This window comes from Bacteroides salyersiae (genome assembly GCF_031172035.1).
Taxonomy (GTDB): domain Bacteria; phylum Bacteroidota; class Bacteroidia; order Bacteroidales; family Bacteroidaceae; genus Bacteroides; species Bacteroides salyersiae.
This window is the reverse complement of record NZ_CP133452.1, coordinates 3,056,587-3,171,929: the sequence shown is the minus strand read 5'-3', so window position 1 is coordinate 3,171,929 and position 115,343 is coordinate 3,056,587. Positions and strand designations below refer to the sequence as shown.

The following is a 115,343-nucleotide window of genomic DNA, read 5'->3' as shown; positions in this document are numbered from 1 at the left end:
CGCAATCCCTTCATCCAGGTATCCACTATAACGGGAATACTGGGATCGCCCTCCATAGTCAGCGTCTCCCGGCCATACAATTCCCACTTGGGCAACCATCCGTGTTCACGATACATATCGAGCATCGTACGTACCATCTCTATCTGGCGCTCCGGATATACCAATGTCAGTAATTGATGTACATTACGATAAGTATCCCACAGCGAGAAGACCGTATAACGGTTACCTTGGGTCGTCAATATCTTATCACTCTCCATTGCCGGATACTCTCCGTTTACATCCTGCAATACATTGGGATGAATCAGCAGATGATACATGGCCGTATAGAAAACGGTCTTCTGCTCTTGCGTCCCTCCCTCAACAAGAATACGAGACAGATCGTCGTTCCAACGTTCACGCGCTTCGGCATGTACCTGTTCAAAATTCTTGCCTTCCTGTTCTTTATTCAGATTGAGACGGGCATTTTCTATACTCACAAAAGAGACACCCAATTCCACTTCGATCTGTTCGCCCTCTGCGGTATCGAATGAAAAAAACGCTCCGATATCATCTCCGGCTATTTCTTTTCCATATTTGGTATAAAGCTTATACTTACCGTTATCTGGATCCCACTCCGCCTCCACACCGGTCATAGGCCGTTGCTTCTTCCAATACCCGGTTTGCTGTGGGACCTTGTTGACGCGCATCACAAAGTAAATAGGGAATACAGCTTGCGGATTATAGCAAAAAGTACCCAATAACTTCACTCCCTCTATCTCCTGTGCATTTACCCGACGAAGCATAGCACCGGATTCATTGGTGAGTCCTTCACCCAAATTCAACAGGATGTGGCTTTTACCCTTAGGAAATGTAAAACGAGTGACACCTGTACGGGGAGTGGCGGTCACCTCGGTTTTCACATCATATTTAGTCAGATAGTTGGTATAATACCCCGGTGATGCCTGCTCATCTTTGTAACGGCTTCCATATTCCTTATAATCGACATTCAATTCTCCCGTAGTAGGCATCAATAAAAGAGAGCCCAATTCCGGACACCCTACCCCACTCAAATTTACATGAGAATAACCGGTAAAAAAGCAGTTATGATACTCATAAGGAGTAGACCACCAACGGGCATCTTTATCATATTTATTATCGGCCGACCCCATCACGTTGAAAGGTACGACAGACATCATACCATTGGGACAAACCGCTCCGGGATTTGTAGTACCAAAGTTGGTAGTACCTATAAAAGGATTGACATAATCGGCAGGAGAAAGCTTCTCTCCGCTTCCGGCTTTTACCGGAAGCAGAAAGAGAGCTAATGTGTAAGTTAATAAAAGTCGCTTCATAAATCAGAATTACGATTAGACGATTTATAATTTACGGTAAAAAACTCTCTCTTTATCTTCTCTATACCTTTCACCATAAATTATAAAATCGTCTAACCAAATAAAAACTCTCTCTATCTATTTCTCTCTTATTCTAAATTATAGGTCGTTGAATCCGAATGATTAAACAATATTTGTTTTCTTGATAAATTCTATAATATCAGCAATATAACCGAAAGCCATTCCGACTACAGTATCTGCTGCGCCATAATATACCGCCACTCTTTCGCCATCCTGCAAAGCGGCACATGGGAACACGACATTAGGAACGTCTCCCTGCAATTCATAAGGAGCAGCCGGTGCAAGCAGATATTCACGCGTACGATATAATACTTTGTCCGGATTATCCCTGTCTAAAATGGCAGCACCCATAGAATAACGGAAACCGTTGCAAGTAGTTATTACTCCATGATAGAACATCAGCCATCCTTCTTCCGTGAGGAAAGGAACCGACCCTGCACCTATTTTCGTACATTGCCATGCACTTTCCGGGAACGGAGTTACTTTCATAACACTACGATGTTCTCCCCAATACTTCATATCCGGGCTATAACTGATATAGATATCACCGAACGGTGTATGTCCATTATCACTCGGACGACTCAGCATCGCGTATTTACCATTTATTTTCTGTGGGAAAAGCACACCGTTACGGTTGAACGGTAAAAAGGCATTCTCACACTGGAAGAACTCTTTAAAATCAAACGTATAGGCAATACCGATTGTCGGTCCATGATAACCGTTACACCAAGTAATCCAGTAACGGTCTTCAATCCATGTGACACGCGGATCGTATTTATATTCCGACTCGATCATCTCTGTATTGCCTGCCTTGAACCGGATAGGTTCGTGATTGATATCCCAATGGATACCGTCCTTGCTGAAACCGGCAAAAATATTCATCTGTACCGCTTTGTTATCGCAACGAAATACTCCGGCAAAACCATCTCCAAACGGTACAACTGCACTATTAAAAATACTATTTGATGAAGGAATATGATAACGTCCGATAACGGGGTTCTTTGAATAACGCCACATCACATCCGTACAACCGGCAGGGCGTTCTTCCCATGGCATATTAAATCTCTCGTTCATAATCTTTTTATATTAATATATTAATGTTTATTTTTTAGTATCCGGATAAGTAAACGGCACAAAATAAGTAATCAGGAAAGCCGGAATAGTGGCAAACAAAATAAAGATGAAGAAGTCGCGATATCCCAGCCAATCGCTGACAAATCCACTGACCATTCCCGGAAGCATTACTCCCAAATTCATGATGCCGGAAGCAAAGGCATAATGCGCCATTTGATGTTTTCCGGGAGCCACCTGCTGCATCATAAACAGCGTAAGTCCTACAAAACCGAATCCATATCCGAAATATTCGAGGACAATGGCACCGCCTATCAACATACCGCTTGTAGGTTGGTAAATAGCCAATAATGTATAAGCAATAAAAGGTAGATTGAAAGTACAGCAAAGAGAAAACAACGTTTTTTTCAATCCCCGATGCGAAATATAATAACCGGCCAATAAAGAACCCAACACAAAAGCTGCTGCGCCATAAGTGCCATAATAGATACCGATCTCCTGTTCACTCAATCCTAATCCGCCAATCTCTCTACCCGCTTTCAGAAACAACGGCACGATCTTCATCACAAAGCCTTCGGCAAAACGATAAAGAATAATAAAGGCGATATAATACCAAATATGTTTTTTCTTGAAGAAATCAAGAATGACTTCCACCAGTTTGTCGAATGTTTCCTTAAACGAAGTAGCCTCGGAAGTTGCAGCACCGCCGGAAGGGAGCATTCGTGTGTGATAAAGCCCCAATGATATCATTACGATCGCCATCACAAACATTACGATCATCCAGGCATGAACATTCGCTTCATACACCACTTCACCGGAAGCTCCTTCAACTCCTCCAAACCGTTTAACCAGCCATCCTGCCAGATATACCAATCCACCGGAAGCCACAATCTTGGCTATATTGTAAAAAGCACCTTGCCAACCGATGTACTTAGCCTGATCGGACTTACTCAGTTCTGTCATATAAACCCCATCCGTTGCAATGTCATGAGTAGCTCCGCTAAAAGCGATCACCGCCAATAACGCAATGGAGCAGGCAAAGAAATGAGGAAGCTGTAATGACAAAGCAACAAGCCCGAAACCGACTCCTGAAGCAATCTGCGTGAAGACAACGAAGAACTTTTTAGTTTTAAACATTTCCAAAAACGGACTCCAAAGAAATTTCAGGGTCCAAGGCAACATAATCAACGAAGTCCAAAGAGCAATTTGTGCATCGGAAATATCAAGTCCTTTAAACATCAGGACGGAAACCATATTCAATACAACAAAAGGCAGCCCCATCGCAAAATAAACAGTAGGAACCCATGAAACAGGGTAAAAGGCTTTTCTATTCATTAATAAGTGTTTTATCGGTTAACGATTTTAATACATTTATATATAATACAACCGAAGCCGATAAAATACTAACCGGCACACGTCACTTTTTTATTAAAAAGTATTTCATTTGCTTTTCATCTCTAAAATCACTCTCAAAATTCCGTTCGGATAAAACCGTCAATATAGAAAAAAGACTATCAAAAAGCAAATAACATCAGTCATAAAAAACATCCTTGACTATCTTATGAACAATACTGCATTTCCCTCCCCAGTTCCACCACTATATTTGCACCGGCAAAACCAGAATAAGAACAAAATTCGTACAGTAAAACCATGAAAACAAGAAAACAAGTAAAAGTGCTATTAATCGTACTTATAGGAATATTTATTCCCTACCCACAAAAGGCACACTCCCAAAATTACGTCCCTATGAAAGACGATACCAAAATGGCGGTCAAACCGAAGATAGAAATCAAAGCCTATTCTTTCCACCTAAAACAAATCCGTTTGTTAGACAGTCCGTTTAAAACAGCAATGAACGCTGACAGAAAATGGTTGATGGAAACCCTTAAACCCGATCGTTTCTTACATCGTTTCCATGCAAACGCCGGACTACCCACTAAGGGAACCATTTATGGCGGTTGGGAAAATACCGATCAAAGCGGTTTTTCATTCGGACATTATATATCTGCCCTGTCCATGTTATATGCAACCACAGGAGAAGAAGACATTAAAATACGTCTTGATTATTGCATTTCCGAACTGAAAAGATGCCAAGACAAGCGTGGGACCGGTTATGTGGGTGCCATCCCCAACGAAGACAAACTGTGGGATGACGTATCCAAAGGAATTATTGATGGACGCAATTTTAATCTGAATAACGTATGGGTACCATGGTATAATCTTCATAAACTATGGTCAGGATTAATAGATGCCTACATTTTTGGTGAAAATGAAACAGCCAAAACCATTGTTATTGCACTTACCGACTGGGCATGCGACAAATTCAAAGATCTGACTGAAGAGCAGTGGCAAAATATCCTTACTTGTGAACACGGTGGTATGAACGATGCCTTATATAATGTATATGCCATTACAGGAGATACCAGACATTTGGAAATAGCCAATAAATTTTATCACAAAAAAGTATTAGATCCACTATCGAAAAGAAAAAATGAATTAGCCGGACTGCATGCCAATACGCAAATCCCCAAAGTAATCGGCACTTCACGTTCTTATGAACTTACCGGCAACCAAGACCATCATACCATATCCAGTTACTTTTGGCACACGGTTACCCACGAGCATTCCTATTGTATTGGAGGTAATAGTAATTACGAACATTTTGTAGAACCGGGGAAATTATCGGGAGAATTATCGAATAAGACAACCGAAACCTGCAATACCTACAACATGCTCAAGCTCACACGCCATCTTTTTGCATGGAACCCTTCCGCAGAACTGATGGATTTCTACGAACGTGCATTATATAATCATATTCTTGCTTCACAAAATCCCGAAACAGGAATGGTTTGCTATTGTGTTCCGTTGGCAGCCAATTCACAAAAGAACTACTGTAACGCTGAAAACAACTTTTGGTGCTGTGTAGGTACAGGATTTGAAAATCACGTAAAATACGCTGAACAGATATACTCACACAATGAAAATGAGCTGTATATCAACCTATACATTCCTTCCGAATTGGACTGGAGTGAGAAAAACATGAAACTGAAACAAACAAACAATTTTCCGGATACTGACAACACAACCATTACCATTACAGAAACAGTACCCCAGACACTGACTTTTCATGTACGCTTTCCCAACTGGGTGCAATCCGGATATAGCATAAAAATAAACGGAACAGAACAAGTATTCAACAGTACCCCCGGTTCATATGTGTCTATCACCCGAGAATGGAAAACAAATGATAAAATAGAAATTAATCTTCCCAAGACCCTCACTAAAGAACAGCTATTAGGAGACAAATATAAAACCGCATTTCTCAATGGTCCTATTGTATTGGCAGGCAAAACAGATATTACCCAAACTCCCCCCGTCTTTATTCGCCATGAGAATAAAAACATTTCTGACTGGATGACTCCAGGTACCACCCCCGGTAATTTCTGGGGCAAAGATGAATCAAATAAAGAGGTTAATTTCCTACCTTTCTATAAAATGCATAATACTCGTTATACAGTGTATTTCGACTATTTCACTCCTGAAGAATGGGAAAAAAAACGTGAGGAATACAAAAAACAACAGGAAGAAGAAATGGAATTGGAGCGTTTGATGGTGGATTATTTCCGAGCCAATGAACAACAACCGGAAATAGATCACAATTTTAAAGGAGAAAATGTGAACAAAGGAACAGGCATTTCCGGTGGAAAATGGTGTTCAAGTAAAGGAGGTTATTTTTCTTTTGAGATGACAGTAGACCCTGATATCCCCGTCGATCTGTCGCTTATGTATTGGGGAAATGATGGCGGTAAAACCAATCAATTTGACATTTTAATAGACGGTGAAATAATTGCATCTGAAAGTTTAACAGCCAGAATCAAACCTAATGAGTTCTTCCGTATTGCTTATCCTGTACCATTTCACTTGACAAAAGGAAAAAACAAAGTGGTTGTAAAATTACGAGCTATCAATTCCAATAACACAGCAGGTCCTATTTATCACGCCAAAATATTTAAAAAGAAATACATGGCTGAAAAGACAGTAATCATACATGATTATTTGTTACCTAAAGAACCCTACCTGATTGAACACAACTTTAGTTTCACCGGTAATAAAAGAACTGGTATTAACATGGGACACCCTTGGGTGGATGCCAACCAAACAAATGCAAGCATATCATTCGATATGAAATGCTCGGCAGATAAAGCCAATATTTTACAACTAACCTATTGGGGTGGAGAAGCTAACGAAAGAAAATTCACTATCCTCATAGATAACCAAGAAATAGGCAAGCAAGAATTATTGCAAAATAAGCCCAATGAAATATTTGAAGTTCTCTATCCAATAGCAAAAGAACTGACAATAGGAAAAAGCCAAATAACAGTCACCCTAAAAATGACACAACGAGCTGCTGGAGGATTATACTATGCATATACATTTTCGGGAGGATCAATAACTGATATACATACAATAGAAAAGGAACGTCAAGTTCCTTTCTCTGTTAGTAACAATAACTCGTATATCACTATCACCAATCATTCCGGACAGGATTTTACAGGAACAGTCACACTGATCAACACAACAGGTGTTATTTTTTATAAAGAAAAAGTTCATATACAAAAAAACATAACCTTAAAAGAGAAAGTCGGTAAAGGGCTTTTTTTCGTATACCTAATTACCGACAATGAAAAAAAACAGCAATGTATAAAAATTGTGATCTAATTTTTATCTATGATATTGAGTGAACAAAAAAACAAAGCCCGTTCAATGTACTTTCAAACGGGCTTTTATTCTTATTTACTTTCACTTTGAAGGTTTAGAACAGCCTTCTTTAATCCACGCCCGATAGCTTCCAGAACAATATCTCCCGGTTTATCCGTCGTTTGGACAATGGCCGTCATCATACCGCTGAAAACCTTCATTTTCGGTAACTGGAAAGATTCCAACGACGCCGGATTTCCATTGGCTCCCGCACAATAAACACCTGCGCCTTTCACTTTAAAACTGATTTCATCAGTTGCATCCGGACAAAGATTTCCTTCCTTATCCACCACTCTCACCGTTACAAAACAAAGATCTTTCCCATCGGCTTGCAAGAGAGTTCTATCCGGAACAAGTTCTATATGATGTGGTGCACCGGCCGTATGTATTTCTTTCTCTGCAACAGCCATTCCATTTTTATCATAGGCAATAACTTTCACAGTACCCGGTTCATATTTAGTATCCATCCACATCAAACGATAACGCTGCTGGCGTTTCAAATTCATCATAGAAACAGAATCGGCACTGTTGTGAACCGTTACAGATAAGTCTTTAGTACGCTTTCCCTGACTTTTTCCATTTATAAATAACTCTGCGGAAGGATAATTCGTATACACGAAAATCGGAGTTACCTCTCCTTCACGGCCTTTCCAGTTCCAGTGAGGTAAAATATGCAATGTCTCCTTTTCCTTATTCCAGTGGCTGCGATACAGATAATAACGGTCTTTTGGCAATCCCGCCAAGTCGATAATCCCGAACAAAGAAGAATGACTTGGCCAGTCCGTATAATAAGGAGTAGGTTCTCCCAAATAATCAAAACCGGTCCACACAAATTCACCGATACAATATGGCAAATCCTCATGCTGGATAAAGTCGTCTTCGGGTAAATTAGACCAGCCACAATGTTCCACATCATAAGAGGAAGCCTGATGGTCATCATACTTTTTCATCCATGCACGCACTACCGGAAACTTATATACCCCCCGTGAACTTACCGTAGAAGCAGTCTCGCTACCCAAGATTATCTGTTGGGGAAGCTTCTTATAAGCTTCCGGATATTTATGAGGACGGTAATTGAAACCGGCAACATCCATTACAGCAGCCATATTATTATTTATTACAGCATCCGGTGCATCCATCCCCTGTGTTACCGGACGAGTAGGATCTTCCCGATGACAGATATCCTGCAAATAGCGTGATAGTTTCGGCCCCTGATCTCCGTTCCACTGATCCGGAACTTCATTACCGATACACCACATCACCACACTCGGATTATTACGATAATGCCGTAATACATTTACCAAATCCTTCTCTACCCATTCATCAAACACTTTATTATAGCCATTCTCACACTTGGCTGCCTTCCACTCATCGAAAGTCTCCACCATAAGCATCATTCCCATCTCGTCACAAGCCCTCACAAGCTCGGGTGCAGGCATATTATGAGAAGTACGGATTGCATTACATCCCATATCTTTCAATATGCGTATCTGACGACGAATCGCCGCATCATTCACGGCAGCCCCCAAAGGCCCCAAATCGTGATGATTACAAACACCTTTAAACACTGTTTTTTTTCCATTCAGAAAGAATCCTTTATTCGGAATAATCTCTATAGAACGAATACCGAACGGAGTGACCGATTCATCCTTCACTACATTGCCTTCATAAACTTTCGATTCTGCCGTATATAAATAAGGGGCATCCGGAGTCCAAAGTTCCGGCTTTTCTACTACAAATTCCTGAGAGAACGTTTGACCGTCAAAGTCAGTAAGTTGCTTCTCCCCCTTACAAACGACACTTCCAACCGCATTTTTTATTTCAGTGACAATACGATAAGACGAAGATGATTTTCCTTCCGGCATCACCAACGATGTATTCAGACGTACCCGTGCAAAATCATTTTTCACTACCGGCGTAGACAACTGCGTCCCCCACATGGGAATATGCACATCTTCATTTACAATCAAATGTACATTTCTATACAGTCCTGCACCCGGATACCAACGGGAAGATTCCACATCATTCTCCAGACGTACAGCCATTATATTTTTTCCACCGGCATTCAAATACGGTGTCACATCCAAATAAAAAGTATTATAACCATATGGCCAATAGCCGGCTTCTTTCCCGTTGATATAAACTCTGGCATGGCTCATAGCCCCATCAAATACCAGAGTCGCCTTTTTGCTTCTATCGAATGCAGGAACTTCAAAGTCCAACCGATACCAACCCACACCTACGAATGGCAATCCGCCCGTACGTCCGGCATGCTCCATGGCCTCTTTCTGCCCGTCTTGTGTTATAGCCACCTTTTGCCGGTCATTCTGAATACTGAAAGGACCATAAACAGCCCAATCGTGAGGTACCGTTACCGACTGCCAACGGCTGTCATCATAATCCAGTTGACTGAAATCCGTATGATCTGAACGAATAAATTTCCATCCTTTTTCAAACGTATACCGTGTACGCGTTGGTCCTGCATCACCGGCAGCTCGTATTACTTCGCAATTGGTCAAATAGAGTAATGTTAGTGCAACAACAAATAAAAATTTCTGCATGGTATTCAAATTAAAAGTAAAGAATAAATCTATTTTGAGACAGGCAAATATATACAAAATCAGTTCAATCATCCTAATTTTCAAAACACAAAATATTAGAAATCAACTATTTTAAGAACTGTCTATAAAATAATCACTTTTAGGTTAGTACTACTCGCTTTACAATTGTATTATATAATAAAGGAATTATCAATAACCCATTAAATTACTACTTATGAGTTTATCGAAGCACTTTCACAGAGTACTATCCGTATCTCTATGCACACTCCTGTTAAGTATGACTTCTTGTCAGGAAAAAGGAAACAAAGATCAATGCTCCCTCATCCCTCAACCGAATGAATTAAAAACGAACGCGGGACATTTTGCTTTCAATCAGTCTACCGTTTTTTACGTATCTCCGGAATTGGACAAAAACAGTCTTTCCATTATTGACTCATTCGCTCAGAATTTGAATGCAATATCCGGATTTCAAACGACATCCCAACCTTTGGAAGGAACAGAAGCCCTCCCTAAAAAGAACATTGTTTTTAAAGCCAACAAAGACATAGTCCCGGAAGGGTATGAACTAAGTATTCAACCTGATGCTGTTATAATACAGGCCTCCGACCGTAGTGGTATTTTTTATGCTATACAGACATTAAAGCAACTGTTACCAACAGCTATTTATGGAGATCAGCCAACATCGGATGCTCAGTGGACATTACCTTGTATGGAGATAAAAGATGCTCCACGATTCGGATATAGAGGCTTGCACATTGACGTAGCCCGCCATTTCTTCCCCAAAGAGGAAATGAAAAAGATACTCGACCTTATGGCTCTCCACAAACAGAATACATTACATTGGCATCTGACAGACGACCAAGGGTGGCGTATTGAAATAAAAAAATATCCCCGACTGACAGAAATTGGAAGTATCCGTAACAAAACCATGATACGCAAAGAGTGGGATAATTATGACACGACTCCTTACGGCGGGTTTTATACTCAGGAAGATATAAAAGAAGTGGTAAAGTATGCAGAAGAACGTTGCATCAATATCATTCCGGAAGTCGATCTCCCGGGACATATGATGGCAGCATTGGCAGCCTATCCCGATTTGGGATGTACGGGTGGACCATATGAAGTATCCGGTCAATGGGGAGTACGTGACGACGTATTGTGTCCGGGAAAAGAGAAAACCTTTACTTTCATAGAAGATGTATTGACAGAAGTAATGGAATTATTCCCCTCGGAATACATCCACATAGGTGGTGACGAATGCCCGAAAGTCCGTTGGGAAAAATGCCCGAAATGCCAGGCACGTATTAAAGCCGAAGGATTGAAAGCGAATGACAAACATAAAGCGGAATTCTTCCTGCAAAGTTATGTTACGGCCCGCGTAGAGAAATTCTTAAACGATCACGGACGTAAAATAATCGGCTGGGATGAAATTCTGGAAGGAGAACTGGCCCCTAATGCAACAGTAATGTCATGGCGTGGAATGGACGGTGGAATTGAAGCGGCACGCTTGAAACACCCGGTAATCATGACACCTAATAATTATGTATATCTGGATTATTACCCCACAATGAACACACAGGATGAACCTTTGGCTATCGGTGGATACAATCCTGTGGAGAAAGTATACTCATTGGAACCTGTTCCGGCTTCACTGAATGAAGAAGAACGTAAATACATTATCGGTGCGCAAGGCAATCTGTGGACGGAATACATATTAAGCAATGAGCATCTTGAATACATGCTGTTACCTCGTTTGGCGGCATTAAGTGAAGTGCAATGGACCCAACCGGAAAACAAGAATTGGGAACGTTTCCTCGGAAATCTTGATCATATTCTGGCTATATATAACAAGATGGGTGTGAATTATGGAAAACATATTTATGAGATAGCGGCAAAATACGATGTACCGTCTTCGGATGGCACAGTGGAAGTTACATTGAGTACAATGGGGGATGCTCCGATCTATTATACGTTAGACGGAACAGAACCGACCGAAAAGAGCACACGCTATAATAAACCTATCAAAATCACAGAGAATTGCGTATTGCAAGCTACTGCCATAAGAGAAAATGTCAAAATCAGAACTTTCAAAAAAGAGTTCCAATTCAATAAAGCTACCGGCAAAAAAGTTACTTTAGCCACTGCCCCCACAGAAAAGTATACATTTGCCGGAGCTTCTATACTCACAGACGGATTACGCGGTGATTTCAACTATAGCACCGGATACTGGCTGGGATTCTTCGATGAGCCGATGGATATCACGATCGATCTTGGAGAATCGACCCCTATATCTTCTGTAAAAATAGGTGTTATGATACAGGTTGGAGAATATGTTTTCCCACCGACGAAAATCACAGTATGGACTGCTACCGGCAAAAACGGTGAATTTGTAAAACAGGGAGAAACAAGTATTCCTCTGGCTACAGCCGATATTAAGGACGGGTTGACAGAATACAGTTGCCAGTTCAAAGAAGTGAAAGCTGACCGGGTAAAAGTATTAGTAAACACAACTTCCTGCATACCCGATTGGCACGGTGCCCGGACAGAAAAGGGACATCTCTTTGTAGACGAAGTTATTGTAGAGTAAACATCTGATAATCAATCAAAATAAAAGTGTACACTTTTGACATGCAAAGGTGTACACTTTTATTATATAAGAATATAGACTTCTGCCTGATAAAAGTGTATACTTACTTATAAGCCATTCATTTATGCGATGCTCTCGTTGTATAAATCAAATATCAGAGAGAAGTTTATATTCCATTTTCATTTATTGAAACAGCTATTCTACATCTTCAATGCTTTGATATTCCTAATATATAACCCATTACATATGCTTCTTATACATTATTGGGAACAAACCAATACTACTTTATTTCAGAAATAAAAAATCCCTCAAGATGGTGAAAATAACACCAATCTTAAGAGATCTATTAAGGAATCAATGGCTAGGCTAAATAAAAAATTTATTTCACCGCTGACAAATAAACATCTTTACCTTCTATCTTATATTGAAAGTGCTTCGTTAAAGACAGAACTGCCAAAATATTATTAATGTCATTATCCGTATGAAATTCGCAGGTAAACACTTCCTTTTTTAATTGTTCATCCTGAAAATGGAAACTAACATCAAAATGCTTTTCCAAACAACTGGTAATATCCACAAATGCGGCTTTATCAAAGGTTAGTTTTCCATTTATCCACAAAAGTACATCCCGCGCTCTGGACGAATCTACAAGTTCAGACTGTAATGTTTTGGAATTAACATTAAGCATCTGTCCGGGCTTCAAAATAAGACCTTCCTGTTCCCCTCCGGGTATATCAACACAAACCGACCCTTTCAACAAAGTAGTAACCACTTTCTCTTCTTCTGCCCGGGCACGCACATTAAATTTAGTACCCAATACTCGTGTTTGTATATTCTTACTGCTAACAATAAAAGGGGAATCGTCATTGTGTACCACCTCAAAATACGCTTCACCAACAAGAGCGACTTGCCTTTTCTTACTCCAAAAAGAATTTCTATAAGACAACTGAGTAGAAGAGTTCAGCCACACCTTAGAACCATCAGGCAATACGAACTGAGCACGCTGTCCGGCTGGAGTCGCCACAATATAATTCGAAACTTTATTATTTAATGTTATATAAGAAAGACCGACAGTTAAAACGATTCCGGTGAAAAAAGCAGCTAATGGAAATACATAACGCTTCCACTTGGCAGAACGGATTTTTGTAGTCGCATCTTCCTTTCTTTTTATGGCAGTCTTCAATCGATTCAAAGATTTTTCTACGTCAACAGACTCCATCACCGCCGCACGCTCTCCAATAAACATTGTATAATACAACTGTTCAAGCATTTTCTTATTGTCTGGAGAAGCCTCATACCAAGCCTCTACCTGCAATATTTCCTCTTCACTGAGTTCTCCTTTTAGATAATTCAGTAATCTAATTTCATCCATTACACTTCAATCTTATACCTTTTATATACTATTACCTGTAAATAGTACAATTATGAGTGCAAATATACTAAATGAGAAACAAAAAAAATATTATTTAATGATTCATTTTGAAAATGGAGAAATTATAATTATGTTTGTGTACATTTTAATTAAAACGATGGGGAACTCTACTAAACCTTTAGATATAACTGACAATAAATCTGTAATTGCCGCAATAAAGGGTAATGATGAACAAGCTTTCGAAGAGGTATATCGTTATTACTTTCGTGGATTATGTGCATTTTGTTCTCAATATGTTTCACAACATGAATCAGAAGAAATAGTACAAGACACCATGATGTGGTTGTGGGAAAACAGATCCAGTTTAATAGCAGAGCTCACACTAAAAACTTTACTTTTTACCATTGTAAAAAACAAAGCATTAAACCGGATTACCCATCATGACGTTCGTCGCAAAGTGCATCAAGAGATAGCTGAAAAGTACGAGCAAGAATTCGAAAACCCGGATACTTATTTAGAGAATGAACTAATCCGACTTTACAACAAAGCTTTAGGAAAATTACCAGCCGAATTTCGGGAATCATATGAACTGAATAGAAAATATCATCTTACACATAAAGAAATTGCAGAAAAGTTAAAAGTATCTCCCCAGACTATAAACTATCGGATAAGTCAAGCCTTGAAAATCTTACGTATAGAACTAAAAGACTACTTGCCATTATTATTACTTTTATACAATTTTCGACTGTAAAACAGATGAATACCTTTATTATTGTATCATTTTTTCAGCCAACAACCGACATTGACTCCGATCTATTTTGCCATTACCTGTCAAAGGGATTTCAGGGATAAAAAGAATTTTTCGGGGTTGCTGATATTTAGGCAATACGGCACAGATTTTCTCTTCTACTTTTTCAATCCCGGCACCTTCTTTCAGCAATAACACCACTGCCTGCCCTAATTTAGCATCCGGAACAGAGGTTATAGCGAACGGAATAGTGATAGAGGATTTTAAAAGTTCCTCCAATATTTCTATCTGTATTTTTATCCCTCCACTATTTATTATATTGTCTTTTCTCCCAAGAATTACAAAACTATGATCCGGATACAGTTGCGCCACATCGTTAGTAAACAAAATATCATCACAAACCAAAGGTGCCTTTATTACCAACGTATTTTCTGGAGAAAGAGAAAGTTCCACAGATGAAAAAGGCCGATAATACGGTGATGCCGAAGAACCGTTCAAGCGTCGTAAAGCAATATGAGACAATGTTTCGGTCATACCATAAGTAGAATAGATTTCGCCAGGCAACAAACGTATCTCATTTTCCAAAGCAGCATCTATTGCTCCTCCCCCTATTATAAGGATATCTGTGTGACAAAGCCGTTCCTTTTCCCGAAGCACCTGCAAAGTATTAAATACTTGTAAAGGCACCATAGCTACAAAACGAAGCGGCACAGTAACATCAGCCAAAGGATGCCCGGAAGGAGTACGCAATATAAGATTCAAGCCGGCAACCAATGCACGGACTACCATCATTTTTCCGGCTATATATTGCAGAGGCATACAGAGCAATGCCGTATCCCCAGTATGAAGATTCAAAAACTCACAGGTCATGCGAGCGCTTTGCATCATTTGTTCTTTACGGACTGTCAACACCTTTGGTGTTCCGGTAGAACCGGAAGTATGTACCGTCATAAAAGGAGAATCACTAAACCAGTCTGCAAGAAAACGGTATAAATCCAATAAAAAAGAAGAAGTATTATCTCCGGTAGCATTGGCAGATAAAGACATTAATTCTTTCCGGGAATACTTCTTACCCTCCAATATTAAACTTTGTTCTTTTATATCCAGTTGCATAATAATAAAACAGCAATCTACCCATACTATTATTTCAAGTACCACAAACTATCTTTTCTTACTTCAAGCGGCATATCTACATTATTTGTAAAAAGTGCACCTGTACCAAGACCTTGCGGCAGAGGATTATTGAATGTGGCACACCAGTGTGCTATCGCATTCAGCCCTATGTTAGATTCCAATGCAGAAGTAATCCACCAACCGATATTTCTCTTTTCCGCTTCTCTTATCCACTCGTTTCCACCAGCCATCCCCCCATGTAGTGACGGCTTCAGAATGATATACTGAGGATGGACACTATCAAGTAAGCATTGCTTTCTTTCAGGAATATTAATCCCGATCAATTCCTCATCCAACGCGATGGGTAACGGAGTTTCAGCAGTCAAACGTGCCATATCTTCCCATTGCCCGGCACGGATAGGCTGCTCTATAGAGTGTAAGTCGAGTTCCGCCAAACGTTTCAGTTTTTCCATCGCATCGGCAGGAGCAAAAGCCCCATTGGCATCCACACGAAGCTCTACTTCTTTTGCAGAAAAGTGGGAACGGATGAAACGCAACAGTGCCAATTCTTCTTCAAAATTGATAGCACCTATTTTCAATTTTATGCAACGGAAACCGACAGCCATTTTAGCTTCTATCTGTTCCAGCATCTTTTTGTAATCTCCCATCCAAATAAGTCCATTAATAGGAATACCGACTTCACCACGTGAAAAAGGCGTATCCCAAAGTTCAAAACATCCTCTCTCTAAATGTCGGAAAGCAGTTTCAAGTCCGAAAAGAATAGAAGGATAATCACGAAGCGATTCAACTGAGAAACCGCCCTGCTCAGTTACTTCATTACAGATATGAGCCAAAACCGACTCATATCCCTGCATATCATCACAACTCAACTTTGGAAGAGGAGCGCACTCACCAATACCGACCCTATCCGGATATTTATCGGATGTAAGATGGAGATACCACACATCACGAGTGGTATAAGAGCCTCTTGAAGTTCCTGCCGGCTGCTTAAAATGAAGCCGGCGAGGAACAATCTTTATAGTATACATATGAAATCAAATCTCTTAAAAATTATGTACTCGTATAATCCGGATCAGCCAATTATATGAGTACAATAAAAACAGAAAAACATCCTCATGAATAACTCTCAAATAATGCTGGGCAAAATCAAAAGCAGGCTCTTAACAAAAACTATGGCAGTTTGGGGAATTGCTTAAAATCCGGTTTACGTTTTTCGAGAAAAGCATTCTTTCCTTCCTGTGCCTCGTCTGTCATATAATAAAGCATGGTAGCATCGCCTGCAAGCTCCTGAATACCCGCCTGTCCATCGAGTTCCGCATTCAATCCGGCTTTGATCATACGCAAAGCAAGCGGACTGAGCTGCATCATTTCTTCTGCCCATTGCACATATTCATCTTCAAGTTGTTCCAAAGGTACGACTTTATTCACCAATCCCATATCAAGTGCCTCCTGCGCATTGTATTTCCGACAAAGAAACCATATCTCGCGTGCTTTTTTCTGTCCTACCACACGAGCCAGATAAGAAGAACCAAAACCGGCATCAAAACTTCCTACACGGGGACCGGTCTGCCCGAAAATAGCATTATCAGATGCAATACTTAAATCACATACCACATGAAGCACATGACCGCCACCGATAGCAAATCCGTTTACTGCGGCAATAACAGGTTTCGGGATACTACGAATCTGCTTTTGTACATCAAGTACACTCAAGCGGGGCACTCCATCTTTACCGATATATCCACCACGCCCCTTTACATTCTGGTCACCGCCACTGCAAAAAGCCTTATCACCGGCACCGGTAATAACAACCACACTGACACAAGCCTCTTCGCGGCAAATACGCAGAGCATCACTCATCTCTCCGGTGGTGGTAGGCGTGAATGCATTACGATAACGCTCCCGATTAATAGTAATACGGGCAATTCCATTATAATAATCAAAAAGAATATCTTCATATTCTTTGATTGTTTCCCATTTTCTTTCTGTTGACATAGTAAATTAGTGATTAGTGATGAACAATAAGTAATAAGTGATTTCTAATCACTTATCATTCCTTTTATTCTTGTGATAATAATCTTTCAATATTCTGGCATCTTTATTTTTATTAGTAAAGACCTCTACCAATACCGGATGTGTCATCGGTTCCGGTTGTGTAAACATGGCCATAGTTTCTTCCAGTTGTACTTCATCTTCCACTTTCTGATAAAGAAAGCCACGCTCTTCGGCCCAGCCACGAGCAGAGGTCTTATGAACAGCTGTTATGAATTTATGCGACGTACCGGACATTTCCAGCCCCGGCAAGGTATGAAAGATTTCCCCTCCTCCATTATTTAAAAGGAGAATACGCAGATTCGGGCCCAAGTTGGTATTCCACAAAGCATTCATATCATAGAAGAAACTCAGATCGCCGATCACTACAAAATTCAATTTATCCGAAGCCGCAGCATATCCCACAGCCGTTGACAAAGAACCTTCAATGCCACTCGTCCCCCGGTTGCAACACACCTCAACCGATGAAGCAACTGTAAACAACTGTGCATAACGTATCACAGAGCTATTGGCCAAATGGAGCGCACACTGTTCCGGCAAAGCTTTTATCAATGCACCGATAGCAGCCATCTCCGAATAAGGAAATTCCGGCTGAGGTAATCCTTTGCAATAATTTTCCCACAAAAGAGGATATTGAGGGGTTTTGTTCTCTAATAAAAAAGCAATCTTCTCAAGGAACTCAAAAGGATCCATTTCAATGACGGTAGTCAGAGAACCATAAAGATCGATCACCTCACCATCTGCCGAGACATGCCAATGTTCTTTCGGAGGATTCTTACGAAGGAAGTTCTTCAACCGTTTGGAAACCACATGCCCACCATAAGTTATCAGTAGTTCGGGTACCATCTTTTCCTGTGTATCCTCATCCATAGCATAAAGTGCCACATCGAAATTCTTCACAGGAATACCAGGAATAGTCTGATTACTGATATGTTCAGTCAGCCATGCAAAATGCTTATAAAGCAGCTTTGAATACTTTTTCTCAAACAGATAAATAAGGTTCATCTGCCCGACAATGATCATACGTTTCTGATATTGGTTTAAGCGCTTGATAAGCTCGTTATAATCACGATCATAGACGTTCAGACCTTGGTAACGGGTAATAACACGCACCTCCGGAAGCGATTCTACAGTAAAACGGAATATAGGTTCGGTAACCGGAACATTAATATGTACCGGCCCTTTGCCATGATGATGCGTTTCGAGCAGAGCCTCATTGATGAGCCGATTGCAATACCACTCATCTTCATCTGTATAAATCTCCGGAAGATTGACTGATTTCTTCACCAAATTGCTAAAAACACCGGGTTGCGGTAATGTCTGTCCATCCATCTGACCGATCCAGGCAGCAGGACGATCGGCTGAAATTACAACAAGAGGGACATTTTGATAAAAAGCCTCAGCCACAGCCGGATGCAGATTAAGCAATGCCGTACCCGATGTACAGCAAACAGCGGCCGGACCTCCCCCGTTCAAAGCCAGCCCGATAGCAAAAAAGCCGGCACTCCGCTCGTCCGTTACAGGATAACAGGTAAAAGAAGAATGTGTAGAAAGCGTGTGTACCAGAGGTATATTACGACTTCCCGGACATAACACGATTTTTTTTACTCCATGAGCTTCAAGCAATGCTACTAACTGGAGGATATTCTTTTTATCTGTATACATGATAAATAATTATTCAATACGTCAATATACCAATGTGCCAATTACCATGCAGCATATTCAACACATTATTAGATTCTTCATCGTTCGCATTTTCTTTTCTGTCTCTTGCCACTCATCTTCCAATTCGGATGAAGCAAGCAATCCACCACCGGCATAAAGAGTCAATACCTCCGATGTTATATTCATACATCTCAAATTGACATACAAATCTGTCTTCCCATCCGGATTCAACATACCGATAAATCCTGAATAATAGCGCCGTTCATGATCCTCATGATCCAGGATAAACTGATAAGCTTTTTCTTTGGGAAGCCCGCAAACCGCAGGTGTAGGATGTAGCAGTTTAAGTAAATCTCCCAAACTGTCATTATCCGGCAATGAGAAATGAAAATCGGTTTTCAGATGAGACAACGCTCCGGCAAAAGCCGGATAAGGACCGAATTCTGCAGGCTGTATACCCAAAGATAACAACTGACTCCGGATATAAGAGGCAACATACTCCTGTTCCTCCCGATTCTTGTCATCCCACTCTCGCGGCAGTTCCCCATTCTGTAAGGATTGTGTACCTGCCAGAGCCACCGTATTCCATTTATTCCTTTCTCCGGAAAGAATTATTTCCGGAGTGCTCCCCAACCACGCCCCTGTATGTGGAGTATAGCAAAAATACACATACGAATAAATATACCTTCTACATGCTTCATAAAATGCAGTAGCGGGAGAAAAAAGAAGCGGTACATTCACTTTCTGGCTACGAGAAAGTACCAACTTATTAAATTCCTTTTTTTTCAAAGCATCCATAAAAACATCAAAACGGCCGGCATACCCTTCCGTAGACGATCCGTCTTGCAGCGATACTACCTGATTATTAAGCATCTGCCGATAAACATCCGGTTGTATTCCGCCCGGGCATTTCAAAGCAGGATCAAAGTCCACAACCATTTCTCTTTCCGGCCTCAACAACACGATCGGTGTAGTCGGCCCTACGTTAAAAGGGGCAATCACAAACCCGGCCTGCCCGTTCAACTCTTCAATATCATATAGCAAGACGCAAGAGTCTCCAGGATCTTTCGACACGAAATGAACCACATTTTCTCCCGGAATACGATAAATGGCAAAAGGAATCTGAAGTTTTATAAACCGGTCTATTCCGGCACAAATATCTTGTTCTAACGTGTCCATCATCCTTTTTTCAAAATACTGTTAACCACCCGTATCGAAGATACCAGTTTGGCAGTCGAAGTAAATACATCCACATTCCATACGTGTGACGAACGCCCTTTATGAACAATAGAAGCCACCGCACGAACAGTATCTCCTTCATGAGCAGAAGAGATATGATTTCCACTGACTTGCATACCCACCACTATCTCGTCGGGTTTACAAAGTATCATCGATCCCAATCCGGCAACTGTTTCAGCCAGTGCCAAAGTAGCCCCTCCGTGTAGAATACCAAAAGGCTGGCGGGTACGTTCGTCTACCGGCATGGTAGCTTCCACTCTATCTTCGGAAGCATAGGTATATTGAATTCCCAAATTTCCCATCAAAGCATGACGGGCACGTTGATTCAGCTGATCCAAAGGAACTTCTGCCGGACGAATCTCAGCAAGTATTGCTTTTTCCACCGCTTCCGCTACCCCGTCTTCATCATTGGAGGCAGTAATCCGGTCGGCACAAACCTTTACAGAATCCTGCGCATTTCCCATTGCAACCCCCAGCCCGGCAGATTGTATCATCGAAACATCGCAAACTCCATCGCCAATAGCAATCACTTCTTCCGAACTAACATCCAGTTTCTCGAGTAAAGCGCCCAATGTATTTGCTTTATCAATTGAACAAGGTACTACTTCAAGGAAATAAGGTTCCGAACGAAATACATCCAATGCCCCATTCAATCTTTTGCGCCAATGCTCTTCAAGCCCTATCAAGGCCTCCTCGTCGTCACTGACCAGCATACACTTGCAAGGTGCAAAATCCACTGCAATAGAAAATTCGGGTTCCACAATTATCTTCAAACCGTTAAGCTGCGCTTCCTTGCGTATGTGTTCGTTTTCGGGTGAATCGGTAATAATCGTATCATCGTGATAGGTAAAGATAGCAAAACCGTTCTTACGGGCTTTCTTTTCCAGATAAGGCAACATTTCGGGATTTATTCTGCGTTCAAACAGCAGTTCGCCATTCTGTGCATTGATAATCTGGCCACCATTATAAGACAGAATAAAGCCTCCATAATTTCCAAGTTCCAATGTCTTAGCCAAAGGCATCAGACCATATGTCGGTCTGCCGGAGGCCAATACAATACGTACTCCCATCTGCTGTACTTTCAATAAGGCAGCCAGTGTACGTTTACTTATTTCTTTTTCACTATTCAGCAATGTTCCGTCTACATCAAGAACTAATAATTTGTACTTCATGACTTATCGGTTTTGAGGTTCTTGACAGCAAAGGTAGGATTATTAAATTAAAAAATGAGAATTAAAAATTAAAAAAGCTTTGCCGTTACAAATTTAGAAAGACGAAAAGGTAGATATAAGTCTGAGATAGATATATCACAAAAACAGTACAAACCCATATAAAAAAACTGCGCGACAATTGTTTTACCAACCTACCGCGCAGTTTTCTTTTATTTTCAATATTTACTTTTTAATCTGATCGCCCATTGTCAATTCCAATGTGCCTCCATTTACAATATCCTGATGAGTAAAGAACGGTTTATCCAAAGCCTTTCCATTCAATACCATAGACTGAATATATTTATTCTCACGGCTATTATTTTTAGCTATCACTGTGAATTTCTTTCCATCTTTCAGATTGACCGTAGCTTTATTAAACAGCGGACGCCCTATCGAATATACCGGATTACCGGGACATACCTGATAGAATCCCATTGCATTGAGAATATACCATGCAGACATCTGCCCACAATCTTCATTGCCCGACAGGCCATTCGGATCATTGAAATACAGCGTGTGCAATACACTGTCTACCAATTCCTGTGTTTTGTAAGGTTGGTCTACATAGTTGTACATATGGATAATGTGATGGCTCGGTTCATTACCATGTGCATACTGACCGATTAACCCGGAAATATCGGCAGAAGTCATCTCGCCTTCCAGTGAAGAGTCAGCAGTAAAGAGCGAGTCGAGCTTGTTGATAAAGCCCTCACGACCACCCATCAATTCCACTAATCCGTCAATCTGATGAGGAACAAACCAAGTCCACTGCCAAGCAGTTCCCTCACAATAATCATCGCTGCGGTGTGTAGACGAACGGGGACTGAAAGGTGTACGCCAGTTACCCTCGCTATCCAGCCCGCGCATAAAACGGGTAGTCGGATCAAAATAAGTTTTATATCCTTCGGCAAACTTCGCATATTTGTCGTGATTGGCAACATCTCCAAGGCTTTCGGCAAACACAGAGATACACCAATCATTATATGCATATTCCAATGCTTTGGCAACCGCTTCGTTGTCCTTATCACAAGGCACATAACCGATCTTATTCTTCCAGTACTTAGCCTGCGGCATCAAATGAGGCAATACCAACGGAGGGCATTTAATTCCGGTCGTATCGTACTCTGCCACCCGCAAACAAGCCTTATAGGCTTCATTGACATCAAAATCACGATATCCTTTCATATAAGCGTCTACCACCACAGGCACCGCATGATATCCGATCATCGTACCGGTATAGTTTCCGGCCAACTCCCACATCGGGAACACACCGCCTTCACGATGTTTCTGAATAAGAGAACGGATAAATGCTTCATTCAGATCCGGATCGATAATTGTCATCAGCGGATGATAGGCACGGAAAGTATCCCACAAAGAGAATATGGTATACATCGGCTCATTCACGTCTCCCTGATGAGTTTTTAAGTCCATCCCCAGATAACGGCCGTCTACATCTGTAAAAAGATTAGGTTGCATGCCGGTATGATAAAGAGCCGTATAGAACATGATCTTCTGATCTTTATCATCTGTATCGATATCTATTTTTGAAAGATAATTATTCCATGATGCACGGGCTGCGTTACGAACACCTTCAAAATCCCATTCCGGAATTTCTGCTTCTACATTCTTACGCGCCCCTTCCATATCGACAGCAGAAATGCCGACTTTTACATATACCTCCTCATTGGCTTTTGTATTGAAGTGAAGCAATACTTTTGCAGTAGGCAGCAACGGGCCACCCTCGTCAAGAGCCATTGAGTCGGTTACCATTGTATAAGTAAACGGCTTGGAAAACTTTGCGTAGAAATTAATATATTGGTCAAAAGCCCAGTAAACTGTTTTTTTACGTCCACGGATTTCTGTATCACTGATCACCTCCAACTCCATCTCTTCATTTTTCTGGCGTTGCAAACTATAATCAAAATCCAAGATAAATCCGGCTTCAGCCGATTCCGGGAAAGTATAACGGTGAATGGCCGCACGCTTGGTGGCAGTAAGCTCGGCTTTCACCTGATAGCGATCGAGCATAACCGAATAATATCCCGGTTGCGCTTCTTCATTCTGATGAGAAAAAGCAGATGCATATGCCATTTGCTGGCTTTCCGTTCCCATGGCGTGATAATCCTGTTCACCCACCGTAGGCATCAACAAGACGTCGCCATAGTCACCACAGCCTGTACCGCTAAGGTGTGTATGAGAAAAGCCATTGATAGTAGCATCATCGTAATAATAGCCGGAACAAGCGTCCCACTGATAAATACGCGTATCGGGGCTGGGCTGAATCATACCATTAGGAACAACTACCCCCGGATAGGTATGTCCATGTCCTCCGGTTCCAATAAATGGATTTACGAAATTCGTGTAATCTTGTGATGTGGATGTCTGAGTACAAGCGCCCATTCCCAGTAACAAAGAGCATCCGATTAGTGCAGAAATAAGTTTCATATCTATTCGTTTTTTTGAAATGTTTCAATGTATATTAGTTTAAGAAAGCAAAAGTGCATCCTCTTATTATATAATACAACCGAGAAAGCAAAAACACTAATAACTAAAGTGACAAAAGTAACAAAAAAACGATAATAAGTAACTATTATTTAAGAAAGAACCCGGATCGGTCGGAGTAAATTATCCGCCTGCATCCATCCGGGTCACTTTAATCAAACAAACTTATTTCCACTACCTATTATGGTTACGATGCATATTTCCTTTTTTAGCTTCAGGACGTTGTCCCGGCTTTTGACCCTGCCTTTTTTTCCATTCATTCTGAAACTTACGGGCATTCCCCTTTTCCAATTGATAAATCTTCATGATTTGCTTGGGAGAAAGTATTTTACGGAATTCATTATAATACTTTTCACGTATATCCAATATTTTACGGCTCTGTGCAAACCGGTCTTTTATAGCTTTTTCCACTTCGGCATCCGTAGGGATTGACTTCGGTTCCGTTTTTTGTATATTTTCCGGTGTTGCTACCTCCTTTGCTTTCGGCTTTCTCGAATTGCTGATACGACTTTCACTCAACTCCTTAAGATATTGCATATAGACAGGTGTAAACTTGGCAGCAGTAGCATCGTCAAGCAGTAGGGCTTTCACCACTTGGTTGCATTGCATAGCTTGAATTTTTTCTCTGTCCGGACGCTTTCTTTCTTGTGAAAAAGCGGATTGGCTATACATTGCAAAGATAGCCACAAGCATAAAAATAATCTTTGTTTTCATCATTCGTTCTCCTTTTTTAAATGATTCATTAAAATAAAAATATATCCGTTTCCGAAAGTTCGGCCAGTTCCTGAAGTTCTTCATCCGACAAACTTTCAATAAAATTATCCATCGCTTCGGAATTCCCCGATTCCGTTCCTGCCATCAGTATAAAAGCAGATGACACATCGGATATGTCGCTTTTCTCATGAGAAAACGGCATAAATAAAATCCCGACCAACAATGCAGCTACAACAAGTATAGCCGGAACAATGACACGAAACCGGTTTCTCTCATGACGTTCTTCCCCACACGTATGCTTTAATATTTCACGCCGATTGTGTTCAAAAAAAGTTTCAGGCGTTCTATAAGGTATTCGTTTTCCGATATCATCAAAATCAAACTCTTTGTTCATAACTCTAATTATTTACAATGTACTCCTTTATTTTCTCTTTTGCATAGTGATAATTCACTTTGAGCGTTTCCACCCGATCACCCGTTATCTGACTGATAGCCTCATAATCCAGTTCGTCGTAATAACGGAGATTGAATACAATCCGTTGTTTCTCAGGTAATTTCAAAACAGCCGTTTGAAATTTTACGGCTAATTCATTATCATAGTCTACATAATCGGAAGTTTTCAACTTATCAAGCAATTCCTCCTGTATCTCTTCGGCAGAAACCACCTCTGCCTTACGGCTTTTCAGAAAACGAAGGCTTTCGTTAGTGGCTATCTTATAAATCCATGTAGCGAGCGAACTCTCTTCACGAAACTGTTTCAAATGCCGGAAAACACGAATAAACACCTCCTGAATAATATCTTCCGCATCTTCGTGAGACACGACAAGACGCCGTATGTGCCAGTATATCGGTTCTTGAAAACTGTCTACCAGCATTCGAAATCCCCGGTCCGGATCGGAAGCACAAACCTCCCGAATTTTATTTTCGTTTATCATTTGTATTTTCTGAGCTTTATTAGGTTAGAACTCAAACAAAGAGGAAAGTTAAAAGGAGGAAAGTCTGTTTTCATATTTCTTAACTCCACTTGTGATCTATAGACATTCCCTAAATTCCGATTCACACAAACTGAATACCCGAATCCAACACTTCGAACATTCGATCCGTGTGAATCTGTAAAAGAACAGAGAGTTTTTATCACACCCCCTTACGATATATCGCAAACGCCTTTCCAATGGACATTACAGAGCGTAAGGGGGTACAAAAGACCAAGAGATCCAAAGAAAGCAAATCATACCCGGAGTTTTTCTTTTCAATCAAGAGAAATTTACCGTTGACAGCTATCAAAAGATAGCTCTTACGCACGCAAAGCACGATGAGCAAAGGAAAGCGGAAGGGGGTAGGGATAAAAACAGATAATATATCAATTGAGCAATAAAAATCCCCGTAATGCCGGTATGCATTACGGGGATCCTTTCATTATTGCGGAGAGAACGAGATTCGAACTCGTGATACCCTTTAGGGGTATACACGCTTTCCAGGCGTGCCTCTTCAACCACTCGAGCACCTCTCCTTATGGTTATCGGGCGGCAAAAGTAATGGTTATTTTTGAGATTCGCAATAAAATACTCCTTATTTTAATTCTCTATCAGCAGAAAGATTGTATTTCTCCTGCCGACGAAACTAAAATAAGGAGTATAAACCATGTTGTACCTAAAAGAAAATTCAATTAATTGCTAAGGACAACTCAATTAATTCCCAAGTACGATAATCTTAAATTTGCAAATTTCTTTTGAAACTGTATGTACTTGCAAGATATACATACCCGGCGTTAAACCCTCAACCGGAACAGCTCGCTGATTATCCTCTATCGAGACGACTTCAACCCCTTCCAGATTAAACAAATGTGCTGATGTGAAATTTCCTTCTATGAAAACTTCTTTACGAGCCACTGTAGGAGAAACCTTAATTTCATTTTGTGTAGCAGCAGCCAGCCCTGTAGTAGAATTTAAATTAGGACGAGTTTCCTGTACAAATTTCCGCATAAACGCAGCTTGTTCTTTTGTAAACATGCAAGCGCAGTCCAAAGCATAATCCATATAATTCTCTGTCTGTACCAGATGTCCGCATTGGTAAACCGGTTCTTCACAACCAAGCACAGCATACTGTGTAAACTGAGTATATGGAGTATCCTCAAATCCATCATCCATCGGAACGTAAATGCCATTTTTTTCTACAAGGACAATATTGGGATGACGTAATCCGAAATAGTGTCCTAACTCATGAATGGCTGTCTTGAAAGTCGCTCTATCATTTATTTCATTTTTACCTCCAAAAGTATAATAAACATCCACCGTCAGACCATCCAACATAGAACCTTCCTCTGAGTCAAGCCAGTTCTGCCAGAACGTCATATCCTGTTTTTCTACCCAATTCAGATAATCCTGATATGCCGAACCGGACTCAGGGTTAGTAACAAATCCCCCTACCGTGCTCAGTTCATTCCAACCTCCCAAATCAACGACATAAATATTGATATAGCGTTTGTGATCCCAATTACGGGGAGACAAGTCATCATTAAACTTATAAGCATATTTCTCCCAAATCGTCGTTCCCTCCAACAGGTAAGCATTTTCTTTTGTCTGATAGAAAACCACCCCGGTAGTCGCATTCCCCGACGGATCGACTTTTGCCAATTCAAACTGGATATGCGGGTTACCTATTACACCTTTAAATTGCTCACGCACACTCGCATCATTAGTCGAGCCATACGCTTTATTCAACTCATCAATCATTTTTTGTGCTTGCGCTTCCGTAATAGACTTTGACGGAGTATTCGGATTGTATACAACGTGCACTACTACCGGCAATTTGATTACTTCATTCTCACTTAATGACGCAATGGGCTGAGACATTACTCTGGTTTTAGGCGATACGGTAAACGCCGCACTGTCTGACATATGAACCGGACTTGCCATATTCATACTTCTGGCAACAGAAGGTTCCGGAGCCTGCAGTAACTCACAGTAACCATCATCGTAATCTTCATAAATAGAAGGGTTATTATTCTTCATATATTCCTCCAAATTGGGAGTAACCAATGACATACCATTCACTTGGGCACACAACATTCCGGCAGACATTTCATACATTTGCGGAGCGTATACCACTCCATTGGCCGCAGGAGTAGGAGCACCGCTACCAGACACCTCCCAAAAGTCGATATTGAAAAAGCCATTCAGTGTAATACGGGCAGTAAAATCTTCCGGCTTGGTGTAACGGCTATAACAAGTCGGAGCAAATTTAATGACCGGAACTTTTCTGCCATCAATATCCAATTCTTTCTTATAGCTGACCTCCACCCAGTCGTAAATCGTATTACCATCCTGCCCGAACTGGGTAATAACCCAAGCATCTCCCGGTTTTGCATCCATATCGATCCATTTAAACCAGAATTTCTTAGGCATATCTCCAACAGTGAAATCCACGTCGCGAAGAATATATGATTTGTTTCCTTCCCTAAAAGCATAAAACGTACCACTCTCTTTGACTGCCTTTCCTTGTTCCGACATATTATGCCCTGTTTCATACCGCCAGAGTTCTATTTTTGCCGCCAATATTTCCTCTTCAACTTCGTCGGCATCTTTCTGACCGTTTCCATTACGATCCACAGCAGCCTTTATAAGTTCATGTGCTGTTACTTTGTATTTACGGAATCCATAACTATATTCTCTGGCAATCCAGTAATTCCAATGAGAACCGATTTCTGCCAAAGGCTTTGTCCCTCCATCTGTCGGAGCAGCAATAGCCTCGGCAAGCGAGAAACTTGCCAAGGCTACACATGCGAATATATATGAGAAGAATTTATTCATAGATATATATTTTTTCATTATAAATCTTACCATCAACAATCAATGTAACAATATACAACCCGGCTTCCCAATTACTTGTATTCAAAGCATACTGATTAGAATTCAATCCTGACACACGTATCAACTCTAAACCGGCAATAGAATGAATGAAAACAGCACTGATAAGACCTTCCGTTTGTACACATATCTCTTTTGCAGAAATATTATAATATACATCTGTCTTTTGTGATGTTTCCGTGTTATGTATAGAAGTAGGAACAAAAGGACTGTAAAAATAAGTAATAGGGTTGTTAGGCACCCAATCATTTTTATACGACTGATAGGTTTCTCCTGTTATTTTTTCCAGATTATTATTTGCATCGTAAGTATATGTCACTTTTGCATTTACCTCTATTGTACCTGTAGAGTAATCTTGTCCGGCAGATTCTTTATATGTTACCTGGCCATTATCATTATAAATATACGATTCCCACGAATATAATTTCCAATCTCCAGATTGGTAATCCTGATTATAGAATTCTCTCTTTGCCAACAGGTTTTTATCATTATAAGTGAGTACCGAATAATTACTTAACCTCCAAGTACCTTCTTCGCCGTCTGTTCCTGCTGTATAAAAATAATTTTCTGCCTTTTTAGGCAAATCAATGCCGGCAAATTCCATATATTCTGTTTTTGAACTCTTTTCCATAGGTTTAATCCCTGTTTCCCACGGAGCACCGGCTGGACGAGCCGATTCAATCTTCGTTTTCAGTGACCCATCCTCCAGATATTCATAGTCATTAATAGAATTATCTACAAAAGCTTCAATATTGTCATTATACCGATAGGTCGTTGATTTTATCAACTGCCCCTTCGCATTATATTCATAATCTATATAACTGTTCAATTGATATTCGGGTGTACCACCGTAAGAATTATTACGATAAGTAGACTCTTTTAACAAAAGACCTGCTTGGTCATACGTATATTCAATCGAATCTCCATATGCAGGTGCATAAGCCGGAGTAGACCACTCACTATAACTGATAGACACTTCATATGCTTTGCGCTTTTCCGAATCGTATCCGTACACAACTTTCGCACTCGGTTTGCCTTCCCTTGTTTTTGTCACAACAGAATCTAAAACAAGTTCAGCATTTTCACTTGTTATTGCCGCTGCCATATTCCGGTTTACAACCTGTCCCATCATAGCACTGCTTGCTATCAATGCCATTCCCAATAGTAGTACTGTTTTCCTCATAATACCTCGTTTTATAAATTAATACTGAAAAATAGTTTATACTTCTGTCCCCACTACGATCGTAGAGACAGAAGATTATATATAAAATAGTTAGTTAATAAATGGATACTGTATCGGTTCCTTGGATAGGATAATTGTATTTGTAGGACGATCATCCTGTGTCAACTTAATCTTAGTCGGACGTCTCGGATCATCAACCGCAGTAATCGTATAAGTCTGTTTTCTCGACATGAAAAGCATGATACTCCACCACGTAGCATAACCATCCGGAATAAAATTCTTATACTCCCCACCCATATATCCACTGTACTCCATAATTACTTTATCCTTACCGGATAATTCATAGTACATCAGTGCATCCGAAAAACCAAATCCAGACTCATTCGTATACCATACATAATCTAAAACGCCTTCCCCATAGGGTTCAAATCCTACATATTGTACCTTTTCAGCTCCGACCGGACTGTTTGCATCTATAATTTCCTGCCAAAACCCTTGTCCGACAGGACCAAGACCGCTAAATGAAAGATACCATACATTATTCACAAACATGGCGTTCAACGGATAATCCGGTATAAAATGTACAGACGGATATTCTGGTGAATACAGATAACTATCTTCCCCCTCATCTTTATAAACCAATGAAGTAAACGTTTTACCATTCAGCGTAAAGGGTTGATAAAATTCAAGCCCATCCGATGTCAACACGAAGGGAGCATATGTATATACAACATTATCATCCTCTTTTTGGGTGATTACCAAACGGTTCCAAGAAACAGTAAGATCCTGTGAATAACTACCGTCTTCAAAAATGAATGCAGGATATTCTTGCATGATATCATTCATCTTGAAAATCTTCTCTATATATTCATCCCAATCAACTCCATCGGCTACCGGAGTCATAACAGCCAATGAACCGGATTTCGTTCCTTTCAATACAACTTTTTCCGGAGTACATTCTTCCATAACCGTAAAGTCGTAGTCACCTTCCATACCGGTTCCTATACTCCCCACACCACTATCAGGTGAGGCAAAAAAGTGAATGATGGAATTATAAGTATCAAACGACAATACCGCACCGGCCGACTGTTTCAATGAGTATAAACTTGTCATTCTCTCACCGACCCCGGCTACGTCACTGGCTGCCGTCACCTTTCCATCTGCAGAAAAATACAGGAACAAGTTATACCCCCCATACTTTTGATTTGCATTAGGATAATATTTCATCAACCATCCGTTTTTTGCACTTAAAAGTACCTCATTCACCTGTGCCAAAGAAGCTTCTATACGATTGGCTGATGAGTCGTCAAACAAATCCTTTTCCTCCGGCGAACAAGCGATCAAAGTGAACGCAATAAAAAAAGACAATATATAATTTATTCTTTTCATAATTCGTATCTTATTTTAAACTACTTAAATCAAGGGAAGATATCTCGGCCGAACGGCGCTGAACAATAGTACGAAGTTCGTCCAGACTGATGTTCCAGGAAAGGTCTAAATACTCCTTCACCAACTCCAGTTTTTGCTGTAAGGCCTCTTTCCCATCACCAGCCATGTCCATTCTTTCTCTCCACCATTGTGCATTGTGGGTCACATAATTGGCAATCATTTCTACAAAGTCTTCCTGAGGTTCCGTACTGGCATAATTAGATATAAAACCCAACTCCAAAGCTTCTTCTTCAGTCAAGTTTGTCCAACTGGGACCTGTATACTTTCCGACTGTAATTTCATTATATTCTATCGGATAATCCTTGGTCTGATGCAAAATATGGGCAAATTCATGATGCATCGTTTTAAAATACCATTCATTCAGTATTTCCACATCCGGATTTTCCGTATCCAACTCATTTACATTATATAATACAACTTTCAACCCACCTTCGGCGGTTCCCAATACAACCGAATGAGAATCCGGATTATAGGCTTTCGACCCAATCAAAGTGATGATTTTCGGACAATATGTTTTAATAAATTCTCCGTTGTCGTCCATCAATTCTTCATAAGATTGCAACCAAAGAAACTTTACCAATTTGGCCAATGCCACAGACTTGCCATACTCCGCCGGTACCAGATTATATTGTTGGTCGGATTCCTTATCCTCAAATCTATATTTAAAATTAATGTTATACGGATCTACATATTCCGTCAGAAGCCAATTATCAAATTCATTTCTTTCGGGAGTTTCCGTATCGAAAATGCTGTTATCACTCAATGCATCTTCATTGCAGGAAGTAAGAAATACTCCCGCCATTACTGTTACAATAAATATCCACTTATTATATTTCATAGTTCTTTCCTTTTTTATTTTTTATCTTGGATTAGCTTGCAGACCTGCACTTATAACATCCTGAGGCAACTGGAAAGCGCGGCGCGGATCATCTTTCTTCAATACGATATCCGAATTTCCGTCACGATTATGAGCAAACTCAATACCATAACGTTTCAAATCAAACCAACGCATACCATCGTGAAGCAATTCGATACGACGCAAATGAAGAATCAATTGAAGCATATTTTCTTGCTGTGAACCCTCTTCTATTGCAAAACCAATAGGATTCAAACGCTTTTTGATACTGCGTAGCTCAGTATTCTCTGCAGAAGCGTAACCTATACCATCATAGAAACGGTTGATTTCCCGTAGAGTGGTAGAGGTTTTAGTCGTACTGTGCGACTTAATCCACATATTGATATCAGCCAACGCCTTATTCTCATTTTCTTCTCCACCCAATACCGTATAGGCCTCTGCACGACAAAGAAGAGTTTCGTCTGTTCTGAAAGGTATATCTAAATAATGTACATAACCGACACCGCTCTCTTTATCGATATATTCAAAATATATCTGAGTCTTAAAGAAATTATTCTTGGTTTCCAATGCACTGATCTGATTTAGCATAGCCAACTTGCCCCAAGGACAGGTATTATCACTATAATAAGCTGCCACAGTTTCGTTTGTAAAAATATCATTACCGTGCCCGTAACGTTCACCCAATGTGTAAGAACCCAATACATAACCAGTGTTCGAATAAGAAGGTAAAAACATCAAATTACAAGCCAATTTCGGATCATTGTATACATTAGCCACATCCTTTGAAGCCGATTTAGTGATAGCGCTCCAATCACGCAACACCTTGCTGGGTACACTGCCGAGTACCCGGTCGGCAGCAGTAATCACTTTATCCCATTGCTGGGTAAACAAATAAAAACGGGCCGCAAATGCATAGGCAGCTTTTATGTTGAAATGATATTTGGGAACCGAATACAGATCATCATTTATCAATGGCAACCCCGCCTCCAAATCTTCCTGAATATGCTTATATGTCTCAGCCAACGTACCTCTCTCATAGTATGGTCTTACTTCCGTTTCCGGTTTCACAGCATACGGAATACCCAACTCCGCAGAAGCGGTAGCAGAATTATAATGCACACAGAAAAGATTTGCCAAAATGAAATGAGAATAGGCACGACACAGCAATGCCTCTCCTTTATATGCATTCATATGAACCGGATTCCCAGCTTCTTCTATTTTCTGAAGCACCTGATTAGCAGCAGCTATGGCATTATAATGAGCATCCCACAGCATTTTTGGAGAATCATTCGATTCAATGGTTATATCTTTCCACAGATAAGCTTCTTCTTGCTCCTGCCCTATCAAATCATAACTGATACCATTATCCATTGCATTATCCGATGACATTTCCGTCAACATAATATAAGTAGTAGTAGGATAAGCAGAAACAAGCAACTTGGCCATTTTGTCTGCCGAGTCTATTTCGGTACGATTGTCCGGAAGAGTATCGAGAAAATCACTACAGGAAGCCAATGCCAAAACTCCACTCAACGCTATATATAATATATTTATTTTCATAATTATCTTCAATCTATTAAATACCTAATCTCAATGTCAATGTAAATTGTTTAGGAACAGGAACTGCTACACCTCCAGAATTGAAAAATTCAGGATCTTGCCCGTTCAATTTCTTATCGGCATACAGCAAGAATAAATTCGTACCCTGTATCTTCAATGACAAATTGCTCAAACTCAACTTGGAAACCATTGTCTTGGGAAATTCATAAGTTACCGAAATCTCTTTCATACGAATAAAATCTCCCTTAGCAATACGTTCTGTAGAATAATTATAGGCATTATAAGCCTTATTCAAATATGAATTCATCGTGTTCTGACGCAAATCTGCAATGACCGGAACAGTGGTTATTTTTTCGTCACCAGCCACCGTCCAACGATTTTTAAACTCCCTTGGCGTAGCATCCAAATCTGAATAAGCATTATGGAATACCGGATCCAAACGAATCACATTACCGAATGAATAAGTCATGAACACATTCAATTTAAAGCCTTTGTAAGAGAATATATTACCAAAACTACCCGTAATGGTAGGATCCGTTGAACCTTCATATACCAAATGTGACTTATTCTCACGCTCTTGAAAATTAATATCCGTTACCGTCAATTCACCTTTCTCATTGATAAAAGTCGGCAAACCTTCTTTATTCAGCCCTTGGAAGTTCAAAGAGTATAACGAACGTACCGGATTCCCTTCCAACGCAAAGCCACTACCCGAAATCATAGACATGACATTCGCATCCGACTTCAATTCTGTCACTTTATTTTTTGCATTGGAAAAAATAAAGTCCGTAGTCCATTTAAAATTCTTTGTACTTATATTACGAGTGGATAAAGTAAATTCCACTCCATGGGATTCCATACTCGCTACATTGGCTAATTTTGAAACCTGGCCACCTACACCCATGGTATTTATTAAACCGATCAAATCATAGTTATTACGTTTATACCAATCGACCGCCAGATTAATCCGATTCTCCAAAAATCCCACTTCTGCGCCAATATTCAACTCATGTTTCTTCTCATAGGTCAACTCACTGTTCTCCAAATCGGTAATCTGCAATCCGGATTCATTGACACTCGATAAAGGTCGCCAAGGATTATACCCCATAATGACAGCCAAAGAATTCGTTACGTTAACGGGGCCACGGTCAGCAGTCAAAGAGTAAGACGCTTTCAGTGTAAAGTTAGAGAGAGATGGGCGTAATGATTCAAAAAAACTTTCTTCATGCATATTCCATGCCCCCGAAACGTTCCATGTAGGTAACCAACGCGCTGAACGGCTTCTTCCCAATTTATTAGAGCCTTCATAACGCATCGTTCCATTTATTGTGTATTTTCCTTGATATGAATAAGTAGCTGTACCGAAAAATGATACTTCACGGGATTTCGTACGACTCACAGTATAATAAGCGGTATTTTCCTCATTTCCTTGTTTAAAATAACGATAATCATAATTAGAGAGCATTCCCATGTCGTACTGCATACCGACACCGTTAAACCAACTCCTACTACGATCGGTACCATTCAATTCCATACCACCGAATACATTCAAAATATGATCATCTTTGTATACATCATTGTAAGTCATAGTAGCACGAAAATCATAACTACTCATGCCGTATTTCGTTTCACGATAAAAACCTCCCACAGGAAGTACGCTTACCGGCAATGAATTTGTATTATCCGGGTCCGTATACAACCACGGATTGGCGTTACGCATAGTCGCATCGTCCATAGCACGAAATGCCCAAGCCTGATTGGAATGATCCGTTATCGAATGAGTCTGGGTTGTGGTAGAATACTTGTAAGCTCCCAAAGCCGACACTTCTACTTTCGGAATAATTTTCCATCTCGCCTCACCCTGAAAACGCATATCAACCACATTCAAATCCATGTAGTTATTTTCCAATTCGTGAAAAATATTGAATGGAGCATAATTGCGTACATAATATTCATCCGGATCCAATGTACGCGATGTATTCAAAGCAAATGAATACGGATTGATATCGAAATCACGTTTCACCTCACCACTGACAGGATCTGTTTGTGAGCCTAATGCTCCCGGAGCCTTTTGTTTACGATAAGAGACATTACCGATCAGATTCAAAGAAAAATTCTTAAAAATATTATATAGCGCATTCATGTTGGCTGTATAACGTTGAACTGAACTTTGAGAATACCATCCCGGATCATTCAATACACTAAGTGATGTATAATAGGAAGCTTTATCAGTACCGGTCGACATGCTGACTGCATGATTCTGAGAAACACTATTAGAAAACAGAAGATCGAACCAATCCGTATTCCGGTATTCGGCATCACGCAGATAGGCGTTCATTGTTTCCGGCTTGTTAGCAAGCATATATTGTCCTGTGACCGGATCATAAGTATTCATCAAATGATACATTTTTCCATAAACACCACTGTTGGCCGCACGATAAGATTCGGCAAATTTCAAATAACCACCGGCCTCCATTTCTTTATATACTCCCATCTGTTCTTGGGAGTTCATAATATTGAAGTTACGGTAACTCGGTTTCATACGCATGGAAAACTCTCCCGTATAACTGATCTTATTAATACCGGACTTACCTTTCTTTGTCGTTACCACAATTACACCTGCCATTGCACGGGCACCATATATGGAAGTAGCCGAACCGTCTTTCAATATCTGAAAACTTTCAATATCATCGGCATTCAAACCGGCAATAGCCGAACTGACCAACGTTTCCGCATCACCGGAAGAAAGTTCGTCAGCGCTGACTTCTGTCACATTCTCCATAATAACTCCATCTACTACCCACAACGGCTTAGAGCTACCATAAATAGAGGTTGCTCCACGTACACGGATTTTGGGAGCAGTACCAAATGTTCCGGAAACATTCTGTACGGAAACACCGGCAGAACGCCCTTCCAAAGCACGGCTAATATCCGGGATACCATCCAACTTAGTAGCTTCTCCCGACAATTTATCTGAAGCACCGGTAAAAAGACGTTTGTCCATTTTTTGCATACCGGTCACCACGACTTCATCAATCATCTCACTATCCGATTCAAGCACTATTATCAAATTAGGCTTAATCGACACTTCCTGTGGTTTCATGCCCACATATGAAATCTGGATTTTTTTTGCGTTGGACGGAATGTTAGATAAAACAAATTTACCATCAATATCGGTCACTGTACCGATCCCCGTATCCTTAATTAATACGGAAGCACCAATAACGGGCTGACCGTCGTCAGCTGAGGTTATAACACCTGTAACTTTTGAAATTTGGGCCACTATCAAATTAACTCCCATCAAACAAAAGCATAGTAGTAGCAGTAGTTTCTTTTTCATATTAACTATTTTGGTTCATTTTCAAAGAGAGAAAAAGTGTCAATTATACGACTTCTTCTGTTAATGAACGCAAATATAGCCCATCTGATTTCCCGAGAATATTTTTGTTGTATTTATAACTACTTTCAATATAATAGAATATACTTCAAAACTACGCACATGGGATATAATCACTTAATAAACAGCATTATATAGATTCAAAAAAAATCAAGTTATATTCTCGTTCCGATATATATTCGTTCTTTCCGGAAGTGTGTTTTTATTCATTAAAAGAGATACGATTTGCCTGTCAAATCCATAAAAGAACATCTTGAAATTCATCATCAACTTTGTTCTATCTCCAATAAATAATCATAAATATCCTTTGAAGTATCTAAATCAAGCTTCTTCTTTAAACGAAATTTTCCGCTTTCTACCCCTCGTACCGACTTATTGGTTAAGTTGGCTATTTCCTTTGTATTCAAACCTAATTTTATTAATATGCACAAGCGTAAGTCCAATATACTCAAATCAGGATGTTTCTTCTTCAATTTATTATAAAAGTCCTGCGCTTCTTGTTCCACATAAAATGCAAAATCTTTTCCCAACTTCTCTGGGGTCAGAAACCCCAATATATCTTCAATTTCCTTTATCCCTTTCAATACATCCGATTTGCTTCCAGCCATACTTTTAATACGTGTCACGATTTTCCAGAACTGGGGCATTATCTCAGTCAAAGCCATCGTTTTCAACAACATATCATTTCCATTACCCGATTCAGACAAAGATTCACCATTCTCTCCATTGGAATCACTGTCACTCAAAGGAGTTTCCACCTCCATTTCTGTTCCAACGCCTCGTATTACTTCTTTCTGCTTTTTAACAGCCGATCTCCATTTGCAGAAAACAAAAACCAATAATAATAAAGTTACTATCCAAAGACAACCCTTTATTGAAAAGTGTTCTTTCTCTTCCAATTCAGAGAGAATCCGTAAGAATTTAACATTATACTCATCCAATTGCGTATATTTAGAACTCTTAATAGCCTCCATGACGAGTGAACGAGCCTTTTCATATTCTTTATTATCAATTAAGAACTCACAATACCCGGTCAGAATAATAGAATACACTACTGGAGCCTCCTCTTTAGACATCGCAAGGCTTTCAATAAAATATTGCTCGGCTAATCCTTTTTTTCCCAGATGATAATATGCAAGAGCAAGATTTCCGGTAGAGATAGCTTCATGCTTCTCTAAAATAACAGATAATCTTCGAGTCTCCAGATATTTCTCCAATGCTTTTGCATATTGCTCAGTTTCCACATAAATATCCCCCAAATTGGACTGAGCATGAAACATGGCTTCAGTATCATCAATCTGTTCGGCTTCATGCAGGGAATACAATGCGTATTTTTCTGATAAATCATACATCTTTTGCATTCCGTATGTGGAAGACAACCCCATGTAAGCCATAGCTCTCTTATGATAAGCGCTATCCGGCAATTCCTGCACTAATCTTGTATAATTATACTCGGCCTGAGAGTAATTCTTCGTCAACGCTTGACTCCATGCCGAAGTACTGAGTAACTGATAATAGATATTTCTAACTGTTTTATTCTGCTTTTGTTTTGCAGGAATACTTTCATAACAGTCCCATGCCTCTTTATTGAAAGTACTTCCTCTCATCAAATCTCCATTGTTATTACAATAAGAAATGGAATCCAATAACCCGGCAAGACTATCACACATTAACTTCAACGAAATATCACTTAACGGCACAGCCCAAACTTTCTGTCCCAAAAGCAAAAACAGAACTAACCATATTCTTATTATACAAATCCTAAATTCGATCTTCTTCACCGACTTCATACACACATAACCCCACTAATATTATTCTCCTTCTAACAGAAATAGTAAGTCTTTTTTTTGCAAATTTAATAATAATATTCGCAAAACGAACGAATTTTATATATTAACAAGATCAAAATATTAGAGATTCCTGCATTTTGTATACAGATTCATTTTTATTCTAAAATAAAAAAAGAGTAAATAGATTAATCCTGTATAATAACTGTATAGTTATCAAAAAAAAGCAATTATCCATTCAAAACATAATTATTTCACGGAAGATATACAGATTCATATCTGTTATTACAAATATGTAAAGTTGATCAGTACAATATTCTTAAATTTGTAGATCAAGACAATATGATTATCACAGATAGGTGAAATACGACAGTTATATTACCCCCAAAGTATAAGGTCATTCCGGACATAAGCAGACATATGATTCCAAAAGTATACTCTTTTATGCACTAAAAGTATATACTTTTGAAGTGTAGAAGTATATACTTTTAGAATACAAGAATATATACTCTTACAAATGAATAATGACCATTGATATTGAGTGAGAATCAAAAAATTATGTGGGTACAACTTCACTCATGAAGAAATCACCTATCTACGGAAAGCATCATAAAATAATTCTACCATCAAGATTGAATTATTGATGAAAAAAGAGATGTATTACGGGAGGAAATCACACACTACCGGAAGTCCCTCCCATAATAATCGAAATTACTTTGTCAGCGCCTTATTTACAAAACGCGGATGAGCAAACGGTTTACCAGGCTCAGCATATACGGCAGTACTGCGTGTCCGTCCTCCATTCCTTAAATCAAACTCGACAAATTCTTCATACGTACTCTTAGATGCCCCGGTAGCTGTCTTCATCGTCCTGTCGTATAGCGCTTTGCGCGAAGGTGCATTAAATCCCAGTATGTTACTTCTCATCATACTCTCTTCTGAAGGACGATAAGCCCCTTTTATATAAGTACAGGCACCTTCAAATACTCCCAAATTATCGGAAGTATACCGCTCATCATTCAAAAACGCAGACCAAAGCACTTCATTCCATTCAGCAGTAAAATCGACATTCTGCGCCCATCCAAAGCTTTGCAAGGTTCTCGTATTATTAATTTCCGAAACCGGTATTCTTCCTTGTTCTTCATAAGCATACTCATCCAGCAACTTTCCAAAGCCATGCCCTATCGCTTCATGCACAAGTACTTGTCTGAATGTTTCACTCTCCAGATTATAAATAACCGGACAATAAGCAATTGCAAACTCTACAAAATCCCGGCTACCGACCTCAGAATATCCGAAATAGGTAGTACCGGCATAAGCCGGAGTATTTAATACCACCACTACCAACGTCTCTCCCAAATCGATATTCTTCACACATCGGGCATATTCCATACAAGCAGCATCATCTCCGGAAATCCCCGTACTGTTTCCACCTTCCAATTCGCAACTAAAAGCAGTACTATATCCGTCTCCAAAAGTGTTATTAGCAGAAACAGCCGTCACTGCATATACATTAAAATAATTACGAAGAGACTGTATAGGTTCTTCCGTAAAAAGATTTTCAAAAGCCTTGTTCATCACTTGGTCATAGGTTCCGTCAGCAATCTCTTTATCGATAAACCCATCCCCCACTATAACAATAGGAATGCCTTTCCCGATACTCGCTGTCTGTAATACGCGCACTTTTTTATCTTCTGAATAATCGGTAGACTCCCCTGCCGATACGCCCTGTTGGGTAATAGTAACGGTCCTCAAAATTTTCTGCTTTCCATCGATCTCCTGTACAAAATAAATATAAGCAGTACGGGATGCAGATTCCGCATTCGGTAAAGCCTTCAGACGAAGTATATAAGAAGAAGCCCGTGTATCCGGTTGTTGGGTCAACCATTCATCGGCACCTTTTGAAGCACCTATCAACAATTCATCTTGGGCAATACTTGTAGAGAACCGGATCTCCAACACCTCACCGGCAGCAGCTACACTATAAGCCGTCTTTTCTAATTGAATAATCGGTTCCTGTTTCAGAGTTATATTTTTCCTCAGCGTTCCGGAAGTCAATGTCAATGTTGCTGTCCGAGTATAGTCATTATCATTCAAACTATTAGCAGTAACCGTAATACTTACTGCACCGGCATTACCGGACATCGGAGAAATCGTAATCCAATCGGCAGTAGTACTTGCCTGCCATTCGCGAGAACTCGTAAAGCTGATTTGGGTTTGTCCCCCTGCTTCCGGAGCGATTTCTATATCTTCCGTAGTTCCAATAGAGAAACTGGGTTCTACCTCATTTTCAGTACAAGATACCGTAAAAAGTAAATACAGGAAAAATAAAAGGAAAGAATTTGCTTTCATATTAACAGAGTATTATTTCATTTCACAAAAGTAAGATATTATCTTAAATAATAGAATATTTTTAGACAAATAAGCACAAAAAGAAGCAAAATAATCATCCTCTCTTTCTAAACTCCTTTTTCACAAGCAATCATTTTCAGCATTCAGAGTACCGATATACATTATTATATAATTCTCAGATTCGTTTTTGACTATTTTATTAACTATCTTTGCATATAGCTAAAGTATTATTTAAACTGTCATTGACGGCAAATGAAAACAAACCTTTTATGAAATATATAATTCTTCTACTCGGAGCTCCGAATGACGAGCAAGGCAGATTAAGCCAAATGGCACAAGACCGTATCGACTGTGCGTACAATTTATATGCAAATAATGAACACATGACTTTCCTCTGTACCGGCGGATACGGGCAGCATTTCAATACGACCAATCGGCCCCATGCCTATTATGCCAAGCAAGCACTCATTAAAAAAGGAGTGAGAGAAGAAGATTTTTTACCTTTTATCTTATCTACCAATACTTATGAAGATTTTAAAATTTCAAAAGAGATCATTGAAAAAGAACTACCGGATATGCTAATCGTCATCACTTCCGATTTCCATATCCGAAGAGCTAAATTATTGCATGACAGAATTATCAACTATCCTCATACCCTATTCTTGCCTGCCAAATCGAATCTTTCTGAAAAAGAATTGTTGTCATTGATTGAACACGAACAAGATGCAATAAAAGCGATAGAAGAAAACAGATTCGGCAATCATTGAGAATGCAATAAAATGAACAGTATAATCAAATCAGTAAAGTCAAAATTCCCATCCATATTATGCTAAAATTTACCGATGACTTTGAAAATAACGAGAAGCTGATCCTTCGTGACCATCTGGCACTCGAAAGAACAAAGTTAGCCAACGAACGGACATTATTCTCTTATATCCGTACTTCCCTTTATCTGCTTACTGCCGGAATCGGAATTTTCCAGATTGAAAATATTTCGCGACTCGACGGTCTTGCATGGGTATGTATCATTTGCGGTATATTCATATTTATTTTAGGATTTGTCCGTTTTATGCAAATGAGAAGACATCTGAAAAGTTATATAAAAACATCTTCCAAATAGCAGGTTTTAAATAATTTCTATTTTAACATTGTTAATTGTCTTTTCCAAGTATTATTTCCAGCTTCGCAAGAAATGCATTTCTTGTGTACAAAGAATACTATTCTTTGCCGGCAAAAGATACGATTTAACAGAGCATTAATATTGTTTTTATATAAAAGAAAGAAACAGTATTCCTATCCCCATAAAATAAGCATCATATAGTTGATATATAACACATTAGTATATTAAGAGCCGAAATTAAAAAACAAAAAGATTTTATTCTGCAAACATACACACCAGATTATAGTTATCAATTAAACAACTACAAAATCATAGATTCATTATTTTTTCAGGAAAGCAATAATAATTCATAATCGAATACATCCAGCCAACGCCCAAACTTCATGCCTACTTTTTCAAAATGAGATACCGGCTTAAATCCAAGTTGTAGATGCAAAGAATTACTTATTTCGTTTCCAGCTGTGATACAAGCAATCAATGCGTGATAACCTTCCTTACGACATTCTCCAATCAACCGTTGCATCAACTGCTTGCCAATGCCCTTTCCGGAATATTCCGGAGACAGATAAACAGCCGTTTCCAAAGTATATTTATATGCGGCCCGTTCTTTCCAAGCATGTGCGTAACAATATCCTACAACTCTCCCATCCACTTCGTAAACAAAATACGGATAATGCGACGATATTTCAGATATGCGAACATACATTTCCGCCTCGGATACAGCTTCCGTCTCAAAAGTAACTATACTATTTACAACATATTCATTATAAATTTCCGTAATGTCTCCAGTATCTTTCAGCTCTACGCGTCTAATCATAACGGTTCTTTCTCAGTTCTTTTTAACCAAAAACTTCTTACTCAGCCATTTCCTTATCGGCTCATCATACAGTTTTAAGCAAAGATAAGCCAATATGATACTTCCGAAGAATACAAGTAAAGCCATCGGCCAAGCCTGAGAGAATGTAAATGTCTTACTCCATACCCAAGCATAAAACAGGTACATGAAAGGATAATGTACAATATACAACGGATAAGATATATCCCCTAAGAATTTACAGATTTTGGCCGATTTCTTATCAGTTGTTTTTCCGGAAGCACCCAGATAAACAAGTAGTGGAAAAATAATGATGGTACATACAGAATCATAGGCGCCATTCATCCAAGGGGACTCACCATCGCCAATATAAGGCATGGAAAACAAAACAGCAAGTACTAAACTGCATATCCAAAAAGCCCCCTTTATCTTAACCGGCTTGAAAACGCGCGACATCAACAATCCGATAGAAAAGGAAAACAACAAGCGCAGGAAACCTCCAATCAAATTATAATCTCCCATTGACCATCCTACACCCAAATGTCCATAACCGGAAAAATTGAATATGGCAAATGAAGCCAATCCGATTCCCGCCAATCCGACAAGTACCGTAAGTACCTTTGTAGGCAACCGACGAAGAAACAGGGCGTATAGTATATTTCCGATATACTCGAAAAACAAAGACCAACTGGGCCCATTCAGAGGATACATCTCACCATTTCCCCGCACCTCAGGACCTGTTCCCGGTACAGCCGGAATCAAGAAAAGCCCCATAAGCATGGCAAGCATCACCATGGACATGGAAACCGGTGTTCCATCCCATTTCTCTGAACCTTGTATATAAAATGTAATAGCACCTAAAACTGCTCCCAACACAACCATCGGATGTAAACGGATTAATCTGCGTTTGAAAAAATCTTTTGTTTTCATCACTTTCCAACGATCATCATAAGCATAGCCGATAACAAACCCCGACAGAATAAAAAAGAAATCGACCGCCAAATATCCATGATTAAATCGCTGATCGATAGGGCTTGTTGCAAAAGCTTCAAATATATGATACCATACTACCAGAACAGCAGCAACTCCTCTCAGTCCGTCAAGAAGATCATAATGTGGTTTTGTGTCTAAAAGTGCAGTAGAAGATTTTTTTTGCATGATAAATTTATAAATTAAATGATTGATTCCTAATTTAACGGTTAACTAATAATGTGCTGCAAAGTTACACAACTTAAAAACTCTAAAATTTGTCCTATGACAAAATATCATCGGTTTAAATATTATTTTGAGCTCTAAGGCGACTGAGCGTTGAAAGCGTTATTCCCAAATAAGAGGCAATATATCCTAAATTCACTCGCTGATATATCTGAGGAAACTGCTGTTTAAACTCTTCATATCTCTCTTTTGCCGGCAACGTAAGTCGTTCTTTATGAGAGCGGTGCAAACGCCTGTATTCATCTTGATGAATAATTCTTCCCCAGTTAGCCAATTCGATATTGGTTTGAAAAAGCCTGTTCAAATCAGACAGTGATATTTTATACGCAACAACCTCTTCAAGTGTTTCTACAAATTCTTCGCTCAATTTATTATAATAAAATTCATCCATGCTAAAGACAATTCCTCCTTCCCATGAAAAGGAAGTTGTTATCTCCTCTCCATTTACAAGCCAAAAAGAACGGGTTATTCCCTTTTCTATGAAATAAGCCGATCTGGAAAACGTATTTTCCTTTATCAACAGATGTTTTTTAGGAAAATGGCAAATAGTCACATTCTCTTTCAACGTGCGTATGGTATCATCGGAAATTGGATACAAAGAAGTTATCTTATCTATAACATTCGTCATAAAGCAAAAAGAATTTAAGAGCTATATAACCTTTAATCGAAATAAAACCCTACATAAAACAAAAAGACCCAACTTTACATTTTCAGGTGCAAAATCGGGTGCTATTTTCTTAATTTATTGATCTTCAATATTTATTGTAAAAGTTAGGGAGTTATATCCTTTGTTTTTTCTCCACTATCTATCAACCAATTATCTACATCCGAAATGACAGGTTGCATTATAAAGAAAGTTCTCTATTCTGATATTAAAACACCTATTTTTTAACCCCATCTTTTATATTGCAAAGATAGGTCCTTGAGTCCGTTTCTCAAAAAAATCCGGCACTTTTTGTCACCAGGCCCTATCCTTTATTATTTATTACGATCTCTCTCATCTTTTCTATTTTCCTATTATCGCCACTTTAATGACTCCGTCCAACTTATTTTCAAAAATACGGTAGGCCTCCTCTATTTCGTCTAACGGAAACCGATGCGTAATCAAAGGAGTGGTATCTATCTTGCCCTCCTCAATCAGGCTAAGAATCTCAGCGCAATCACAACCATCTACTCCACCTGTTTTAAAAACCAGATTTTTACCATACATATCCGGTAAGGGGAGAATCTGAGGTTTATCATAAAGAGCTACAATAGTGACAATACCATTCGGACGGGCACATTCCCATGCCAGACGGAAAGTATCCTCTACCCCTGCCACTTCCAACACAACATCCGCCCCGCCATGATCGCTATTGATTAGCACAAAATCCTTACAGTTTTCCGGATTTGTCAACAGCACATCAGGATAATGCTCACGAACAAACTGGATTCTTTCGGAAGACTTCTCACAGACAATGATACGTCGTGGCTTCTTCAACATCGTACACAGCAAAGTACATATTCCAGTAGGACCGGCACCAATGATAAGGACCGTATCCTCTTCAGAAATCTCCGAAATGCGAGCTGCCCAAAAGCCTGTTGCAAGAACATCACCAACGAACAACGCTTGTTCATCACTAACGGTATCAGGTATACGGTTCAAACCTTGATCGGCATATGGAACCCTGATATATTCCGCCTGCCCACCGTCAATACGGCATCCCAATGCCCATCCCCCATTGGAATCAGTACAATTATTAACATATCCGTGCCGGCAAAAAAAACATTCTCCACAAAAAGTTTCAACATTTACTGTCACCCTATCTCCGGGCCTAACCGAAACAACTCCGGAACCGACTTCTTCCACAACGCCTACCATCTCATGACCGACCGTAACTCCAGGTACGGCACGCGGCACACTGCCATGTTTGATATGCAGATCGCTGGTACAAATACTACCAAGCGTTACACGTACAATCGCATCCCGTGTATCCTTTATTTTCGGTCTCGGCTTCTCCAATAGTTGGAACTTTCCATGTTCAATATAAGTATATGCAAGCATAAATATCTTCCCAATTAATTAATACATCTATTACACAACAAAAATAATAATTTCATCGACAAAACGTAAATTCTAATCAAATTAAAATCACAATCAGAGTTTCTCCACTCTGACTTAATCCCATTCTGCAGACATAGTACTATGAACGGAATATATTATTCTTTCCATCTTAGCAGTTTCTAAATCAAAAACTTTCTCAGGCAAAATAATAAATACAAATCACAAGACACTGATAAACAATAAAATAATCACAAAGTGATATGCTTTTCTTTAGACATAATCAAGCATACCGAATAGTAAGCAAAAGAATATTTTCATATACTTATCTTTAAATGTGCCAAAAACAAGAAATCCCTGTAAATTATTAATTTACAGGGATTTCCTTTGATTTTTATTTCTTTTTCGCGGAGAGACAGGGTTTTGAACCTATAACTCTAACCGCTTATATTTCAGCTACTTTGCTTTCAAAATTTCAAATAGGTAACGAAACAGTAACGATTTTCAGACGTTGGGCTTGTCCAACTTTGACCGCTGTTTGTCTGCCTAACTTTCGGGTTCAAAGATACGGCTTTCTTTTGAAACTCGCAAATATCTGATAATAAATATTTTTGGGTTAGTGCAAGGTGCAAGCTATATATATAAATATATACTTGCACCTTGCACTAAAAAAAAGCACTGGGGTACAAATGCTTAAAACAAAATCCGTATCTTCGTAACCGATTAAAAACAAACGTGTATGATAATAACTAACCGTGAAGAAGTAATAGATAAAGCGTTCGGCGTATTTGTCAGGATGAACTACGAGAAAGCAAGCATCATCACGCTTGCCAAAGCCTGCGGGGTGACAAAAACGGGTATCGTTTATTATTTTCCGCACAAGCTGGATTTATTCATGGCTGTGGCGGACAAATACGTGTTGCAAATGCACGAACCGGAAAACAAGTTTGCCGCTCCTGCCGATACGTTGGCGGAGTTCATCGGGCAATACGTGGCGGGGGTAGCCGCTTCCATGAAAAGGATTGTTGAACTGATTGGTGATAATAGTAGCCCGCATGATTGTAGTCCTAACTTCTACTACTTTCACTTTCTGTCACAAGTGCGTATGTACTATCCGGGCATCAGGCAGAAAATTGAGAAAATCTACCGACAAGACTATGACCTATGGGAGAAAGTCATACAGAAGGCAAAAGAAAGCGGGGAAATCAGGAGCAACACGAACGTGAAGAAAACGGCTATCATGTTCCGGCAAATGTTTTTAGGACTGTCATACGAACAAGCATTTCTAAACGGTTTGAACGTGGACGAACTGGCAGAAAATTTTCGCCATATCTATTCGCTGCTTAAAGCCTGATACTCTTTTGTTTTTTTAACCTCGATTATTTTTGAACAGATGTTCAAATAATGGTATTTTTATCTTATCTTTGGAGCGAAGCAAAATTCAGCGACATGGATAAGGTTCAGAAACAAAGAGGAAGCATCGTGCTACACAAAGAAACAAGGGACGGTGCGGATTACATACGGATAGAATATGCGAACAGTCAGGCTGTCGCCCTGCTGCTCGCCCAAGACACGGGCATGGAAATGGCTGGTAACGGCTCTGCATACATAGCGTCAGCCGCTTTCAGCCTGCCGGATTTTTACGACCGCTATTCGCCCCACGCCTATATTGATTACAGCCGGGTTTACGTGCGGCATCCAAAACCCAAAAGGGAATACACACTGCCGAAAGGCTACCTCGAACTGCTGGAACAGAAGCGGTACAGCCTTTCCACCATAAAAGCCTATAAAATCTATTTCAGCGACTTCATGGAATACCACAAGGGGCAAGACCTTGACCTGCTGACGGTCGAGGACATAAACAGCTATATGCTCCACATGGTAAAGGAAAAGCACATATCCGCCACCCAGCAGAATATGCGTATCAACGCTATCAAGTTTTATTACGAGAAAGTCCGGAAAGGCAAGCGGCAATATTATGGCGGGATAGCCCGTGCAAAAGAGTACAAGGCATTGCCCGAAGTATTAAGCCGGGAAGAAATGAAAAGCATCTTCGCACAGTTATCCAATCGGAAACACAGGTGCATGATTTCTCTCATTTACTCTGCCGGGCTACGTCGAAGCGAACTTCTGAACCTGACACCCCAAGACATCATCAGCGAACGGATGCTAATCAGGATTGCCGGGAAAGGCAAGAAGTGCAGGTATTCCCTACTGTCGGAAAAGCTGCTCAACGAACTGAGGAATTACTACCGGGAATACAGACCGCAAAAATGGCTTTTTGAGGGCGAACAGGCAGGCGAACAATACTCACCCAGCGCATTGGTTAAGATATTGAAAGAAGCGGCAAGGAAAGCCGGAATAAAGCATCGGGTACACCTGCACATGCTCCGTCACACGTTTGCCACCCACCTGCTGGAACAAGGGACAGACCTAAGAACCATACAGGAACTTATGGGACATACCGATATAAAAACAACGGCAATTTATCTGCACGTATCGAACGCCTATAAAGCAAAAATCCCCAATCCGCTGGATTGTTTGGATGATGATTAGGCAATGATTTAATAGTGAATAGGAACTACACCATAAGGTGCGTTTATCGAAAAATTATGAACAATTAGAGTACACGATATGAGAAATGAAATTTTACAGTTGAAAGATTTGGGTCGTATGCCTAATGAAAGCATCAATGATACAGAGAGTATTGATGAATTAGTAAATACTTATGATGCCTTATTAGAACAAATACAACTTCCCATATCATTTGATGAAGCTATGGTGTTGGTACAAATCTTTCCTGAAAATGCTTTTTATGATTTGCAGTGGAGTTTATTAAAACTTGTAGAGTCTGTTTGCGTTGATGATGAGAATAAGTATATTCAGTTAATAAACTCTTGCCCAAGCCAAGAATGGCGGGACACTCTAAATGCTCGCTATGCAAATTATAAAAGGCACAAGGGGTAAAGTAAGTTCATAACAAGCCGGGATAACGGACTAACGCCGTTCCCCGCCAAGCCATTATCAATAAAAAGGTGAGTATGCGAATAGATGATTCTGAAACGAATAAATGCAAGAAAAAACTAATGCTTGAACCCAAAGAGTTTGAGCAAAGTATAGAATATGCCCTTGCAAATGATTGTGACGGTTTACAGATTGACACATGGAATATTGATGATAATTCGGTAATGGATTTCAAACTTTTTGAGAAAGTCGCAAACCAAATTGTATGCTTATCTATTACGAATATCAATACTACGAATGTAGCCAACTTTGAATATATCTACTCCCTTAAAAGATTAGAAACATTCTATTGTCAACAAGTGAATCTACATATAGACTTCGCTCGTTTTTCATCACTCCGAAATATTGGGATTTTTTATAATAAAAACTTCCTAAATTTGGATAAGTTGGAACAATTAGAAAGTGCGGTTATTAGTAAATTGACCGAAAAAGACATGTCATTGTTTTCTAACTGGAAATCCATAAAAACATTACATATCTATCAATCGCAAATAGTATGTTTGAAAGGCATAGAAGATTTAATTCAAATAGATACATTAGTTTTAGCACACAACAGAAAACTAATTGACATTAGTAGTATCAACCATTTAGATTATATCGGAGAGGTTTCATTTGAGAAGAATAGTAAGCTACATGATTATTCCGTGCTGGCATACAATCAAAATATTCACAATCTTTTCATTTCTGATTTGGACGATTTGGAATTTATTCAAGGTATGAAATCCTTATCATCATTTAGATTTTGGAATTGTAAAAACGGCGACTTATCTCCCTTGTTGGAAAATCCAATATTAAAGGATGTGTACTTCACGCCTAACAAGAAGCATTATTCGCATACATTAGAACAGATTAAAATATTGATAACAAAGCGTGATAACGCTTGACAGCGTTCCCCGCTTAGCCATTACTAACAATACGAATAACTCTTTATGACAAAATTCATTTTAGATGCGATGTATTATCAGATATTCATATTTAATAGGGATAAATTTATATTGGAAAATCCACATGAGCGGACGATACAGATAATATGTGGAATATTATTTCTTCCTGTTATAGTATTGACGTATCTACTGATAAAGGAGAATTTCAATTATAAAACCCCTTTTGTGTTTTTTATCATAATCTATGTTTTACTATACAAGACATTCTGTTCGTATTATATCAAAAGGAAAAAAGGTATGGAAATTATAAGGAGTAAACCTCTAATATTTAATAGCCAAAAGATTTCTTCCTTCATATCATGGATGATTTATCCCATTTTGGTTGTATTACTTTATTTTATAATAACACATCGTCATTGGCTAAAAATTATACAATAAAGATTTAATAAGTTAGTAACAACGAAAGATAGCATCTGACGATGCTCCTTTCTAACCATTATGAACAATTAGAATACACGATATGAGAAATGAAATTTTACAGTTGAAAGATTTAGGTCGTATGCCTAATGAAAGTATCAATGATCCTGATAGCATTGATGAGTTGATAAATGCTTATGATACTTTATTAGAACAAATACAACTCCCCATATCATTTGATGAAGCTATGGTGTTGGTTCAAATCTTCCCTGAAAATGCTTTTTATGATTTGCAGTGGAGCTTATTAAGACTTGTAGAGTCCGTCAGTGTTGATGATGATAGGTATATTCAATTAATAAACTCTTGTCCAAGTCAAGAATGGCGGGACACTCTAAATGCTCGCTATGCAAATAATAAAAAGGCACAAGAGGTAAAGTAAGTTCATAACAAGCCGGGATAACGGACTTACGCCGTTCCCCGTCCAGCCATTACCAACAAATAGCGTACATATATGAATGATGTAACAAAAGTAAGAATAGTATATGAATGTAGCATAATAGGTATTGTTTTGCTGACATTCTTAAAAGGTATGTTCCCATACATGGGAGCATGGTGGCGAGTAGCCCTTATTGCTTCACTTGTAGGATTGTGGTTTTCACTATCTTATCTGAAACAGCATAATTATAAATGGGGGTTCAATTACATAGGAAATCATTTATACATTAACCTCTTATTGAAAGTACAGAAGTGGTTTCAGAACGCTACAATCATAGCCTTATTGATACCTGTATTCTTAAAAGACCTCTTGTATAATCAATATTGCTTAGTAGCATATATATTGCTTGTAGGTATGTTCTTGGGCGTGAAGCTGGCTACTTACACAGTAGAGTACGCTATATATAAAAGTAAATTCATTGGTAACAAGGAAAGATAACCCCTGAATGGTGTTCCTTTCCAAACCATTATCAACCATAAAACGAGAAATATGTACGAAGAATTTTTAGAAAAGAGCCTCAATAATAAGAGGCAGGCAGTAGATGATGCTTTTATTGCCAAATACGCCGATTTGTCCTACCCCGAACTGAATACTTTATGGCAGGAAGTCGGGCTGGGCAGTTATTGTGATGGACTGTTTAAACTCATCAATCCGTCCGATTACCAAGATGTGATAAATTCCGGCTATGAAAAGGAGGATGACAAATCGTTTCTGCCATTCATGTGTACGGCTTTCGGTGACCTCTTTGCCTATGTAAAGAACCCAAGACTGAAGAATTATGTCGTTTATCTGAATGTCAGATACGGAACATATTTAATACTTCCTGCCAATCTTCGTGCAATTTTTAATAAGGTAATGGTAAATCAAAGTTTCTTAAAAGGTTGGTTTGACTTAGAAAATTATCCTGTAATACAAGAGAAACTCGGAACTCCCGACTATGACGAGTGTTTTGGATATTCCCTGCTGTTGGCAATGGGAGGAAGTGAAAATCTTGAAAACATCAAGATAGTCAAGACTATTCCGTACATTGACATCTGCACACAAACAATCGGCGAATTTGAAGTTGCAGATAAATATTGAGTATAGAATAGGTTGATAACAACGCAGGATAACGGACGAGCCGTTCCCTGCTAACCATTATCAGTAATTAAATAGTGTAACATTATGAATATATATGAAATTGGACAAGACTTTGATAATTACAAGTTCTTTGTATTCAAGGAAGAAGATAAATCAAATAAAGATGTTTGGGATTATAATGGTCAATCACTTGTTAATGAGTGGAAAGGGCTTAGCTTAGAATTGTTTAAAGATAAAAGAAAAAAGAAAGACAAACGAAGTGAGGACTTTGATGCTTCTTGTTATTTTTCTGGTTGTCTGATAGTAAATAAAAAAACATCTTTATTGCTCGCTGAAAAGCTGAAAGGACAAATAGAAGTTTTACCTGTCAATGTAGACGGTAATACTTCAAACTATTATTTTATAAATGTATTGAATACAGTCGATGCCTTAAATATAGAGTCCAAGAGCAATGAAGAAATTTTGAAAATGATGAGAGATAATAATGGTATTTTCAATAAAGGAAATATCGGTTCATATATCATATTTCGGGATAGTCTGTTTAATAACAATTATTATTGCACAGATGAATTTGTAGATTTTGTGAAGCAAAATTCAATCACAGGATTAAAATTTACATGTGCAGGTATCGCAAAATAAATCACTGATAACAAGCCAAGTTAGCTGCTAAACGCAGCTCCTTGTCAAACCATTAGCTGTAATTATATGACATGAAAATCTATGAGAATAAAATATTGAGAATACTTGGATTTATTTTTATTTGGATTTATGTATTCGGTGTGGGCATTTGCTTTGCTGCAAAATGGTATGCTATTGGAATATCGGGAGCTATCTTATTGGTTGTTTGGTTGAATTCCGGACTTATTGGTGATACTATTTATAAATATAGAGTAAAACAGGCTACAAAACAAATAAAAAGGCATGGAATACAATTATTTGTTGATTTAAACCAATGTGAAGTCACTACACAGAAATGGAATACCAAGAAATCAAGGATGCAAGAGCCTATCTTTCGGATATTCCATACATGGGAAATCCAATTTTGGAATGGTGTCAGTGGCTATTTATTCCCTGACATTTATCATAGTGAACAAATTGTGTCCACTACAATATGCACCGTAACGTACACAACCAAATACAATGGAAAGACAAAAACATTTCGCAGTGATGCAATCTTGAAGGAAAAAGTTTCATTGGAAATGCTATTGCAACACTATGGAATGACAACGATTTACATAAATCCGAAGAATGACAATCAATATTATTTTGATTTGGATTTTCTAAAATAGATACAGCTAACAACGCAGGATAACGGCAAGCCGTTCCCTGCTGAACCATTACCAACAAATAGCGTACATAATATGAATGATGTAACAAAAGTAAGAATAGTATATGAATGTAGCATAATAGGCATTGTTTTGCTGACATTCTTAAAAGGTATGTTCCCTTACATGGGAGCATGGTGGCGAGTAGCCCTTATTGCTTCACTTGTAGGACTTTGGTTTTCATTGTCTTACCTGAAACGGCATAATTATAAATGGGGGTTCAATTACATAGGAAACCATTTATATATTAACCTCTTATTGAAAGTACAGAAGTGGTTTCAGAACGCTACAATCATAGCCTTATTGATACCTGTATTCTTAAAAGACCTCTTGTATAATCAATATTGCTTAGTAGCATATATATTGCTTGTAGGCATGTTCTTAGGCGTGAAGCTGGCTACTTACACAGTAGAGTACGCTATATACAAAAGTAAATTCATTGGTAACAAGGAAAGATAACCCCTGAACGGTGTTCCTTTCCAAACCATTAATGGTAATAAGGTATATGATAGACTATTTATATTATAGGTTTTATAGATTATGGCTTCATTCTTCTGTATCGGAAGGAGCCACATTTTTGGCAATGCTTTTGTTTTCGGTCATGTTAAGTACAAATGTATTAACCGCATGGGGTATATTAACCCAATACGGAATCATTGATTATCCGTCCGATACTCAATACTATATCATTGAAGGCAGTTTAATAGCATTGCTGTGTGGCAGATTTTTCTTCAAGAAAAGGTACAGAAGAATTATAACCAAGTATGAGGATGAAAACTCTGTGCAACGTAAAGTTGGAGTGTGGGCACTTACTGTATATATAGTGGCAACCTTTACTTGCTTTTTCATAGAGGCATTGCACAGACAGGGAAAAATATAATTTACCATTAACGAAGCAGGATAACGGACAAGCCGTTCCCTGCTGAACCATTAGCAATAAAATTTGAAATATGGATAAAGACGAGATAATATCAAAATTAGGATGGTTTACTCAAATGAAGTCTATACCACCCTTAACTGATAAATTCAAAACAGAGCAAATTATCTTTTTTGAAAATATCATCCATTTCTTACAAGATAATGGATTGACAACTAAAGAAATACTAAAAAAAGGAGAAAAGCCTACAGATAATACTGAAATAAAAATTGGAGATTTAACGGAAGAGGGATTAAAGTTTTATCTGTATGGCATTAGAAAATGGCGACAAAAATACGATAGAGCAAAAGACGGGATTAAAGCAATCAATGACTTTGCTTTTATTGAAAAGAAATTAAAAGAATTTAGAAGTAAAAATATTGCTAACAAAGCGTGATAACGCCTAACAGCGTTCCCCGCTTAGCCATTAACATCAAAAAGCAGTGTACCATAATGGAAACAAGAGATAAACTTTTTACAGAAGAACAGTATTTGAAGCAACTGAAAATGTATGATGAAGATATTAGTTATTATGAACAAATGCATCTTTCAGGAAAACATATAGGTTACGATTCTTTGTTCAATTATAGGCTTCGTTATTTATTAGTACAGTATTCTATGGGACAGGATATTGATAAGCTGAAAAACAATTATGTGAAAGCCCTCAAAACAATGCCGAGATTTTGGACGGACAACGGATTTTATATTGAAATGTTGTGGCTTCTGTCAATAGGCATTATGTTGGATTACGAAGACGACCTTATACATGGTCTGGTGCAACTGATAAAAGACAGAGAAGCTAAAGACTATATTTATGATACATTGATTAGATACAGATTTCCTGATTGGGAAAGGACAACAAACCAAGTATTATATCCGTCACCCTATCGAATTGCTATCACTGTTACAGAGTTGGCTGAACAAGACAAAGCAGAAGCGGTGAAACGATTGGAAAAATACCTCAAAAAAGAATGGTATCGAGGACATTCTGATTTATCTTGGCATGACGACCATAAATATGGTATCAACCATGACGGTTATTGGTGTTTTGAAAGCGGTGCATTGGTCAAGGTCTTGGGGCTGGATGATAGCAGCCTGAAAGGGTTGCCCTACTATCCATACGACATGGTACACTGGAATGATAATATTAAATGAAGAAAAGGTATGAGTTACTCTGTTTGTGCATATTTGACAGAAGCCGATAAGGTAAAGTCTGTTTATGGAACTTGTGATAATCAGCTTATAAACCAATTAAAGGTTGCGTTGAAGCAGGAACTTGACACTCTGAACGATTATTTCAGCGATAGCCTAAACACGGATAAAGATGCTTATGCAGCATTGGCAGATATAGTGAACGGAGAAATCCGTTATCCCGAAATTGCTTTCATGTACGGGTATGTGTATGAAAAGATTTGCAACCATTACGGAACGCAAATCTACTGTGCGGAAAACCTTTGGCAACTGGACAGTCAAAGTACATTCATCCCTATTCCTTTGAGTGATGATTTTCCCTATATCATCAGCATACCCGTTTCAGATTTGGAGAGCAAGCGGACGGAATACACCTCACTGCAAGAGGGTAACGGTATCGGAGATTATGATTACGAGCAGGAAATGGACGACTTGAATTTCATTTTCGATGAAGCCGTTGAAGCGCAAAAAGACCTTGTTATTATGGTGTATTGATATGGTACACTGGAATGAGAATAAAATATGATGTTAACGAAGCAGGATAACGGACAAGCCGTTCCCTGCTAAACCATTATCAGTAATTAAATAGTGTAACATTATGAATATATATGAAATTGGACAAGACTTTGATAATTACAAGTTCTTTGTATTCAAGGAAGATGATAAATCAAATAAAGATGTTTGGGATTATAATGGTCAATCACTTGTTAATGAGTGGAAAGGGCTTAGCTTAGAACTGTTTAGAGATAAAAGAAAAAAGAAAGACAAACGAAGTGAGGACTTTGATGCTTCTTGTTATTTTTCTGGTTGTCTGATAGTAAATAAAAAAACTTCTTTATTGCTGGCTGAAAAGCTGAAAGGACAAATAGAAGTTTTACTTGTCAATGTAGACGGAAACACTTCAGACTATTATTTTATAAATGTATTGAATACAGTCGATGCCTTAAATATAGATTCCAAGAACAATGAAGAAATTTTGAAGATGATGAGAGATAATAATGGTATTTTCAATAAAGGAAATATCGGTTCATATATCATATTTCGGGATAGTCTGTTTAATAACAATTATTATTGCACAGATGAATTTGTAGATTTTGTGAAGCAAAATTCAATCACAGGATTAAAATTTACATGTGCAGGTATCGCAAAATAAATCACTGATAACAAGCCAAGTTAGCTGCTAAACGCAGCTCCTTGTCAAGCCATTATGAATAATAAAGGAATAAAAAATACAGATAACTATTTTGAACGAGTGAAGCAACGTGCAAACCGGACGAATTACAGATACTATTTTTTTGACTACCTATATTTCAAGGGAGAGGTTTGGGACAAGAAGATAGGACGGATGTCAGGTTTTATACTGCTGTTTTGGTATTGGTGGTGGATAGTAGTTCTGCCCGGCAACTTTCTCCTGATTAACAGTGTACCGCAATGGTCGTCCTTACATCTTGGCTATTTAGGTGCAATGTTTTTGCTTATTTGTGTATTTATTCTTGCACGATACAGGAAAGCCCGTGTACAGGCATTGTTGAACCGCTACCGCCGCTCTAAGCATATCAGCGCAGTACAGGCATATTTTCTGTTCCTGCTACCCTTTGTACTTTTCTTCTTAGAAACATGGCTGTTCGATGAATGGGGGTGGACGGATTGCGTGAGGTGGAACAAATGATATGTCATTCATATATAAAACATCAGATATGGAACAACGGATTACATCATTATTGCTGCCCGCTCCCGAAGTGGAGTTGGAAGCGTCCTGCAAGGAACTGGACGAAAAGGTAACATGGCTGCTGCACAACAGCCGGAAAATGGACAACTACTTGGAACTTGAACCGTTCAGCAAGGACGGGCGGCTGTGCGCCCACGTGTGCGACACGCTCAAGAGCCTGCCGGAAACGCCGACACTGGCGGCATACAAGGACTACAAGGCAATCATTATCCTGCTGGGTATGTCCACCACCCATTACGCCATACTGGACGAACTGGCGGAACAGCACCGCAAGCGGGACGAGATACCCGAACTGACCGCCTACTGCGATGCGCTCCACTGGATGCGACCGGGACGGCAGTACCTCTGCAACGTGTACAACACGGTATGCCACGCTTTCCACCTGCTACGGAGAAACCCGGTAAGGGACAACCGCCTGCTGGTGACGGAAAAGGAACTGCGCCACGCCGAACGGATGCTGCCGGAGCTGGGCAGGCAGACATTCACCGAAATGGTGCGTCTGAAAGGCTACATGGTCTATGATGCCGAGCAACTGGCGGAGAAATGCGGCATGGAATACGGCTCGTTCCGACGGAAGGTAAAGAAAATGACCGGGTACACGGCTAAGGAATGGGTGATAAAGGAGCGTGCAAAGGACGTGGAACACTACCTGAAGAACACCAACCTCACACTTACCGAAGTGGCGTTCACCACCGGGTTCGCATCGACATCGAACCTGAACGACTTCTGCAAGGCTTACTTGCTGGACACACCGGGCGAGATACGCAGAAAAGCGCAGGAAACAAGAAAATGCACAGTTACAAGAACGTAATGTGAAAAATCAAGAATAAAACAGATTTTTTATGCCCGTAACTTTGTGCTTCATAAAAGATAAGCACAAGGTTATGGAACATAAGATACCGTTGGAAACATACTTCGCCGGACTGCTTCAAAAAGTGGAATGGCAGATACAGGAATACGAGGACACCGCAGCGGACACGCTGACGCTCTGCCGCCTGTGCGTGGACTACCTGCAAGAGATACTGGGCGAACTCAAAAACTTTATAATCTCCTACCCGTTCGCCAGCACGGAAGAGGAAATACACTTCTTCAAGGAACTGAAACCGCTTTTAGCGAGCAAAATCATCTATTACAACACCGTTTACAAGATAGAGGTGCGCTTCCCCAGCGGCAGCGAGGAAGTGCAAAGGGACTACCTGCTGTCGGAAACCGACCGGATTTCAAAGTCGTTCCAGCGGAACTTGGCGTTCTACCAGTACCACCGAACGAAAGCCACCTACTTGGACAGGCAGTATTTCATGCGTGGAAAGCCTGACATACAAATCATCGTGGACAGTTTCTATTACGAAACAGACCCACAGTTCAGCACCAGTCACGATTTCAAGGTAGCCAAGATTTTAGCCAACGAACTGCTGGAAATATACCTCACCAACCGTCTGCACGAGCTGGAACGCCGGGAACAACGCAAGCGGGTGAAGAACGGCTTCATGGGAAAGGTGTTGCGCTGGACGGGGACGAAAAGGGCGTTGGTGGAACTTATCTACGCACTGGACGCCTGCGGCTGTCTGAACAAGGGGACGGTTGATATTAAGGAGATTGTAGCCTACTTTGAATACGTGTTCGACATCGACCTCGGCGACTTCTACCACACCTACATGGAACTAAAAGCCAAGACCAAAGACCGAACGGGCTTCCTCTCCACCCTGAAAGACAGGTTGCTGATGCGCATGAGGGAGCAGGATTAGGCAACCGTGCTTTAACAAAATTTATTTCGCCACAGGTGGGTACATCTGTGGCGTTTTATTTTTCAGGACACCCGAACTTTGCGGCAAATCAATCAGTTACCGTTATGGAAATAATAACATTCGAGTCCAAAGCCTACAAGGAACTGGACAACAAGATTACCGCCATTGCCGACTACATCTTCAACCACATGGAAACGGCAAGGCAAAGCGAGGAAGACATGTGGGTGGACAGCTACGAGGTCTGCACGTTCCTGAAAATAAGCGAAAAGACCCTGCAACGCCTGCGGGTGTCGGGAACTATCGCCTATTCCAACATCAGGGGACGCTACTTCTACAAGGTCAGCGAGATACGCCGGATGCTGGAAGAACGCCTGATAAGGAGCAACAAGGAGAACATCGACAACCTGATAACCAACCACCAGTTGTATGCTAAGGAAAGAGGAAATCTTAGAAAGAACAAGTAACGGGCTGGCGGTGTTCAAACACTACCTGCCCGGAAACTGGCGCATAGGTCGCAACTTTCTTAACCCGCTGTACGAGGACAGCAAGGCTTCCTGCAACATCTATTTCGACCGCCGGGGCGGTATCTACAAGATGAAGGACTTCGGCAACGACAGTTACAGCGGCGACTGTTTCTTCCTCGTGGGGCAGTTAAAGGGGCTGGACTGCAACCGGGCGGCTGACTTCGTGGAGATACTGGAAATCATCGACCGGGATTTGGGCTTGGGGCTGGCTTCCGGCATTCCGGTTTCCGTTCCCCCGGCAACCGTCTGCCGGGCAGTGCCGGACAAACCCGAAGAAACGCCCGAAAAGCCCGTCAAGCCCTACCAGTTCCGGGAACAGAAGTTCCCGCTTGCCGAACTGGTGTACTGGCAACAGTACGGCATCACGCCCGAACTGCTGGAACGTTACAAGGTCTGCTCGCTCCGGGAATACAACAGCGAAACGGCAGAGGGCAAACCGTACACCTACACTTCATCGGTGGCAGAACCCATGTACGGCTACAAGGGCAAACAGCACATCAAGCTGTACCGCCCGTTCTCCACGCCCCGCTTCCTCTACGGCGGCAGCTTCGGTGAGAACTACTGTTTCGGGCTGGAACAACTGCCAGCCAAAGGCGACACGCTATTCATCACGGGCGGCGAGAAAGACGTGCTTTCGCTGGCGGCGCACGGTTTTCACGCTATCTGCTTCAACAGCGAAACGGTGACGATACCGCCCACGCTGGTTTATCGGCTGACGTTCCGCTTCAAACACATCGTCCTGCTCTTTGACATGGACAAGACGGGCAGGGAAAGTTCATGCAAGCAGGAAAAACTGTTGGAAGAATTTGGCGTGAAACGCCTGCTGCTCCCGCTTCCGGGAACGAAAGAGGAAAAGGACATATCCGACTACTTCAAAGCCGGGAACACCCGTGAAGATTTCCTGAAACTGTTTATCGAATTTTTAGACAACCTGTATAGCGACACATTGATTATGCTTAAATCGTGCGAGATAGATTTCAACAACCCGCCCGCCAAAGCGCAAGAGATTATTTCGGCGGGTGACGTTCCGCTGGGGACACAAGGCAACCTGTTCGGCATCACCGGGGGCGAGGGAACGGGAAAGAGCAATTATGTAGCCGCAATCGTGGCGGGCTGCATCTGCCCGGCTGGTGCGGAAGTAGATACGCTGGGCATACAGATAACCGCCAACGGCAAACACAAGGCGGTCTTGCTCTACGACACCGAACAGTCGGAAGTGCAACTGTTCAAGAATGTAAGCAACCTGCTGGCACGTGCCAAACAGCCGGACAAACCCGATGAACTGAAAGCGTTTTGTCTTACCGGTATGTCACGCAAAGAACGCCTGAACGCCATTGTACAAAGCATGGACAAGTTCTACTACCAGTACGGCGGCATCCAGTTGGTCGTCATTGACGGCATCGCCGACCTTGTTAAGAGTGCCAACGATGAAGCGGAAAGCGTGGCGGTGATAGATGAACTTTATCGGCTGGCGGGTATCTACAACACGTGTATTCTGTGCGTGCTGCACTTCGTCCCCAACGGATTGAAACTGCGGGGACATTTGGGCAGCGAGTTGCAGCGCAAGGCGGCTACTATCCTGTCCATTGAGAAAGACGAAGAACCTACCAAGTCGGTGGTAAAAGCCCTGAAAGTAAGGGACGGAAGCCCGCTGGACGTGCCGCTGATGCTCTTTGCTTGGGACAAGGAAGCCGGGATGCACGTGTACAAGGGCGAGAAACCACGTGAGGAAAAGGAGAAGCGCAAGGAAAGGGAACTGGTGAATGTCGCACGTGACATCTTCGGGCGGCAGACACGCATCACCTACATAGACCTTTGCGAGCAGTTGCAGCAGGTATTGGACATCAAGGAGCGCACCGCAAAGAGCTATATCCGCTTCATGCGGGAAAGGGACATCATCACCAAAGACACGGCGAACCAAAGCTGTTTTGTCATCGGTTCATATCATCTTCAAAGGAACGCAAGCTGCCCGTAGGCGTATGGGCTGAACTTGTGTATTTTTAGGTGCTTGTATCCTGCCCTGTTGTGATAACACGGCAGGATTTTTTCTGTTTGCACGTGATTTTTCAGGGTATTTGCTTAACTTTGCAGAAGTTACACGGAAAAGTAACGGCAGTTGGACGGCGGTTGCCGGAATATTGCCTTTATATATAACATATACGTTCGCCGAACGTCCCGATGCGAAAACTGGCACTTTTCAAAATGTGGGGATATTCAGCGCAGGATATGCTATGCGTTTGTCATAGCGTGGCTGCACTGTTTCCACATTTGGGTATGCCAGTACCTCGCATCGAAACAGCGTCATGCCACGCTTTCTTTTTTGGGGTGGCGGCTAACGTGCCAAGACAGTAGGGATTTATATCACTTTAATACCTGATAATATGGAACAAATCAAAGCGCACATCGCCGTATCGCTGGACGGGCATACCGCCACGCCGGACTATGAACTGGACTGGATGCCCCGTGAGGTCAAGGAACTGGCGGCAAGGGAACACGCCGCCGCAAGCTGCCTGCTTATGGGGGCGAACACCTACAACTACATCTTTGAACACTGGGGCGGGTGGCCGCACAAAAGCAAACGGTCTTTTGTGGTGTCACACTACGACACCAACGTTACACCGGACTGCGGGGTGGAGTTCCTGACCGAAGAACCACTGCAAAGGGTCTATGAACTGAAACAGGAAACCGACATGCTGGTGGTGGGTGGCGGCAAGCTGCTTACTTCATTGATTAAAGCCGGACTGCTGGACAGCCTGACAATCTACACCGTCCCGGTCATGGCGGGCAAAGGCATCGGTTTTGTCGGGGAAACATCCGGCTCGCTGTGGAAGCTCTCGGAAAGCAGGGTGCTGGATAACGGGGTGGTCTGTTCGACCTACCTGTTTGGCGGGAACATATAAAAAATGCGCCCGGTTTCCCTCCGGGCGCAACCACTAAAATTTCAATTATTATAAGCTGTAAAACCTATCACAATGAAATTTCAGCGGCAAAGATAAGCTATTTCTTCGGTTTCGCTTTCTTTTCGGGGAATGAAAAACCGACATTGAACTGCTCGTCCAGTACCAGCGAAGCATCGAAAGCCTTGCCGTTCTTGCCCTTGAAGCCCTTGATTAGCCCGGTCTTGCGTTTCGTCACCAGCTCGACAATCTGCTTGTCGGAAAGCTGCTTGTCGCACTTGTTGCGGAATATGGTTAGCGTGCAATCCACGTTGGAACACTTCGCCACTTTCGGGTAGAACAGGATGCGCCCGTTATTGCATTTGGGGCAGGGACAGGTTTCACCAGTAGCGACAGATAGCTGCACCGATAGCAGTTCTGCGGTGATTTGCGTTGCGTACACCTCGATACCCTTTCGGAACGTGTCGGCATCCATACTGCCCGCTTCTATCTTGGAAAGGGCGGTTTCCCACATACCCGTCATTTCGACATCGGCAATCTTCTTGTCCCTGACAATCCTGTAAACGGCAAGCCCCTTGTCAGTAGGCACAAGGTTCTTCTTCTCACGCACGATGTACTGGCGGGCGAACAGCGTTTCGATAATCGCCGCACGGGTGGCGGGCGTGCCTATCCCGGCATCTTTCAGGCTGGCTTTCAGTTCGGCATCTTCCAGTTCCCTGCCTGCGTTCTCCATTGCCGACAACAGGCTGCTTTCCGTGTGCAGCGGTTTCGGCTTGGTCTGCTTTTCGAGCAGATCCACGCCGGAGAGTGGCAAACATTCTCCCTCTTGGAGTGGCGGCAGGCTGGCGGCTTCTTCATCCCCGCCCGTTTCCTGCTCGCCGAACACGGCACGCCACCCGGCTTCTTTCATCACAGACCCTTTCACCGTGAAGTCGGTATCTCCCCCTGACAGCAAGGCGGTGGTAACGTCTTTCACGCACTTGCCCGAAAAGGCTTCCAGCATACGCCCGGCTACCAGCTCGTAAACCGCCCGTTCGTCTTTGGAGAGTTCGCCGGGCAGGTTCTCGGTAACGATTAAGGCGTGGTGGTCGGTCACTTTGCCGTCATTCACGCTGCGGCGGTTCAGGGGTGTGCCGTCCAGCCCGGCGGCATACCCGGCAAAGCGGGGGTATTGCCCTAACAGGGCGACACGCTCCGGCATTTCATCGAAAACGTCCTCCGATATATAGCGGCTTCCGGTTCTCGGATAGGACATCACTTTCTTTTCATACAGGCTTTGCGCTATGGAAAGGGTCTTGTCAGCCGAGAAGTTCAGCTTCGTGTTCGCTTCCTTTTGCAGCGTGGTAAGGTCGTACAAAAGCGGCGGTTCTTGACAGGCTTCTTTCCTCTCAACGGATTTAACCACAAGTTGCCCGGCATCCTTTACCCGTTGCAGGGCGGCTATGGCTTCGGGCTGCTGTTCCCACTTGGCGGTCGATTGGGCGGTAAAATTTATTCCCCCGCTGGCGGTCGCCGCTTTGAGTTGCCAAAACTTGGCGGGTACGAAATTCTTGTTCTCCAAATAGCGGCTGCATATCATCACGAGCGTGGGTGTCTGCACCCTGCCCAGCGAGAACACCCCCTGCCCGGCGGCTACGCTCAACGCTTGGGTGGCGTTTATCCCTATCAGCCAGTCCGCTTCGCTGCGGGACTTGGCAGAGAGGTAGAGGTTATCGTAACGCTCTCCCGGCTGCAAGTTATCCAGCCCATCACGGATTGCCTTGTCGGTAAGGCTGCTTATCCACAGGCGCACGAAAGGCTTCCGGCAGTTCAGGTAATGGAAGATATAGCGGAAGATTAGCTCACCCTCACGCCCGGCATCGGTGGCGACAATAATCCGGTCGCACTGGTCGAACACTTCCTTTATCACTTTCAACTGTTTCAGCACGCCGGGGTCTGCCTTGTACCCTTTCTCCGCTTTCACCTGACGGGGGATTAGCTGGAAATCGGGCGGCAGTATGGGCAGGCTCTCCCTGCGGAAGTTCGCCACGCCATAGGCTTCCGGCATGGCAAGCTGGATTAAGTGGCCGAACGCCCATGTCACCATATACCCGTTGCCGGAAAGATAACCGTCATTACGCTGGGTCGCACCGATGATGCGGGCGATGTCTTTTGCCACGCTGGGCTTCTCTGCTATCAATGCAATCATAATTCTTTACTTTTTAATGGTGGATATTACATTTTCATTCCTTTGGACTTCTTGGGTTTGTCCGCTTTCAGACTCTTGTCCTGCGCCTTATCCTGCTTCTCTTTCTGCTTGGCGGTGGGCTTGTCCTGACCCTGTTTCAACGGCTCTTTGCCCCGCTTGGTGGCTTCGTTGGTCTTGCCCTCCGAATTGACCGCAACCTGCGTCCGGCTCTCGGCGGCGGGGGTAACGTCTTTCGGCTGTACCTTGTCGGGGGATTTGCCCTGTGCGCCGGGCTGCACATGACCGTTGAACTCAACGCCCTTGCCGTCCTTTATCCCGGCTACCTGCTGTTCTGCGGGCTGCTGTCCCTGCTGCAAGAACTGAACGGCGGCACGGGGCAGGAACTCCAAACCACGCTCCACCGCACTGACCTGCAAATAGGCACTGCGCTTCGTGCCGTCCCTGAATTGCAGGTTTTCCATTTTCACCGCTTGCCCGGCTTCAAAGGCGGCTTTCTGCTCCGGGCTGACTTGCACGCCGCAAATGGTGTCAGGACATTTCCACTTGTCAGCCCGCATATACTCCAGTTCGTGCGTGTACCTGTCCCGGCTGACGAACACGGGGATTTGCTCGCCGCTTTTCGGTTCTTTGATTTCAGCGATGCCGCCCAAGTTGCCAGTGCCTTGCAAGTTGCTCTGTTCCTGCTTGGTAAACCCGTGTTCGTGGAACGGGCGTTGCAACAGTTTCTCGTCCTGCTGCACGCCGTGCAGCTTGGGTACTACCGTGCCGTCCTTTGCCTGATAGAAAGAGAGCTTGACATCGGTAGGTTTCAGGTAGAAGCCGCCCACCGTCCCCGAAACGGTGTAGGTGTTGCGGGACTTGTAGCCACGCATCACCCGGTCGAAGTCCTTCGTGTTTTTCAGGGTGTCGGCGGTGATGCCGACTTTTTTCAGGTTCTCCCAGTCGATTTTTGACGGGTCGAAGCGGTAGCCCTGCTTGAACTCGTGGAAGTCGGGCTTCGGAACTCGAAGCATTTCAGCCCGCTTGTTGCCCTCCGGTGTAGGGTTGCGGTGGTTGTCCTCGATTGCCTTTGCGTCCCGCTCCGCTTCGGAAGCCTTGACGCTGAACAGTTCCAGCCCGGAAGTGTCCTGAAACTTGCGGAAGAAATTGGAAATGAAGTTGCTGAACACATCGCTGTTCTTGTCCACCTGCATGAACTCGCCGCCGTGTGTCGGCGGCACGGTCTGCAAATTGCCCTCCTTGTCGATACCCTTAACGGCACTCACCTTGCCCTGCTGTTTATCCAAGACCAGCAGCACGTCTTTTTCCTGCCCCTCTATGGGCGGGGTCATTCTGTTTGCCATAAATAATTGGAATTTTAGTGGTTACGGGAATAGTCCCGTCCAAAGGTAGCGACTAAATATACTATATTTGGATAGGCGACAAGGGATGTCCGAATTTGTCCTGCGGTGTCTGAAATTGTCCGGGTACGGTAATTACTGCGAACATTATTCGCAGAATTTAGAATATCACCAGCAAAATATTCATTATGTTTTTACATGGTAATTATATCACACTATCTTTGTAAATAAAATCAAGGAACATAAATATGGCTTCATTCAGAAAAGAGATACTTGGGCAGATTGAACGGATAGATACTGGGCGTATATTCAGGTTCCGGGATTTGTCGTTTGAAACGGAAAAGACTGTCTGAAATATCATTTTCTTTTGTACCTTTGCATCCGCAGAAAACAAAAGAAAATCAACTATTTAGTGTAATTACCCGGTTGCGGTAACTAAATCGGGATAAAACCTCTAAACATTTCTCTTATATACAAATGATAGCCGAATTCAATTCATATATGAGTAACATAGACATAGATTTCTTCAAGGAGTTGTGTCTGAAACATGGAGAGTTACGACATTATAAAAAGAATGAGTTTATTCTCCATGAAGGTGATGCCTGTTCTTTCTTCGGGTTTATCTTGTCAGGTGTAGTCAAATACAGTTGCACCAACCGGACAGAAAACAAGCCGTATAATGTCGGTTTTTCCTTTTCAAATGAATTTATAGCCGATTATCCCACTTGCTTATATGGCATGAAATCAGAATTGAATATACAGGCGATAATCCCGTGCGAGATTTACATCTGTTCTTCTGCATTCTTACAGCAAAAATTCGAGGAGAACAAAGAAAGCCAACAGATAGCCCGTATCGCAGCCGAACAGATGTATTTCCAATCATATTCACGTTATTTGGATTTATTCAGATTCACACCGGAAGAGCGTTACCTCCAACTTTTAAAAAAATGCCCTGCAATCCTCCAAATGGTATCACTAAAAGAAATAGCATCCTACCTCAAAATTACACCCGTACACATGAGCCGAATAAGACGCAAGCAAAGTTTTGACAACAAAAAATAAACATAGGTTTAGAAATTTGCATTCATAACAATATTCCAAGAGCGTCTTAATTTGCCAAAGGATTCTTCTTTTTATCTTTGTCTTATCTTTGGTTGGTTCAACGAAGAAACAAAATAAAGATTGAATGAGTTAAACAAGAGATAAAAAAGAGAATATGAAAACAAAAGAAATTCTTGGAATATTTATGCTATTCCTATGTACATTCAGTTTTATAAGCTGCGATGATGATAATGAACAGACAAATGAATTAACCCCCGAAGCACTTTATCAGACTTCATGGCGTGGAACAGGGCATTGTGAGGCTTGGACAGTACAAAATATGGGGGTCGGTATGCAATTTATAGATACTCGGAAAGGAAAAGTAAATTGGGAAGGTTACGATGAAATTGATATTACTTATACAATAGAAGGGAAATATATCACCTTTAATAGCAATGCTTTATATTTGGGTGGAGCCCCTTGGATTATCAAAAGCTATACCCAAAAACATATAACCATTATACAGAATGAAATTAGTCCGGATAAAGAGAAAGTAGCTACAATTGAATTAGAGAAAATAGATTAAACTGAACCATGGGAACATTAAAAGTAATATGAAACTGAAATATATATTGAATGTTATACTATTTGTTTTGGCATTATCTTTTTTGTCTATGTGTATATTTAAGACTACAGAGTTAAGTTTAAAATGTATGCAATTTGCTGTATCTATCTCCTGTATAGGAGCAATGTTTTCTACAAAAAGATATAGATACATATTTGCATCTATTGCTTTAATCATTATAGGAATATCTTTTTCACTTTAAATGTCCAGAATAACGATAATGATTTGATTGTTGCTAATGGTATAATAATAGTCCAGTCTAAAGATAGCGACTAAAGACTGGGGCAAGGGATGCCCGAATTTGTCCTGCGGTGTCTGAAATTATCCGGGTGCGGTAAATCTCCAACTGTTGGTTGGAGATTTAAAACGGTTACAGACCGAAGTTAATCACGTGCTTTAGACGAGCCATTTGTGAGCCATTTGTATATATTGTTTTTGGTTTATAATCAACATTTTACAAAAAATGCATTATACTTGTGAGCCATTTGTGAAGCGTTTATGAAGCGTTTTCTGTTTTATCAATAAGATAAGAATGAACGATATATACATAATCAAGGCTGAAATATATCTTATTTTTGGAGCGTTTGTGAAGCGTATGGCAAGCCTTTGATTGAGTTTCCGTTATTCTCCTATTATCAGGTGACACGACAAAAAGAAAACATCTTCGGCAAAATCTTTGTTATGTTTTTGCAGGTGATTACATAATATACTATCTTTGCATATAGAAACAAAGGACATAAATATGGCTTCATTCAGAAAAGAGATACTTGGGCAGATTGAACGGATAGATACCGGGCGTATATTCACGTTCCGGGATTTATCGTTTGAAACGGAAAAGACCGCCAATGTTGCGGTGCTGCTCTCCGAACAGAGCCGCAAAGGGGTACTGGTACGGGTTGAAAAGGGGGCGTACTACCGTCCCAAGAAATCAGTGCTGGGGCTGGGAAAGTTGCCTGTCTATCAGGATGAACAGTTCCGCTACCTGACTGAAAAACTGAACGGCTATATCACGGGGGCTTACATCTATAACAAAATGGGACTGACCGAACAGGTTGCCACAACCATAACGATAGCCACTCCTAACCCGGTTCGCCGTTTCCGTTTCAAGAACTTGGATATAGAGTGCGTGAAAGCCTACTGCATGGACTACCCGGATGAAAGCCTTGTCCCGTACTTGCGGCTGCTCGATGCGATAAAGGACATGAAGCGCATACCCGGAACAACCGGGCAGGACATCTACAACCGGGTCAAAAGCCAATATTTCAACGGGTACAGCCTGCCGGAACTGGAAAAAATCGTATCTTTGGCGAAAAGTTACCCGCCACGTGTCAGAAAGGTGGTGGCGGATATACTGGGCGACATCAGACAAACCGTGTTGCAAACAGAAATGGCAAAGACCATTCTTCCCACGACACGGTTCAACTTGGATTATCAAACAAGGGAAGCAGAATAAAATCTGCAACCAATGGTTGCAGATTTGGAAAGAGCATAAAAAAGAGAGCGAAGTTAATCGCTCTCTTACAATGAACCCTTTGTGAACCCTTTAGCTATTTCATAAACAATTATAATTCAAGTAATTTGCGCATTTCGCAAAAGAAAAGCATTCGATTATGAACCCTTTGTGAACCCTTTAATGGTATAATGAGTACCTTTTCCTGTTGTCCCTTGTATTTCCAATAAATTATCCAACTGCAATAAAATTCGATAGGCAGTAGCCTTACTGGTATTCAATATTCTTTGAACGTCCGAATTGGTAACGCTTCCATTTTGGGCTGCATACTCAATAATGGGTATAAACCTTTCATCAAACCGCTGCGCCAATAACTGCGAACGTATATCGGTATAATAGGTAATCATTAAACCGCTTAACATTTCAAGTTTGGGTGGCAACAACTTGTATGCGCTGACGGCTTCCAAGATACGCTTGTAGCCACGTCCCCAACTCTCAATATCCCCGCTTCTGAAAAAGGCGTTGGCGATTAACGGATTATATGGAGTGGACGGGTGGCTTTCAAACAGTTTGTCGGTAGTCCAGCTTTCCGGCAACTGCCCGGCGTTCCAAAAGGTGATATGGTCGGGGAACACGCTAATCTGAATGGGTACGGCACTGGCATAATCCTTATGCGCAACCGCATTCATCAGTGACTCCCTGACAGCTTCCACCGGGAACTGCGGTGTCTCACGCCGGGAAATGCCCTCGTATGAAATGCGGTATATCAGGTATTTGGTCTTTATCAAGTCCATTGCCTTGTCCACCTGTTCCATTAAAGCACCGTGAACTTCGTCCTGAAATTCCAAATTGCCTTTATCATCCCGGAAGAAGCCTATCTTGATATATGCACCGAACACAAACCGTTCCGGGTCGGGGTGAAACAACAGCAAGGCAGCACGGTTCAAATGCCCGTCCTCGTCTATCAGACGTAAATCATGCAGCAGATGTTCGGTGTGATCGTTCAAAACGTCCTCGTCCACACGTCCGCTCCTTGCCGCTTCCTTGCGGAAACGGTTCAATGCGTTTGCCGACAGTTCCTCTATGCCTGCCCACTCTATGGGAAACTCGTCCCAATGCCTGCCAGTACGTTGCAGGATAAAACGGTTCAACGCCGCACCTTTCAACTCCTGTTTCGTGCTGCCGCTGCGATAGTGGTACTGACCTTTGTAATTGATAGGATTGGAATAAGGCGGCACGTCAATCTCGATATATTTCAGCCCGTTTTCTTCCAGCAGGTTCACGTCTACGATGATACCCAGCACGTCACGCACTTTGTTCGGTATGTCCTCCAGCAGTTTGCCGGCATCGGCAACGCCGACAACCTGACCGTTGTCGTTCACGCCTATATATATCTTGCCGCCTGTGGCGTTGGCAAAGCCGCATATCCATTTCAGATACTCGTCACGCCAGCTTTCTTTCCATTCCGTATTTTGGTTTTCATTCATAATCATTCCTTTGTCTGCAAAATTAGTAAAAATACTGTCAATCAGGAAAGAATATCGGTTATTCTTCCTCCTTAATCAAGTGGCACAGCTCCGGGTCATTCTTAATCCGTGTTATCTCGTCCTCGACAATCTGCCGGACTTCCTGACGGATACGGTCATAGTTGGCTTGTATCTCCTCCTGCATCCGGTCGTTGCCGTCCTTGTCGGTGAAGTCGATAATCTGCGGCAACTTCACGTAACGGGCGGTTTCCCGCTTCACTTTTTCATTGTCCACCACGATTTCACAATGGAAAATTTTCTGCTCTATCCGTTCATCGAAGTTATCCGCTACTGCCCCCACGAACATACCTTGCGTGAGGTTGGATATTTTGCTGGCAGGTATCAGGCTGTCCATTTGGGTACTTATCGAGGTGGACTTCTCCCGCTGGTTGATTGTCATGCTCTGCCGTTTCTGTAACACCTTTCCGAAACGCTCCGACAGAATTTTCGCCGTTTCACCGACCACCTGACCGCTGAACACGTTGCCCACCGTATTTTGGATTACCCGGCTTTCCTTGTCCCCGTAATCACGGGTAAGCTGGCTGTAATCCTGAAAGCCCAACAGAACCGCAACCTTGTTGCTTCGGGCTGTGGCAATCAAATTATCCAACCCCCGAAAATATATGGTCGGTAATTCATCTATTATCACCGAACTTTTAAGCTGCCCTTTCTTGTTTATCAGCTTCACGATACGGGAATTATACAATCCCAGTGCCGCCGAGTAGATATTTTGGCGGTCAGGATTGTTGCCGACAACCAAGATTTTAGGCTCTTTCGGGTTGTTGATGTCAAGTGAAAAATCATCACCTGTCATTACCCAGTAAAGGGCGGGTGAAATCATCCTTGAAAGCGGGATTTTCGCACTGGCAATCTGCCCCTGCAACTGTTCAACTGCCGAACTTTCCCATGCGTCCACGAACGGAGAAAGGTAGTTTTCCAGTTCGGGATAGCTGCGCAAAATGGTGAATACATCGGCGTATTTCTTATTTAGCAGTTCAATGGCGTGGGGGAAAGTACAATACTTACCGCCTTGATAGATACGGAGATACCAAATTATAGCCGCCAAAAGAATAATCGGGCTTTCCACGAAGAAGTCGCCCTGCTTGCTTATCCAAGAGCGATTGAGGTTAAGCATTATCGTGTAGCTGGCTTCGTAGGCATCCGCAATGTCCGACATGAAGCTGGCGTTTATCGGGTTACATCGGTGGCTCTTGCGGGGGTCGTCAAAGTTGATAACGTAAAACTTAGGCTTTACCTTGTAGCCGTCCAAGTGGTTAAGTAAATGATTGTAAGCGATTTCCGACAAATCGGGAAACTTATAATCATAACAATAGAGCGCAAAACCTTTCTCGATTTGCTGTTTTATGTAACTGTTTACCACCGCATACGACTTACCGCTGCCCGGCGTTCCCAACACAAGGCTGGCACGGAACGGGTTCACGACATTTATCCAGCCATTATTCCATTTCTTCTTATAGTAGAACCGGGTAGGCAAGTTTACGGAGTATTCATTTTCGATAAGCCTTGTTTCCTGCTGAAAACTTTCGTTCTCGGTATTAAAGACATCATCCATGAGGTTGTTCTTCAACAACCGGGACATCCACGTACCTGCCATGAGCATACAGATATAGCCCGCCGACAGCGTGGCGATATAAAACACGGCATCCGCCGTATGTGGCAGCGGAAGTTCCAGCAACCACCAGTTCAGGAAAAACAACACGACACCAGCCGCAAAGCTGCAATGTATCTTCGTCCACGTTATCTTTTCCTCTTTCACGCCCTTGGTGCCGATGCACGACAGGGCGAGGAACACCACCGCAAAAAGTTTCGTCCAAAGCACGGACGAGAACAGCCCGGTCGTGCGCTGGAAGTTCCACAGTATCTTGTCTATCACTTCAAAGGTTACTCCCCACTCTTTCAGGGTGGAGTAACAGAACCAGTACACGTTTATTCCCACGAATAGAATACTGATAGCCCGCATAAAGTCCATGACCCGTGCAAGCCCTCTCAAATCATCTTCCTGTTGCATGATTGTAATGTTTTTTTAAGTTAGTCGATGCGCCTTGTGCGCTTCTTTTTCTTCTTTCTCTTTTGGCGGGCGGTGTCCTGCGGCTCGTCACCGCCTGATGCACCGCCGCCCAGCAATCCGCCGAAAGCACCCAGCACGGAAGCCACGCCCGAAACGATGTCGGATTTCGACGTGAACTCCGGCTGTTCCTGATGCGTGGATTGGTCTTGCTGCGGTGCTGACACTTCGGGCTGGTGCATCTTTCCGGTTTCGCCCGAAAAGCGTTCGTTGAATACGTTCGCCGAATACTCCTTGCCCAAGCGTGAACCGTTCAGCACCACCCGGCTGTCGTGGTCGATGAACGTAACGCCATAGATGCGCCCGTTGTCGTTCTGACGGAATACCACGTCAATGCCCTGCTTCCTTAGTTGTTGTTCCAGTTCCTTGCGGCTACGGGCGGTCTGCATGGCAGTGGCGACAATCTTCCGGGTGCGCTCTTTCAGTTTTCCGTTCTTGATTGCTTCGCCCGATTTCTCCATTCTGCGCTGCACCGCTTCATAACCTACCGACTTGCCGATGCGGGAAGCCTTTACCGGATTGCCTGTCTTTTCGCCCTTGTCGTTCATGGCAGAATAGACAATGCCCTGATAGGGCTTGCCGTTCACTTCACCCTTGACTTCCTCGGTGCAAATATTATAGGTGGCAAGCAAAGCCTTGTATTCCCCGAACGATTGGAAGCGGTAGCCATAGCAAGCCGCTTTCACGGTATTGCCGATTTGGTGCTTCACGTCCCCTGCGGCATAATCCACCTTTTTAAGTTCCGGGCGTTCGGCACGCTCCTTTCGCTCTGCCGGGTGCAGGTTGTATTTCTTCTCCAGTTCACGGGTGATTTGCTTGCTGCGCCGATGCTCGAACCTGTCGTTCAGCGGTCTGCCGCTTTCGTTCACCCGCAAGCCCACGATGTGGATATGGTGGCGGTCGATGTCGGTATGCTTGTACACCAAATAAGGCTGGTCGCCATAGCCCAACTTCCGCATATACTCTTTGGCAATGTCGGAAAGCTGCTGGTCGGTCAGCACGTCTTCCGGGTGCGGGTTTATGGAAATATGAAGTATCGGCTTCTTGGTGGATAGCTGGACGGGCATCTGCATTTCAAAGCTGCGCATACACTCGCAGATAGAGAAATTCCCGTCCTCACTCAACAGCATCCGGTTGGAGAAAAGCACCTTTGCTTCCTCGCTGTCCACCTTGTTTTGGTTGTACGCCAGTGCGCCGAACATATTGCCGCCCGTGCTTATTTTGGCAACCATAGTTCCTTGCACTCGTTTGTCAGGTCGATAACCTGACGGTTCAACACAGCCAGTTCGGTGGTCGCTTTCTCCAGTTTATAGAGAAAAGCCAGTGCCTTTTTCTCCGAAAAATTACTGTGCAACGCCTTTACCACTTGGTTGTAATTGACCGCTACCGCTCTGAATTGTGCGTAAAATTCGGTCAGCCGGGCGCAATATTTTACTGCCGATTTGTCCACTTTCACCACCCGGAACGACTCGCCGAACAGTCGGGCGGCGATGAAACGGGACTTGCTCGTAACGCCCGACTGCTCCCATTGCGAGAGGAAGCGGGCATTCTCCCGGTCGTTCAGGTAAAGGACATGGCGGTGCTTCGCCGGGTCTGCGAGGGCGGGGCGACCGCCCTTGTTGGTTCTTCTTGTTTCCATACTTCTTTGGATTAAAAAATTACGACTTCGGAGTGATTTTTACCCCCGCAAGGGGCAAGGCGTTTTCAGGCACGGAAAACGGTTTTGTATGCTACAAAACACACCTTGCTATTTTCTGACGAAAATCGAAATCCGTCACGGACGGATTGGGGTTAGCGTGGAACGGTAAGCCCAGCCATTCACCAGCCCTGTTTTACACCTGCGCCCCCTGCGGTTCGTTACTCCGCTGCAAAGTAACGGTGATTTATAATGCTGTAAAATAGGTGGTTGGTGGACAAAACGGGACAGCGCAGGACAAATCGGGACAAGGTTTTCAGGGGACGTTTTTTCTCCCTTTTTTTGCATCGGATTTCAATATTGAAAGCAAGATTGAAAGAAATATTCCAATCAGGAAAGAATGATTGAAAGCAGGATTTCAATAAAACATGATTGCAGGATTTCAATATTTCAAGAAAGAATGAAAGCAGGAAAACAAGATTGAAATAAAACAGTCTTTCAATATTTCAAGATTGCAACATGGAAAGAATGAATGATTGAAAGCAATAAACAAATCTATCAACCAATAATGAACGGAAGCAATATGGAAAACGAGAAAACACCCCTTTATGTCGCCTTTTCCACCCAAAAGGGCGGGGTCGGCAAAACCACCTTTACCGTGCTGGCGGCGAGTTACCTATACTACCTCAAAGGCTACGATGTGGCGGTGGTCGATTGCGACTACCCGCAACACTCCATTGCCGGGATGCGAAAGCGGGATGCCGAGCAGGTCGGGGCGGATGAAGATTACAAGCGAATGGCGTATGAGCAGTTCACCCGGCTGGGGAAGAAAGCCTACCCGGTATTGTGCAGTTCACCTGAAAAGGCGATTGCAACGGCTGACGAACATATAGCCGCCGGACACGTGCCGGATATAGTGTTTTTCGACCTGCCCGGCACGGTGAACAGCGAGGGCGTGATAAACTCCCTTGCGGGCATGGACTACATTTTCACCCCCATTTCAGCCGACAAGGTGGTGCTGGAAAGCAGCCTGTCGTTCGCAATGGCTATCCAAAAGCTATTGGTGAGGAATGAAGCCTGCCGACTTGCCGGGCTGTACCTCTTTTGGAACATGGTGGACGGTAGGGAGAAAACAGACCTTTACACCGCCTACGACAAGACCATTAAGGAACTGGAACTGCCGCTGATGAAAACCTTTATCCCCGATACCAAACGCTACAAAAAGGAACTGGTGGCGGATAAAAAGGCGGTGTTCCGCTCCACGCTCTTTCCCGCCAGCCGCCCGTTGGTAAGGGGAAGCAACTTGGAAGAACTGATAACCGAAATAGTGTACTACATCAAATTAAAATGATATGGCAAAGCAAAGCGGCGGGATGCCGAAGATAGACGAGGATTTTATGCGGGAACTTATCTCGCAGGGTGTACCCGCCAAGCGGGAGAGCCAGCCGGATGATGAACCGCAGCCCGGCAGCGAAACGGAAACCGCCCACGAGGGACGGCAGGCTGAAACAGTGCAAGTAGAGAAACCGACACCCCGCAAGCGCAAGGGCGGTTCGGGCGACTACCGGGAAACCTACTTTCAGAAAGTGGAACTGGCAGACCGACAGCCCTTGTACGTGAGCCGAACCACGCATGAGAAGCTGATGCGTATCGTGACGGTGATAGGCGGGCGAAAGGTGACGGTAAGCAGCTACGTGGAAAACATTCTGCTGCGCCACTTCGAGCAGTACCAAGACGAGATAAACACCCTGTACGAAAGCCACTTCCAAAAGCCTGTCTGACTATGGTAATCTATTGCATACTTACCGGGCTTTTGGTGTACTACATCGCCCTGTGGCTGTGGTATCGCTACACGGACAGCCGGACATCACCGGGCAAAACGGATGATGCGCCGCTTCCACGAAACGGGGTTTCAGGCTACACGCTGATAGGTGAAAGCCGATACAAGAGCGGACAATTTCAGACAGCGCAGGACAAATCGGGACACCTCCCGCAAGCGGCTGAAAATGATACTATTTTTGCGCCGCAGGCTGACGGACTGCCGGAAGAAACGCCCGGTTACGAGAATGACGAACCCGACTACGAGGACGAGGAAATAGCCGGGTACATGGACGGTGACGATGATACCGGGCGGGCTACGGGCGTGAGCTTTGACGAACTGGGCGAAGCGGTACGCACGGCGAACGCCGACAACCCCACCGAAACGGAACAGCGGCAAGCCGCCGGGACACTGGCAAGGATTGAGGGGACGAACCTCTACGATGCGGTGGTGGAGAACATCAACGGCGGGCTGGCAAAGGTGGCGGAACTGCTGGGACGCAACGAAGCGGAACTGGCTGCGGCTGCTGTCCCTGCCGAAGCTGGCAATAAAAGCAAGGAACACGAAGCGTTCGACATGAACGATTTCCTATAATATAATAATGTATAAGCCTGACAGCATGAAACAGCGTGATTACGGTTGATTGGCAACCTGAAAACCAAACAGACAAACGGGACTATCCCCGACCACTAAAATTTCAAATTATTCACCAGCCGGGAAAGGCGGACTATCCACCCGCCGCCCGGCATTAAAAACAAATCACAATGAGAAAGAAAATCTTCTTGTCGGCGGCTATACTTGCCGCCGTGGTAAGTGCCTACGCACAAGGAAACGGGCAGGCGGGCATCACCGAAGCCACGAACCTAATCACCGGGTATTTCGACCCCGGAACAAAACTGGTGTACGCAATCGGGGCGGTCTGCGGCTTGATTGGCGGGGTAAAAGTATATAACAAGTTTTCAAGCGGCGACCCCGACACCTCAAAGACCGCCGCCAGTTGGTTCGGGGCGTGCATCTTCCTGATTGTAGCCGCCACTATCCTGCGCTCGTTCTTCCTCTAAACCTGCGGCTATGTCTGACGAGTTGTTGAGGGCTAAGCCCGAAAAATATCAGGTAAACAGGGGTATCGGGAAGCCCGTGGAGTTCAAGGGGCTGAAAAGCCAGTACCTCTTTATCTTTTGCGGCGGCTTGCTCGCCGTCTTCGTGGTGTTCATCGTCCTGTTCATGGCGGGCGTGAACCAGTGGCTATGTATCGGTTTCATCGTGTCGGCTTCGCTGCTGCTCGTGTGGCAGACGTTCCGGCTCAACGCCAAGTACGGCACGCACGGGCTGATGAAAGCCGCCGCACGCAAACGGCATCCACGCTTCATTATCAGCCGAAAGGCGATACCCCGATTATTCACCTACAAAAAAAGAAAGGAAGAAAGACCATGAGAAATATGTTAAAGGCTACCACGCTGGAAAGGAAATTCCCCCTTTTGGCGGTGGAGAACGGCTGCATCATTTCAAAGGATGCGGACATAACGGTGGCTTTCAGGGTGGAACTGCCCGAACTGTTCACCGTCACCAGTGCCGAGTACGAAGCCATACATTCGGCATGGTACAAGGCAATCAAGGTGCTGCCCGACTACTCCATAGTACACAAGCAGGACTTCTTCATCAAGGAGAACTACCAGCCCGACACGGAAAGGGACGAGCTTAGTTTTTTAAGCCGCTCCTTTGAACGGCACTTCAATGAACGCCCGTTCCTGAACCATTACTGCTACCTGTTCCTGACAAAGACGACAAGGGAGAGAAGCCGCCGACAGAGCGACTTCTCCACCCTATGCCGGGGCAGGATTGTACCGCAGGAGATAGCCGACAAGGAAGCGGCGGCAAAGTTCATCGAAGCGGTCGGGCAGTTTGAAAGGATTATGAACGACAGCGGGTTTGTCACCCTTACCCGGCTGGCGGCATCGGAAATCACCGGGCAGGACGGAAAGGCGGGCATCATCGAGAAATACTTCTCGCTATCGCAGACAGATACCACCTGCCTGAAAGACATCGGGCTGTACCCGGAAGAAATGCGTGTCGGGGACGACATACTGTGCCTGCACACGCTTTCGGACGTGGAAGATTTGCCCGGAAAGGTCGGGACGGACACACGGTTTGAGAAGCTGTCCACTGACCGGAGCGACTGCCGACTGTCATTCGCCGCCCCGGTGGGCGTGCTGTTGTCGTGCAACCACGTCTATAACCAGTTCATCTTCATAGACGACCACGCCGAAAACCTGAAGAACTTCGAGCAGACCGCCCGGAACATGCAATCGCTCTCCCGTTATTCCCGTGCCAACCAAGTGAACAAGGAATGGATAGACGAGTACCTGAACGAAGCGCACAGCAAGGGGCTTGTATCGGTGCGCTGCCACTGCAACGTCATGGCATGGAGTGACGACCGGGAAGAACTCAAACGCATACGCAACGATGTGGGAAGCCAGCTTGCGCTAATGGAGTGCAAGCCACGCCACAACACGGTCGATACGCCCACGCTCTTTTGGGCGGGCATACCCGGAAACGAAGCGGACTTCCCCGCAGAGGAAAGTTTCTACACGTTCTTGGGGCAGGCTCTCTGCCTGTTCGTGGAAGAAACGAACTACAAGAGTTCGCTTTCGCCGTTCGGCATCAAAATGGTGGACAGGGTGAGCGGTCGCCCGCTGCATATCGACATATCGGATTTGCCCATGAAGAAAGGCATCACGACCAACCGCAACAAGTTCATACTTGGGCCGAGCGGGTCGGGTAAGTCTTTCTTTACCAACCACATGGTGCGTCAGTATTACGAGCAGGGGGCGCACGTGCTGCTGGTAGATACGGGTAACAGTTACTTGGGGCTGTCCCAGCTTATCCACAACCGCACGCACGGCGAGGACGGGATTTATTTCACCTACACCAACGAGAACCCGATAGCGTTCAACCCGTTCTATGTCGAGGACGGGGTATTCGACATAGAGAAGAAAGAGAGCATCAAGACCCTTATACTCACCCTGTGGAAGCGGGATGATGAAGCCCCGAAGCGGTCGGAAGAAGTGGCGTTGTCAAACGCCGTGAGTGCCTATATCGAACTGACAGGCAAAGACCGTTCGGTAACGCCCTGCTTCAACACGTTCTACGAGTTTGTCCGGGATGATTACCGCCGACAGCTTGAACAGAAGAACGTCAGGGAAAAGGATTTTGACATAAACAATTTCCTGAACGTGCTTGAACCGTACTATCGTGGCGGTGAGTACGACTACCTGCTGAACTCCGACAAGGAACTGGATTTGTTGCACAAACGCTTCATTGTCTTTGAGTTGGACAACATCAAAGACCACAAGATTTTATTCCCGGTAACGACTATCATCATCATGGAAGCCTTTATAAACAAGATGCGCAAGTTAAAGGGAATAAGGAAGTTAATACTAATCGAGGAAGCGTGGAAAGCGATTGCATCGGCGAACATGGCGGACTATATCCGCTACCTCTACAAAACCGTCCGAAAATATTTCGGGGAAGCGATTGTAGTCACGCAAGAGATTGAGGATATTATTTCTTCCCCTATCGTGAAAGAGAGTATCATCAATAACTCGGACTGCAAAATCCTGTTAGACCAAAGAAAATATCTCAACAAGTTTGACAGCATACAGAACCTCTTGGGACTAACCGACAAGGAGCGTTCGCAGATATTGTCTATCAACATGGCGAACCACCCCGGACGGAAGTACAAGGAAGTTTTCTTCTCGCTGGGCGGCACGCAGTCGGCGGTGTACGCCACAGAAGTTTCATTGGAAGAATATTACACCTTCACGACAGAGGAAAGCGAGAAAATGGAACTGTTCGCACTTGCCGACAAGCTGGGCGGCAACCTTGAACTGGCTATCAAGAGGCTTGCAGAAAGCAAACGTAATCCCCAATCATCAACAACTTAAAAATCAGGAACATGAAAAGAACAATTCTCCTTATGGCGGTATGCCTTTGCTTCATCGGCAACGCATCCGCACAGTGGGTGGTGTCAGACCCCGGCAATTTGGCACAGGGCATCATCAACACCACCAAGCAGATAGTGCAGACTTCCACCACAGCCAAAAACACGCTGGACGGCTTCATGGAAGCGCAGAAGATTTTCCAGCAGGGAAAAGTCTATTACGATGCGCTCAAAGCGGTACACGATGTTGTCAAGGGCGGCATCAAGGTGAAGAAGTCCATTGAACTGGTGGCGGAAATATCCGAAATCTACGTGCGAAACTACCAGAACATGCTGGCTGACCCGAACTACACGCCGGATGAACTCACCGCCATTTCAGCCGGGTATGCCAAGCTGCTCTCCGAAAGTGCGGACGTGTTGCAGGACTTGAAGAATGTAGTGAACGTGACGGGTATGTCGCTGACGGATGCCGAAAGGCTGGCGGTAATCAACAACGCCTACAAAAGCCTGCTCAACTACCGCAACCTCGTGAACTACTACACCCGAAAGAACATATCCGTGTCCTACCTGCGGGCAAAGAAGAAGAACGACACAGACCGGGTGCTGGCTCTTTACGGCTCGGCGGATGAACGCTACTGGTAACATATAAATCGGTATGCCTATGTTATTAGCAGCGGTGGATTTTGACAACCTGCACCAAGTGTTGCGGGTGCTGTACGATGAAATGATGCCCTTGTGCAGCAACATGACGGGGGTAGCCAAAGGAATAGCCGGGCTGGGTGCGCTGTTCTATGTAGCCGCCAAAGTGTGGCAGTCGCTCGCACGTGCCGAACCCATAGACGTGTACCCGCTCCTGCGTCCCTTTGCGCTGGGGCTGTGCATCATGTTCTTTCCCACGTTCGTGCTGGGCACTATCAACACGGTATTGTCGCCAGTGGTAAAAGGGTGCAACCAGCTTATGGAAACGCAGACTTTCGACATGAACGAGTACCGGGCGCAGAAAGACCGACTGGAATATGAAGCCCTGATGCGAAGCCCCGAAACGGCTTACCTCGCATCGGACGAGGAATTTGACCGACAACTGGAAGAACTGGGCTGGTCGCCCTCCGACATGGTGACCATGACGGGCATGTACATGGACAGGACGGCTTATAATATAAAGAAGTCCGTCCGGGACTGGTTCAGGGAGTTATTGGAAATGCTCTTTCAGGCGGCGGGGCTGATTATAGACACGCTGCGCACGTTCTTCCTAATCGTGTTAAGCATACTGGGTCCGCTGGCGTTTGCGATTTCCGTCTATGACGGTTTCCAAAGCACGCTGACCCGGTGGATTTCACGCTATATCTCCATTTACCTGTGGCTGCCCGTGTCGGACTTGTTCAGCAGCGTGCTGGCACGCATACAAACCCTGATGCTCCAAAAAGACATCGAGCAGCTTTCAGACCCGGATTTCATCCCGGACGGGAGCAGCACCGTGTATATAATCTTTATGATTATCGGCATCGTGGGCTACTTCACCATTCCAACGGTGGCAAGCTGGATAGTGTCGGCTGGCGGTACGTCTGCCTATAACCGCAACGTGGCACGGGCTGGTTCAATCGCCGGGGCTGCGGTCGGTGCGGCAAGCGGGAAAGTAACCGGGAAACTACTCAAATAACCAACATCAATATTTAGTATATGGAATTTAAGTCATTAACGAACATCGAAACGAGTTTCCGGCAAATCAGGCTCTTTGCGCTGGTATTCATCTGCCTGTGCGCACTGGTGACGGGCTTTGCCGTGTGGAACTCGTACAGCTTCGCCGAAAAGCAGCGGCAGAAGATATACGTCCTCGACAACGGCAAAAGCCTGATGCTGGCACTCTCGCAGGACATGGCGCAGAACAGACCCGTGGAAGCGAAGTCGCACGTGCGGCGTTTCCACGAACTTTTCTTCACCTTATCACCCGAAAAGGGGGCTATCGAAAGCAACATCAAACGCTCGTTGTTTCTCGCCGACAAGACCGCTTTCAACTATTACAAGGACTTGGCGGAAAAGGGCTACTACAACCGGGTGATTTCCGGAAACGTTACGCAGACGGTGGAGATTGACAGCGTGAAGTGCGACTTCGACCAGTACCCCTACAAGGTGAACACGTATGCCCGCCAGTTGATTGTCCGGGAAAGCAGCCTGACAGTGCGAAGCCTTGTGACCTCGTGCCGGTTGCTTAACGCCACACGAAGCGACAACAACCCGCACGGCTTCATCATCGAAGCGTTCACCATTACCGAGAACAAGGATTTGCAGACCATTAAAAGATAGCCTTATGGAGAGAAAACGAAACCACATCGAAAAGGTGCGGGACTGGGCGGACGACCGCCTGCGCCGAATGTGCGGACGGATTACGCCGGGCAAAAGGCTGGCGGTTATCCTCCTGATGTTCTTCTTTTTCGGCGGCTTGTCTATCTACATCACCGTTTCATCAATCTACAATATCGGGAAACGGGACGGGCAAAGGCTGCAAATAGAACACATCAGACAACTGCCGTTGCACGGCAATGACACAACCCAAAGTATCAACCCGTTAAACAGACCGCAATATGGAAGAAGTACAGAAGAATGAGAACGGCACGACCGCACCGCAGGCGGACGGGAAGCCGAAAAAGGAAAATAAGCCCAAACGGGAACTTACCCCGCAGCAGGTGCAGCAGCGCAGGAAAATGATAGTCTTCCCGCTGATGTTCCTTGCCTTTGCAGGGTGCATGTACCTGATATTCGCACCCTCCGGCAAAGAGGACGTGAATGTGGAAAGCGTGGGCGGCTTCAATGCCGACATACCCCTGCCCGCAGAGGACGGGATTATAGCCGACAAGCAAAAGGCTTACGAGCAGGCGGTGACAAACCGCAAACAGCAGGACAAGATACAATCCTTGCAGGACTTCGGTTTCACGCTGGATGATGATACGGAAGAACCACAAGAGGAAATCAACCTGCTGCCGGAAGAAGATCCGAAGCCACAAAGGGGCGGCGGTGCTTCTTCACGGGCGGCTTACCGGGACATCAACCGCCAGTTAAGCACGTTCTACGAAACGCCCCCTGTGGACGAGGAAAAAGAGGAATTGAAACGGCAGGTGGCGGAACTGACCGACCGACTGAAACAGCAGCAGAACGCCACGCCTACGGCTGACGACCAAATGGCACTCTTGGAAAAGTCCTACGAGCTGGCGGCAAAGTACATGAACGGGCAGGACGGACAAAGGGGGCAGATTGCCCAAATACCGACAGCCGGGCAGAACGGCGGCGGTATCGGCACTCCGGCTATTCCGGTGCAGGCTATCCGGGAAACGACCGTTTCGGGATTGCAGCAGCCCATGAGCGATGCCGACTTCATCCGGGCTTACAGCCAGCCACGAAACTACGGCTTCAACACGGCGGTAGGCACGGGGTACGCTATGGGAAAGAACACGGTAGCCGCCTGCATACACCAAGACCAAACGCTGGTGGACGGGCAGGCGGTGAAACTGCGGCTGCTCGAACCCATGCAGGCGGGAAATATCGTTGTGCCGAAGAATACCCTTGTGGCGGGGACGGCAAAGGTGCAGGGCGAACGGCTCGACATACTGGTGTCCTCGATTGAGTACGCTGGCAACATCATCCCGGTGGAACTCGCCGTGTTCGACACGGACGGGCAAAAGGGGCTTTCCGTCCCGTCCTCTATGGAGCAGGAAGCGTTCAACGAAGCTATGGCGAATATCGGAAGCGGGCTGGGTACAAGCATTTCCTTTGCCCAAAGTGCCGGGCAGCAGGTGGCTATGGACGTGACAAGGGGATTGCTGCAAGGAACGTCCGGCTACCTCGCCAAGAAGTTCCGAACCGTGAAAGTGAAGCTGAAAGCAGGCTATAAAGTCATGCTGTATGCCAAACAACAATAACCATTTTATCAACCGTTAAAATTTCAATTAGCAATGAAACAGATTTTTGGATTGTTCGCCCTCTTGCTGGGCGTGTGTGCGGCAAACGCACAAACCGCTGACACCGTGAAGTATGCGGCTGGCAACGACTTGTACCGGGGGATTACCCGGAAACTCCCGTACCGCCAAATGGTTACGCCCTACGGCGTGGAAGTGACCTTTGCCAAGACGGTGCATATCATCTTCCCCGCCGCCGTCCGCTATGTCGATTTGGGAAGCAACCACATCATAGCGGGCAAGGCGGACGGTGCGGAGAACGTAATCAGGGTGAAAGCCACGACAGAGGGCTTTCCGGGAGAAACGAACTTCTCCGTTATCTGCGAGGACGGCAGTTTCTTTTCGTTCAACGCCAAGTACGCCCGTGAACCGGAAATGCTCAACATCGAAATGAAGGACTTCTTGGAGAATGAAGATACGTCCGACTTCTCGCATACCCGGATGAACATCCATTTCCGGGAACTGGGGAATGAAAGCCCGCTATTAGTGAAGCTGATAATGCAGAGCATCTACAAGAACAATGACCGGAAAGTGCGCCACTTGGGTAGCAAGCGTTTCGGCATACAGTTCTTAATCAAGGGGATTTACACCTATAACGGGATGCTCTACGTGCACACGCAGACAAAGAACAGTTCCAACGTGCCTTTCGACACGGACTTCATCAGGTTTAAGATAACCGATAAGAAAGTGCCCAAACGCACGGCTATTCAGGAAACGGTACTGGATGCGGTACGCAGCTACAACGAGGTGATAGAGATTGCCGGGAAATCGACCGTGCGCACGGTGTACGCCCTGCCGAAGTTTACCATTCCTGACGACAAGCTGCTGGTCGTGGAACTCTACGAGAAGAACGGCGGGCGGCATCAGACCATACGGGTGGAAAACGCCGACATCGTGAACGCAGAAGTGATTGACGAACTAAAAATCAAATAGGGAATGAAAAGACACATCTTTATAATGATGCTCTTTGCGCTGTGCCTGACCTCGTTTCAGGCACACGCACAAAGATACCTGCCGGGCATGAAAGGCTTGCAGGTCACGGCGGGCATGACGGACGGGGTGCATTGGAACGCTGGCAGTGATTTCGCCTACCACATCGGGGCGGCGTACAGCGTTTACACCAAGAACGCCAACCGCTGGGTGATTGGCGGCGAATACCTGCACAAGAAGTATGACTACAAGGATATGCAGATACCCGTAGAACAGTTCACCGCAGAGGGCGGCTATTACCTGAAATTCCTATCGGACAGACGAAAGACCTTTTTCCTTTCATTGGGCTTGTCGGCTCTCGCCGGGTACGAAACAAGCAACCGAAGCGAAAAGCTGCTGCCGGACGGCTCTACCTTGCTGGATAAGGACTGCTTCATTTACGGCGGTGCGCTGACGCTGGAACTGGAAACCTACCTGACCGACCGGGTGGCTCTGCTGTTGAACGCAAGGGAACGGGCGTTGTTCGGCTCGGACATAGGCAAGTTCCACACGCAGGTATCTTTGGGACTGAAATTCATTATCAACTGACCGCTATATAATAATGTATATGAAGAATGTAATGTATAAAATCATCATGGGCTGCTACATCGTGGCCGCCCTCGTGCTTGTCACCGCCTGTAATGACAACTTGGATATTCAGCAGGCGTACCCGTTCAGCATCGAAACACTGCCAGTACCCAAAAGGCTGAAAGTCGGGGAAACCGCCGAAATACGCTGCCGACTGGTGCGTGGCGGCTATTACCAGCCGACTACCTATCAGATACGGTATTTCCAGCCGGACGGCAAAGGAAAGCTGGAAATGGATAACGGCACGGTGTTCCTGCCCAACGACCTTTACCCGCTGGAGAAAGAAACGTTCAGGCTCTACTACACCTCGGCATCGACCGACCAGCAGACGATTGACATTTATATCATCGACAGCTTCGGGCAGATGCAGCAACTTACACTATCATTCAATAATGACAACAGCGAAGAAGGAACGGAAACAATAACCCCCTAATAACAAAACGACATGGTAAAAATAGAATTGGATATAGAAGGCATCTCGTGGTACATAGAAACCACGTTGGAAACAGATACAGTTCCGGCAGTAGGTGACATCATCATTGTGGACAAGGACTGTATTTCCGAACGTGACAGTGCTGAATTATGGAAAACGCCGTCCAATCAGGTTTTCAAATGGGCGGACGAAGAAGATGATGCGCCCGTAATGGTATGGTTCGATTGCGAAACGGAAATGCTTGTCAATAAACGGACATGGAAATATGACATCGAGGAAGAAGAAACCGTGTGCATACTTGGTGTAAAATTTATTCACTATGAGGATTTATAGTTGCGACATCCGTTTTTATCATCCTCTTGGGAAACCGGGTATGGAATGATACGCAAAGCGTAAATATCGGGCAGACAGCCCGCCGGGAAGCATCGGCGGGCTGTTTCCATGATAGGGAAAACGAAAGGCTTCTTTGTTACTTTCTTCACCCGCTGGCAGGCTCACGGAAGAAAGTAACGGCGGCAAGCAGCCGCCGTCCTCTATCAACTGGTTTTAAGGCTCTTTATGGACGTGTATTTCTCTAACCACACCTTTACCTGCTCCATGTTATATTCGCCCGTGATGGTTGCCGTATGGTCGTCTATGGCTACAAACCGGACACTTTCATAGCTGTTTACCCAGCCTTGCAGGGAACAGACGCCCCACGTGTCCACATCTGCAAAAACACTGCGGTCTATCCGGCTGATTGGCTCGCCGAAAACTACCGTCATTATCTGAAAGTCCGGTTTGTCCTCCAACAGTTGCAAATGGTGCAGCGTGCCGAACTCGTCTATTTTGCGCCCCCACGCCCACACATCATTATACAAATCATCGCCCCACTGGTGCGGGTGGTCGAAACGGACTTTTACCTCTATGGTGTGTTCGTTTTCTTCTGTGTCCTCGATAACGCCCGTTACCATTAAGCCCGTAAAAATACACTCGCAACGCCTGCCGATAAGCTCCTTGTTTACTTCTGTCGTTTTCATGTCCCTGAAATTTACTTGTTTATTACTCCGTTCTTCTTCGCTACCCATTCGTCACGCCTGCGGCGGCACTCGTCCAGCGTTTTGGCTACCGTGCTGAAAAGTTCGCCGTCCGTGTGGCGGTAGTCATATTGATAATAAATTTGTCCCCTGAAAGCCCCTAAACGGCATTTCACGAACTTTTCTTCTCCCGGTGTTTGGGTGATGCTTACCCCGTTTTTGTTAAGTGACTGCATGATGTCTTATTTTTTTATGGTTATAAACTTGGTTGTTTTAAGCGGGCAGGGCTTTGACACCCCGCCCGGATTGGTTGTTATGCCGCACGGAACACAAAGCCGTCATCAAACCAGTAATCGCACATGAACAGGTCACGGGCAAACTGTTTGTAATCGAAATAGGTCTTTGCGAACTCCGGCAGGTCGTAACATTCCTCTACAATTTCATAGGCGAAATCTTCTTCATCGTCATATTCCCCTTGATATTCATCCCGGAAATCACGTACAAGGTCGTCCGCATCTTCCTCGCCCAAATCATGGCTTTTATAGTTGCACCACACGAAAAAGGCTTCCTGCTCGGTGTCGCTCAAATCCTCCACCGCATCACGCAGGGCGAAGAAGTTTTCAGAAATCCAGCTTTCGTCGATTAAGCCCTCCGGCACGTTCTCCCAGTCCTGAAACATGTATTCCGCATCTTCCTCGTCCTTGTGAAGTTCCCGGCAGGCTTCATAAAATTCTTCCTTGTCCGAATAGTCCGAAAGGTCGAGCCATGCGCCGGACAATGAACCGTTGTTGTACTTGGCATAAGTGCCTACATAAACTTTTGCTTCCGATAATACCTTTGCTTCCATATTGCTGTAATTTTTAAGTTTTTAATTTTATGCGGATTTGAGAGGTGAGGGAGTTGAAGTTTCACTGAACTTTTTTCCTGTTTCCCGTAAATCCGACTTTTTTTTTATGCGTCTTCCGGTCGGGTCGGTCGTTTTCGTTTCACATAGGCGTAAAAGGGTAGTGTTTAGAGTTTGCAAGGTTTTGGGCAAAAAATACCTCGCAAGGCAGGGAAGATTTTTTCGCCAAACCGGAACGGCTCGACCTTGCAAAATCGTGAAGAACACGTAACTACCTTTGCCTATTGAAATGATTAAAACGACTGTCCCGGCTGGGGGACTGCGTAAGAGGAAGATTTACAGATAGGGAAACAGGGGAAAAGTGCCTGTTCTCTTTCATCTTTTAGGGAACACTCCATGCGGGCGGGAAAGGCAAGGGTGTTGTGAGCTTGCTTGCAATACGCTTGTGCGGGTTTCCAACGGCTCTTTTCACGAAATACAGTCAGCCATGCCACGCACGGCTGGCGTTTCGGGGAATGTGCCAGTTGGAAAAGGATATAAAAAATGCGGGTAGTCGGTGGACTGCCCGCAAGGTGGAAGAATGTACTTTATTGGGATATAGTTTGTTAGGCGGAATTTCGTTACCGAAATCGTTACCTATTCGTTTTTGTCACGGTTATAGGTAACGAAACCTACCGGGCGGCGTTCTTTCTGTTGTTTCGACTGGCTCAAAAGCTGGGTAAGGGCTTGGTACAGTTCGTTGAACTGCGCATCGGTGCTTACCTCCAGTTCCTCGATGCGCCTTGACAGTTCCTCGTAACCGATTGCCATTTGGCGCATGAGGACAAAAGCCCGCATGATTGAAATGTTTACTTCTATGGCTACTTTGGAGCGGAGAACCGAAGAAAGCATGGCTACGCCCTGCTCGGTGAAAGCCATAGGCATAGCAACGCCGAAGTTGTAATCAGGGGGTATCACAAAATGTGATACCCCTATGGATAACAGCAAGTTAGCTTCCTCTCGGGTGAGTACAAACATAAAATCACCCGGAAAACGCTCGATATTGCGCTTGACCGCCTGCTTCAAGGCTCGTGTTTCCACTTGGTAGAGTTCTGCCAAATGATAATCGAGCATCACCCGGCAACCTCTGACCTCAAAAATCTTGTTTTGGATAATCTGCAAATCCATAATCGTATATTTTAGGAGATTTAGCAATGTTGGAATAATAGTAAGGACTGGTCACAAATTGTGACCAGTTCCATATAATCAAGATTACATGGCAACTTCCTTGTAAATCTTCTCGATGCCGACAAACTTCTTGTCAAGCCCCTGCATATCGCTGCCTATCTTGCTGTTGGTGATGCGGGCGTAGATTTGCGTAGTTTCTATGTTTGTGTGTCCCAGCATCTTGGACACCGTTTCAATGGGTACGCCCTTTGACAGCGTGGTGGTCGTGGCGAACGTGTGCCGGGCAAGGTGGAATGTCAGGTTCTTTTTAATACCGCATATATCGGCAATCTCTTTCAGGTAGGCGTTTAGCTTCTGATTGCTGATTACGGGAAGTATCTTGCCGTCCGGCAACTTGCCCTTGTACTTCTTCAAAATCATCTTGGGAATATCCAGCAGGGGGACATTCACGTCCGTGTTGGTCTTTACCCGCTTGGTGATTATCCAAAGGTTGCCGTCAAAGGACTTTTGGATATTCTCCTGCCGCAAATTGGCGACATCGCTGTATGCCAGACCGCAGAAACAGGAAAAGACGAACAAGTCCCTGACGTGTTCCAGCCGTTCGGAAACCATTTTCTTTTTAAGGATAATTTTAATCTCGTCCTCTGTCAGATAACCCCTGTCCACTTTCTCCAGCCGGATTTTGTAGCTGGCGAACGGGTCGCCCACCAGTATGCCGTTGTTGCGGGCAATGATGATGATACGCTTGAAGAACTGCATGAACTTGGCGGTGGTGTTGTAGCCGCACTTGCAGGCGGTACGCAAATACAACTCAAAATCGGTAATGAACATCGGGCTTATCTCCTTTATGGATATGTCCGATACGTTGTACTTGCTTTGGATAAATTCAGCGAGGTGGCGGCGGGTCACTTCATACTTGCGGTAGGTCGCTATCGTCTTGGATATGCCCACAAGCTGCTTCACATCGTCATTGTGCTTTTGGAACAATGAAAGGATTGTTTCGTGGCTCTCGCTATGACCTAAAAACTCGTTTTTCACTTTCTCGGCGGTCACGTAGTTGTCACGCCGCTGCATTTCGTGGTAAATGGTATTCAGGGAAGAACGTATGTCGTCCAAAAGGGCGTTTATCCTCCCGGCATCCCTGCCTTTGGCTTTGCCCGCAGCAATGCTCCAGTTGTCGGGCTGGATGCTCTGTTTCGTACTGAACTGGCAAAGTTTGCCGTCTATGGTGATGCGTGCCATAATCATAACCTCGCCGTTTTTCTTTTCAGAACCTTTCTTCAAATAAAAAAGAACCTTGAATGTCGATTTCATAACTCAAAATTTTTAGTTGCAAAATTAGTTTTTACCTCTCGTTTTCGAGTTATGCAGACTATGGACTAATATAGTCATTATCAGGTCATTTATGGACAATTCGTTACCGTTTTTGTCCGGCAGGGAATAGGTAACGATTTAGTAACGAAACTTTGTCTTTTACCGTACTTTTGAAGTCTTGGAAGCAGGACTTTCGGGCAATAAAAAAAGCCACAAATCATTGATTTGTAGCTTTTTGTCCGTTTGCTGACCATTTCTGTCCAGCACGTTCAGCGGAGAGACAGGGATTCGAACCCCGGGTACCTCGCAGTACAACGGTTTTCAAGACCGCCGCAATCGACCACTCTGCCACCTCTCCAAAACTCCTTTATTAAGAAGCGCTTCCCTCTGAAAGCGGTGCAAAGGTACGTATTCTTTTTAAATCTGCAAGCATTCTGACGATTTTTTCACGAAATAATCGTATTTTTGCTTCGTAATTCAAATTGCAACAGCTAATCTCAATCATAAATCATAAATAGATAAATCGTAAAGATCAATGATATACCCTCAAAACTTTGAGCAAAAAATAGGATTTGACCAAATCAGACAACTACTGAAAGAAAAATGTCTCAGTACATTGGGAGAAGAAAGAGTGACAGATATGACTTTCTCTGACCAACACGATAAAGTGGAAGAGTTACTGAATCAAGTTATGGAGTTTGTCCGTATCATTCAAGAAGAAGACAGTTTTCCCGATCAATTCTTTTTTGATGTCCGTCCTTCACTAAAACGGGTAAGGATAGAAGGAATGTATTTGGACGAACAAGAACTGTTCGATTTGAGACGTTCACTTGAAACGATCCGTGACATCGTTCGCTTCCTCCATCGAAATGAAGAGGAGGAAGAGTCGGACTGCCCCTACCCCAGCCTTAAACGGCTGGCAGGAGATATTGCCGTATTCCCTCAATTGATAGGAAAAATAGACAGTATACTGAATAAATATGGCAAGATAAAGGATAACGCCTCCACAGAGCTGGCACGCATCCGTCGAGAATTGGCAAGCACGATGGGAAGCATTTCCCGTTCACTGAACAGTATACTGCGTAGCGCCCAATCCGAAGGATATGTAGATAAGGATGTAGTTCCCACCATGCGCGATGGCCGTCTGGTGATCCCCGTAGCCCCCGGACTGAAACGAAAAATAAAAGGTATCGTACACGATGAGTCCGCCAGCGGGAAAACCGTCTTTATCGAACCGGCAGAAGTAGTGGAAGCTAATAATCGTATCCGAGAACTGGAAGGAGACGAACGACGGGAAATCATCCGTATTCTTACAGAGTTCTCCAATGTATTGCGACCCTCCATCCCCGAAATACTCCAATCGTACGAATTTCTTGCCGAGATAGATTTCATCCGGGCGAAAAGCTACTTCGCCATACAGACCAACGCATTAAAACCGGCTCTTGAAAACGAACAATTGCTCGACTGGACAATGGCTGTACACCCGTTGTTGCAATTATCGCTTTCCAAACATGGAAAGAAAGTTGTTCCTCTTGACATCGAACTCAACCAGAAGCAACGTATTCTTATTATTTCCGGCCCTAATGCCGGCGGTAAATCCGTATGTCTCAAAACGGTAGGTTTGTTGCAATACATGTTGCAATGCGGAATGCCGGTTCCGATGCACGAACGCAGCCATGCCGGGATATTCAGTAACATATTTATCGACATCGGTGACGAACAGTCCATCGAAGATGATTTAAGTACCTACTCTTCTCACCTCACCAATATGAAAGTGATGATGAAAAGTTGTGATGGACACAGCCTCATCCTTATCGACGAATTCGGAGGTGGAACAGAACCACAGATAGGTGGGGCAATCGCAGAAGCGGTATTAAAGCGTTTCAATCAAAAAAAGACATTCGGAGTTATTACCACACATTATCAGAATCTTAAGCACTTTGCCGAGGATAATGAAGGGGTAGTAAACGGTGCCATGCTTTACGATCGCCACCTTATGCAGGCACTTTTCCAATTACAGATCGGTAATCCCGGTAGCTCGTTTGCTGTAGAAATTGCCCGCAAAATCGGATTACCGGAAGATGTCATTGCAGACGCTTCCGAAATTGTGGGCAGCGAATACATCAATGCAGACAAATATTTGCAAGATATCGTTCGTGACAAACGCTACTGGGAAGGAAAACGCCAGACCATTCGCCAAAGGGAGAAACACATGGAAGAGACCATCGCACGTTATCAGACAGAGATGGAAGAGTTGCAGAAATCCCGCAAGGAGATTATCCGTCAGGCTAAGGAAGAAGCTGAACGATTATTACAAGAATCAAATGCACGGATCGAAAACACGATACGTGCCATCAAAGAGGCACAGGCCGAAAAAGAGAAAACCCGGCTTGTCCGTCAGGAATTAAATGATTTCCGTGCTTCGGTAAACGAACTTGCTTCCAAAGAACAAGAGGACAAAATTGCCCGGAAGATGGAAAAGCTGAAGGAAAAGCAGAACCGGAAAAAGGAAAAGAAGCAGGTTTCTGAAAGTCAAACACCTTCACCGCACCCCCCTAAAATCACTCCGATTACCATTGGCGAACATGTAAAGATTAAAGGTCAAAGTGCCATAGGCGAAGTATTAGAAATCAACGGTAAAAACACCGCCGTAGTAGGTTTTGGAAGTATCAAGACAACAGTAAAATTAGACAGACTGGAACGCACCAATGCAGCTCCACAGAAACAAGAACCTGCAAAAAGTACATTTGTCAGTAGCCAGACGCACGACCAGATGTACGAAAAGAAACTTGGCTTCAAACAGGACATCGATGTACGCGGAATGAGGGGCGACGAAGCTTTACAGGCAGTTACCTATTTTATAGATGATGCCATCCTGGTAGGTATGGGACGCGTACGCATCCTGCACGGCACAGGAACAGGAATCTTGCGTACCCTGATCCGACAGTATCTGGATACAGTACCGGGAGTACGTCACTTTGCCGATGAACATGTACAATTCGGTGGTGCCGGAATTACAGTAGTAGATTTAGCTTAAAAGAAAACAAAAGCACAGGACAGCTTGTTCTCATTATAGTCGTGAGTAGCTTTCAAATTAATACTCATTAAAGAAAACCATTACCTTTGTCGTAGTGGTCTTCTTAAACAAAAAATAAAGCATGAAAAACAACCTGTTAAGTGAAAAATTAATTTATACGGGTGAGAGCCAGACTCCTACCCATCTGCATCTCTGTACATACAATCTCAATGAAATGCAGGAATCTTCAGGAACAAACTTTCATGAAGTCAGTAATTCACTGAACAATGAACGTATCAACTGGTTACAAGTACACGGTTTGAAAGACACAGAAACGATTCGTGAAATCTGCGAACATTTCGAAATAGACTTCCTTGTGCTGCAAGATATTTTAAATGCCGACCATCCTACCAAAATAGAAGAACATGATAAATACATCGTACTTATTCTAAAGCTCTTCCACCCTGCTAAAAAAGAAAATGAAAACGATCTGGATGAATTGGAGCAGCAACAGGTATGTATTATCTTAGGTGCAAACTATGTATTGACCTTTCTTGAAAGAGAGACTAATTTCTTTGACGACGTAAGTATAGCCTTGCGCAACGATGTATTAAAGATACGAAGCAGACAAAGCGATTATCTGTTGAGCGTACTCCTGAACAGCGTAATAGGGAATTATACTTCAATGGTCTCGGATATAGACGATGCACTTGAAGACCTTGAAGAAGAATTGCTCAGAATCAGTGACGGTGATGATATAGGCATTCAAATTCAATCTCTCAGACGCCAGTATATGTTGATGAAAAAATCCATATTTCCTCTAAAAGAACAATATATCAGACTGCTGAGAGGAGACAGTACATTGATGCATAAAGCCAACCGTGCCTTTTTCAATGATGTAAACGACCATTTGCAATTTGTTCTCCAGACAATTGAAATATGTCGTGAAACACTGTCATCTCTGGTAGACCTCTATATATCCAACAATGATTTACGGATGAACGATATTATGAAACGGCTGACAATCGTATCTACCATTTTTATACCGCTGACCTTTCTTGTCGGTGTGTGGGGGATGAATTTTAAGATGATGCCGGAACTGGACTGGAGATACGGATACTGTTTCGCTTGGGCATTAATGATCATTATAGGGATCATGGTCTATGCATTTTTCCGGAAAAAGAAATGGTATTAGGGGAGTTGAAAGTTGAGAGTTGAAAGTTTATTAGAAAGAATAACAAGAGTACAATAATATGAAGTCAATCAAAGAGTTATACCGTATTGGCACAGGTCCTTCCAGTAGTCATACGATGGGGCCGCGAAAAGCGGCTGAAATGTTTGTAACACGCCATCCGGATGCAGCAAAATTCAAAGTAACACTTTACGGGAGTCTGGCAGCTACAGGAAAAGGCCATATGACGGATGTCGCTATTATCGATACCCTCGAACCGACAGCACCGGTAGAAATTATATGGCAACCCAAAGTCTTTCTCCCTTTTCATCCGAACGGAATGACTTTTGCAGCTTTCGACACTGATGATAAGCTCATTGAAAACTGGACGGTATATAGTATCGGAGGAGGGGCATTAGCCGAAAACAGCGATACGCCTTCCATTGAAAGCCGTGATGTATACGGAATGAACAGCATGACGGAAATTTTAGAATGGTGCGAACGTAGTGGAAAAGGCTATTGGGAGTATGTAAAAGAGTGTGAGGACTCTGATATCTGGGATTACCTGAATGAGGTATGGAAAACAATGATAGACTCTATCCGTCGGGGATTGGAAGAAGAAGGGGTCCTGCCCGGTCCGTTAAACTTAAGAAGAAAGGCTTCCACTTATTATATACGTGCTACCGGATACAAACAATCGTTACAATCGCGCGGCCTTGTATTTGCATATGCATTGGCAGTCAGCGAAGAAAATGCATCCGGCGGAAAAATTGTAACTGCGCCCACTTGCGGCTCTTGTGGTGTAATGCCCGCAGTGCTCTATCATTTATACAAAAGTCGTGATTTTAGCGATATACGTATCTTACGCGCATTAGCCACAGCCGGCCTTGTAGGAAACATTGTAAAATTCAATGCTTCTATCTCCGGAGCAGAAGTAGGCTGTCAGGGAGAAGTAGGCGTAGCCTGTGCCATGGCATCAGCAGCAGCCAACCAATTATTCGGCGGTAGCCCTGCCCAGATAGAATATGCTGCCGAAATGGGCTTGGAGCATCACTTAGGAATGACCTGCGACCCCGTTTGCGGATTAGTGCAAATCCCTTGCATTGAGCGCAACGCCTATGCCGCCGCACGTGCACTGGATGCCAACCTCTACTCTTCATTCACAGATGGCATGCACCGCGTTTCTTTCGACAAGGTGGTACAAGTAATGAAGCAAACAGGACACGATCTCCCCTCCCTCTATAAAGAAACAAGTGAAGGAGGACTGGCAAAAGATTACGAATTTAGCTAAAAGAGGATTATTAAAGAAAGGGGACAACGGGAATAAGAAGAATAAAGGGAAATGGGAGAAGTACTTTGCATCATGATAGCGCAATCACTTCTCCCATCTCAACTCTCCCCTCTCCCATTATTCCACGTCCGGCCAGTGTGTGTCATCCGCATCGGTAATATCCTTTTCAAGAAGGAGACCGCCATATGCGGAGTAATACAAAGCACGTTCCTGTGCACCTCTCTGAACTTCAAAGACAAATTCTTCCGACTTATGCGGAAAGGTTAGCTTAGTAAGGTTGTCAATCACCCAATCACCGTAACCACTCTCCTCGTAAGCCGTATTGACGGCTGCGGGTAGCTGTTCACGAAAAATCTCCATCTCCGTCATGATCCAATTGGCATTTGCATCAAACCACACATCCAGTTCCGACCCATTTACCCAACAATCAGCTACATAATAAACACCCTTCTGACTCCATTCTATATCCTGTACATCAGGATAAAGTTGCTTTAACGCTGTAATGATGTCCTGATTAGGTGGCATATAATCATCATCGTTGTCACAAGCACTGAAAGAAAACAGGATTATCGCCAACATTACGGCTCCTAAATAATATTTAAATTTCATCATCTCTAAAATTATATTGGTCAAGGTTCTATATCTTACAATCAATCATCCGCTTTACGGAACTTACCATTCTTATCAAACTTAAAAGTCAAATCGGTATTCAGTTCTACTTCATACCCTTTACGGTCCCGTTCGATCTTAGTAACGAACTCAGTAGTGAAATTATTCGTCTTCAAATAGTTACTGACGAAAGAGGGGATAATCGTTGCCGGTACCTTTCCCTTTTTAGCATCCACTTCCTGCCAATTCCCTTTGCCATCAAAATCAATTTCGATACCATTGGTCAATAAAACTTCGTACTTCTTAGATAAAACCTCGCTGTCTATTTTAATATGGGCCACTTGGGGTTTGGTGAAATGCTGGTTAATGAAATTGCGTGCCGACAGTGGCAACTGGTTAATATCCTTAGTAATCACATCACCGGCAAATGCAAACTGAACGGCTACGATAGCCATCACAAGAACAGATAAAATTTTCTTCATAATCGTTATTTTTTAATGTTAATAATATAGTTTCCTATGTTTTTATAATGCAAATAACGATAGTGATTCTGGAAAGATTTAGGAATAACAGAGTGAGATCACATTTTTCAGTTTCTTTAACTATCAACAGAATGAAAACAGCATAGTGTCAATACATGTCGAATCAGCCTGCATATTCACAGATTCCGTCAAAAGAACCAACTTTTCATTTTGGGCAGTAAGTATTAAAACAACTATCGCCAGCAAAGAAAAAGAAAAAATTTAGATATTATTCATAAGATGTCAGTTCAGCATCCTCATTCCTCTTATAAATCATAACATTTATTGACTCCGCTAAAATACGAAAGGCAACCTGACGGTTGCCTTTCAATTGTTTTAAAAAGTATTACATTTGTGTAAATCCATTGTCACGAATGCATTAGAAGGCTTAAACACCCTCTTCATCATAAATTTCTTCCAATAACTCTTCCCGTGCCATCGTCATTTTACCATCAGCAGTAATCGTTATGGAAATAGGAACATACAAGTCCGTCTGCGGATAACACACACTGGCAGCATATACAATTCCTTGCGGGGTAGTCTTGTTGTATACCATTCCTTCCAAAATAGACTTTGCCAAAAAGTCTTCTCCCACTATTGAAGCAAAATTTCTCTTTGTAAAAGTCATATTGAAGATTTGCTCATTGCCACGCGTTAAACGAAGCTGAATCTTATTATCTACGAACTGATTTCCTCTATCATCTTTTACCAACGGCAAATCCTCATCCGGAGTGCGTGATATAAAAGAGTGATAATCCTTACCTTTAAACTTGATATCAACATCCGCCTTCGATACCTGCATACGTTGTAAGCCACATGCATCAACGCTATCCTGCATAATCAGCAATGATTTTTCTTCTGCTTTCTTATTTCCACCACAAGCGGTGACAACAATGAAAAAGCAATAGGCAAGCAGGTATATGAGTTTCTTCATAATTTATCCGTTCTTTAATTACGACGACAAAGGAACAAAAAGAGACGGAAATACACAAATGTTCGGAGTTGAAAGTTGATTACTTCCTCTCTCTCCGCCCCTCCTTCATCCGTTGTTCACGTTCGGACTGTTTCTTCGTATAAGAAGCATATTGCTCTTCCGTCATAATCTTTTGTAACTGTGCATTATACTCGTCATTGGCGTTTTTCATTTCCGCACGCATCTTTTCCCGTTCTTCCTTTGTCATCTGGGGAGCTTTTTTCCCGTCTTTCTTTCCATTTACATCCGGACGCATAGACATACGGGCATCCATTTTTTCACACCGTGCCAGATTCACCTCCAACAATTGTTTCTTCTGCGCATCATTCAAGGAATACTCTTTTACCATACGTTCCGTCATCTTTTCCGCCCGTTCTGCCGGAGTCATCTTTTTATGTTCTCCACGCTGACCTTGAGCCATAACCACCCCACCTATCATAAACAAGGCGATCATTAAAAATGCTATTCTTTTCATACTAACTTTCTCTTTTTGATAAAACTACTAAATCTATTTTTCTGTTGCAACTTTATATATGACCCAATAAAAAACGGGAAGTTTAATTCAACTTCCCGTTTTAACAATAAATAAGCGTAATCCTTCTGAAAACTAATCAATTTTCACAAAACGTCCGGATTCTCCTTTATCTGTACGAAGAATATACATACCGGCAGAAAGTTCGCATACGCTAAAAGATATGCCACGATATACCAAATTCTTCACTAAACTACCACCTACACTGTATATAAAAATGCGTGTTCCCCATTCGGCCGTTACATCTAATATATCTCTTGTCAACGTAGGAAAAATTTTCAATGTTCCTTCCTCAGCCGTTGTCTCTATATTACCGGTTCCTACGATAGCACCACTTTCAATCACCATCCATCCGACCTGATCGAGTGCAGAAGTTCCTGATGCTCCGGCCGACTTTTCACGTTGCTTCATAAAAGTAACCGCTTCCGAAGTTAAACCCGAATAACGGAGATTGGATGTAAAACTATCATTGCTCGTCAAAAGTGTACAATAGAATGCCGGATCAGTATAAGTTCCATCAAAAGATAGTTCTGCTTTATTACTCAATTCTCCCACTACCTCAGCAGTCTTTCCCACTTTTATTTTTTTGCCATTTACAACCGTCATACCCGGGACAATTGCAAAATAGCAAATATTCTCTCTGGAAAAGCTACCTGTCATACTCTTTTCACGTGTAAAATGCACTTCAAATCCCTCCTTTGTCACATTTCTGACTCGTGCAAAGGAAGGAGATGTCACTTTTGCAGAAGATGGAGATACAAAAACAACAGGTGCTTCCGTAAATGGCTTTGTAAAAGTCACTTTTTTCCACTCGTCATTAACACTTCTTACATCTCCCGCTTCAACATCTAAATCGCCCCACTTATAATTTCCTTTAGTGGCTACAATATAAGGAGCATTTTCCGCTTTAGGCAGTTCTGTTACATTCTGATATTCCCACGGAGTAAATTTGAAACGAAACCCATTAGTCGAAGTTCCCTGAAGATGATAACTTAGCAGCGTTCTCGTAGCAGAAGAAAATCCGCCAAATACAACAGCAGGAGTAGTGCTATAAGCTGCTCCGTCTTCAAAAAAGAAATATTTCCACACCAGATCGGAAAGTGTAGCTACCCCATAACGAACATCCGAAGTGCCTTTCACAATAGGTACATCAACCACCATTTCATTAGAATATTTCTCTTCCGAACCGGATTTAATCTTCACACGATATGTATAGGCATGTGATTCCGTCGGCTTCAACTCTTCCGAATACTGATTTTTCAATTGTCCCACTCCTGAGATCAGTTCTTCAAATTCCCCGTCATCCGTTTTACGCTCCAATACATATTCATCTGTAAGTTCACCATTGTAATCCGTCCAGGATACTTCCACGGCGCGTGAATTCATATTGTACGAAGCTTCCAATTCCGGAGTCACCACCTGATATGTAGGCACTACAGCTTTCAAAGGATTATAGGCCATCGGAGCATGAAGATCACGATAATACTCACCGGCGGGGGTCAGTTTTTGGTCGATGGCACCGCCTGCCGTATAGTTCCCGTTATCATCTTTTCCTACCACCAATGCACGTTCGTCACCTACCCAATTATAAATGGAATAACGTTCGATAAAGCTACATGTATCCAAGACATTTAAGATACCCTTTAAATCGGTCAATTGCTTCTGTTGTTTACTGGCTTCATCAGCAGGCCAAGTCTCGTGCGTCCAGTTAGCACCATTGTTCCATTCTGTAATCCAGATAGGAAGTCCTGTTCGGTCGTGAATCGCCTTTAGCTTCTGATACCATTTTTCCGGTGAGATATTGCCATTGCCGTCCGTTACCACCTGTGCACCTCCGGAACCACCCCAATAAGCATGTACAGCTACATAGTCCACCCGGTAATTGCGTTTCTTACACTCATCCAGAAAGCTATACAACCAATTCAAATTATCGGCTATGGCAGGAGTACCCAAACGAAGTCCCGACTCCATCATTTGCGGCCATTGCCCGATCGCTTTTTCTACCGATGCATTGGCTTGTTCCGGTCTGTCCGGCTCATTATATCCCAAAAGATGGGTTACATTCGATTTCGAGTTGATCTCAGCAAATCCGGGCCATCCCCAATTCTGCTTAATAGGAACAAACTCCGCATCATTCAGCGACTCCCGGTCGGCACTCCAAGAATAATACCAAGTAGATGCCGTCAGATCTATCTCATTGTAACATCCCGCACCGGACGAACACCATCCCTTCTTGGATACCCATTCCCATCTGAAACAACGGATATAGGAAACCTTGCCATTCAATTCGTGCGGAAGAACCGGAATATCAATATCCTCATTGTCGGCAATGAACACACGGCTGTATCCCTGTCCGTTGGATTCATTGGCCAATGTCGCCATATATCCTCTTTTCAATTTGAAAGACCGGATGGCATTATCAAACGACTCCAAATCCTGATAGCAGGAATCTACGAGATACGTACGGTTCTCCCCCGAATAATTTTCGCCCGTGAAAACCTGCAACGGTTCATAGTTCTCATCATGAGGTATGATGACAGTACCATGGAGAAAAACATCCACCCGACTATTTTTACCCGGTTGCAAGACTTCTCCCGACACCTTTATCATGGAAGCATATTTCTCTATAACCTCAGAAGGGCGTACATTGTCGAAGAAGAGCCATGCATCCTGCGAAACCAGATTGACTGAGGCATTTTTCAAGGGAATTTCTCCGGTCATATGCATGTCTATCATCCCGCTCAATTCCTTGTTTTCATTCTCTATGGATACAACAGTCTGTGTCTCCCTCGCAAAGAGGGAGACACATGAACATAGTAATGCAAATAATATAACACTAAAAAATCTCATACACTATTCAATCTTTACAGGACCACTTTTTTAGTCACATTTCCTACTTTCACAATGTATACACCTTTAGCTTGTCCGGCCATCGGTATCATCATCTTATCAGATTGTGCTACATCCGACTTCTGCAAATTTCCTGCAATATCGTACACAGTCACCTGATCGCCGGCAGACACTCCGCCTACCAAAATATTCACACCGAGTTTGCGAACCGATACATTGTTGGCATTCATGGAAGCAATGCCAGATGCGGTTCCTTTCTGGAATACTACGTCATCATAGTCGATATACACATTTTCATTCTGAGGTTTTCCATCGCCTTCCCCACCGGCACCATCCATACCCAGACAAATAATCATCTTAGTTTCAGAGTCTGTCTTGATGCCTGATGTAGAAAAAACTTTCCAATCGCACGTTTCATGAGGAATCTGTTGTTCATAAATCATGGCACCTTTCACAGTTCCTCCTTTATCATTTGTTGAAGCCTCGTATACACGAATATGACGTTTAGCATCTTGTTTGTCTCTCGTACCACCCGCGTTCACACGATAAATGCAAGAAAGAGAATAGGTTTCTCCGGGAACAACACTTACCGTCTGCTGAATACCATCCGAATCAAACCAGCCATTCCAGAAATAGCGTTGAAAACGAAGATATTGATAATTATCATCTGTTATCAAATCCCCTCCTTCACCGGACATATCAGCATCCTCTATGTCTTTGATAAAGGCAAACGTGTTCCACTCATCTTGCCCTGCATTATTAAATGTTCCACTTACAATAGCGTTATCCAAACCATCGACATCTCTCTTAAGATCCCATCCTTCGATGACTTCAGGACACATTATGTCTGAATGATTAAATGCTGTATAGCCGGCCTCAAAATCACCGTTTTTCAACAGATTTCCCTCTTTTTGCTGTGCAAATACAGCAGTCATTGAAAAAAGAGTACAAGTTCCCCACAGTAATAATTTCGCTTTCATGATAGTTAAAATATTAATTAAACAATTCTATTATTTTAAGCAGTTCCCCGGCAGAAAATCCGCCGGAGACTGTTGTTTATTATTTCTAAAATTCCGGCATTGAATTAGCCGATTCACTCCATCCCGGGTTCTGATATAAGACACCGTCACCGCAAAGAGAGAATTGCTTAATAGGCACATAACCTAAATAATAAGCGTAATACCATCCCAAACCACTGAAAGCATCCGAGGTTCTTTGTATTTCAAAAGGACGCAGATAATTACTCAATTCCGGCGAAGACACTACGGACTTGGTATTATCCGGATCGGCAGGCAATCGTTTGTAGGAGTAAACCGGAAGTTGCTTCCCATCATCTCCCCACAATTTAAAGCCTTCGATGTGATATTTATTTTCTTTCAACTGATCCATAGAGCGCCAACGGCACAAGTCCATATAGCGCATGCCCATCCCTATTAACTCACAACGGCGTTCACGACGAATGCAATACAATACTTTATCGCTTAATACCGCCCCGGCAGAATAGGCTCCCCAATCATATGCCTGATCTTTCAAAGCCGTCTCCTTTGCCATATCGGTTGCATCGATCGTTTCCTGAATGGAAGCAGTGATCAAGGCATGTTTCTGACGAAGTTCATTCCAATACTGTTCTATCTTATCCGTATGCCAGTCGCCCGATGCCAGATAACGGGCTTCGATGTAATTCAAATAAGCCTCGGCAGCCATGAATACAGGAGAACCCAAGAAAGTTCCATACTGATCATTCTCCTCTTTGTCTTTCGAATTGCCCATCCGTAGCATGTACCCTGTCGGATTCTTAGTATCCCCTGTAATCGTCGGATTTGCAGGCTCTACTATTTGTCCGGACGAGCCTAAGTTAGAAGTGAGGTTTACAAAGTAATTCACCTGTCCCGGCTCTTTCAGAAAGACATTAATACGTGCATCCCGATTCTTGCGGACATTGGCTATACCTTCGTCGTTGTAGGTAAAAGATGAAGAATAGATCGGTTTACCGTCACTCATCAAATAACTTTCGATCATTCCTCTTGTAGTACCGGTGCCATTATTCATCAGTTGTGCATGATAACCCACACTATGACCAACCGACAATGCACGGCTATACTGTCTCCACATAATAACTTCGCTATATCCTTTCATGTCTTCGGTAGCATACATATCCATGTATGGATTGCTGGGTTCACTGGCGCTTTGCTGTACATTTCCCGTATTTTGTACCAATGCATATTTTCCAGCGATAGAATCGGCAGCTTCATAAGCCCGTCTCAAGAAATAATCAATCTCTGCCTGATAACTCCCGGCTGGAAATGTATAATTAGGGTACATATCTTTTCCTGGCCATTTATCTCCTCCCGGTACATATTCCTTGTGATATTTCAGCCATGTAGCTTCAAACAGCGCTACTCTCGATTTCAGGAAAATAGCCGCATCTTCCGATATACGCGTCTTATTAGCATCCGGATTGGCTCCCGACATTAAATAAGAAGCCATATCCAGATTATTTAAGATAAAACGTGCCACCTCATTACGCGGAGAACGTTTACTTTCTTTTATCAAAACCTCTTCCTGATCTGGCAATATTTGAGTAATAATCGGATAATCTCCGAACATCTGGTATCGCTTAAAATATTCATAGGCCCGGAGAAAATAAATTTCTCCAATATAATGACGGATATACTCTTCATTACCGGAAAGATTGCCGGAAGCATATTTCGGAAGTACCTCCTGCAAAAAGTAGTTACAGCTACGTATGTTTTCAAAATAATAGTCTCCATTATCCATACCGGTATGCAGGTTTCCTATATACTTTGAATCAGCTTTACTCTTCACCATGTTATCCGTTCCTGCATCGCCACCAAAAATGCCATAAGTGTATATACCGCCATGTGAAGGCAATATTCCGTATAAGCCATTTACATAAGTTGCCAATTCATTTTCTTCATTCAAATAAAGTTCCGGTGGGATATCCGATGGAGGAGTTATATCCAGATAATCATTACATGAAGTCAATAGTACACCGGAGCAGGTAGCAATACCCACCAACCATTTAAAGCTAAGTTTATATCTATTTTTCATTGTTCTACTGTATTAAAATTAAAGTGTAATGCTTAAGCCGAAAGAAATGACTTTAGACAACGGATAAGCCTCACCGATATTCTTATTCTTTCCATCACCATTACCGCCATCCACTGTTTCCGGATCGAACATACTGGCCATTTTGGTTCCTACCCACAAATTTTCACCGGAAACATAAACTCTCAATCTGGACACATTGAACTTCTGAGTCCATCTCAAAGGCAGAGTATACCCCAATTGAACATTTTTCAGACGAATATAAGCTCCACTCTGCAAATATCGGGACTGACAATATTGATTTTTGTTCAAGTGTTTATCACCGCCGCCACCCGGCTGTGCCCCAAAATAAGGACGAGGATAGTATGCACCTGGATTATCCTCCGACCAATAGTCTAAATGGTCATAAAAACAAGTGGATTTACGGGCATCTCCTGTTGCTCCCCAGAACAGCCAGCTATCCTGCCAGTAATCCCGCTTCATCACTCCCTGAAAGAATGCACTGAAATCAAATCCTTTCCAATCAGCTCCCAGATTAATTCCAAACTGATACCGAGGAGTCTTATTTCCTATTTTCTTATAATCCCCGTGATCTGCCAATGTATATTCTCCACTATTTATTTCACCGTCACCATCCAAATCGGCATACATAATATCACCGGCATTCCAGTCATCACCCAATCCAGATTGTCCTTTCCGAGGTTCAGCCGGCCATACTCCATGTGTATTATAATAATTCTGGTCGAGTTGATCCAAATGCCGTTCCATCTCTTCTTTACTTTGGGCAATCCCTACCGTCTCATATCCATAAATATCGCCTAAATACTCTCCTTCGATGTACCCTCCTAAATTTCCGGTCGGATTATTCAGATATTTCACAACTTTTGAACGGGCATCTGATAAGGAGAATCCAATGTTATAACCCAAACCGTTACTCAAACGATCCTGCCATTTAACGGCCAATTCAAAACCGGACGTACACATATCCGCACTATTCACATCAGGAACGGCTATTCCCAATACAACCGGCAATTCCAAGCCTTTTGCTACCATTCCAGTAGTAGTACGCTGAAAATAGTCGAAAGCACCTGTCAACCTATTATTGAATGCTCCGAAATCGAGACCGATATTCCAGCTTTTCACACGTTCCCATGTCAATATCGTACTGATCATTTTCGGCTGGGTTGTCGTGTTAGTCTTCTGGCCATTCTGCAACCAATCACCATTATTAGCTTTCACTTCAAGCACTTCATAAGTCGGATACCAACCATCCGTATTCTGATTTCCCAATTCTCCGTAAGAACCTCTAACCTTCAACATGCCAATATAGGGTTCAATCGATTCCCAGTATTGCTCACGGGCCATGTTATATCCCAACGAGAAAGAGGGATACAAGTCCCAGCGCTGATTGCTACGGAAACGCGAACTTCCATCATAACGCAAATTTACTTCTGCCAGATAGATACCTTTATAGTCATAATTGGCACGTCCGAAAAATGCCGCGGTAGCCCAACGGTTATATTTACCTCCTGCCGAAGGATATTTATCCTCTCCGTTCAGCAATTTGTCCGTCATCGCATTCTCATAAGGAAAATCATTGCTGATAAACCCATATTTAGTATGTTCATCATAATCCTGACGCAATCCTTCTGTCTGGAAACCAAACATCACTTTCATATTATGAACTTCGGCAAAACTATGAGAATAATCCGTATAGGCATTTATATTCATATAGTTCTCACGGGTATGACGTCTGTTCAGCGTTCCCGCTCCCGACTGCTCTATCGGAGTGCCATCCGTATAATAGCTTTGGGTCAGGAACCATGTCTCTCTCACGGCCGAATTATATATTCTATAATTGGCTTCCAAGTGCGTTGTCCATCCCTTGATCGGTTCAATGATAAGAGCACCCTGCATATAAAGCTCATCATTTTGGGAAATATATCTTCCACCTTGGTCCAGCTTCATGACCTCCTGAAAGAGTCCACCGAAAATATTGCCGTAGGGATCGCGGAAAGGAGTGGTCGGCCAGCCGTTCATGCTCAAATTATCATAAAGAGAACCGCTCAAAGACGAAGGTCTGTCGTAATCTTTACGGATAAATCGCGTATTTACATCCAGTCGCACCCATTTGGACAGCTCCGCATTAAATTTAGCCGTCATGGTGTAACGTTTCAGTTTATCGGAAGACACGTTACAAAGTCCGGATTGATCCAGATAATTGGCAGATGCATAGTATCCGATCTTATCCGTACCGCCACTTACACTCATGTTGTGTTCCTGCGAGAACGCCCAATCTTTATACACAATATCATACCAGTCCGTATTTGCAGAATAGTTATTCCATTGATTCGACCAATACTTGGAGTTACCGGAATCCGGTACCATATCCACCGCACCTTCCTGTCCATTCACCGTTGCATAAATACGGTCCATCACCTCTTGTTGGAAATAATCTCCGCTTCCTGCATTTCTACTGGCCTCATTATAATAATTGGCAAACGTCCACGAATCTACCATATCCGGAATACGCGTAGGACTACCCCAGCGGAAGTTATTATTGTAAGTAACCGCAGCCTTTCCCTGACGTCCCTTCTTCGTAGTAACAAGAATTACCCCATATGGTGCACGTGAACCGTAAATAGCAGCAGCAGCCGCATCTTTCAATACGGATACATTCTCAATATCCTGCGGATTGATAGAATTGATATCCCCTTCCATGCCATCGATTAGAATTAACGGATCGGCAGAAGCGGAGCCCAATGTGTTCGCACCACGAATTCGGATGCTTGCATTTTTATCCAGCGCTCCGGAATTAGACGTAATCTGCAATCCCGGGACTGCCCCTTGCAGAGCCTGCACAGCATTGATCACCGGACGATCCTCCATCACTTTGGCATCTACCATCGATACCGCCCCCGTCAGATTCACTTTCTTCTGCGTACCGAATCCCACTACTACCACCTCATCCAGTGACTTCGCGTCATCTTTTAATATAATATTGAAATTCGTTTTCCGTCCGACTGTTATTTCCTGAGTCTGATACCCCAAGTAACTTATGACTAGTACATCGCCGGAGCGAACCGACAATGTAAAATTACCGTCAATGTCGGATATAATTCCATTTGTCGTACCCTTCACAACAACATTCGCCCCGATCACCGGTTCTCCTGCAATATCCTTTATAACACCTGTAACTTTAACTGTTCCTTGCTGCTGAAGCACGTTTTGTTCCATCCCATCGGCAAAAGCTACCGAAGGAGCCATCAGCAACAACCCTCCTAATGCAAAAGCGGCAAAAGCCCTGCATGCTATTCCTGCATTAAATGGTGGACAATTAAGAGAAAAGTTCATAGCCTTGTTTTTTTTCATACTATTATCTTTTAAATGTAACTGTTATTTCCGTTTTTAAATATCCTGAAAACGTCCTCTTACCCTACAAAAAAATGTGTAACCTTTCGCTGTTTCATTTACATAGTAACCGCTCTTTTTCTACCTTAACCTTAATTCCCTTAAAAACTAAAAAATACCTTTATTTTCGATGAAACAAAAGTAGGGAAGGAAGAGAAAAATCCACTCCAATATTATTTCAAAAAGCCCGATTTTAATGCAACCCCAGAATTTCAGAAATAATTGAATGATTTTTCTACCTGCTATGAAGTACAGGAAAAGAGATTAAAGAAATGAGAATGGCATTGCTACCATTCCCATTATGTGTAAAGCGATTTTTTGATCTTATTGATGCCTCCCTGAAAACCTGCTTCAATTCAGCTCAATAAATTTTTCTGATTTATCGGGGCAGGTTCTGATTATGACGTAGTCTCTACCTATCTTTTACAGGATTCTCTTCATCGTTTTCACTCTTCCCGCCATTGATGAAGCGTTCCATATATTCACTCGGGTGCATTCCCAACTCTTTTTTAAAGCAGGCGCTAAAATATTTCGGATCGTTGAACCCGACGGCATAAGCTAACTCCGAGATTCGTACATTCCGCTTCTCCTCCATGATTCTACAAGCAGCTTTCATGCGGATGTTACGGACAAAAGATGAGTACGACAATCCGGTCAGTGATTTCAGCTTTCTGAAAAGAGTTGATTTACTCACTCCCACCTCTTCCACAAAACGAGTCTGATCGAACAACGGATCATCCAGATGAGCTTGCACACTGCCGATTGCTTTCTGTAAAAATTCCTCATCAATACTGGTATAATTCAATTCGTCCACCTCGAAAACCAATTGTTTTTTGAAATCCTTGTTGGCACGTTCCCTGGTTTTCAATAAATTACTGATGCGGGCATGGAGTACACTCAGATTGAAAGGTTTGCTAATAAAAGCATCCGCACCCGCTTCATATGCTTCCACGCGATCTTCTTCCTTATTTTTAGCAGTCAGAAGAATGACAGGGATATGGCTTGTATCAAAGTGTCCTTTCACGTAACGGCAGAATTCAAGCCCATCCATTTCCGGCATCATCACATCTGATACTATCAAGTCCACATCTTTGTTTCCAATGACCTCGATCCCCTCTTTACCATTACAAGCTGTATATACATTATAATTAGCTTTCAGCAGCTTAGTCATCATCATCAACAAGTCCTCATTGTCTTCTACCAAAAGCAATGTGCCCCCTTTTTCCTCTGCCTGTCCCTCTTCTTCTTCCTCCACCACTTCCACGGGAATGTGCTGTGCTACGGGCAGTACATCCGATTTATCATCGATATTCTCCTCCTTATATGCACCGCGATTAATAGGAATAATCACCTTAAACGCCGTACCCTCTCCCAGTTTACTTTGTACGGAGATAGTTCCCTGATGCAGTTCCACCAGATCTTTTGTCAACGACAGTCCGATGCCAGTGCCTATGGTATTGAATTTCCTGTAATCACCTTCATAAAAACGCTTAAACAGTGTTTTCTGAGCCTCTTCCGAAATACCTTCTCCGTTATCTTTCACTACCAACACAGCCGAATCCAATGTTTTTTCATAACTCAGATCGACCCACACCGTTCCTTTTTCTTTGTTATATTTCGATGAATTGGACAACAGATTATATAGTATTTTGTCGATCTTGTCCGAATCAAAATATGCCATAAAGGGTTCGGGATTGGTCATGATCGAGAAATAGATTTTTTTCTTCTTCATCAACGGCTCAAAATTATCCACACTGTTTCGGACGAATGCCGCAAGGTCTCCCCGTGACACACGTAGTTTCAGATTTCCAGTTTCCGCTTTTCTGAATTCCAGAATCTGCTGCAGCAGACGTATCAACCGATTGATATTGTTCGTCATTATCTGATAATAGTCTCCATTCTGCGGAGCACAAAGTTTCAGCTCATCGACCGTTGCCGAAATAATAGTCAAAGGAGTAAGTAATTCATGAGTGATATTCGTAAAAAATTGCAGTTTTGTATGATTCAACTCATCCGCTTTTGCTTTTTCCAGTTCGCGCAAATGCAAAGCATTGTACAGCTGCACACGCTTTTTTCCCATTCTGAATAATATACAGCCCGCCGATATTATTAAAATAGCGTAAATAACATATGCCCACCATGTCCGCCAGGGTGGTGGCAGTATCACTATCTCCATAGCCGGTTCTCTTTCTCCCCATATCCCATTGGAGTTGGCCGCTTTTAAATGAAATTTATAGGTACCGGCAGGCAGGTTATTGTAATAGGCAAACCGGCGCAACTGATCCGGATATTGCCAATCCGTATCGAAACCATCCAATTTGTACGCATATTTATTTTGTGCGGGATTCATATAATCGAGCACGGCAAATTCAATACTAAAATTATTGTGCCAATAGTCCAGCACTATTTTTTTCGTGAAATCGGGTGACTGTTCGGATATCCTGTTTCTCACAGCATCCTCCAGATTATTCCACGATTTATCAAAAATTTTAATATTAGTTATTGTAATAGACAATTGGAAGTCCGACTCTTTCAGACGGTCCGGAAAAAAGCTGTTATATCCATGGGCGCCTCCGAAAAACAGTTCCCCCTCTTCGGTTTTACACGCCACATTCCTGATAAACACATTATCCTGCATGCCGTCCGCCGTAGTATACAGCCTATAGTTGACTTTCGACAGGTCCTCCGGCACATACAGTCTCACCAATCCCACATTCGTACCTAACCACAGTTCATCCTCTTTACTGCCAATAATACTGGATATAACATCGCCCGGAAGATTCCACTGCACATGTACAGATATGAACTTACCGATTTTAGAATCGTACAAACTAAGTCCGCATCCTTCCGTACCAGCCCAGATACGCCCCAATTCGTCTTTATACATACACATCACTTTCAGTGAATTCAGCTTATCATTTTCAGGAGAATAGCTATATATTTTGTAGTCCTTTACATTATTCCCATTCCCCACTACACGTACGATCCCCATATTTTCGGTAGCGATCCACATTTCTCCGTCAACCCCCTCTTCAATATCCTGTGCAATCAGATTGCGCAAATTCAATCCCATTACATCCAACAAATCAAACCGGCAAATATTCCCCTCTGCAGTAAGCATACTGAATCCATACGACGTTCCTAACCAGACCTTTCCCTGAGAATCTTCTTTTATATCATAAATACGATCGCTGGGCAACCAAGGTGTGTCATTTGCCCGATAACATTTCACACGAGCACCGGATTTTGCTTTTTTATCATATACATAGAGCCCGCCGTCATAAGTTCCTATCCATATTTTTCCGGTAGTAGGCGACTGCATGATCGAAAACACGGAATAAGTGGTCGAACCCGTATCCGGAAAGCCAAGCTGACGCATATTCCACCATTCCCCCGTCTGACGATTATATACCACTAATCCGTAAGTACCTATACTCAGCCACATCAGACCCTCATCGTCCACTAAAATATTTCTTACTGAATTAGTTTTAAATACTTTCTTAATATTTTCCAAATGATCCAATGCAAAATTCAACTCACGCGTTATGATTGCCGTTACTCCTCCTCCAAGCGTGCTCAACCACATCATTCCCTGCTGGTCACAAATCATGGAAGTCACCTCATTTCCCGAAATAGAATGTCCGGACTCGTCCGGATAGTAATTAACAAAACTCGTTGTTCCATAAGGCAAAATGCTCAATCCACTTCGTGTTCCTACCCACAGTGAATTTGTGTTCCGATCCTCGGAAAGAGCATAAATTGTATTATCTGCCAAACTACTTTCGACAGCAGGCTCATTTCGAAAAACGTCCCATGACACCCGCTCCATGTCATAAGGATTTTTAAGCAGAAACAATCCACCTTCCCATGTACCTACCCAAATCTGATGATGGCTATCTTCAAAAACAACGTGTGCCGATTTCCGTTCATTCATTTTCGGATAAGCAAAATATTTACCTTCCTCCGGATCGTAACGATAAAGCCCTTCATTCCAAGTTCCGATCCATATATTTCCTTTTGAATCTTCCAAAAGAGATTTCACGGAAGTTTGCGGCATCACATCTTTAGTGGTTTCCCGCGTAAAAAGCACGCAAGAGTCCCTTTCCGGGATATACTGATACAACCCCTGATCGGTCCCTAATAAGATCTGCCCTTTCCGGGTTACTAATATTTTGGATATTGCATTATTGCTGAATTCCGTTTTATTGATCTGTTTAATTTTCCCGGTCACTTTATCCAGCACATTCAGTCCATCATATGTACCTATCCAAATGCGATGCTTCGTATCTTCTTCAATACATGAAATATTATTATTCCCCAGAAGATTCCAATTGTAAATATTCGATTTATAAATCTTCATCTCATATCCGTTATACTTCGCCAAACCGTTACGAGTAGCCATCCATATATAGCCCTCCTTGTCTTGATATACCTGTTGAATGTCATTTGTCGACAATCCATCCGAAGTGCTCAATTGTCTGAAACGGAAGTTCCGGAAATTTTCCGTTGCCTGCAAGGAGGATGTTTCCACAAACATCAACAAAAAAAACAGGCAAAGTAATTTGTAAAGCGGTAAGTATTGATTCTTCATAACGTATTATTTTTTAAGTCATATTAATCTTGTTTATGCGAAGCACACGACAAAATTATATTATAAATCATTAATATTACCAAAGATAAGTAGAATTTAACTCTGAGATATTAAAGTTATCCATCTAAGACAGAAAAAAACAATAGCAAAATCCATCTTCATACAATCCCTTTATCAGCTGGTTTTCAGTCCCTTCACGAAAAAGTAATAATACCAGAACGTATCGCTGAAATAGGGTTTGAATACCTCTTTTGATTTTTCATCCGATTGCCCAGCCATTTGTTCGGACAATTTTATAAACTTATCAAAGCGAGTTACCACTTCATCTTCTATTTTAAACTGCCGATAGTCCACCTTGCGTTCCAAGTAAGAATACAAGATTGCCGCCTCCTGATAATGCAGTGGAAGCCTATCGTGCGTACGAGCATATAGTATAAAACGGGGCCAAAAACGGGCAATGTCCTTCTGCACCAAGTTACACTGCAATGAGAGTTCCACAAGTTCGGGAGGCCCTCCCTCCATGTAAGCGATCTGGCTTATCAGATAGGCTTCCAACAATCCCCCGTCTCCCTCAAGTGCATTATTGTATGCCATCAACGGCTTAATCATTTTAAATTCCGCATCTTCCGCCATCAGTTGCGGCTCATCGATGTAGCGCTGATATTTTTCCGCCCAATCTTTGTGAAATAGAGTCTGTGCCAATGTACTGTTATATTTCTGTGCCAGAGCAAATTCTTCATTCAGTAAAGCGCACTTCACCATATATTTAAGGTATTCCACCTTCATGCCATACTCCACTTTATCTTCCATGCACCAACGGTAACAATAATTAATTTTCCCATACTGAAAGTACAAAGCCTTGGCTCCTGTATTACGCATGACAGGAGTAGTGCGAATAATCCTGTAAGGAACTCCGTTTATCTTAAACTTAAACATCCGGTCGCCCGCCTGCCCCAACTTATAAAGCGCCATATCCGTATTTAAAACAATCAAGCGTGTCGGCTCTCCTTGCTGCGCTTGGGCACAGTCCACCACTTTCTCCCAATCATTGTCCAGAATAGCTCTGTCCATATCGATTGTTATGCGAAAGTTTTCATCATCAAATTCATAATACCATGCTCCTCCCAATGCCATAACAAACACGATCAGGGCAAGTACGACAGATACTACGCGAGCTCTTTCCGTTTTTTGTTTCCATCGATGAGCATAGAAAGCCAGAAATATCACATAAGCATACAATAGTCCAAAAGGCATCCATAAAATCATTTCATTGGGATAAAACCTAGGAAGGACAGATGTGTAAAGAGAGTCGCACATCAATTGCGTGTAGACCAATATGTAATAGAATAACGGGACCAGAGCAATGGCAATTATAGCTACCAGCATATTCCATGCCCACCACACGCGTTTCTGTGTGCACTCATCAATGGCAAACAGGATTACTACCAATAAGGCATAGAATCCTAATATCGGATAACCAACTATAGAAAACAGAATAACTACCCCACCGCGCCATAACCAGTGTTTCAGACAGCGATACACCCAAAAACTTCCCACAACTGCTATCATGCCCAACAGATTGGAAAAAGCATATCCCGGCGATTTCAAAATATAGACCACATAGCCCAACTGTACCAATGCCAGCAATAAGAGTGCGGAAGGAACAAACGAAAGCGTAAAATAACGGTCGGGAATACGAAAAGCCTTTCCCACAAGGTATTGGAGAACCAGCAACAAAGCGATAAAAACAGCTCCACCCAGCCAAGGATAATAGAAGAATTGTGTCAGGAATGTGCCGCCCCATATCAATCCTCCTCCGGGCACCATCATACATTCTTTCAGAAAAGTCCAGGAAGGAAGAAACAGTGATAAATCTTCTACCTTTTTCAGGTAATTGAAGTTATGTATCACCGTCATATAAATAGCCAACAATATAAATACTGATATAGACGCTATTTTCATGTTCCGGTAGTTTGTCTGCTCCCACTTTTCCAGCCAGCCGGACATTTTATTTCCCTTATTGTTTTTCACTGCTGTATTTTTCATCATTTTCGTCTTAGAATCCGCTCGTAAAAGTAGCATATAACCTTCAATTCCACTCTACGTTTACCGATCAAAAAACGCGATTGAATCAATATTCCCCCATGAATGAAATAAAATTAGTGTTGGTTGAAAGTTTTCCCCTTCAACCAACACTCTTTTGTTACGTTTATTTCAGAAATTCGGATGTATATTTTTTCTATACCCCATACATTACGATCACATAGCTACCTTATATGTTTTCATCCCTACTCTGACCAGATAAGTTACGTTTTGCCGGAGCGTGATGCGCGTCAGTCCCCCTGTGGAAATATAAATGCCTGCGTTAATACCGTCCGTGGTGTACACCTGTACTTTCTGCCCCTCCACGGTTCCTTGCAAAATCAGCTCATCATGCTGTGTATACACCTTTAGTGCCGGTTCATCCGCACGGACATCTTCTACGGACGAAGCCGTACTTTCGAAGG

97 protein-coding genes and 2 tRNA genes (2 of these 99 only partly in view) are annotated in these 115,343 nt (G+C 42.9%); 47 read left to right on the top strand and 52 right to left on the bottom strand.

Features of this window, described 5'->3' with window-relative positions:
- The 3 genes from RB604_RS11655 to RB604_RS11645 form a co-directional block, all read right to left on the bottom strand.
- Positions 1-1,331, bottom strand: partial view of a GH92 family glycosyl hydrolase gene (locus RB604_RS11655; RefSeq protein WP_055295433.1) — the 5' portion only. Its footprint begins 919 nt before the window's first position; 1,331 of the gene's 2,250 nt are visible here — the first part of the coding sequence; the start codon lies at positions 1,329-1,331; its stop codon lies off the left edge, out of view.
- 162 nt (positions 1,332-1,493) lie between these two features.
- The gene (locus RB604_RS11650) at positions 1,494-2,465 is read right to left on the bottom strand and encodes a glycoside hydrolase family 130 protein (RefSeq protein WP_005924061.1); all 972 of its coding nucleotides are present in this window, start codon (positions 2,463-2,465) and stop codon (positions 1,494-1,496) included.
- A 27-nt stretch (positions 2,466-2,492) separates the two neighbouring features.
- On the bottom strand, positions 2,493-3,797 hold the full coding sequence (locus RB604_RS11645) for an MFS transporter (RefSeq protein WP_021935492.1): 1,305 nt from the start codon (positions 3,795-3,797) through the stop codon (positions 2,493-2,495).
- A gap of 315 nt (positions 3,798-4,112) precedes the next feature.
- Here RB604_RS11645 and RB604_RS11640 point away from each other — a divergent pair, with 315 nt between their 5' ends.
- On the top strand, positions 4,113-7,181 hold the full coding sequence (locus tag RB604_RS11640) for a glycoside hydrolase family 127 protein (RefSeq protein WP_055295431.1): 3,069 nt from the start codon (positions 4,113-4,115) through the stop codon (positions 7,179-7,181).
- 71 nt (positions 7,182-7,252) lie between these two features.
- Here RB604_RS11640 and galB read toward each other — a convergent pair whose 3' ends face one another.
- Complete coding sequence (gene galB, locus RB604_RS11635) at positions 7,253-9,853, bottom strand: beta-galactosidase GalB (RefSeq protein WP_007480281.1); 2,601 nt, start codon at positions 9,851-9,853, stop codon at positions 7,253-7,255.
- 142 nt (positions 9,854-9,995) lie between these two features.
- Here galB and RB604_RS11630 point away from each other — a divergent pair, with 142 nt between their 5' ends.
- On the top strand, positions 9,996-12,368 hold the full coding sequence (locus RB604_RS11630) for a beta-N-acetylhexosaminidase (RefSeq protein ID WP_055295429.1): 2,373 nt from the start codon (positions 9,996-9,998) through the stop codon (positions 12,366-12,368).
- A 379-nt stretch (positions 12,369-12,747) separates the two neighbouring features.
- On the opposite strand, the gene RB604_RS11625 is transcribed toward RB604_RS11630, so the two are convergent.
- Positions 12,748-13,740: a FecR family protein gene (locus RB604_RS11625; protein WP_005924074.1), complete on the bottom strand. Its 993-nt coding sequence runs from the start codon at positions 13,738-13,740 to the stop codon at positions 12,748-12,750.
- Between the two features lie 157 nt (positions 13,741-13,897).
- Here RB604_RS11625 and RB604_RS11620 point away from each other — a divergent pair, with 157 nt between their 5' ends.
- The gene (locus RB604_RS11620) at positions 13,898-14,491 is read left to right on the top strand and encodes an RNA polymerase sigma-70 factor (RefSeq protein ID WP_025819252.1); all 594 of its coding nucleotides are present in this window, start codon (positions 13,898-13,900) and stop codon (positions 14,489-14,491) included.
- A gap of 18 nt (positions 14,492-14,509) precedes the next feature.
- Here RB604_RS11620 and RB604_RS11615 read toward each other — a convergent pair whose 3' ends face one another.
- The 19 genes from RB604_RS11615 to RB604_RS11525 all read right to left on the bottom strand — a co-directional run bounded on the left by RB604_RS11615 (position 14,510) and on the right by RB604_RS11525 (position 41,455).
- On the bottom strand, positions 14,510-15,601 hold the full coding sequence (locus tag RB604_RS11615) for an AMP-binding protein (RefSeq protein ID WP_021935487.1): 1,092 nt from the start codon (positions 15,599-15,601) through the stop codon (positions 14,510-14,512).
- Positions 15,602-15,630: 29 nt separating this feature from the next.
- Positions 15,631-16,650, bottom strand: a complete 1,020-nt coding sequence (locus RB604_RS11610) for an o-succinylbenzoate synthase (protein WP_005924081.1) — start codon at positions 16,648-16,650, stop codon at positions 15,631-15,633.
- A 142-nt stretch (positions 16,651-16,792) separates the two neighbouring features.
- Positions 16,793-17,617 carry a 1,4-dihydroxy-2-naphthoyl-CoA synthase gene (gene menB, locus RB604_RS11605; protein WP_005924083.1) on the bottom strand — a complete coding sequence of 275 codons (825 nt, stop codon included), beginning with the start codon at positions 17,615-17,617 and terminating at the stop codon, positions 16,793-16,795.
- 48 nt (positions 17,618-17,665) lie between these two features.
- Complete coding sequence (menD, locus tag RB604_RS11600) at positions 17,666-19,339, bottom strand: 2-succinyl-5-enolpyruvyl-6-hydroxy-3-cyclohexene-1-carboxylic-acid synthase (protein ID WP_005924085.1); 1,674 nt, start codon at positions 19,337-19,339, stop codon at positions 17,666-17,668.
- 57 nt (positions 19,340-19,396) lie between these two features.
- Positions 19,397-20,518 (bottom strand): isochorismate synthase, encoded by a 1,122-nt coding sequence (locus RB604_RS11595; RefSeq protein WP_005924087.1) that lies wholly within the window; start codon positions 20,516-20,518, stop codon positions 19,397-19,399.
- A complete protein-coding gene (locus RB604_RS11590) occupies positions 20,518-21,750 on the bottom strand; it encodes a Cof-type HAD-IIB family hydrolase (protein WP_005924089.1) in 1,233 nt (410 codons plus the stop codon). The genes RB604_RS11595 and RB604_RS11590 overlap by 1 nt, the downstream gene beginning before the upstream one ends.
- Before the next feature lie 222 nt (positions 21,751-21,972).
- On the bottom strand, positions 21,973-24,234 hold the full coding sequence (locus RB604_RS11585; RefSeq protein ID WP_007480277.1) for a GH92 family glycosyl hydrolase: 2,262 nt from the start codon (positions 24,232-24,234) through the stop codon (positions 21,973-21,975).
- Positions 24,235-24,465: 231 nt separating this feature from the next.
- Entirely contained in the window at positions 24,466-25,008 is a 543-nt protein-coding gene (locus RB604_RS11580) for a hypothetical protein (RefSeq protein ID WP_007480276.1), read from the bottom strand.
- Between the two features lie 25 nt (positions 25,009-25,033).
- Positions 25,034-25,399, bottom strand: a complete 366-nt coding sequence (locus tag RB604_RS11575) for a hypothetical protein (RefSeq protein WP_007480275.1) — start codon at positions 25,397-25,399, stop codon at positions 25,034-25,036.
- A gap of 4 nt (positions 25,400-25,403) precedes the next feature.
- Positions 25,404-25,940, bottom strand: a complete 537-nt coding sequence (locus RB604_RS11570) for an RNA polymerase sigma factor (RefSeq protein WP_005924097.1) — start codon at positions 25,938-25,940, stop codon at positions 25,404-25,406.
- A 487-nt stretch (positions 25,941-26,427) separates the two neighbouring features.
- Positions 26,428-26,515, bottom strand: a tRNA-Ser gene (locus RB604_RS11565).
- A 178-nt stretch (positions 26,516-26,693) separates the two neighbouring features.
- Entirely contained in the window at positions 26,694-28,814 is a 2,121-nt protein-coding gene (locus RB604_RS11560; protein ID WP_005924100.1) for a M43 family zinc metalloprotease, read from the bottom strand.
- Positions 28,807-30,054 (bottom strand): hypothetical protein, encoded by a 1,248-nt coding sequence (locus RB604_RS11555; RefSeq protein ID WP_007480272.1) that lies wholly within the window; start codon positions 30,052-30,054, stop codon positions 28,807-28,809. Before RB604_RS11555 ends, RB604_RS11560 begins: the two co-directional genes overlap by 8 nt.
- A gap of 90 nt (positions 30,055-30,144) precedes the next feature.
- Complete coding sequence (locus RB604_RS11550) at positions 30,145-31,443, bottom strand: DUF4302 domain-containing protein (RefSeq protein WP_005924105.1); 1,299 nt, start codon at positions 31,441-31,443, stop codon at positions 30,145-30,147.
- Between the two features lie 10 nt (positions 31,444-31,453).
- Positions 31,454-32,341, bottom strand: coding sequence for a zinc-binding metallopeptidase (locus RB604_RS11545; RefSeq protein WP_005924107.1), 888 nt, complete (start codon positions 32,339-32,341; stop codon positions 31,454-31,456).
- 21 nt (positions 32,342-32,362) lie between these two features.
- The gene (locus RB604_RS11540; protein ID WP_007480269.1) at positions 32,363-33,919 is read right to left on the bottom strand and encodes a RagB/SusD family nutrient uptake outer membrane protein; all 1,557 of its coding nucleotides are present in this window, start codon (positions 33,917-33,919) and stop codon (positions 32,363-32,365) included.
- Positions 33,920-33,935: 16 nt separating this feature from the next.
- Positions 33,936-37,259, bottom strand: coding sequence for a SusC/RagA family TonB-linked outer membrane protein (locus tag RB604_RS11535; protein WP_007480267.1), 3,324 nt, complete (start codon positions 37,257-37,259; stop codon positions 33,936-33,938).
- A 323-nt stretch (positions 37,260-37,582) separates the two neighbouring features.
- Positions 37,583-38,923, bottom strand: coding sequence for a tetratricopeptide repeat protein (locus RB604_RS11530; protein WP_224202817.1), 1,341 nt, complete (start codon positions 38,921-38,923; stop codon positions 37,583-37,585).
- 891 nt (positions 38,924-39,814) lie between these two features.
- Positions 39,815-41,455: a M64 family metallopeptidase gene (locus RB604_RS11525; RefSeq protein ID WP_007480265.1), complete on the bottom strand. Its 1,641-nt coding sequence runs from the start codon at positions 41,453-41,455 to the stop codon at positions 39,815-39,817.
- A 269-nt stretch (positions 41,456-41,724) separates the two neighbouring features.
- On the opposite strand from RB604_RS11525, the gene RB604_RS11520 reads away from it, so the two are divergent.
- Positions 41,725-42,222 (top strand): YdcF family protein, encoded by a 498-nt coding sequence (locus RB604_RS11520; protein WP_224202816.1) that lies wholly within the window; start codon positions 41,725-41,727, stop codon positions 42,220-42,222.
- A gap of 59 nt (positions 42,223-42,281) precedes the next feature.
- Positions 42,282-42,575 carry a DUF202 domain-containing protein gene (locus RB604_RS11515; protein ID WP_005924121.1) on the top strand — a complete coding sequence of 98 codons (294 nt, stop codon included), beginning with the start codon at positions 42,282-42,284 and terminating at the stop codon, positions 42,573-42,575.
- A 328-nt stretch (positions 42,576-42,903) separates the two neighbouring features.
- Here the strand turns inward: RB604_RS11515 and RB604_RS11510 are convergent, their stop codons facing one another.
- From RB604_RS11510 to RB604_RS11495, 4 genes are all read right to left on the bottom strand, one after another.
- Positions 42,904-43,392, bottom strand: a complete 489-nt coding sequence (locus RB604_RS11510; RefSeq protein WP_007480261.1) for a GNAT family N-acetyltransferase — start codon at positions 43,390-43,392, stop codon at positions 42,904-42,906.
- A 12-nt stretch (positions 43,393-43,404) separates the two neighbouring features.
- Complete coding sequence (locus RB604_RS11505; RefSeq protein ID WP_055295427.1) at positions 43,405-44,547, bottom strand: acyltransferase family protein; 1,143 nt, start codon at positions 44,545-44,547, stop codon at positions 43,405-43,407.
- A gap of 115 nt (positions 44,548-44,662) precedes the next feature.
- Complete coding sequence (locus RB604_RS11500) at positions 44,663-45,232, bottom strand: Crp/Fnr family transcriptional regulator (protein WP_007480256.1); 570 nt, start codon at positions 45,230-45,232, stop codon at positions 44,663-44,665.
- Between the two features lie 378 nt (positions 45,233-45,610).
- Positions 45,611-46,648 carry an alcohol dehydrogenase gene (locus RB604_RS11495; RefSeq protein ID WP_055295424.1) on the bottom strand — a complete coding sequence of 346 codons (1,038 nt, stop codon included), beginning with the start codon at positions 46,646-46,648 and terminating at the stop codon, positions 45,611-45,613.
- A 736-nt stretch (positions 46,649-47,384) separates the two neighbouring features.
- On the opposite strand from RB604_RS11495, the gene RB604_RS11490 reads away from it, so the two are divergent.
- The 21 genes from RB604_RS11490 to RB604_RS11395 all read left to right on the top strand — a co-directional run bounded on the left by RB604_RS11490 (position 47,385) and on the right by RB604_RS11395 (position 62,876).
- Positions 47,385-47,999 carry a TetR/AcrR family transcriptional regulator gene (locus RB604_RS11490; protein WP_117809687.1) on the top strand — a complete coding sequence of 205 codons (615 nt, stop codon included), beginning with the start codon at positions 47,385-47,387 and terminating at the stop codon, positions 47,997-47,999.
- Between the two features lie 95 nt (positions 48,000-48,094).
- Entirely contained in the window at positions 48,095-49,201 is a 1,107-nt protein-coding gene (locus RB604_RS11485; RefSeq protein ID WP_181993226.1) for a tyrosine-type recombinase/integrase, read from the top strand.
- 78 nt (positions 49,202-49,279) lie between these two features.
- Positions 49,280-49,612 carry a hypothetical protein gene (locus tag RB604_RS11480; RefSeq protein ID WP_032535954.1) on the top strand — a complete coding sequence of 111 codons (333 nt, stop codon included), beginning with the start codon at positions 49,280-49,282 and terminating at the stop codon, positions 49,610-49,612.
- A gap of 74 nt (positions 49,613-49,686) precedes the next feature.
- Positions 49,687-50,553, top strand: a complete 867-nt coding sequence (locus RB604_RS11475) for a hypothetical protein (protein WP_005643588.1) — start codon at positions 49,687-49,689, stop codon at positions 50,551-50,553.
- Positions 50,554-50,598: 45 nt separating this feature from the next.
- The gene (locus RB604_RS21460; RefSeq protein WP_010803471.1) at positions 50,599-50,991 is read left to right on the top strand and encodes a hypothetical protein; all 393 of its coding nucleotides are present in this window, start codon (positions 50,599-50,601) and stop codon (positions 50,989-50,991) included.
- Positions 50,992-51,073: 82 nt separating this feature from the next.
- Positions 51,074-51,409, top strand: a complete 336-nt coding sequence (locus RB604_RS11470; RefSeq protein WP_204443185.1) for a hypothetical protein — start codon at positions 51,074-51,076, stop codon at positions 51,407-51,409.
- Between the two features lie 72 nt (positions 51,410-51,481).
- A complete protein-coding gene (locus RB604_RS11465; RefSeq protein WP_004329681.1) occupies positions 51,482-51,904 on the top strand; it encodes a hypothetical protein in 423 nt (140 codons plus the stop codon).
- A 51-nt stretch (positions 51,905-51,955) separates the two neighbouring features.
- Complete coding sequence (locus RB604_RS11460) at positions 51,956-52,546, top strand: T6SS immunity protein Tdi1 domain-containing protein (RefSeq protein ID WP_224263038.1); 591 nt, start codon at positions 51,956-51,958, stop codon at positions 52,544-52,546.
- A gap of 84 nt (positions 52,547-52,630) precedes the next feature.
- Positions 52,631-53,185, top strand: a complete 555-nt coding sequence (locus RB604_RS11455) for an imm11 family protein (protein ID WP_309005103.1) — start codon at positions 52,631-52,633, stop codon at positions 53,183-53,185.
- A gap of 71 nt (positions 53,186-53,256) precedes the next feature.
- Positions 53,257-53,835, top strand: coding sequence for a hypothetical protein (locus tag RB604_RS11450; protein WP_007754578.1), 579 nt, complete (start codon positions 53,257-53,259; stop codon positions 53,833-53,835).
- Between the two features lie 72 nt (positions 53,836-53,907).
- Positions 53,908-54,330 carry a hypothetical protein gene (locus tag RB604_RS11445; RefSeq protein WP_117830284.1) on the top strand — a complete coding sequence of 141 codons (423 nt, stop codon included), beginning with the start codon at positions 53,908-53,910 and terminating at the stop codon, positions 54,328-54,330.
- A gap of 491 nt (positions 54,331-54,821) precedes the next feature.
- On the top strand, positions 54,822-55,184 hold the full coding sequence (locus tag RB604_RS11440; protein WP_004328536.1) for a hypothetical protein: 363 nt from the start codon (positions 54,822-54,824) through the stop codon (positions 55,182-55,184).
- Between the two features lie 56 nt (positions 55,185-55,240).
- Complete coding sequence (locus tag RB604_RS11435; protein WP_007480240.1) at positions 55,241-55,942, top strand: PoNe immunity protein domain-containing protein; 702 nt, start codon at positions 55,241-55,243, stop codon at positions 55,940-55,942.
- 9 nt (positions 55,943-55,951) lie between these two features.
- A complete protein-coding gene (locus tag RB604_RS11430; protein ID WP_117809692.1) occupies positions 55,952-56,473 on the top strand; it encodes a DUF7691 family protein in 522 nt (173 codons plus the stop codon).
- 103 nt (positions 56,474-56,576) lie between these two features.
- On the top strand, positions 56,577-57,131 hold the full coding sequence (locus tag RB604_RS11425) for an imm11 family protein (protein WP_004320610.1): 555 nt from the start codon (positions 56,577-56,579) through the stop codon (positions 57,129-57,131).
- 54 nt (positions 57,132-57,185) lie between these two features.
- Positions 57,186-57,647 carry a hypothetical protein gene (locus RB604_RS11420; protein ID WP_070753191.1) on the top strand — a complete coding sequence of 154 codons (462 nt, stop codon included), beginning with the start codon at positions 57,186-57,188 and terminating at the stop codon, positions 57,645-57,647.
- 28 nt (positions 57,648-57,675) lie between these two features.
- Complete coding sequence (locus RB604_RS11415) at positions 57,676-58,518, top strand: helix-turn-helix domain-containing protein (RefSeq protein ID WP_117809699.1); 843 nt, start codon at positions 57,676-57,678, stop codon at positions 58,516-58,518.
- 31 nt (positions 58,519-58,549) lie between these two features.
- A complete protein-coding gene (locus tag RB604_RS11410) occupies positions 58,550-59,452 on the top strand; it encodes an RteC domain-containing protein (RefSeq protein ID WP_004326095.1) in 903 nt (300 codons plus the stop codon).
- 35 nt (positions 59,453-59,487) lie between these two features.
- Positions 59,488-59,916, top strand: a complete 429-nt coding sequence (locus RB604_RS11405; RefSeq protein ID WP_007845709.1) for a helix-turn-helix domain-containing protein — start codon at positions 59,488-59,490, stop codon at positions 59,914-59,916.
- Entirely contained in the window at positions 59,879-61,951 is a 2,073-nt protein-coding gene (locus tag RB604_RS11400) for a bifunctional DNA primase/helicase (protein ID WP_117809693.1), read from the top strand. The genes RB604_RS11405 and RB604_RS11400 overlap by 38 nt, the downstream gene beginning before the upstream one ends.
- Positions 61,952-62,357: 406 nt before the next feature.
- Positions 62,358-62,876 (top strand): dihydrofolate reductase family protein, encoded by a 519-nt coding sequence (locus RB604_RS11395; RefSeq protein ID WP_004326099.1) that lies wholly within the window; start codon positions 62,358-62,360, stop codon positions 62,874-62,876.
- 97 nt (positions 62,877-62,973) lie between these two features.
- Here RB604_RS11395 and RB604_RS11390 read toward each other — a convergent pair whose 3' ends face one another.
- On the bottom strand, positions 62,974-65,061 hold the full coding sequence (locus RB604_RS11390; protein WP_309005041.1) for a type IA DNA topoisomerase: 2,088 nt from the start codon (positions 65,059-65,061) through the stop codon (positions 62,974-62,976).
- Between the two features lie 26 nt (positions 65,062-65,087).
- Positions 65,088-66,404, bottom strand: a complete 1,317-nt coding sequence (locus RB604_RS11385) for a DUF3945 domain-containing protein (protein WP_221734878.1) — start codon at positions 66,402-66,404, stop codon at positions 65,088-65,090.
- A 474-nt stretch (positions 66,405-66,878) separates the two neighbouring features.
- On the opposite strand from RB604_RS11385, the gene RB604_RS11380 reads away from it, so the two are divergent.
- The 3 genes from RB604_RS11380 (at position 66,879) to RB604_RS11370 (ending at position 69,520) form a co-directional block, all read left to right on the top strand.
- A complete protein-coding gene (locus RB604_RS11380; RefSeq protein ID WP_117749025.1) occupies positions 66,879-67,463 on the top strand; it encodes a Crp/Fnr family transcriptional regulator in 585 nt (194 codons plus the stop codon).
- Positions 67,464-67,617: 154 nt separating this feature from the next.
- On the top strand, positions 67,618-68,028 hold the full coding sequence (locus tag RB604_RS11375) for a hypothetical protein (protein ID WP_117749024.1): 411 nt from the start codon (positions 67,618-67,620) through the stop codon (positions 68,026-68,028).
- Positions 68,029-68,809: 781 nt separating this feature from the next.
- Complete coding sequence (locus tag RB604_RS11370; protein ID WP_221734876.1) at positions 68,810-69,520, top strand: DUF6088 family protein; 711 nt, start codon at positions 68,810-68,812, stop codon at positions 69,518-69,520.
- 155 nt (positions 69,521-69,675) lie between these two features.
- Here the strand turns inward: RB604_RS11370 and RB604_RS11365 are convergent, their stop codons facing one another.
- The 4 genes from RB604_RS11365 to mobA are packed head-to-tail and all read right to left on the bottom strand — an operon-like array spanning position 69,676 to position 74,768.
- On the bottom strand, positions 69,676-71,004 hold the full coding sequence (locus tag RB604_RS11365; protein ID WP_221734875.1) for an RNA-binding domain-containing protein: 1,329 nt from the start codon (positions 71,002-71,004) through the stop codon (positions 69,676-69,678).
- 58 nt (positions 71,005-71,062) lie between these two features.
- Positions 71,063-73,072 carry a conjugal transfer protein MobC gene (mobC, locus tag RB604_RS11360; RefSeq protein WP_221734874.1) on the bottom strand — a complete coding sequence of 670 codons (2,010 nt, stop codon included), beginning with the start codon at positions 73,070-73,072 and terminating at the stop codon, positions 71,063-71,065.
- Between the two features lie 20 nt (positions 73,073-73,092).
- Positions 73,093-74,361, bottom strand: coding sequence for a conjugal transfer protein MobB (gene mobB, locus RB604_RS11355; protein WP_221734873.1), 1,269 nt, complete (start codon positions 74,359-74,361; stop codon positions 73,093-73,095).
- Complete coding sequence (gene mobA, locus RB604_RS11350) at positions 74,346-74,768, bottom strand: conjugal transfer protein MobA (RefSeq protein ID WP_221734872.1); 423 nt, start codon at positions 74,766-74,768, stop codon at positions 74,346-74,348. Before mobA ends, mobB begins: the two co-directional genes overlap by 16 nt.
- A 565-nt stretch (positions 74,769-75,333) precedes the next feature.
- On the opposite strand from mobA, the gene RB604_RS11345 reads away from it, so the two are divergent.
- From RB604_RS11345 to RB604_RS11275, 15 genes are all read left to right on the top strand, one after another.
- Positions 75,334-76,116: a ParA family protein gene (locus RB604_RS11345; protein WP_005924189.1), complete on the top strand. Its 783-nt coding sequence runs from the start codon at positions 75,334-75,336 to the stop codon at positions 76,114-76,116.
- A 1-nt stretch (position 76,117) separates the two neighbouring features.
- Positions 76,118-76,546, top strand: coding sequence for a DUF3408 domain-containing protein (locus RB604_RS11340; RefSeq protein ID WP_007478184.1), 429 nt, complete (start codon positions 76,118-76,120; stop codon positions 76,544-76,546).
- 2 nt (positions 76,547-76,548) lie between these two features.
- Positions 76,549-77,178, top strand: a complete 630-nt coding sequence (locus RB604_RS11335) for a hypothetical protein (protein ID WP_007478186.1) — start codon at positions 76,549-76,551, stop codon at positions 77,176-77,178.
- A gap of 170 nt (positions 77,179-77,348) precedes the next feature.
- The gene (locus RB604_RS11330) at positions 77,349-77,645 is read left to right on the top strand and encodes a DUF4134 domain-containing protein (RefSeq protein WP_004308755.1); all 297 of its coding nucleotides are present in this window, start codon (positions 77,349-77,351) and stop codon (positions 77,643-77,645) included.
- Between the two features lie 10 nt (positions 77,646-77,655).
- Positions 77,656-78,018 (top strand): DUF4133 domain-containing protein, encoded by a 363-nt coding sequence (locus RB604_RS11325; protein ID WP_007566699.1) that lies wholly within the window; start codon positions 77,656-77,658, stop codon positions 78,016-78,018.
- On the top strand, positions 78,015-80,528 hold the full coding sequence (locus tag RB604_RS11320; RefSeq protein ID WP_007566701.1) for a TraG family conjugative transposon ATPase: 2,514 nt from the start codon (positions 78,015-78,017) through the stop codon (positions 80,526-80,528). Before RB604_RS11325 ends, RB604_RS11320 begins: the two co-directional genes overlap by 4 nt.
- Positions 80,529-80,539: 11 nt before the next feature.
- Positions 80,540-81,166 carry a DUF4141 domain-containing protein gene (locus RB604_RS11315; protein WP_007566703.1) on the top strand — a complete coding sequence of 209 codons (627 nt, stop codon included), beginning with the start codon at positions 80,540-80,542 and terminating at the stop codon, positions 81,164-81,166.
- 19 nt (positions 81,167-81,185) lie between these two features.
- Positions 81,186-82,181 carry a conjugative transposon protein TraJ gene (traJ, locus tag RB604_RS11310; RefSeq protein ID WP_007845741.1) on the top strand — a complete coding sequence of 332 codons (996 nt, stop codon included), beginning with the start codon at positions 81,186-81,188 and terminating at the stop codon, positions 82,179-82,181.
- 20 nt (positions 82,182-82,201) lie between these two features.
- A complete protein-coding gene (gene traK, locus RB604_RS11305; protein WP_004308760.1) occupies positions 82,202-82,825 on the top strand; it encodes a conjugative transposon protein TraK in 624 nt (207 codons plus the stop codon).
- Positions 82,826-82,829: 4 nt separating this feature from the next.
- Positions 82,830-83,126: a TraL conjugative transposon family protein gene (locus tag RB604_RS11300; RefSeq protein WP_007845742.1), complete on the top strand. Its 297-nt coding sequence runs from the start codon at positions 82,830-82,832 to the stop codon at positions 83,124-83,126.
- Complete coding sequence (gene traM / locus RB604_RS11295; RefSeq protein ID WP_117887853.1) at positions 83,104-84,435, top strand: conjugative transposon protein TraM; 1,332 nt, start codon at positions 83,104-83,106, stop codon at positions 84,433-84,435. The genes RB604_RS11300 and traM overlap by 23 nt, the downstream gene beginning before the upstream one ends.
- Positions 84,436-84,468: 33 nt before the next feature.
- Positions 84,469-85,404 (top strand): conjugative transposon protein TraN, encoded by a 936-nt coding sequence (traN, locus tag RB604_RS11290; RefSeq protein ID WP_053398660.1) that lies wholly within the window; start codon positions 84,469-84,471, stop codon positions 85,402-85,404.
- Positions 85,405-85,407: 3 nt separating this feature from the next.
- The gene (locus RB604_RS11285; protein WP_007845747.1) at positions 85,408-85,989 is read left to right on the top strand and encodes a conjugal transfer protein TraO; all 582 of its coding nucleotides are present in this window, start codon (positions 85,408-85,410) and stop codon (positions 85,987-85,989) included.
- Between the two features lie 13 nt (positions 85,990-86,002).
- Positions 86,003-86,461 carry a DUF3872 domain-containing protein gene (locus RB604_RS11280; protein WP_004329653.1) on the top strand — a complete coding sequence of 153 codons (459 nt, stop codon included), beginning with the start codon at positions 86,003-86,005 and terminating at the stop codon, positions 86,459-86,461.
- Between the two features lie 12 nt (positions 86,462-86,473).
- Positions 86,474-86,794: a hypothetical protein gene (locus RB604_RS11275; protein WP_004308767.1), complete on the top strand. Its 321-nt coding sequence runs from the start codon at positions 86,474-86,476 to the stop codon at positions 86,792-86,794.
- Between the two features lie 203 nt (positions 86,795-86,997).
- Here the strand turns inward: RB604_RS11275 and RB604_RS11270 are convergent, their stop codons facing one another.
- From RB604_RS11270 to RB604_RS11240, 7 genes are all read right to left on the bottom strand, one after another.
- Positions 86,998-87,480, bottom strand: a complete 483-nt coding sequence (locus tag RB604_RS11270; protein WP_007845751.1) for a DUF7258 domain-containing protein — start codon at positions 87,478-87,480, stop codon at positions 86,998-87,000.
- Between the two features lie 11 nt (positions 87,481-87,491).
- Entirely contained in the window at positions 87,492-87,713 is a 222-nt protein-coding gene (locus RB604_RS11265; RefSeq protein WP_005924228.1) for a DUF3873 domain-containing protein, read from the bottom strand.
- 77 nt (positions 87,714-87,790) lie between these two features.
- Positions 87,791-88,324 (bottom strand): antirestriction protein ArdA, encoded by a 534-nt coding sequence (locus tag RB604_RS11260; RefSeq protein WP_004329650.1) that lies wholly within the window; start codon positions 88,322-88,324, stop codon positions 87,791-87,793.
- Between the two features lie 290 nt (positions 88,325-88,614).
- Positions 88,615-88,815: a hypothetical protein gene (locus RB604_RS11255; RefSeq protein WP_080597449.1), complete on the bottom strand. Its 201-nt coding sequence runs from the start codon at positions 88,813-88,815 to the stop codon at positions 88,615-88,617.
- Positions 88,816-88,957: 142 nt separating this feature from the next.
- Complete coding sequence (locus tag RB604_RS11250) at positions 88,958-89,488, bottom strand: ORF6N domain-containing protein (RefSeq protein WP_117887854.1); 531 nt, start codon at positions 89,486-89,488, stop codon at positions 88,958-88,960.
- Between the two features lie 84 nt (positions 89,489-89,572).
- Positions 89,573-90,802 (bottom strand): site-specific integrase, encoded by a 1,230-nt coding sequence (locus RB604_RS11245; RefSeq protein WP_004327305.1) that lies wholly within the window; start codon positions 90,800-90,802, stop codon positions 89,573-89,575.
- 273 nt (positions 90,803-91,075) lie between these two features.
- Positions 91,076-91,160: transfer RNA gene (locus RB604_RS11240), tRNA-Ser, on the bottom strand.
- Positions 91,161-91,337: 177 nt separating this feature from the next.
- Between RB604_RS11240 and RB604_RS11235 the strand changes: the two genes are divergently transcribed.
- The 3 genes from RB604_RS11235 (at position 91,338) to RB604_RS11225 (ending at position 96,280) form a co-directional block, all read left to right on the top strand.
- Positions 91,338-93,839: an endonuclease MutS2 gene (locus RB604_RS11235; RefSeq protein WP_005924257.1), complete on the top strand. Its 2,502-nt coding sequence runs from the start codon at positions 91,338-91,340 to the stop codon at positions 93,837-93,839.
- A gap of 121 nt (positions 93,840-93,960) precedes the next feature.
- Positions 93,961-95,013 carry a magnesium/cobalt transporter CorA gene (gene corA / locus RB604_RS11230; RefSeq protein WP_021936610.1) on the top strand — a complete coding sequence of 351 codons (1,053 nt, stop codon included), beginning with the start codon at positions 93,961-93,963 and terminating at the stop codon, positions 95,011-95,013.
- Between the two features lie 58 nt (positions 95,014-95,071).
- Entirely contained in the window at positions 95,072-96,280 is a 1,209-nt protein-coding gene (locus RB604_RS11225) for an L-serine ammonia-lyase (protein WP_005924263.1), read from the top strand.
- 117 nt (positions 96,281-96,397) lie between these two features.
- Here the strand turns inward: RB604_RS11225 and RB604_RS11220 are convergent, their stop codons facing one another.
- The 11 genes from RB604_RS11220 to RB604_RS11170 all read right to left on the bottom strand — a co-directional run.
- The gene (locus RB604_RS11220) at positions 96,398-96,892 is read right to left on the bottom strand and encodes a PepSY-like domain-containing protein (RefSeq protein ID WP_025819629.1); all 495 of its coding nucleotides are present in this window, start codon (positions 96,890-96,892) and stop codon (positions 96,398-96,400) included.
- Positions 96,893-96,930: 38 nt separating this feature from the next.
- Positions 96,931-97,371, bottom strand: coding sequence for a PepSY-like domain-containing protein (locus RB604_RS11215; protein WP_007478221.1), 441 nt, complete (start codon positions 97,369-97,371; stop codon positions 96,931-96,933).
- Between the two features lie 427 nt (positions 97,372-97,798).
- Positions 97,799-98,344: a DUF4738 domain-containing protein gene (locus RB604_RS11210; RefSeq protein WP_055295768.1), complete on the bottom strand. Its 546-nt coding sequence runs from the start codon at positions 98,342-98,344 to the stop codon at positions 97,799-97,801.
- Between the two features lie 79 nt (positions 98,345-98,423).
- Positions 98,424-98,858, bottom strand: a complete 435-nt coding sequence (locus RB604_RS11205; protein WP_005924275.1) for a DUF4890 domain-containing protein — start codon at positions 98,856-98,858, stop codon at positions 98,424-98,426.
- Between the two features lie 132 nt (positions 98,859-98,990).
- Positions 98,991-101,765, bottom strand: coding sequence for a glycosyl hydrolase (locus RB604_RS11200; protein ID WP_007478226.1), 2,775 nt, complete (start codon positions 101,763-101,765; stop codon positions 98,991-98,993).
- A 14-nt stretch (positions 101,766-101,779) separates the two neighbouring features.
- Entirely contained in the window at positions 101,780-102,745 is a 966-nt protein-coding gene (locus RB604_RS11195) for a T9SS type A sorting domain-containing protein (RefSeq protein WP_007478228.1), read from the bottom strand.
- 85 nt (positions 102,746-102,830) lie between these two features.
- Positions 102,831-104,837 carry a RagB/SusD family nutrient uptake outer membrane protein gene (locus RB604_RS11190; protein ID WP_007478230.1) on the bottom strand — a complete coding sequence of 669 codons (2,007 nt, stop codon included), beginning with the start codon at positions 104,835-104,837 and terminating at the stop codon, positions 102,831-102,833.
- 18 nt (positions 104,838-104,855) lie between these two features.
- On the bottom strand, positions 104,856-108,206 hold the full coding sequence (locus RB604_RS11185; RefSeq protein WP_007478232.1) for a SusC/RagA family TonB-linked outer membrane protein: 3,351 nt from the start codon (positions 108,204-108,206) through the stop codon (positions 104,856-104,858).
- A gap of 451 nt (positions 108,207-108,657) precedes the next feature.
- A complete protein-coding gene (locus RB604_RS11180; protein ID WP_007478234.1) occupies positions 108,658-112,836 on the bottom strand; it encodes a hybrid sensor histidine kinase/response regulator transcription factor in 4,179 nt (1,392 codons plus the stop codon).
- A 174-nt stretch (positions 112,837-113,010) separates the two neighbouring features.
- Positions 113,011-114,885 (bottom strand): DUF6057 family protein, encoded by a 1,875-nt coding sequence (locus tag RB604_RS11175; protein WP_122282106.1) that lies wholly within the window; start codon positions 114,883-114,885, stop codon positions 113,011-113,013.
- 210 nt (positions 114,886-115,095) lie between these two features.
- Positions 115,096-115,343, bottom strand: the 3' end of a protein-coding gene (locus RB604_RS11170) for a leucine-rich repeat domain-containing protein (protein ID WP_082430634.1). 1,840 nt of this gene lie beyond the right edge of the window; 248 of the gene's 2,088 nt are visible here — the last part of the coding sequence; its start codon lies beyond the right edge, outside the window; it ends in the stop codon at positions 115,096-115,098.

Coding starts and splice junctions, on each gene's coding strand:
- RB604_RS11460 (WP_224263038.1), top strand. CDS start 51,956: ATGTACGAAGAATTTTTAGAAAAGAGCCTCAATAATAAGAGGCAGGCA.
- RB604_RS11330 (WP_004308755.1), top strand. CDS start 77,349: ATGAGAAAGAAAATCTTCTTGTCGGCGGCTATACTTGCCGCCGTGGTA.
- RB604_RS11620 (WP_025819252.1), top strand. CDS start 13,898: ATGGGGAACTCTACTAAACCTTTAGATATAACTGACAATAAATCTGTA.
- RB604_RS11245 (WP_004327305.1), bottom strand. CDS start 90,802: ATGAAATCGACATTCAAGGTTCTTTTTTATTTGAAGAAAGGTTCTGAA.
- RB604_RS11265 (WP_005924228.1), bottom strand. CDS start 87,713: ATGCAGTCACTTAACAAAAACGGGGTAAGCATCACCCAAACACCGGGA.
- RB604_RS11390 (WP_309005041.1), bottom strand. CDS start 65,061: ATGATTGCATTGATAGCAGAGAAGCCCAGCGTGGCAAAAGACATCGCC.
- RB604_RS11300 (WP_007845742.1), top strand. CDS start 82,830: ATGGAGAGAAAACGAAACCACATCGAAAAGGTGCGGGACTGGGCGGAC.
- traM (WP_117887853.1), top strand. CDS start 83,104: ATGGAAGAAGTACAGAAGAATGAGAACGGCACGACCGCACCGCAGGCG.
- RB604_RS11495 (WP_055295424.1), bottom strand. CDS start 46,648: ATGCTTGCATATACTTATATTGAACATGGAAAGTTCCAACTATTGGAG.
- mobC (WP_221734874.1), bottom strand. CDS start 73,072: ATGCAACAGGAAGATGATTTGAGAGGGCTTGCACGGGTCATGGACTTT.
- RB604_RS11545 (WP_005924107.1), bottom strand. CDS start 32,341: ATGAAATATAATAAGTGGATATTTATTGTAACAGTAATGGCGGGAGTA.
- RB604_RS11470 (WP_204443185.1), top strand. CDS start 51,074: ATGAGAAATGAAATTTTACAGTTGAAAGATTTAGGTCGTATGCCTAAT.
- corA (WP_021936610.1), top strand. CDS start 93,961: ATGAAAAACAACCTGTTAAGTGAAAAATTAATTTATACGGGTGAGAGC.
- RB604_RS11585 (WP_007480277.1), bottom strand. CDS start 24,234: ATGAAACTTATTTCTGCACTAATCGGATGCTCTTTGTTACTGGGAATG.
- RB604_RS11365 (WP_221734875.1), bottom strand. CDS start 71,004: ATGAATGAAAACCAAAATACGGAATGGAAAGAAAGCTGGCGTGACGAG.
- RB604_RS11520 (WP_224202816.1), top strand. CDS start 41,725: ATGAAATATATAATTCTTCTACTCGGAGCTCCGAATGACGAGCAAGGC.
- RB604_RS11200 (WP_007478226.1), bottom strand. CDS start 101,765: ATGAGATTTTTTAGTGTTATATTATTTGCATTACTATGTTCATGTGTC.
- RB604_RS11515 (WP_005924121.1), top strand. CDS start 42,282: ATGCTAAAATTTACCGATGACTTTGAAAATAACGAGAAGCTGATCCTT.
- RB604_RS11570 (WP_005924097.1), bottom strand. CDS start 25,940: ATGATAAACGAAAATAAAATTCGGGAGGTTTGTGCTTCCGATCCGGAC.
- RB604_RS11580 (WP_007480276.1), bottom strand. CDS start 25,008: ATGATGAAAACAAAGATTATTTTTATGCTTGTGGCTATCTTTGCAATG.
- RB604_RS11485 (WP_181993226.1), top strand. CDS start 48,095: ATGGATAAGGTTCAGAAACAAAGAGGAAGCATCGTGCTACACAAAGAA.
- RB604_RS11530 (WP_224202817.1), bottom strand. CDS start 38,923: ATGAGAGGAAGTACTTTCAATAAAGAGGCATGGGACTGTTATGAAAGT.
- RB604_RS11575 (WP_007480275.1), bottom strand. CDS start 25,399: ATGAACAAAGAGTTTGATTTTGATGATATCGGAAAACGAATACCTTAT.
- galB (WP_007480281.1), bottom strand. CDS start 9,853: ATGATTGAACTGATTTTGTATATATTTGCCTGTCTCAAAATAGATTTA.
- RB604_RS11275 (WP_004308767.1), top strand. CDS start 86,474: ATGGTAAAAATAGAATTGGATATAGAAGGCATCTCGTGGTACATAGAA.
- RB604_RS11500 (WP_007480256.1), bottom strand. CDS start 45,232: ATGACGAATGTTATAGATAAGATAACTTCTTTGTATCCAATTTCCGAT.
- RB604_RS11235 (WP_005924257.1), top strand. CDS start 91,338: ATGATATACCCTCAAAACTTTGAGCAAAAAATAGGATTTGACCAAATC.
- RB604_RS11210 (WP_055295768.1), bottom strand. CDS start 98,344: ATGAAGAAACTCATATACCTGCTTGCCTATTGCTTTTTCATTGTTGTC.
- RB604_RS11340 (WP_007478184.1), top strand. CDS start 76,118: ATGGCAAAGCAAAGCGGCGGGATGCCGAAGATAGACGAGGATTTTATG.
- RB604_RS11285 (WP_007845747.1), top strand. CDS start 85,408: ATGAAAAGACACATCTTTATAATGATGCTCTTTGCGCTGTGCCTGACC.
- RB604_RS11625 (WP_005924074.1), bottom strand. CDS start 13,740: ATGGATGAAATTAGATTACTGAATTATCTAAAAGGAGAACTCAGTGAA.
- RB604_RS11415 (WP_117809699.1), top strand. CDS start 57,676: ATGGAACAACGGATTACATCATTATTGCTGCCCGCTCCCGAAGTGGAG.
- RB604_RS11420 (WP_070753191.1), top strand. CDS start 57,186: ATGAATAATAAAGGAATAAAAAATACAGATAACTATTTTGAACGAGTG.
- RB604_RS21460 (WP_010803471.1), top strand. CDS start 50,599: ATGACAAAATTCATTTTAGATGCGATGTATTATCAGATATTCATATTT.
- RB604_RS11380 (WP_117749025.1), top strand. CDS start 66,879: ATGATAGCCGAATTCAATTCATATATGAGTAACATAGACATAGATTTC.
- RB604_RS11435 (WP_007480240.1), top strand. CDS start 55,241: ATGGAAACAAGAGATAAACTTTTTACAGAAGAACAGTATTTGAAGCAA.
- RB604_RS11555 (WP_007480272.1), bottom strand. CDS start 30,054: ATGAGGAAAACAGTACTACTATTGGGAATGGCATTGATAGCAAGCAGT.
- RB604_RS11430 (WP_117809692.1), top strand. CDS start 55,952: ATGAGTTACTCTGTTTGTGCATATTTGACAGAAGCCGATAAGGTAAAG.
- RB604_RS11370 (WP_221734876.1), top strand. CDS start 68,810: ATGGCTTCATTCAGAAAAGAGATACTTGGGCAGATTGAACGGATAGAT.
- RB604_RS11595 (WP_005924087.1), bottom strand. CDS start 20,518: ATGGACACGTTAGAACAAGATATTTGTGCCGGAATAGACCGGTTTATA.
- RB604_RS11325 (WP_007566699.1), top strand. CDS start 77,656: ATGTCTGACGAGTTGTTGAGGGCTAAGCCCGAAAAATATCAGGTAAAC.
- RB604_RS11550 (WP_005924105.1), bottom strand. CDS start 31,443: ATGAAAAGAATAAATTATATATTGTCTTTTTTTATTGCGTTCACTTTG.
- RB604_RS11320 (WP_007566701.1), top strand. CDS start 78,015: ATGAGAAATATGTTAAAGGCTACCACGCTGGAAAGGAAATTCCCCCTT.
- RB604_RS11610 (WP_005924081.1), bottom strand. CDS start 16,650: ATGTATACTATAAAGATTGTTCCTCGCCGGCTTCATTTTAAGCAGCCG.
- RB604_RS11630 (WP_055295429.1), top strand. CDS start 9,996: ATGAGTTTATCGAAGCACTTTCACAGAGTACTATCCGTATCTCTATGC.
- RB604_RS11220 (WP_025819629.1), bottom strand. CDS start 96,892: ATGATGAAATTTAAATATTATTTAGGAGCCGTAATGTTGGCGATAATC.
- RB604_RS11475 (WP_005643588.1), top strand. CDS start 49,687: ATGCGAATAGATGATTCTGAAACGAATAAATGCAAGAAAAAACTAATG.
- RB604_RS11455 (WP_309005103.1), top strand. CDS start 52,631: ATGAATATATATGAAATTGGACAAGACTTTGATAATTACAAGTTCTTT.
- RB604_RS11645 (WP_021935492.1), bottom strand. CDS start 3,797: ATGAATAGAAAAGCCTTTTACCCTGTTTCATGGGTTCCTACTGTTTAT.
- RB604_RS11650 (WP_005924061.1), bottom strand. CDS start 2,465: ATGAACGAGAGATTTAATATGCCATGGGAAGAACGCCCTGCCGGTTGT.
- RB604_RS11215 (WP_007478221.1), bottom strand. CDS start 97,371: ATGAAGAAAATTTTATCTGTTCTTGTGATGGCTATCGTAGCCGTTCAG.
- RB604_RS11480 (WP_032535954.1), top strand. CDS start 49,280: ATGAGAAATGAAATTTTACAGTTGAAAGATTTGGGTCGTATGCCTAAT.
- RB604_RS11510 (WP_007480261.1), bottom strand. CDS start 43,392: ATGATTAGACGCGTAGAGCTGAAAGATACTGGAGACATTACGGAAATT.
- RB604_RS11445 (WP_117830284.1), top strand. CDS start 53,908: ATGAATGATGTAACAAAAGTAAGAATAGTATATGAATGTAGCATAATA.
- RB604_RS11205 (WP_005924275.1), bottom strand. CDS start 98,858: ATGAAAAGAATAGCATTTTTAATGATCGCCTTGTTTATGATAGGTGGG.
- traK (WP_004308760.1), top strand. CDS start 82,202: ATGGAATTTAAGTCATTAACGAACATCGAAACGAGTTTCCGGCAAATC.
- RB604_RS11540 (WP_007480269.1), bottom strand. CDS start 33,919: ATGAAAATAAATATATTATATATAGCGTTGAGTGGAGTTTTGGCATTG.
- RB604_RS11260 (WP_004329650.1), bottom strand. CDS start 88,324: ATGGAAGCAAAGGTATTATCGGAAGCAAAAGTTTATGTAGGCACTTAT.
- RB604_RS11400 (WP_117809693.1), top strand. CDS start 59,879: ATGCTAAGGAAAGAGGAAATCTTAGAAAGAACAAGTAACGGGCTGGCG.
- RB604_RS11535 (WP_007480267.1), bottom strand. CDS start 37,259: ATGAAAAAGAAACTACTGCTACTACTATGCTTTTGTTTGATGGGAGTT.
- RB604_RS11450 (WP_007754578.1), top strand. CDS start 53,257: ATGAAAATCTATGAGAATAAAATATTGAGAATACTTGGATTTATTTTT.
- RB604_RS11185 (WP_007478232.1), bottom strand. CDS start 108,206: ATGAAAAAAAACAAGGCTATGAACTTTTCTCTTAATTGTCCACCATTT.
- menB (WP_005924083.1), bottom strand. CDS start 17,617: ATGTCAACAGAAAGAAAATGGGAAACAATCAAAGAATATGAAGATATT.
- RB604_RS11560 (WP_005924100.1), bottom strand. CDS start 28,814: ATGAATAAATTCTTCTCATATATATTCGCATGTGTAGCCTTGGCAAGT.
- RB604_RS11615 (WP_021935487.1), bottom strand. CDS start 15,601: ATGCAACTGGATATAAAAGAACAAAGTTTAATATTGGAGGGTAAGAAG.
- RB604_RS11315 (WP_007566703.1), top strand. CDS start 80,540: ATGAAAAGAACAATTCTCCTTATGGCGGTATGCCTTTGCTTCATCGGC.
- RB604_RS11180 (WP_007478234.1), bottom strand. CDS start 112,836: ATGAAGAATCAATACTTACCGCTTTACAAATTACTTTGCCTGTTTTTT.
- RB604_RS11385 (WP_221734878.1), bottom strand. CDS start 66,404: ATGGCAAACAGAATGACCCCGCCCATAGAGGGGCAGGAAAAAGACGTG.
- RB604_RS11225 (WP_005924263.1), top strand. CDS start 95,072: ATGAAGTCAATCAAAGAGTTATACCGTATTGGCACAGGTCCTTCCAGT.
- RB604_RS11465 (WP_004329681.1), top strand. CDS start 51,482: ATGAATGATGTAACAAAAGTAAGAATAGTATATGAATGTAGCATAATA.
- RB604_RS11375 (WP_117749024.1), top strand. CDS start 67,618: ATGAAAACAAAAGAAATTCTTGGAATATTTATGCTATTCCTATGTACA.
- menD (WP_005924085.1), bottom strand. CDS start 19,339: ATGTATACAGATAAAAAGAATATCCTCCAGTTAGTAGCATTGCTTGAA.
- RB604_RS11490 (WP_117809687.1), top strand. CDS start 47,385: ATGATAATAACTAACCGTGAAGAAGTAATAGATAAAGCGTTCGGCGTA.
- mobB (WP_221734873.1), bottom strand. CDS start 74,361: ATGGTTGCCAAAATAAGCACGGGCGGCAATATGTTCGGCGCACTGGCG.
- RB604_RS11270 (WP_007845751.1), bottom strand. CDS start 87,480: ATGAAAACGACAGAAGTAAACAAGGAGCTTATCGGCAGGCGTTGCGAG.
- RB604_RS11440 (WP_004328536.1), top strand. CDS start 54,822: ATGGATAAAGACGAGATAATATCAAAATTAGGATGGTTTACTCAAATG.
- traN (WP_053398660.1), top strand. CDS start 84,469: ATGAAACAGATTTTTGGATTGTTCGCCCTCTTGCTGGGCGTGTGTGCG.
- mobA (WP_221734872.1), bottom strand. CDS start 74,768: ATGGAAACAAGAAGAACCAACAAGGGCGGTCGCCCCGCCCTCGCAGAC.
- RB604_RS11195 (WP_007478228.1), bottom strand. CDS start 102,745: ATGAAAGCGAAATTATTACTGTGGGGAACTTGTACTCTTTTTTCAATG.
- RB604_RS11425 (WP_004320610.1), top strand. CDS start 56,577: ATGAATATATATGAAATTGGACAAGACTTTGATAATTACAAGTTCTTT.
- RB604_RS11250 (WP_117887854.1), bottom strand. CDS start 89,488: ATGGATTTGCAGATTATCCAAAACAAGATTTTTGAGGTCAGAGGTTGC.
- RB604_RS11335 (WP_007478186.1), top strand. CDS start 76,549: ATGGTAATCTATTGCATACTTACCGGGCTTTTGGTGTACTACATCGCC.
- RB604_RS11590 (WP_005924089.1), bottom strand. CDS start 21,750: ATGAAGTACAAATTATTAGTTCTTGATGTAGACGGAACATTGCTGAAT.
- traJ (WP_007845741.1), top strand. CDS start 81,186: ATGTTATTAGCAGCGGTGGATTTTGACAACCTGCACCAAGTGTTGCGG.
- RB604_RS11345 (WP_005924189.1), top strand. CDS start 75,334: ATGAACGGAAGCAATATGGAAAACGAGAAAACACCCCTTTATGTCGCC.
- RB604_RS11175 (WP_122282106.1), bottom strand. CDS start 114,885: ATGATGAAAAATACAGCAGTGAAAAACAATAAGGGAAATAAAATGTCC.
- RB604_RS11280 (WP_004329653.1), top strand. CDS start 86,003: ATGTATATGAAGAATGTAATGTATAAAATCATCATGGGCTGCTACATC.
- RB604_RS11505 (WP_055295427.1), bottom strand. CDS start 44,547: ATGCAAAAAAAATCTTCTACTGCACTTTTAGACACAAAACCACATTAT.
- RB604_RS11410 (WP_004326095.1), top strand. CDS start 58,550: ATGCCCGTAACTTTGTGCTTCATAAAAGATAAGCACAAGGTTATGGAA.
- RB604_RS11395 (WP_004326099.1), top strand. CDS start 62,358: ATGGAACAAATCAAAGCGCACATCGCCGTATCGCTGGACGGGCATACC.
- RB604_RS11190 (WP_007478230.1), bottom strand. CDS start 104,837: ATGAAAAATAGATATAAACTTAGCTTTAAATGGTTGGTGGGTATTGCT.
- RB604_RS11640 (WP_055295431.1), top strand. CDS start 4,113: ATGAAAACAAGAAAACAAGTAAAAGTGCTATTAATCGTACTTATAGGA.
- RB604_RS11525 (WP_007480265.1), bottom strand. CDS start 41,455: ATGAAAGCAAATTCTTTCCTTTTATTTTTCCTGTATTTACTTTTTACG.